This is a genomic window from Rhodococcus sp. 14-2496-1d (genome assembly GCF_002259365.1).
Taxonomy (GTDB): Bacteria; Actinomycetota; Actinomycetes; order Mycobacteriales; family Mycobacteriaceae; genus Rhodococcoides.
This window is the reverse complement of the sequence record NZ_NPFV01000027.1, coordinates 115,121-228,920: the sequence shown is the minus strand read 5'-3', so window position 1 is coordinate 228,920 and position 113,800 is coordinate 115,121. Positions and strand designations below refer to the sequence as shown.

At 65.2% G+C, this 113,800-nt stretch carries 119 protein-coding genes, 1 tRNA gene and 1 pseudogene (1 of these 121 only partly in view); 42 read left to right on the top strand and 79 right to left on the bottom strand.

Going from position 1 to position 113,800, the window contains the following annotated elements; genetic code table 11:
• Positions 1-113 precede the first annotated feature (113 nt).
• From CH296_RS20100 to CH296_RS20080, 6 genes are all read right to left on the bottom strand, one after another.
• Positions 114-356 (bottom strand): hypothetical protein, encoded by a 243-nt coding sequence (locus CH296_RS20100; RefSeq protein WP_094685599.1) that lies wholly within the window; start codon positions 354-356, stop codon positions 114-116.
• Position 357: 1 nt separating this feature from the next.
• Positions 358-594 (bottom strand): hypothetical protein, encoded by a 237-nt coding sequence (locus tag CH296_RS20095; RefSeq protein WP_094685598.1) that lies wholly within the window; start codon positions 592-594, stop codon positions 358-360.
• Complete coding sequence (locus CH296_RS20090) at positions 587-934, bottom strand: hypothetical protein (RefSeq protein ID WP_094685597.1); 348 nt, start codon at positions 932-934, stop codon at positions 587-589. Before CH296_RS20090 ends, CH296_RS20095 begins: the two co-directional genes overlap by 8 nt.
• Positions 935-1,048: 114 nt before the next feature.
• Positions 1,049-1,726, bottom strand: a complete 678-nt coding sequence (locus tag CH296_RS20085) for a hypothetical protein (RefSeq protein WP_143546400.1) — start codon at positions 1,724-1,726, stop codon at positions 1,049-1,051.
• A complete protein-coding gene (locus CH296_RS29605) occupies positions 1,723-1,854 on the bottom strand; it encodes a hypothetical protein (RefSeq protein WP_256980515.1) in 132 nt (43 codons plus the stop codon). Before CH296_RS29605 ends, CH296_RS20085 begins: the two co-directional genes overlap by 4 nt.
• A 5-nt stretch (positions 1,855-1,859) precedes the next feature.
• Positions 1,860-2,060 (bottom strand): helix-turn-helix domain-containing protein, encoded by a 201-nt coding sequence (locus CH296_RS20080; RefSeq protein WP_094685595.1) that lies wholly within the window; start codon positions 2,058-2,060, stop codon positions 1,860-1,862.
• Between the two features lie 139 nt (positions 2,061-2,199).
• On the opposite strand from CH296_RS20080, the gene CH296_RS20075 reads away from it, so the two are divergent.
• On the top strand, positions 2,200-2,511 hold the full coding sequence (locus tag CH296_RS20075; protein WP_094650281.1) for a helix-turn-helix transcriptional regulator: 312 nt from the start codon (positions 2,200-2,202) through the stop codon (positions 2,509-2,511).
• Here the strand turns inward: CH296_RS20075 and CH296_RS20070 are convergent.
• Positions 2,473-2,545, bottom strand: a tRNA-Asn gene (locus tag CH296_RS20070). The genes CH296_RS20075 and CH296_RS20070 overlap by 39 nt on opposite strands.
• Before the next feature lie 160 nt (positions 2,546-2,705).
• On the opposite strand from CH296_RS20070, the gene CH296_RS20065 reads away from it, so the two are divergent.
• The gene (locus CH296_RS20065) at positions 2,706-2,951 is read left to right on the top strand and encodes a hypothetical protein (RefSeq protein ID WP_032394749.1); all 246 of its coding nucleotides are present in this window, start codon (positions 2,706-2,708) and stop codon (positions 2,949-2,951) included.
• Here the strand turns inward: CH296_RS20065 and dnaG are convergent.
• From dnaG to CH296_RS20030, 7 genes are read right to left on the bottom strand one after another with little or no spacing between them, the layout of a single operon-like run.
• Positions 2,948-4,864, bottom strand: a complete 1,917-nt coding sequence (gene dnaG / locus CH296_RS20060; protein WP_094681898.1) for a DNA primase — start codon at positions 4,862-4,864, stop codon at positions 2,948-2,950. The two genes, CH296_RS20065 and dnaG, sit on opposite strands and share 4 nt — an antisense overlap.
• 52 nt (positions 4,865-4,916) lie before the next feature.
• Entirely contained in the window at positions 4,917-6,191 is a 1,275-nt protein-coding gene (locus CH296_RS20055; RefSeq protein WP_094685594.1) for a deoxyguanosinetriphosphate triphosphohydrolase, read from the bottom strand.
• On the bottom strand, positions 6,192-6,908 hold the full coding sequence (locus tag CH296_RS20050) for a YdcF family protein (RefSeq protein ID WP_094628771.1): 717 nt from the start codon (positions 6,906-6,908) through the stop codon (positions 6,192-6,194).
• A gap of 55 nt (positions 6,909-6,963) precedes the next feature.
• On the bottom strand, positions 6,964-7,572 hold the full coding sequence (locus CH296_RS20045) for a response regulator transcription factor (RefSeq protein WP_094685593.1): 609 nt from the start codon (positions 7,570-7,572) through the stop codon (positions 6,964-6,966).
• Positions 7,573-7,584: 12 nt separating this feature from the next.
• Positions 7,585-8,694, bottom strand: a complete 1,110-nt coding sequence (locus CH296_RS20040; RefSeq protein ID WP_094685615.1) for a sensor histidine kinase — start codon at positions 8,692-8,694, stop codon at positions 7,585-7,587.
• Between the two features lie 46 nt (positions 8,695-8,740).
• Positions 8,741-9,544, bottom strand: coding sequence for an ABC transporter permease (locus CH296_RS20035; protein ID WP_094657784.1), 804 nt, complete (start codon positions 9,542-9,544; stop codon positions 8,741-8,743).
• A complete protein-coding gene (locus CH296_RS20030; RefSeq protein WP_094628765.1) occupies positions 9,541-10,455 on the bottom strand; it encodes an ABC transporter ATP-binding protein in 915 nt (304 codons plus the stop codon). Before CH296_RS20030 ends, CH296_RS20035 begins: the two co-directional genes overlap by 4 nt.
• Before the next feature lie 128 nt (positions 10,456-10,583).
• Between CH296_RS20030 and CH296_RS20025 the strand changes: the two genes are divergently transcribed.
• On the top strand, positions 10,584-12,635 hold the full coding sequence (locus CH296_RS20025; protein ID WP_373557292.1) for a YgcG family protein: 2,052 nt from the start codon (positions 10,584-10,586) through the stop codon (positions 12,633-12,635).
• Between the two features lie 69 nt (positions 12,636-12,704).
• Here CH296_RS20025 and CH296_RS20020 read toward each other — a convergent pair whose 3' ends face one another.
• Positions 12,705-14,090, bottom strand: a complete 1,386-nt coding sequence (locus tag CH296_RS20020; RefSeq protein ID WP_094685592.1) for a glycine--tRNA ligase — start codon at positions 14,088-14,090, stop codon at positions 12,705-12,707.
• Between the two features lie 183 nt (positions 14,091-14,273).
• Here CH296_RS20020 and CH296_RS20015 point away from each other — a divergent pair, with 183 nt between their 5' ends.
• Positions 14,274-14,735 carry a metalloregulator ArsR/SmtB family transcription factor gene (locus CH296_RS20015; protein WP_306436624.1) on the top strand — a complete coding sequence of 154 codons (462 nt, stop codon included), beginning with the start codon at positions 14,274-14,276 and terminating at the stop codon, positions 14,733-14,735.
• Complete coding sequence (locus CH296_RS20010; RefSeq protein ID WP_094631107.1) at positions 14,732-15,172, top strand: Fur family transcriptional regulator; 441 nt, start codon at positions 14,732-14,734, stop codon at positions 15,170-15,172. The genes CH296_RS20015 and CH296_RS20010 overlap by 4 nt, the downstream gene beginning before the upstream one ends.
• Before the next feature lie 6 nt (positions 15,173-15,178).
• Here CH296_RS20010 and CH296_RS20005 read toward each other — a convergent pair whose 3' ends face one another.
• Genes CH296_RS20005 through recO form a run of 4 tightly spaced genes read right to left on the bottom strand, consistent with a single transcriptional unit; the run spans position 15,179 to position 18,242 of the window.
• A complete protein-coding gene (locus CH296_RS20005) occupies positions 15,179-16,171 on the bottom strand; it encodes an iron-siderophore ABC transporter substrate-binding protein (protein ID WP_082073669.1) in 993 nt (330 codons plus the stop codon).
• A gap of 50 nt (positions 16,172-16,221) precedes the next feature.
• On the bottom strand, positions 16,222-16,641 hold the full coding sequence (locus CH296_RS20000; RefSeq protein ID WP_045194679.1) for a hypothetical protein: 420 nt from the start codon (positions 16,639-16,641) through the stop codon (positions 16,222-16,224).
• Positions 16,634-17,452, bottom strand: a complete 819-nt coding sequence (locus CH296_RS19995; RefSeq protein ID WP_045194677.1) for an isoprenyl transferase — start codon at positions 17,450-17,452, stop codon at positions 16,634-16,636. Before CH296_RS19995 ends, CH296_RS20000 begins: the two co-directional genes overlap by 8 nt.
• Positions 17,409-18,242 (bottom strand): DNA repair protein RecO, encoded by an 834-nt coding sequence (gene recO / locus CH296_RS19990; protein ID WP_008715506.1) that lies wholly within the window; start codon positions 18,240-18,242, stop codon positions 17,409-17,411. Before recO ends, CH296_RS19995 begins: the two co-directional genes overlap by 44 nt.
• A 72-nt stretch (positions 18,243-18,314) precedes the next feature.
• On the opposite strand from recO, the gene CH296_RS19985 reads away from it, so the two are divergent.
• Complete coding sequence (locus CH296_RS19985; RefSeq protein ID WP_094685613.1) at positions 18,315-19,721, top strand: amidase; 1,407 nt, start codon at positions 18,315-18,317, stop codon at positions 19,719-19,721.
• Positions 19,722-19,777: 56 nt separating this feature from the next.
• Here the strand turns inward: CH296_RS19985 and era are convergent, their stop codons facing one another.
• The 8 genes from era to hrcA form a co-directional block, all read right to left on the bottom strand.
• A complete protein-coding gene (era, locus tag CH296_RS19980; RefSeq protein ID WP_094685591.1) occupies positions 19,778-20,692 on the bottom strand; it encodes a GTPase Era in 915 nt (304 codons plus the stop codon).
• A 17-nt stretch (positions 20,693-20,709) separates the two neighbouring features.
• Positions 20,710-22,032: a hemolysin family protein gene (locus CH296_RS19975; protein ID WP_032394542.1), complete on the bottom strand. Its 1,323-nt coding sequence runs from the start codon at positions 22,030-22,032 to the stop codon at positions 20,710-20,712.
• Between the two features lie 40 nt (positions 22,033-22,072).
• Complete coding sequence (gene ybeY / locus CH296_RS19970; RefSeq protein WP_094685590.1) at positions 22,073-22,615, bottom strand: rRNA maturation RNase YbeY; 543 nt, start codon at positions 22,613-22,615, stop codon at positions 22,073-22,075.
• 53 nt (positions 22,616-22,668) lie between these two features.
• Entirely contained in the window at positions 22,669-23,712 is a 1,044-nt protein-coding gene (locus CH296_RS19965; protein WP_032394544.1) for a PhoH family protein, read from the bottom strand.
• A 93-nt stretch (positions 23,713-23,805) separates the two neighbouring features.
• Complete coding sequence (locus CH296_RS19960; RefSeq protein WP_094647577.1) at positions 23,806-24,561, bottom strand: S9 family peptidase; 756 nt, start codon at positions 24,559-24,561, stop codon at positions 23,806-23,808.
• Complete coding sequence (locus CH296_RS19955) at positions 24,558-25,331, bottom strand: 16S rRNA (uracil(1498)-N(3))-methyltransferase (protein WP_094682546.1); 774 nt, start codon at positions 25,329-25,331, stop codon at positions 24,558-24,560. Before CH296_RS19955 ends, CH296_RS19960 begins: the two co-directional genes overlap by 4 nt.
• 3 nt (positions 25,332-25,334) lie before the next feature.
• Complete coding sequence (gene dnaJ / locus CH296_RS19950) at positions 25,335-26,492, bottom strand: molecular chaperone DnaJ (protein WP_032394547.1); 1,158 nt, start codon at positions 26,490-26,492, stop codon at positions 25,335-25,337.
• Positions 26,493-26,590: 98 nt separating this feature from the next.
• A complete protein-coding gene (gene hrcA, locus CH296_RS19945; protein ID WP_027497502.1) occupies positions 26,591-27,634 on the bottom strand; it encodes a heat-inducible transcriptional repressor HrcA in 1,044 nt (347 codons plus the stop codon).
• 133 nt (positions 27,635-27,767) lie between these two features.
• Here hrcA and CH296_RS19940 point away from each other — a divergent pair, with 133 nt between their 5' ends.
• Entirely contained in the window at positions 27,768-28,073 is a 306-nt protein-coding gene (locus CH296_RS19940) for a type II toxin-antitoxin system VapB family antitoxin (RefSeq protein WP_008715485.1), read from the top strand.
• A gap of 10 nt (positions 28,074-28,083) precedes the next feature.
• Here CH296_RS19940 and hemW read toward each other — a convergent pair whose 3' ends face one another.
• A complete protein-coding gene (hemW, locus tag CH296_RS19935) occupies positions 28,084-29,295 on the bottom strand; it encodes a radical SAM family heme chaperone HemW (RefSeq protein ID WP_094685589.1) in 1,212 nt (403 codons plus the stop codon).
• Positions 29,296-29,631: 336 nt separating this feature from the next.
• Here hemW and CH296_RS19930 point away from each other — a divergent pair, with 336 nt between their 5' ends.
• Genes CH296_RS19930 through CH296_RS19910 form a run of 5 tightly spaced genes read left to right on the top strand, consistent with a single transcriptional unit; the run spans position 29,632 to position 35,069 of the window.
• Positions 29,632-31,350 (top strand): nitrite/sulfite reductase, encoded by a 1,719-nt coding sequence (locus CH296_RS19930; protein ID WP_094685612.1) that lies wholly within the window; start codon positions 29,632-29,634, stop codon positions 31,348-31,350.
• On the top strand, positions 31,347-32,057 hold the full coding sequence (locus CH296_RS19925; RefSeq protein ID WP_094685611.1) for a phosphoadenylyl-sulfate reductase: 711 nt from the start codon (positions 31,347-31,349) through the stop codon (positions 32,055-32,057). The genes CH296_RS19930 and CH296_RS19925 overlap by 4 nt, the downstream gene beginning before the upstream one ends.
• The gene (gene cysD, locus CH296_RS19920) at positions 32,054-32,998 is read left to right on the top strand and encodes a sulfate adenylyltransferase subunit CysD (RefSeq protein WP_032394549.1); all 945 of its coding nucleotides are present in this window, start codon (positions 32,054-32,056) and stop codon (positions 32,996-32,998) included. Before CH296_RS19925 ends, cysD begins: the two co-directional genes overlap by 4 nt.
• The gene (locus tag CH296_RS19915; RefSeq protein ID WP_045194662.1) at positions 32,998-34,302 is read left to right on the top strand and encodes a sulfate adenylyltransferase subunit 1; all 1,305 of its coding nucleotides are present in this window, start codon (positions 32,998-33,000) and stop codon (positions 34,300-34,302) included. Before cysD ends, CH296_RS19915 begins: the two co-directional genes overlap by 1 nt.
• On the top strand, positions 34,299-35,069 hold the full coding sequence (locus tag CH296_RS19910) for a sirohydrochlorin chelatase (RefSeq protein ID WP_094682549.1): 771 nt from the start codon (positions 34,299-34,301) through the stop codon (positions 35,067-35,069). Before CH296_RS19915 ends, CH296_RS19910 begins: the two co-directional genes overlap by 4 nt.
• Here CH296_RS19910 and CH296_RS19905 read toward each other — a convergent pair.
• The 6 genes from CH296_RS19905 to CH296_RS19880 all read right to left on the bottom strand — a co-directional run bounded on the left by CH296_RS19905 (position 35,000) and on the right by CH296_RS19880 (position 39,408).
• Positions 35,000-36,046, bottom strand: coding sequence for a sulfate/molybdate ABC transporter ATP-binding protein (locus tag CH296_RS19905; protein ID WP_094647570.1), 1,047 nt, complete (start codon positions 36,044-36,046; stop codon positions 35,000-35,002). The two genes, CH296_RS19910 and CH296_RS19905, sit on opposite strands and share 70 nt — an antisense overlap.
• Positions 36,043-36,846 (bottom strand): sulfate ABC transporter permease subunit CysW, encoded by an 804-nt coding sequence (gene cysW, locus CH296_RS19900; RefSeq protein ID WP_032394553.1) that lies wholly within the window; start codon positions 36,844-36,846, stop codon positions 36,043-36,045. Before cysW ends, CH296_RS19905 begins: the two co-directional genes overlap by 4 nt.
• Positions 36,843-37,736: a sulfate ABC transporter permease subunit CysT gene (gene cysT, locus CH296_RS19895; RefSeq protein WP_256980513.1), complete on the bottom strand. Its 894-nt coding sequence runs from the start codon at positions 37,734-37,736 to the stop codon at positions 36,843-36,845. The genes cysW and cysT overlap by 4 nt, the downstream gene beginning before the upstream one ends.
• Before the next feature lie 6 nt (positions 37,737-37,742).
• Complete coding sequence (locus CH296_RS19890) at positions 37,743-38,765, bottom strand: sulfate ABC transporter substrate-binding protein (protein ID WP_032394555.1); 1,023 nt, start codon at positions 38,763-38,765, stop codon at positions 37,743-37,745.
• A gap of 201 nt (positions 38,766-38,966) precedes the next feature.
• A complete protein-coding gene (locus tag CH296_RS29895; RefSeq protein WP_327205197.1) occupies positions 38,967-39,056 on the bottom strand; it encodes an Ms4533A family Cys-rich leader peptide in 90 nt (29 codons plus the stop codon).
• Positions 39,057-39,174: 118 nt separating this feature from the next.
• The gene (locus CH296_RS19880; protein WP_045194654.1) at positions 39,175-39,408 is read right to left on the bottom strand and encodes a hypothetical protein; all 234 of its coding nucleotides are present in this window, start codon (positions 39,406-39,408) and stop codon (positions 39,175-39,177) included.
• 147 nt (positions 39,409-39,555) lie between these two features.
• Between CH296_RS19880 and CH296_RS19875 the strand changes: the two genes are divergently transcribed.
• Positions 39,556-41,547 (top strand): glycoside hydrolase family 15 protein, encoded by a 1,992-nt coding sequence (locus tag CH296_RS19875; RefSeq protein ID WP_373453500.1) that lies wholly within the window; start codon positions 39,556-39,558, stop codon positions 41,545-41,547.
• Positions 41,548-41,557: 10 nt separating this feature from the next.
• On the opposite strand, the gene CH296_RS19870 is transcribed toward CH296_RS19875, so the two are convergent.
• Both CH296_RS19870 and lepA read right to left on the bottom strand, forming a co-directional pair.
• On the bottom strand, positions 41,558-42,565 hold the full coding sequence (locus CH296_RS19870) for a nitronate monooxygenase (protein ID WP_094685588.1): 1,008 nt from the start codon (positions 42,563-42,565) through the stop codon (positions 41,558-41,560).
• A gap of 151 nt (positions 42,566-42,716) precedes the next feature.
• On the bottom strand, positions 42,717-44,585 hold the full coding sequence (lepA, locus tag CH296_RS19865; protein ID WP_094685587.1) for a translation elongation factor 4: 1,869 nt from the start codon (positions 44,583-44,585) through the stop codon (positions 42,717-42,719).
• On the opposite strand from lepA, the gene CH296_RS19860 reads away from it, so the two are divergent.
• The 7 genes from CH296_RS19860 (at position 44,575) to CH296_RS19835 (ending at position 51,673) form a co-directional block, all read left to right on the top strand.
• The gene (locus CH296_RS19860; protein WP_094685586.1) at positions 44,575-46,005 is read left to right on the top strand and encodes a recombinase family protein; all 1,431 of its coding nucleotides are present in this window, start codon (positions 44,575-44,577) and stop codon (positions 46,003-46,005) included. The genes lepA and CH296_RS19860 overlap by 11 nt on opposite strands.
• Before the next feature lie 154 nt (positions 46,006-46,159).
• Positions 46,160-46,471: a helix-turn-helix domain-containing protein gene (locus CH296_RS19855; protein ID WP_094685585.1), complete on the top strand. Its 312-nt coding sequence runs from the start codon at positions 46,160-46,162 to the stop codon at positions 46,469-46,471.
• Between the two features lie 317 nt (positions 46,472-46,788).
• The gene (locus CH296_RS29035; protein ID WP_179277783.1) at positions 46,789-47,187 is read left to right on the top strand and encodes a hypothetical protein; all 399 of its coding nucleotides are present in this window, start codon (positions 46,789-46,791) and stop codon (positions 47,185-47,187) included.
• The gene (locus CH296_RS19850; protein WP_179277782.1) at positions 47,184-48,083 is read left to right on the top strand and encodes a bifunctional DNA primase/polymerase; all 900 of its coding nucleotides are present in this window, start codon (positions 47,184-47,186) and stop codon (positions 48,081-48,083) included. The genes CH296_RS29035 and CH296_RS19850 overlap by 4 nt, the downstream gene beginning before the upstream one ends.
• Positions 48,080-49,846 (top strand): DNA primase family protein, encoded by a 1,767-nt coding sequence (locus tag CH296_RS19845; RefSeq protein ID WP_094685583.1) that lies wholly within the window; start codon positions 48,080-48,082, stop codon positions 49,844-49,846. The genes CH296_RS19850 and CH296_RS19845 overlap by 4 nt, the downstream gene beginning before the upstream one ends.
• A gap of 535 nt (positions 49,847-50,381) precedes the next feature.
• Complete coding sequence (locus CH296_RS19840) at positions 50,382-51,326, top strand: hypothetical protein (protein ID WP_094685582.1); 945 nt, start codon at positions 50,382-50,384, stop codon at positions 51,324-51,326.
• Positions 51,323-51,673: a hypothetical protein gene (locus tag CH296_RS19835; protein WP_094685581.1), complete on the top strand. Its 351-nt coding sequence runs from the start codon at positions 51,323-51,325 to the stop codon at positions 51,671-51,673. Before CH296_RS19840 ends, CH296_RS19835 begins: the two co-directional genes overlap by 4 nt.
• A gap of 49 nt (positions 51,674-51,722) precedes the next feature.
• Here CH296_RS19835 and CH296_RS29330 read toward each other — a convergent pair whose 3' ends face one another.
• A complete protein-coding gene (locus tag CH296_RS29330; RefSeq protein WP_218830267.1) occupies positions 51,723-52,241 on the bottom strand; it encodes a hypothetical protein in 519 nt (172 codons plus the stop codon).
• Positions 52,242-52,770: 529 nt separating this feature from the next.
• On the opposite strand from CH296_RS29330, the gene CH296_RS19820 reads away from it, so the two are divergent.
• From CH296_RS19820 to CH296_RS19790, 8 genes are all read left to right on the top strand, one after another.
• Positions 52,771-53,133, top strand: a complete 363-nt coding sequence (locus CH296_RS19820; protein WP_094685579.1) for a hypothetical protein — start codon at positions 52,771-52,773, stop codon at positions 53,131-53,133.
• A 4-nt stretch (positions 53,134-53,137) separates the two neighbouring features.
• Positions 53,138-53,581, top strand: a complete 444-nt coding sequence (locus CH296_RS19815) for a hypothetical protein (RefSeq protein WP_094685578.1) — start codon at positions 53,138-53,140, stop codon at positions 53,579-53,581.
• Positions 53,581-53,958, top strand: a complete 378-nt coding sequence (locus tag CH296_RS19810; protein WP_143546398.1) for a hypothetical protein — start codon at positions 53,581-53,583, stop codon at positions 53,956-53,958. The genes CH296_RS19815 and CH296_RS19810 overlap by 1 nt, the downstream gene beginning before the upstream one ends.
• A 314-nt stretch (positions 53,959-54,272) precedes the next feature.
• Complete coding sequence (locus CH296_RS29030; RefSeq protein WP_179277781.1) at positions 54,273-54,440, top strand: hypothetical protein; 168 nt, start codon at positions 54,273-54,275, stop codon at positions 54,438-54,440.
• The gene (locus tag CH296_RS19800; RefSeq protein WP_094685575.1) at positions 54,437-54,685 is read left to right on the top strand and encodes a hypothetical protein; all 249 of its coding nucleotides are present in this window, start codon (positions 54,437-54,439) and stop codon (positions 54,683-54,685) included. The genes CH296_RS29030 and CH296_RS19800 overlap by 4 nt, the downstream gene beginning before the upstream one ends.
• Before the next feature lie 633 nt (positions 54,686-55,318).
• Positions 55,319-55,699 carry a hypothetical protein gene (locus CH296_RS19795; RefSeq protein WP_143546397.1) on the top strand — a complete coding sequence of 127 codons (381 nt, stop codon included), beginning with the start codon at positions 55,319-55,321 and terminating at the stop codon, positions 55,697-55,699.
• Positions 55,681-55,824 (top strand): hypothetical protein, encoded by a 144-nt coding sequence (locus tag CH296_RS29025; protein WP_179277780.1) that lies wholly within the window; start codon positions 55,681-55,683, stop codon positions 55,822-55,824. The genes CH296_RS19795 and CH296_RS29025 overlap by 19 nt, the downstream gene beginning before the upstream one ends.
• A gap of 71 nt (positions 55,825-55,895) precedes the next feature.
• Positions 55,896-56,270 (top strand): hypothetical protein, encoded by a 375-nt coding sequence (locus tag CH296_RS19790; RefSeq protein ID WP_143546396.1) that lies wholly within the window; start codon positions 55,896-55,898, stop codon positions 56,268-56,270.
• Positions 56,271-56,284: 14 nt separating this feature from the next.
• On the opposite strand, the gene CH296_RS19785 is transcribed toward CH296_RS19790, so the two are convergent.
• The 3 genes from CH296_RS19785 to CH296_RS19775 all read right to left on the bottom strand — a co-directional run bounded on the left by CH296_RS19785 (position 56,285) and on the right by CH296_RS19775 (position 57,571).
• Positions 56,285-56,683 carry a hypothetical protein gene (locus CH296_RS19785; protein ID WP_094685572.1) on the bottom strand — a complete coding sequence of 133 codons (399 nt, stop codon included), beginning with the start codon at positions 56,681-56,683 and terminating at the stop codon, positions 56,285-56,287.
• Positions 56,676-57,167: a helix-turn-helix transcriptional regulator gene (locus CH296_RS29890; RefSeq protein ID WP_094685571.1), complete on the bottom strand. Its 492-nt coding sequence runs from the start codon at positions 57,165-57,167 to the stop codon at positions 56,676-56,678. The genes CH296_RS19785 and CH296_RS29890 overlap by 8 nt, the downstream gene beginning before the upstream one ends.
• A 62-nt stretch (positions 57,168-57,229) precedes the next feature.
• The gene (locus CH296_RS19775; protein WP_143546395.1) at positions 57,230-57,571 is read right to left on the bottom strand and encodes a hypothetical protein; all 342 of its coding nucleotides are present in this window, start codon (positions 57,569-57,571) and stop codon (positions 57,230-57,232) included.
• A 263-nt stretch (positions 57,572-57,834) separates the two neighbouring features.
• On the opposite strand from CH296_RS19775, the gene CH296_RS29020 reads away from it, so the two are divergent.
• Positions 57,835-57,972, top strand: a complete 138-nt coding sequence (locus CH296_RS29020) for a hypothetical protein (protein ID WP_179277779.1) — start codon at positions 57,835-57,837, stop codon at positions 57,970-57,972.
• Positions 57,973-57,976: 4 nt separating this feature from the next.
• On the opposite strand, the gene CH296_RS19765 is transcribed toward CH296_RS29020, so the two are convergent.
• Positions 57,977-58,402 carry a hypothetical protein gene (locus CH296_RS19765; protein ID WP_143546394.1) on the bottom strand — a complete coding sequence of 142 codons (426 nt, stop codon included), beginning with the start codon at positions 58,400-58,402 and terminating at the stop codon, positions 57,977-57,979.
• 178 nt (positions 58,403-58,580) lie between these two features.
• Here CH296_RS19765 and CH296_RS19760 point away from each other — a divergent pair, with 178 nt between their 5' ends.
• Positions 58,581-59,519, top strand: a complete 939-nt coding sequence (locus CH296_RS19760; RefSeq protein WP_094685567.1) for a hypothetical protein — start codon at positions 58,581-58,583, stop codon at positions 59,517-59,519.
• On the top strand, positions 59,461-59,928 hold the full coding sequence (locus CH296_RS19755) for a hypothetical protein (RefSeq protein ID WP_143546393.1): 468 nt from the start codon (positions 59,461-59,463) through the stop codon (positions 59,926-59,928). Before CH296_RS19760 ends, CH296_RS19755 begins: the two co-directional genes overlap by 59 nt.
• 136 nt (positions 59,929-60,064) lie before the next feature.
• Here CH296_RS19755 and CH296_RS19750 read toward each other — a convergent pair whose 3' ends face one another.
• Positions 60,065-60,367, bottom strand: a complete 303-nt coding sequence (locus tag CH296_RS19750) for a hypothetical protein (protein ID WP_094685565.1) — start codon at positions 60,365-60,367, stop codon at positions 60,065-60,067.
• A 237-nt stretch (positions 60,368-60,604) separates the two neighbouring features.
• Between CH296_RS19750 and CH296_RS19745 the strand changes: the two genes are divergently transcribed.
• Positions 60,605-61,174, top strand: a complete 570-nt coding sequence (locus CH296_RS19745) for a type II toxin-antitoxin system PemK/MazF family toxin (protein WP_032394560.1) — start codon at positions 60,605-60,607, stop codon at positions 61,172-61,174.
• A gap of 48 nt (positions 61,175-61,222) precedes the next feature.
• Here the strand turns inward: CH296_RS19745 and CH296_RS19740 are convergent, their stop codons facing one another.
• Genes CH296_RS19740 through CH296_RS19730 form a run of 3 tightly spaced genes read right to left on the bottom strand, consistent with a single transcriptional unit; the run spans position 61,223 to position 64,596 of the window.
• Positions 61,223-62,053 (bottom strand): transglutaminase family protein, encoded by an 831-nt coding sequence (locus CH296_RS19740; protein WP_032394561.1) that lies wholly within the window; start codon positions 62,051-62,053, stop codon positions 61,223-61,225.
• Between the two features lie 8 nt (positions 62,054-62,061).
• On the bottom strand, positions 62,062-63,036 hold the full coding sequence (locus CH296_RS19735) for an alpha-E domain-containing protein (RefSeq protein ID WP_032394562.1): 975 nt from the start codon (positions 63,034-63,036) through the stop codon (positions 62,062-62,064).
• Positions 63,037-64,596 carry a circularly permuted type 2 ATP-grasp protein gene (locus CH296_RS19730; protein WP_254924288.1) on the bottom strand — a complete coding sequence of 520 codons (1,560 nt, stop codon included), beginning with the start codon at positions 64,594-64,596 and terminating at the stop codon, positions 63,037-63,039.
• A gap of 355 nt (positions 64,597-64,951) precedes the next feature.
• On the opposite strand from CH296_RS19730, the gene rpsT reads away from it, so the two are divergent.
• The gene (rpsT, locus tag CH296_RS19725; RefSeq protein WP_027497522.1) at positions 64,952-65,212 is read left to right on the top strand and encodes a 30S ribosomal protein S20; all 261 of its coding nucleotides are present in this window, start codon (positions 64,952-64,954) and stop codon (positions 65,210-65,212) included.
• Between the two features lie 129 nt (positions 65,213-65,341).
• Here the strand turns inward: rpsT and holA are convergent, their stop codons facing one another.
• The 11 genes from holA to CH296_RS19670 form a co-directional block, all read right to left on the bottom strand.
• On the bottom strand, positions 65,342-66,316 hold the full coding sequence (holA, locus tag CH296_RS19720; protein WP_032394759.1) for a DNA polymerase III subunit delta: 975 nt from the start codon (positions 66,314-66,316) through the stop codon (positions 65,342-65,344).
• Between the two features lie 52 nt (positions 66,317-66,368).
• Positions 66,369-67,961 carry a ComEC/Rec2 family competence protein gene (locus tag CH296_RS19715; RefSeq protein ID WP_094685564.1) on the bottom strand — a complete coding sequence of 531 codons (1,593 nt, stop codon included), beginning with the start codon at positions 67,959-67,961 and terminating at the stop codon, positions 66,369-66,371.
• Positions 67,958-68,839 (bottom strand): ComEA family DNA-binding protein, encoded by an 882-nt coding sequence (locus CH296_RS19710; RefSeq protein ID WP_094631098.1) that lies wholly within the window; start codon positions 68,837-68,839, stop codon positions 67,958-67,960. Before CH296_RS19710 ends, CH296_RS19715 begins: the two co-directional genes overlap by 4 nt.
• 109 nt (positions 68,840-68,948) lie before the next feature.
• Positions 68,949-69,797, bottom strand: coding sequence for a DegV family protein (locus tag CH296_RS19705; RefSeq protein ID WP_094647560.1), 849 nt, complete (start codon positions 69,795-69,797; stop codon positions 68,949-68,951).
• Positions 69,794-70,543, bottom strand: coding sequence for a diglucosylglycerate octanoyltransferase (gene octT / locus CH296_RS19700; RefSeq protein ID WP_094685563.1), 750 nt, complete (start codon positions 70,541-70,543; stop codon positions 69,794-69,796). Before octT ends, CH296_RS19705 begins: the two co-directional genes overlap by 4 nt.
• Complete coding sequence (locus CH296_RS19695; protein ID WP_094647556.1) at positions 70,530-71,183, bottom strand: histidine phosphatase family protein; 654 nt, start codon at positions 71,181-71,183, stop codon at positions 70,530-70,532. The genes octT and CH296_RS19695 overlap by 14 nt, the downstream gene beginning before the upstream one ends.
• Positions 71,180-71,569 carry a ribosome silencing factor gene (rsfS, locus tag CH296_RS19690; protein ID WP_032394567.1) on the bottom strand — a complete coding sequence of 130 codons (390 nt, stop codon included), beginning with the start codon at positions 71,567-71,569 and terminating at the stop codon, positions 71,180-71,182. Before rsfS ends, CH296_RS19695 begins: the two co-directional genes overlap by 4 nt.
• A complete protein-coding gene (gene nadD, locus CH296_RS19685; protein WP_045194641.1) occupies positions 71,566-72,279 on the bottom strand; it encodes a nicotinate-nucleotide adenylyltransferase in 714 nt (237 codons plus the stop codon). The genes rsfS and nadD overlap by 4 nt, the downstream gene beginning before the upstream one ends.
• A 107-nt stretch (positions 72,280-72,386) precedes the next feature.
• A complete protein-coding gene (locus CH296_RS19680) occupies positions 72,387-73,802 on the bottom strand; it encodes a VWA domain-containing protein (RefSeq protein ID WP_094631094.1) in 1,416 nt (471 codons plus the stop codon).
• 1 nt (position 73,803) lies between these two features.
• The gene (locus tag CH296_RS19675) at positions 73,804-74,685 is read right to left on the bottom strand and encodes a MoxR family ATPase (RefSeq protein ID WP_094685562.1); all 882 of its coding nucleotides are present in this window, start codon (positions 74,683-74,685) and stop codon (positions 73,804-73,806) included.
• A 45-nt stretch (positions 74,686-74,730) separates the two neighbouring features.
• Complete coding sequence (locus CH296_RS19670) at positions 74,731-76,008, bottom strand: glutamate-5-semialdehyde dehydrogenase (RefSeq protein WP_094685561.1); 1,278 nt, start codon at positions 76,006-76,008, stop codon at positions 74,731-74,733.
• Between the two features lie 113 nt (positions 76,009-76,121).
• Between CH296_RS19670 and CH296_RS19665 the strand changes: the two genes are divergently transcribed.
• The gene (locus tag CH296_RS19665; RefSeq protein ID WP_176459071.1) at positions 76,122-77,273 is read left to right on the top strand and encodes an NADH:flavin oxidoreductase/NADH oxidase; all 1,152 of its coding nucleotides are present in this window, start codon (positions 76,122-76,124) and stop codon (positions 77,271-77,273) included.
• 4 nt (positions 77,274-77,277) lie between these two features.
• Here the strand turns inward: CH296_RS19665 and CH296_RS19660 are convergent, their stop codons facing one another.
• The 9 genes from CH296_RS19660 to CH296_RS19620 form a co-directional block, all read right to left on the bottom strand.
• A complete protein-coding gene (locus CH296_RS19660; RefSeq protein WP_094685560.1) occupies positions 77,278-78,234 on the bottom strand; it encodes a D-2-hydroxyacid dehydrogenase in 957 nt (318 codons plus the stop codon).
• A complete protein-coding gene (locus tag CH296_RS19655; RefSeq protein WP_230596658.1) occupies positions 78,234-79,664 on the bottom strand; it encodes an MFS transporter in 1,431 nt (476 codons plus the stop codon). Before CH296_RS19655 ends, CH296_RS19660 begins: the two co-directional genes overlap by 1 nt.
• A 114-nt stretch (positions 79,665-79,778) precedes the next feature.
• Positions 79,779-80,975, bottom strand: coding sequence for a M20 family metallopeptidase (locus CH296_RS19650; protein WP_094631092.1), 1,197 nt, complete (start codon positions 80,973-80,975; stop codon positions 79,779-79,781).
• Entirely contained in the window at positions 80,972-82,297 is a 1,326-nt protein-coding gene (locus CH296_RS19645; protein ID WP_254924277.1) for a PLP-dependent aminotransferase family protein, read from the bottom strand. Before CH296_RS19645 ends, CH296_RS19650 begins: the two co-directional genes overlap by 4 nt.
• Before the next feature lie 2 nt (positions 82,298-82,299).
• Positions 82,300-83,478: a Xaa-Pro peptidase family protein gene (locus tag CH296_RS19640; RefSeq protein WP_176459079.1), complete on the bottom strand. Its 1,179-nt coding sequence runs from the start codon at positions 83,476-83,478 to the stop codon at positions 82,300-82,302.
• A 222-nt stretch (positions 83,479-83,700) separates the two neighbouring features.
• Positions 83,701-84,414, bottom strand: coding sequence for a GntR family transcriptional regulator (locus tag CH296_RS19635; protein WP_230596661.1), 714 nt, complete (start codon positions 84,412-84,414; stop codon positions 83,701-83,703).
• A 15-nt stretch (positions 84,415-84,429) separates the two neighbouring features.
• Complete coding sequence (locus CH296_RS19630) at positions 84,430-85,905, bottom strand: NAD-dependent succinate-semialdehyde dehydrogenase (RefSeq protein WP_094685559.1); 1,476 nt, start codon at positions 85,903-85,905, stop codon at positions 84,430-84,432.
• A complete protein-coding gene (locus CH296_RS19625) occupies positions 85,902-88,814 on the bottom strand; it encodes an FAD-binding and (Fe-S)-binding domain-containing protein (RefSeq protein WP_094685558.1) in 2,913 nt (970 codons plus the stop codon). Before CH296_RS19625 ends, CH296_RS19630 begins: the two co-directional genes overlap by 4 nt.
• On the bottom strand, positions 88,811-90,076 hold the full coding sequence (locus CH296_RS19620) for an aspartate aminotransferase family protein (protein WP_032394574.1): 1,266 nt from the start codon (positions 90,074-90,076) through the stop codon (positions 88,811-88,813). The genes CH296_RS19625 and CH296_RS19620 overlap by 4 nt, the downstream gene beginning before the upstream one ends.
• Before the next feature lie 94 nt (positions 90,077-90,170).
• Between CH296_RS19620 and CH296_RS19615 the strand changes: the two genes are divergently transcribed.
• Genes CH296_RS19615 through CH296_RS19605 form a run of 3 tightly spaced genes read left to right on the top strand, consistent with a single transcriptional unit; the run spans position 90,171 to position 91,909 of the window.
• Positions 90,171-91,043, top strand: coding sequence for a ribokinase (locus tag CH296_RS19615; RefSeq protein ID WP_032394768.1), 873 nt, complete (start codon positions 90,171-90,173; stop codon positions 91,041-91,043).
• Entirely contained in the window at positions 91,040-91,495 is a 456-nt protein-coding gene (locus CH296_RS19610) for a helix-turn-helix transcriptional regulator (protein WP_032394575.1), read from the top strand. The genes CH296_RS19615 and CH296_RS19610 overlap by 4 nt, the downstream gene beginning before the upstream one ends.
• 9 nt (positions 91,496-91,504) lie before the next feature.
• Positions 91,505-91,909: a VOC family protein gene (locus tag CH296_RS19605; protein WP_094685557.1), complete on the top strand. Its 405-nt coding sequence runs from the start codon at positions 91,505-91,507 to the stop codon at positions 91,907-91,909.
• A gap of 37 nt (positions 91,910-91,946) precedes the next feature.
• Here the strand turns inward: CH296_RS19605 and crcB (CH296_RS19600) are convergent, their stop codons facing one another.
• Together crcB (CH296_RS19600) and crcB (CH296_RS19595) are read right to left on the bottom strand one after the other, a co-directional pair.
• Positions 91,947-92,318: a fluoride efflux transporter CrcB gene (gene crcB, locus CH296_RS19600; RefSeq protein WP_094647539.1), complete on the bottom strand. Its 372-nt coding sequence runs from the start codon at positions 92,316-92,318 to the stop codon at positions 91,947-91,949.
• Entirely contained in the window at positions 92,315-92,734 is a 420-nt protein-coding gene (crcB, locus tag CH296_RS19595) for a fluoride efflux transporter CrcB (protein WP_094631125.1), read from the bottom strand. Before crcB (CH296_RS19595) ends, crcB (CH296_RS19600) begins: the two co-directional genes overlap by 4 nt.
• A gap of 107 nt (positions 92,735-92,841) precedes the next feature.
• Here crcB (CH296_RS19595) and CH296_RS19590 point away from each other — a divergent pair, with 107 nt between their 5' ends.
• The 5 genes and pseudogenes from CH296_RS19590 to CH296_RS19575 all read left to right on the top strand — a co-directional run bounded on the left by CH296_RS19590 (position 92,842) and on the right by CH296_RS19575 (position 98,372).
• The gene (locus CH296_RS19590) at positions 92,842-94,959 is read left to right on the top strand and encodes an ATP-dependent DNA helicase RecQ (protein WP_094631124.1); all 2,118 of its coding nucleotides are present in this window, start codon (positions 92,842-92,844) and stop codon (positions 94,957-94,959) included.
• A gap of 62 nt (positions 94,960-95,021) precedes the next feature.
• Positions 95,022-95,636 (top strand): annotated as a pseudogene (ectA, locus tag CH296_RS29600) (diaminobutyrate acetyltransferase); the annotation flags it as partial.
• A 48-nt stretch (positions 95,637-95,684) separates the two neighbouring features.
• Positions 95,685-96,962 (top strand): diaminobutyrate--2-oxoglutarate transaminase, encoded by a 1,278-nt coding sequence (gene ectB / locus CH296_RS19585; protein ID WP_256980518.1) that lies wholly within the window; start codon positions 95,685-95,687, stop codon positions 96,960-96,962.
• Positions 96,963-97,002: 40 nt separating this feature from the next.
• Positions 97,003-97,401 (top strand): ectoine synthase, encoded by a 399-nt coding sequence (locus tag CH296_RS19580; RefSeq protein WP_032394579.1) that lies wholly within the window; start codon positions 97,003-97,005, stop codon positions 97,399-97,401.
• Between the two features lie 104 nt (positions 97,402-97,505).
• On the top strand, positions 97,506-98,372 hold the full coding sequence (locus CH296_RS19575; RefSeq protein WP_373453926.1) for a Sir2 family NAD-dependent protein deacetylase: 867 nt from the start codon (positions 97,506-97,508) through the stop codon (positions 98,370-98,372).
• Here CH296_RS19575 and proB read toward each other — a convergent pair.
• From proB to CH296_RS19515, 12 genes are all read right to left on the bottom strand, one after another.
• Positions 98,345-99,484 carry a glutamate 5-kinase gene (gene proB / locus CH296_RS19570; protein WP_176459073.1) on the bottom strand — a complete coding sequence of 380 codons (1,140 nt, stop codon included), beginning with the start codon at positions 99,482-99,484 and terminating at the stop codon, positions 98,345-98,347. The two genes, CH296_RS19575 and proB, sit on opposite strands and share 28 nt — an antisense overlap.
• 2 nt (positions 99,485-99,486) lie before the next feature.
• Entirely contained in the window at positions 99,487-100,938 is a 1,452-nt protein-coding gene (obgE, locus tag CH296_RS19565; RefSeq protein ID WP_032394580.1) for a GTPase ObgE, read from the bottom strand.
• Positions 100,939-101,113: 175 nt separating this feature from the next.
• The gene (gene rpmA / locus CH296_RS19560; RefSeq protein ID WP_032379202.1) at positions 101,114-101,377 is read right to left on the bottom strand and encodes a 50S ribosomal protein L27; all 264 of its coding nucleotides are present in this window, start codon (positions 101,375-101,377) and stop codon (positions 101,114-101,116) included.
• A gap of 59 nt (positions 101,378-101,436) precedes the next feature.
• Positions 101,437-101,748, bottom strand: coding sequence for a 50S ribosomal protein L21 (gene rplU / locus CH296_RS19555; protein WP_032394581.1), 312 nt, complete (start codon positions 101,746-101,748; stop codon positions 101,437-101,439).
• 235 nt (positions 101,749-101,983) lie between these two features.
• Positions 101,984-105,349, bottom strand: a complete 3,366-nt coding sequence (locus tag CH296_RS19550) for a translation initiation factor IF-2 N-terminal domain-containing protein (protein WP_256980512.1) — start codon at positions 105,347-105,349, stop codon at positions 101,984-101,986.
• Positions 105,350-105,921: 572 nt separating this feature from the next.
• Entirely contained in the window at positions 105,922-106,335 is a 414-nt protein-coding gene (gene ndk, locus CH296_RS19545; RefSeq protein ID WP_032394582.1) for a nucleoside-diphosphate kinase, read from the bottom strand.
• Positions 106,336-106,405: 70 nt separating this feature from the next.
• Entirely contained in the window at positions 106,406-106,795 is a 390-nt protein-coding gene (locus CH296_RS19540) for a DUF4233 domain-containing protein (protein ID WP_032394583.1), read from the bottom strand.
• The gene (locus CH296_RS19535) at positions 106,792-108,222 is read right to left on the bottom strand and encodes a folylpolyglutamate synthase/dihydrofolate synthase family protein (RefSeq protein ID WP_094685555.1); all 1,431 of its coding nucleotides are present in this window, start codon (positions 108,220-108,222) and stop codon (positions 106,792-106,794) included. Before CH296_RS19535 ends, CH296_RS19540 begins: the two co-directional genes overlap by 4 nt.
• On the bottom strand, positions 108,223-110,898 hold the full coding sequence (locus CH296_RS19530) for a valine--tRNA ligase (RefSeq protein ID WP_045194611.1): 2,676 nt from the start codon (positions 110,896-110,898) through the stop codon (positions 108,223-108,225).
• Between the two features lie 9 nt (positions 110,899-110,907).
• Entirely contained in the window at positions 110,908-112,899 is a 1,992-nt protein-coding gene (locus CH296_RS19525; RefSeq protein ID WP_094685554.1) for an alpha/beta fold hydrolase, read from the bottom strand.
• 28 nt (positions 112,900-112,927) lie between these two features.
• Complete coding sequence (locus tag CH296_RS19520; RefSeq protein WP_032394586.1) at positions 112,928-113,713, bottom strand: SigB/SigF/SigG family RNA polymerase sigma factor; 786 nt, start codon at positions 113,711-113,713, stop codon at positions 112,928-112,930.
• Positions 113,713-113,800: the 3' end of an anti-sigma factor gene (locus CH296_RS19515; RefSeq protein WP_032394587.1), read on the bottom strand. It continues 344 nt past the right edge of the window; the window shows 88 of its 432 coding nt (coding positions 345-432); its start codon lies beyond the right edge, outside the window; the stop codon is at positions 113,713-113,715. Before CH296_RS19515 ends, CH296_RS19520 begins: the two co-directional genes overlap by 1 nt.

The following is a 113,800-nucleotide window of genomic DNA, read 5'->3' as shown; positions in this document are numbered from 1 at the left end:
GGTTCATGAGACGTACCACCCAGCTGCGATCACGAGGGTGCAGATCAGACGCATCGCGAAGTAGCCGCAGACAGCGGCGGCCGCGATCAGGACGTAGGCAATCCGTTCGTCGGTCATGACGCCATCACCTCGACCGATGCCAGCCACAGGTACAGGGCGTCTCGGACGTGCTTCGGGAGCGCGTCGGCGGTGACCTCGCTGATCGGTGTATCGCCTCCGCCCTGCGGGGATTGCTCGACGACCGCCTTACCGAGTGCCGACTGCTTGTCGACAGCATCGATCTGGATGAAGTACCGCTCGTTGACCAGGCCACGCTTCGCGTTCACCTCGGACACGATCACTTTCATGTCGGACATGTCATGCCTCCGCTACGTTTTCGAGGACACCCTCGAGCAGGCTCAGTTGGTACGCGATGTGGGTGATGATCTTGTGCTGATCGCGGTCGACGTCGGTCTCGGCGAGCTGGTCCACGGCGGACTTCGCTGCCCGCCGGATCAGTTCGGCGTTGTCGATCAGCTGCGCTCGCTTCGCTTCTCGGACCATTCGGACTGCGCGGCGACCGTTGATGACGCCGACGCATGCGGTGTCAGCCATGCGCCACCGCCGGCACTGCGATCGGTGGCCCGGTGATCTCGGAGTGCGGGGGCAGGTACGCGACGCGCAGTTTGTCTCCGGGTTTCATCCAGCGGTCGTTGACGGCCTGCCACAAGTGCAGGCCGTCGACCTCACCGCGGTACACGACCCGGCACGGGTACACCGTGTAGATCGTCTTGCCTGCCTCGTTGATGTGCGGGACGAGGAGCTCGACACCGGAGGGCCGGTCGGTCGGTGTCGCAGCGGCCGGGATGTACCGGTCGTAGGCGAGCTGCGCATCCGCCTGCACTTCGGAGGCCAGTTGTTGCAGCCAGTCGGGGGTATTGTTGCTGGTGCTCATCAGGATTCACTCGATTCTTCTGGTGAGTAGACGGGCCTCGCGGGCAATGCGGGGCCCGTTACTTGTCTGTCGAGGTAGGTGGATACCGGTGGTGGCGGCGACCCGGGGGGCCGGTCAGCCGCCACCACCGGGGCCTGAACCGTCAGGGGCCGCAGTAGAATTCAGCGCGCCACCGTGACGGTCAGACAGCCCGGCAGGTTTCCCCGACGGGCGGTACTTGAGATGCTGGCCAGGCTTCGGAACCTCGGACTCCATGCGCAGCGCGGCATTGCCAGAGAGACCCTCGGCCATCCGCGCGTAAGTGCTGACGGTTTCCTCGAAGGCATGCTGGCTTCCGGACATATCTCCGAAGACGGCCGCGGATGCCAGTGCCGCGACGACCAGCGGATCGACAGTCCCTTGCTTCGAGCACTCGCGCCCCCGCAGGGTGCCGAGGTGAGGCGGTCGGCTCGGTGCCGAATCGAGCACACTGCGGAGTGCCGACTGCAGACGGTCCAGTCTCTGATTCAGTTCCGCCGCAACGGCATCGAGACGATCGATACCCTCGGAGAGAAAGCCGACACGGTCGACGTAGTCCAGGTCCTCGATCGCACGGATCGCATCCCGCATCCACAACGTCGCCAGCCGGGCCGCGTCCCGAACGTCCTGTGCACGCTGACGTTCGTCGTCGCGACGTGCCATCTCGTCTTGCATCCCAGCCTGCACCTGGCTGGCTTCAGGCCTGAACAACCGGCGGCTTCTCTTGTCCGGCGACAGCAGGAAGCGCATGTCGTTCCGCTCCGGCGCGCTCACAGCCAGACCTTCAACGCAGAACCCACCTGCATGAACGCCCACAGAATCAGCACCCATGAGGCCGCGCCCGCTGCGCAGATCGCGAGCAGCCACAGCGCGAGACTGCGCGGAGATCGCTTGCGCTGCATGGCAATCACGAGACTGCCGTTTCGTGACGTCGCGCCTGGTCGTATCGATCGACCTCGGCCGGCTCGATCAGGTAGGCCCCGGTTTTGGTCGGGAGCTTCTGGGCGGCCAGCGCATTTCTCGCGATGGCCTGCTGGACTGCGCGGCGTGTGATGCCGAGCCGAGCCGCCACCTGAGCGACGGTTAGCAGGTGTTCGATACTTGGCATAGGTCAAGTTCTACCGTGCAACTTGGCACACGTCAACTATTACGTCATAGGCGGTTTGATCGACGTAGGTGTTGTTATCCGTCACACACACGGTTCGTACCTGTTGCCAAGTTACGAACGTGGTTCTAAGCTACGAACTATGACAACCGTGTATGACCAGGGACGGGTTCCTGAGATTCAGCCGCGACACCGGCTGCGCATTGCGCGCGAAGAGGCAGGCCTCGAGCAGACCGAACTCGCGGAGCGCATCGGAATTTCTCGACAGAGCGTGTCCAACGCCGAGAGCGGCAAGACCTCGCCTCGGAAGGTGGTCTTCAACGCGTGGGCACTCGCGACCGGTGTTCCGGTGAGCTGGCTGCAGACGGGGACAGTCGAAAGCCCCCGCCCGGATGGACCGGACGGGGGCTCTGAGCTCCCCCACCTGGACTCGAACCAGGAACCCTTCGATTAACAGTCGAATGCTCTGCCAATTGAGCTATGGGGGATTACCTCGCGGCGTCACACTCTCGTGCGAGCCGTTGGAAACAATAGCGCACACCCCCTTGCTACTACCAAATCGGGTTCTGCCGAGTACCAAATCGCCCTGCTCGAGGTTCGTCGGGCAAGATGGAAGAACAGCCGCACGCCCTATGGGAGGACCTACTGATGATTCGTTTGGTACTGGCGGCCGGAGCTGCTTACGTACTCGGTGCCAAGGCGGGACGTGGCCGGTACGAGCAGATTCGCAAGACGGCGAGCGCCGTCGCGTCGAGCCCGGCCACCAAGAAGGCGATCGAGGTCGGCCGTCAGAAGCTGTCCGATTCCCTGAACACCCAGCCACGACTGGAACCGATGAAGCCGATCGACGACGAGACCCAGGTCTTCGTTCCCCGCGATCAGCTGCGGCGCTAACCGACCTCGGCCACACTCCCGACGGCGAGCTCGAGCAGACTGCGGCGGTACTGCTCTAGGGCGATGAGGTCGCCGAACAGCGCGTTGTAGTCGTCGGGCTTCTCCACCGGCGACATGCGCTGCAGTTTCGATTTGAGTTCCGCCACCTGTTGGCCGACCCATACCTCCTGGAGTCGTGCGAGCACGCCCGAGATGTAGCGGGTGAGGGCGTCGTCGGCCACGCGCATCGGGTCGACGGCGAGCTCGGTGACCAACGACACGACAACGGCGTCCTTGGCCTGTTTGGCCACGGCGTCGACCCACTCCCCTCCGCCCAGCCCGGCAGCGGTGCCGCCGGCAGCGGCCACTGCGTCGCGCACAGCCGCGTACGCCGGGTGATGGAAGCTTTCCGGCGGGAGCGAATCGAACACCGTTCCTGCCATCGCGGGCATCTGCAATACCGCCTTGAGCGCTTCCCGTTGCGGCCACAGGGACGGATCGGTGGGATTGGGGCGCGGCGGCCCGGCGGGGGCTTCGGCGGGCGCTGCCTGACGCTTCTCGAACGGCACGCGTTTTCCACTCGAGTCGCCTCGGGCACCCTTCTTCGCCTCGTCGCGCACGCGGGCGAGCACCATCGCGGTGTCGTCCCACCCGGTCCAGCCGGCGAGCTGCCGCGCGTACTCGTCCCGCAGCGACGCATCCTTGATGCGGGCGACCACGGGGACGGTTCGCTTCAATGCTTCGACGCGCCCCTCAGGCGTATCGAGATCATGTTCTCGCAGCAGCGATTTGACGACGAAAGCGAACATCGGGGTGCGCCTGGCCACGAGATCGCGAACGGCGTTGTCGCCGGATTTCAGGCGCAGATCGCACGGGTCCATTCCGTCCGGCGCGACGGCGACGAACGTCTGACCGGCGATCTTCTGATCACCCTCGAATGCCTTCATCGCGGCGGCCTGGCCGGCCTCGTCGCCGTCGAAGGTGTAGATCACTTCGCCGCGAAAGTAGCTGTCGTCCATCATCAATCGACGCAGCATCGCCAGGTGATCCTCGCCGAATGCGGTTCCGCAGGACGCCACCGCAGTCTTGACGCCTGCCAGGTGCATCGCCATCACGTCGGTGTAGCCCTCGACGATGACGGCCTGATGCGATTTCGCGATCTCCTTGCGCGCCAGATCGAGGCCGAACAACACCTGAGACTTCTTGTACAGCATCGTTTCCGGGGTGTTGATGTACTTACCCGGCATAGTGTCGTCGTCGAACAGCTTGCGCGCGCCGAAGCCGATGACGTCGCCGCTCTGACTGCGAATGGGCCACACCAGCCGACGCCGGAAGCGATCGATCGGCGTCCCCCGCTTACCGGGTGTCGCCAGCCCCGCGTCGACTATTTCCTTGGCCTCGAAGCCCTTGCCCAGCAGGTGTTTGGTGAGGGTGTCCCAGCCGTCGGGCGCGTATCCGCAGCCGTAGGCCAGGGCGGCGTGGCCGTCGAAGTTGCGTTCGGTGAGGTAGTCCCGCGCGGTCTGGGCGTCGGGACCTCCGAGCCTGCCCGCGTAGAACTCCTGCGCGGCAGCGTTCGCGGCGATCAGGCGTGCTCGGGTGCCGCGGTCACGTTGAACCGACGGCCCGCCGCCCTCGTAGGAGATCGAGTAGTTCAACCGATCGGCCAATTGCTCGACGGCCTCGACGAAGGAGATGTGCTCGATCTTCTGAAGGAAGGAGTAGGCGTCACCGCCCTCGCCACAGCCGAAGCAGTGATAGTGACCGTGGTTGGGTCGGACATGGAACGACGGAGATTTCTCGTCGTGGAAGGGGCACAACCCCTTCATGGAGTCGCCGCCCGCGCGCTTGAGAGAGACGTAATCGCCGACTATGTCTTCGATCCGTGTGCGTTCGCGAATGGCGGCGATGTCGCGTTCAGGAATTCGGCCGGCCACGAAGGGCAGTCTAGTCCCGATCCGGACCTACCCACATTCGGTCGCGGAGCGGTCAGCCCCAGCTGGCCTGAGCTCCGAGCGAACGCTTGTCGATCAGTTCGAGTCGGCTCTCGGTGTACGACGCGATCTGGTCGACGACCACTCGGGTCCGTTCGGCATCGCTGTCGGCCCGCTGCCAGGCGGGCACCAGGATGGGGTCCAGCTCGCCCGGAGCCGAGCGCATCAGCCACTCGGCGACGCGGTGGATGCGATCGCGCTGACGCTCCTGGCGGATCTTGTGTCCGGCGTCGGACATCACGTACCGCAGGGCCATGGTCTTGAGCAGCGCAACCTCCGAGCCGACGATCGACGGCACCACGAGATCGGCGTCGTAGCGACTCAACGGCGCGGTGCCGTACTTCTCGTGCGTGCCCTCGATGGCGGCGGTGGCGAAGCGGCCGACGAGTTCACTGGTCATGTGCTTGAGCGCCACCGATGCGGCGAGAGTTCCGTCGTAGCGTCCGACCGCGACCACGACGGGCATCCTCGACAGGCGATCCGCGGCCTCGATCAGTTCGTCGACATCGAGTCCGCGAAATTCGGAGACGCCGAGTTCTGCGAGGGCGCGTCGCTCGATCGGATCGGACAGCGCCCGCAGGTCGATTCGAGCGTCGATCACACCGTCCTCGACGTCGTGCACCGAGTACGCCACGTCGTCGGACCAGTCCATGCTCTGCGCTTCGAGGCACTTGTGTTCGTCCGGAGCGCCGTCACGCACCCAACCCAGAATGGCGGAGTCGTCTTCGTAGGCACCGAATTTCGCGCCCGGGGCTGGTCGGATCCAGGGGTACTTGGTGGCGGCATCGAGCGAGGCTCGGGTCAGGTTGAGCCCGACGCTGCGACCGTCGGCATCGAGGATCTTCGGCTCGAGTCCGGTGAGAATGCGCAGGTTCTGCGCGTTGCCCTCGAACCCACCGCAATCCTGGGCCACTTCGTCGAGGGCGCGTTCGCCGTTGTGCCCGTACGGCGGGTGGCCGATGTCGTGCGCCAGCCCGGCCAGGTCCACCAGATCGGGATCGCTGCCGAGTCCTTCGGCGATGCTGCGGCCGATCTGGGCAACTTCGAGCGAGTGCGTCAACCGCGTGCGTGGGGTGTCTCCGTCTCGCGGTCCGGTGACCTGGGTCTTGTCGGCGAGCCTGCGCAGTGCGGCGCAGTGCAACACGCGCGCTCGATCGCGCGCGAAGGCGCTTCGGTGCGAGGCGTTGTCTGCCCCGGCCCGCAGTCCCGCGGTCTTGGGCGGTTCGGGGACGAATCGTTCGACGTCGTGGGCCGAGTACGTGCCGGTCATCTACTGGCCTGCCGTGTAGGAGAAGTCCGCGGTGAAGTGGGTCAGCTGATACCACAGCAGAGCGCCTGTCTCCCTGGCGATTCCGTGCGCCTGGGATTCTCTGGTGTAGACCGCGGGACCGGTGCGCGTCGGCGAGGTCCAGGCGTCGAGGCCTGCGTCGCGCGCCATGGTTCGGGTGCGAAGTGAATGCCACGGATCGCTGACCAACACCACCGACGACTTGCCCTGCTCGCGCAGGGTGTTGCTCACGGCCTCGATGCTCTCGAGTGTGTCCGAGCCGGTCTCGACGGCAACGATGGCGTCGGCGGGAACGCCCTGATCGATCAGATAGTTGCGGCCCGACGCGGCCTCGGTGAACAGGTCCCCCTCCTGCTTGCCGCCGACGGTGACGATCTCGGGGGCTATTCCCTGCTCGTACAGCGACGCGGCCTGGGACAGTCGTGCCTCGAACACCGTCGACGGCGTGCCGCTGTACTGCGCGGCACCGAGCACCACGATGGCGTCCGCCTTGGAATAGTCGTCGATGCGCGCCACCTGCCACACCCGCACTGCTGTTCCCGCGACCAGCACCAGCGACATCAGTACCACTCCCGCGACGAGCCGACCGGTCCAGCGTCCTAGCGTTCCGAAGAAGCCCAGGCGCTCGGGACCGGGGTCCGGGGCATACCGATCGTCGTACGGGTCTCCGTACGAATCTCGGTCGAGAGTTGAATTCACCCCTCGAGTTTGCCAGGCCTGCTCGTCGGCGTGAATACGGCGCGCCCCGAACGACCTACAGCCACCCTCTGTCCTCGGCCACCCGTACCGCCTCGGCCCGGGTACTGGTGCCGGTCTTACCGATGGCCGACGACAGATGATTGCGTACCGTGCCCTCCGAGAGGTGGACCTGAGCAGCGATGGATCCCGCCGTCCCGCCCTTGGCGGCCGCCCGGAGAACCTCCTGCTCTCGGGCCGTCAGTGGAGAGACGCCGTCGGTGAGGGTTTCGGTCGCCAGCGTCGGATCGACCACGCGAAGCCCCATGTGCACGCGCCGAACGGCGTCGGCCAACTGCTTGGCTGGGGTGTCCTTGACCACGAAACCCGACGCACCCGCATCGATCGCGCGCCGCAGGTAGCCGGGTCGTCCGAATGTGGTGACGATCAGCACTCTCGACTCCGGAGCGATCTGGGCCAGTTCGGCGGTGACCTCGATACCGTTCCTGCCGGGCATCTCCACGTCGAGCAGGACGACGTCGGGTCGATGTTCGAGAACGGCAGCGGCGACCTCGTCCCCGCGTCCCACCTCGGCGACGACGTCGAGATCCTGTTCGAGCCCCAGCAGAGCTGCCAGCGCTCCCCGCACCAGGGCTTGGTCGTCCGCCAGCAGGAGTGTGATGGTCATTGCGCCTGCGTCCTATTCACCGTGTACCTCCACCCTGAAACCACCGGTCGGCACCCGGGCGATCGTCAGTGCACCACCCGCGGCGGCCACTCGTTCTCCCAGACCCCGCAGACCGTTGCCGCCGGAATCCTTGTCTGCCGGTCCCACTCCGTCGTCGACGATGGAGATGGTCGACGACGTCAGCGTCACTCGGCAATGTCGTGCGCTCGAGTGGCGGACCACATTGGTCACCGCCTCCCGGATCACCCAACCGAACAGTTCTCGATGTCGCAGTGGCACCACGTCGGCGTCACCGGGAAGATCGGCATCGATTCCCGCAGCGGTCAATGCGGTTCGCGCACTGGCCAACTCGGATCCGATGTCGACCTGTCGCATGCCCCCGACGGTGCTGCGCACATCGGCAAGTGCCTGCCGGGCAAGGGTTTCCAGTTCGGCGATCTCGACGGCCGCTCGGGCGGGGTCGATCTCGATGAGCCTGCCGGCCAGTTCGCTCTTGACGGTGATGACGGTCAGGGAATGACCGAGGATGTCGTGCACATCCCGGCTCATGCGCTCGCGTTCGGCCACGATGGCCAGGTCTGCCAATTGTTGCCTGGCCACGGCCAATTCGTGATTGCGCTGGAAGACCTGAGTGATTCCCCATGCCGCGGCCGCGCTGATCAGCAGCTGGAAGGCGAAGAAGTTGTCGGGCTCCCAGGAATCGACGAAGCGTGGAGCCGCTTCGACGATCACCACCATCGCCGCCACCAACGCCCAGGCCTGCCGGACCGGCAGGGTCATCATCGCCAGCACCGCTATGTAGACGGTCGCGCCGAAACCGGTGGTACCGACCAAGGCACTCATCGCGAAAGTCAGGGCCACCATCACCCCGAGCGCGATCCATGCCTGCGACGTCGGCAGTGGATGTCCTCGGCGGTGTCCGTTGCGGAAACGCCAGAAGGTGGATGTGAACACGACACCGAAGCCGAGAATCACGACGATCCCGAAGACCCGGGCCGGCACGGATTCCAGAGACAGAATCTCGTTCAACGGATAGATCAGATAGATGAGCCAGATGGCTCCGAACATCCAGCCGTACCGCCAGACCCGGCCCTCGGGGAGATCGGCGGTGAACGTGGTCATGTCGCCCACGGTATCCCTGTGGGCGGCACGATCAGCGGTTTCGGTCTCAGGCACGCTTGGTGTCTCTCCGGAACAGCATCGCCGCGCCTGTGACGAAGATCGTCGCCCAGACCACCAGATTGATCACGGCGACCAGCAACGTTCCGGTTTCGGTCCCGGCGAACGCGGCCCGGGACACGGTGGCCAAGCCGTAGAGCGGGGTGAACTGGGCCAACATCGGGAACCAGCCGCTGTCACCGAGGGGAACGAAGAGTCCGCCTGCCAGCGCCAGGAACGCGAGCACGGGTCCGAGGATCTGCATCACGTTCTCCGAGGGCAGCAGGTAGCCCATGAACAGTCCGAACGCGGCGAACACCGCCGAGCCGATCCAGCCGATCAGGCCGCTGACGATCCACACCCAGATCGGCATGTCCGCCCCGAGGAACTTCGCGACGACGAACACCACCACGATCGAGGCCGCGCCCATCGTCATGGCCACGAGCACCTTGGTGACGATGTAGGCGACGGGCCTGAGCGGCGTCAGGCGAAGCTGTCGGCTCCACCCCTGTGCCCGCTCGACCGATACCATCGCTCCCCCGCTGGTCGTTGCCAGCATCGCTCCGTAGACGGCCATGCTGATGGCGATGTAACCGGTGACGTTGCCGTGCGCAAAGGGATAGTCGGTGCGGTAGTCCGACTGCGTGCCGAAGATGACGAAGAACACCGGCGGCATGACCAACGTGAAGATCAGCGTGCGCTTGTTTCGGAACAGTCTGCGGATTTCGAGTCCGAGAAACGTGGTCGAGAATCCGCCCCAGGCAACGGCTCTGCCGGATGTGCGGGTGGTTGTGGACTGCGTGGTCGTGGTCATCGGATGCTCCCGGCGAGGTTGTTTTCGGAGTCGGTGGTCAGGGCGAGGAATGCGTCCTCGAGGTTGCGCGAGACGATTTCGAGATCGGTCGCGTGTGCGTCGTTGAGCAGGTACCGGGCCACCGCGTCGGAGTCGCGTCCGTGGACGATCACCCGGTCGCCACGTGTGTCGACGCGGTCCACTCCCGGCAGAGCCAGCAACACCGACTGGTCGACGCCGGGCAGTGTGGCGGTGACGGTGCGCCCTGCCGCCAGGTTCTTCACCTCGGCGGCGCTGCCGTCGGCGACGATCTTGCCGTGCCGCACCAGAACGATGCGGTCCGCGTACGCGTCGGCCTCGTCGAGGTAGTGCGTTGCGAACAGCACCGTTCGGCCGGTGCTGGCGTCCTGGCGAATGGCGTTCCAGAAGTCGCGACGTCCTTCGACGTCCATTCCGGTGGTCGGCTCGTCGAGCACCAGCAGGTCCGGATCGGGTAGCAGTGCCAGCGCGAATCGCAGTCGCTGCTGCTGTCCCCCGGAGCATTTGGCCACTCGCCGATCTCCGATGTCGGCGATGCCGGCCCGGGTGAGGACTTCCTTCACCGACCGTGTGCGGGCGAACAGTGCCGACGTCAGCTCGACGGTTTCTCGGACGGTCAGGTCGCGAAGCAGACCGCCGGTCTGCATGACGGCCGAGATGCGGCCCTGGGCGATCGCGTCGGCGGGTGTTCCCCCGAACACCGACACCGACCCGGTGGTGGGTGTCGCCAGGCCGAGCATCATATCGATGGTGGTCGTCTTTCCCGCTCCGTTCGGTCCGAGAAATGCGACGACCTCGCCCGGTTCGATGGACAGGCTGAGCCCGTCGACCGCCCGGACCGAGCCGTAGGTCTTGGTGACGTTTCGCAGTTCGACTGCCTTCGTTGTGGTCATGGGAATCACTCTGCTGCGATCGAGCAGCGTCGACCTCGTTCGAGCGTCACGATTACGAGGTGACAACTGTCATGCATCCACATCGACCTGCTCGATCTCCTCGCCGCCCAGCCGGTAGATTTCAGCGCATGGCAGTCCAGCACCGGCGGCACAGCAGCGCCACAGTCGTTCGAAAGTCAGACCCCCGAAGCTCGGTCCATCGATTTCGTCGTCTCGCCGCCGTGGGTGCCCTGACCCTGTTCGCGGCGGTCCTGCTCGCGCCGGGGGTCGCCTCCGCAGAGGCTCCGTCGCGCCTGCCCACGCAGATCACCGACAACGTCCAGGCACTCGACCCCGACTCGATGGCCGAGGTACAGACCTCCGTCGACGACCTCTACGGCAGCAGCCAGCTTCGGTTGTGGGTCACGTACGTCGCGGACTTCGACAACATGTCGGCGGCGAGCTGGGCCGAGCAGACTGCATCGAGGAGCGATCTCGGGCAGCGCGACGTTCTGCTCGCGGTGGCGACCGTGGACCGTTCGTACTACCTCGGTGTGAACACCGGACTGTCGCAGATCACCTCGTCCGAGCAGGAAGATATTCGGGTCAATGACGTCGAACCCGCACTGCGCGAAGAAGATTGGTCCGGTGCGGCCATCGCAGCAGCGGGTGCGCTCGGCGACGCGTACGCCTCGAGCGGCAGCGGCGGCTCGTCCGCACCCCTGCTGATCGGCGTCGGCGTACTGGCCGTGGCCGGCGGCGGAGCCGTCGTCTACTCGTCGCGGCGCAAGAAGGCCCGCGTCGCCGCCGAGGTCGAGGCCGTGACGAAGATCGACCCGAGCGATCCGGCCGCACTGGCCGCCTTCCCCATCGACGTACTCGACACCCGTGCCAAGGAAATCCTGGTCGAGACCGACAATGCAGTACGCGCCAGCGAAGAGGAATTGAACCTCGCTCGTGGAGAGTTCGGAGATTCTGCGGCCGCACCCTTCATCGCCGCCCACGACAACGCCAAACGGGCCCTCGCGTCCGCCTTCGAGATCCGCCAACGCCTCGACGACGCCATTCCGGAAACTCCCGATCAGCGTCGAGCGATGCTCGTCGAGATCATCTCCTCCTGTGGCCAGGCCAATCGCGAACTCGATTCGCGGGTGGAGGAATTCGACGGATTCCGCGATCTCGTGATGAACGCAGACGCCCACCTCGACGAGCTGACCCAGGCGGTCGTCGGCTTGACGGTGAGAATTCCGCAATCCGAGTCGGTTCTCGCGCAGCTGCATTCGGAATTCGCCGCCTCCGCCCTGGCCTCGATCGCAGACAACGTCACGATGGCCAAGGACCGAATGGCACTGGCCGAGGACAACATCGAAGCCGGCCGCAAGGCGGCAGCACTCCCGCCCGGTAAGCAGGGACCTGCTGTGACCGCCATTCGAACGGCCGAACGAGCCGTCGACCAGGCCAAGACCCTGCTCGACGGCGTCGACCATGCGCGAGACGACATCCGGCATGCCATCGCCACCCTGCCCGACGCCATCGCGGACGTTCGCCGCGACATCGAGCAGGCTCGTGGTTTGGCCGAACACGGTGGGGCCGAACTGCAATCGGCCATGACGGCGGCGCAGGCGGCTCTGAAGAACGCAGAGACGGCGCAGTCTTCGGACCCTCTCGGCAGTTACACCGCGCTCGCGGCGGCCGACGCCGAACTCGAGAAGATCGTCGACGAGGCCTCGGCGGACAAGGCTGCCGAGGATCAACTGCGGGCCCGTCTGGATCGCGATATCGCCGCCGCTCAGGCGCAGATCACCGCAGCCGCGGACTACATCTCGACCCGCCGTGGCGGTGTGGGGGCCGACGCCAGAACGCGCCTGTCCGAGGCCGAACGCCACCTCGGCGCGGCTCGGCAGCTGAGCCAGGACAACCCCGACGAAGCCCTCAAGCATGCTCACGCTGCCAGCCAATTGGCCTCGCGCGCATCGCAGATCGCCCAGTCCGATGTCCAGAACTGGGAGAATCGTCACGGTCCTCGCGGCGGCGGCAGCGGCGGCAACATCGCCGGCGCAGTGCTCGGCGGCATTCTGATCGACAGTGTGCTTCGCGGCGGCGGGGGTGGCGGAGGCTTCGGTGGCGGATTCGGTGGTGGCGGGGGCTTCGGCGGAGGTGGCGGCGGCGGCGGATTCGGTGGTGGTGGCGGCCGCTTCTGACCCACCCCTCGACAGCCGACAGGGCCCGATCTCATCGCGAGATCGGGCCCTGTCGGGTGAGTGAGGTTCTTACGCGCCGATCAAACGGGAGGCGATGTAGCCCTCGACCTGATCGAGTGCCACGCGTTCCTGCGCCATCGTGTCGCGCTCGCGGATGGTGACTGCGTGGTCGTCGGGGGTGTCGAAGTCGACGGTGATGCAGAACGGGGTGCCGATCTCGTCCTGTCGACGGTAACGGCGACCGATGGCTCCGGCGTCGTCGAATTCGACGTTCCAGTACTGACGCAGTTGCTGCGCAAGGTCTTTCGCCTTGGGCGTCAGGTCTGCGTTACGCGAGAGCGGAAGCACCGCAACCTTCACCGGGGCCAGGCGACGGTCGAGCTTGAGCACGACGCGCTTGTCGACGCCGCCCTTGGCGTTGGGGGCCTCGTCCTCGGTGTACGCGTCGACGAGGAACGCCATCAGCGAACGCGTCAGACCGGCCGCAGGCTCGATGACGTACGGGGTGTAGCGGGTGTCGGTGGCCTGCTCGTAGTAACTCAGGTCCTGGCCCGACGCCTTGGAGTGCACCGAGAGGTCGTAGTCGGTGCGGTTCGCCACGCCCTCCAACTCGCCCCACGCACTGCCCTGGAAGCCGAACTTGTACTCGATGTCGACGGTGCGCTTGGAGTAGTGCGACAACTTTTCCTTGGCGTGCTCGTAGAGCCGCAGGTTCTCCGGATCGATACCGAGATCGGTGTACCACTTCATGCGGTAGTCGATCCAGTACTGATGCCACTCGTCGTCCTCGCCGGGCTTGACGAAGAATTCCATCTCCATCTGCTCGAACTCACGGGTGCGGAAGATGAAGTTTCCCGGAGTGATCTCGTTGCGGAAGCTCTTACCGATCTGGCCGATGCCGAACGGTGGCTTCTTGCGCGAGGTGGTCAGCACGTTGGCGAAGTTGACGAAGATGCCCTGTGCGGTCTCGGGACGCAGGTAATGCAGGCCCTCTTCGTTGTCGACCGGGCCGAGGAAGGTCTTGAGCAGACCTGAGAATGCACGCGGTTCGGTCCAGGAGCCGGGTTCACCGGTTTCCGGGTCGCGGATGTCGGCGAGGCCGTTCTCCGGCGGGTGGCCGTGCTTCTCCTCGTAGGCCTCGATGAGGTGATCGGCGCGGTACCGCTTGTGCGTGTGCAGCGACTCCACCAGCGGGTCGGAGAACGTCTCGACGTGGCCCGACGCCTCCCACACCTGCCGGGGCAGGATCACCGAGGAGTCCAGCCCGACGGTGTCGTCGCGGCTGGTGATCATGTTGCGCCACCACTGCTTCTTGATGTTCTCCTTGAGCTCGACGCCCAGCGGGCCGTAGTCCCAGGCCGACTTGGTACCGCCGTAGATCTCGCCGCACGGGTAGACGAGGCCTCTGCGCTTGGCGAGGTTGGCGACGGTTTCGACTTTGGACTTGGGTGCCACTGGCGGAGCTCTCCATCTTCGGTTACATCGTGTAAGAGGTGACGGGCGGTTTTCGCCCTGATCAGACTATCTGGCTCGGCGGGCTAAACCGAACAGCGGTCGGGTGCGGAAGTTGACATGCGCACCTGTGCATATCACAATGAATACGATTTGCAATAACAACTACTGCACTAACCTGGTGTCATGACGTCGCTCGTGCAGGGAGAGTCCGCCGACAACGAACCGGCGACCGAAGGAGCCGCAACCGTGTCCACGGATTCGACAGTGGAAGCAAGTTCGACCCACCGGCAGGACCCGGAGCACCCGTTGCACTCCGGCGATCCGTTCGCCGCCGCTCCCCCGGCTCACATCCCGCCGAAGGAGACTCTGACCGCGGCGGGCGACATCCTCCGGGCACTCGCGGCCCCGGTGCGCATCGCCATCGTGCTGCAGCTGCGTGAGTCCGAGCGGTGCGTGCACGAACTCGTCGTCGCCCTCGGCGTCACGCAACCGTTGATCAGCCAGCACCTTCGAGTGCTCAAGGCAGCGGGTGTGGTGCGCGGAGAACGCAACGGACGCGAGGTCCTGTACCGATTGGTCGACGATCACCTCTCCCATATCGTCGTCGACGCCGTGGCCCACGCCGAGGAAGGCCGGAACCTGTGACCGACAAGTCCACCGACACCGCGACATCGCGACGACCCGTCGTCGTCGGAGTGCGGGCCACCAAGCAGCGCAGTGCCATCTCCGATCTGCTCGACACCATCGAGGAGTTCAAGTCCGCACAGGATCTGCACGACGAATTGCGCAAGCGCGGTGAGGGTATCGGGCTCACCACGGTGTATCGGACACTGCAGACCTTGGCCGACGCCGGGACGGTCGACGTTCTGCGCACCGACAACGGCGAGTCGGTCTACCGGCGCTGCTCCTCCGGACATCACCATCACCTGGTGTGTCGCTCGTGCGGTTTCACCGTAGAGGTGGAAGGCCCCACCGTCGAGAAGTGGTCGCAGAGCGTCGCCGAATCCAACGGCTTCAGCGACGTGAGCCACACGATCGAGATCTTCGGCACCTGCAGTCAGTGCACCGCAGCCCCCCAGTGATTCCGCTCAGGCGACGACCTCTGCGATGCGAGGTACCAACGCGTCGATGGCGAACGGAATCGACAGCACCGAGTTGTACGTGATCGCTCCACGCTGATCGGTGGACAACGGCACGATCGCATCGCGCCGAGCAGCATCGAGAGTTCCGAAGATCGGGTTCTCCGCCACCACGTCGATGTCGGCACCGGTACCGAGATAGAGCACCAGGTCCGCATCGAGCATCGAAATGTTCTCGGACGAGACCGGAACGAAGAAGTTGGTGCCGTCGTCCTGGGCGCGGATCGATTCCGGGACCTCGAAGCCCAGTGAGGTGACGAATGTGCCGCGGGCATCACCGGGCAGATATGCGCCGAACTGGCCGTCGTACGGAAGCACCACTGCTGCAGTCTTGCCCGCGAACTCCGGATGTTCGTTTCGAACCTGCTCGAGCGCGGCGTCGGTCTGCGCGTTCAACTGCTCACCGCGGTCGCGTTCACCCATCGCGCGAGCGATGGTGTCGGTGGCAACCTCACGATCGACGGCATAGGCAGCAGATCCTGCAGGTCGGGCGACCGTCGGCGCGATGCCGCTGAGCCTGTCGTACGTCGCCTCGTCGAAACCCGCGTTGAGTCCGGTGATGAGATCCGGCGCCAGCGAGGCGATCAGCTCGAAGTTAGGCTCGGACTCCGAGCCCAGCAGCGTCAACGGCGCGTCACCGACCAACTCGTCGGTCCAGGGACCGAGTCCGGTCTCGTAGAACGTGTACCCGGTGTTCCCGACGGGAACGGTGCCGAGCGCGATGACGGCATCGGCGTCGGACACCCCGAGGGTGACGATGCGCGTGGGCTTCTCGGCGATGGTCGTGCTGCCGTAGATGTGGTCGATGACAACCGGGAACGCACCGTCCGCCGACTGCGTCGCCGTGTCGACGTCGTCGGTGGTCGAACAGGCCGTCACGGCCGCACCGAGGGTGATCACCGCCACCACTACCGTGAGCATTCGGGTCCACCGCACAGTCATCGCATCCACCTCTACTAGAAACTAAGTACAGGCAAACCTTAGCTGACGAGTCAGGGAAGTAGGCCCTCACGCGCCTTCTCGACTCCGGCGAGCACCAGAATGAGCATCGTCAACATCGCCTCGTCGTCCAGACCGTTCGCGGGAAAGGTGTAGCGCAACAACACATCCGCGAGCTTGCCGTGGGTGTTGACCGAGATCGCGCCGAATTGCGAGTCCGCATTGCGGTCGGCAACTTTCTTGTGCAGAGCCGGCTTCAGCGGCCGGTCCCAAGCCAAGACCGCGGTGAGCGAGAGCACCTCGAGTTCGGGCGAGAGTCGAACGGCACGCAGCGAGCACAGAGCGCCCGCGTAGTCGAAACCGAGAGATCCCTCGTCGCCGAGTGTCACCGTCGCGAACTGCGAGAGCGCCAACTGGGCGCGGGCCTGCAACGAAAGCCCCTCGTCCGGCGTCCCGTTCGCGTCCTCACTCATACTTGACTCCACCGAATCGTCGGTCCCGCGAGGCGTATTCGATACACGCCTCCCACAGATCCCGACGGTCGAAATCCGGGAAGAGCTTCTTCTGGAACACGAACTCCGCGTACGCCGACTGCCACAGCAGGAAGTTCGACGTCCGCTGCTCCCCCGACGGACGCAGGAACAGATCCACGTCCGGCATGTCCGCCTCGTCGAGGTACTTGGCGACGGTGGCCTCGGTGATCTTCTCCGGGTTCAGCTTGCCCGCGGCCACCTGTCGAGCGATTTCCCTTGTGGCATCGGCAATCTCGGCTCGGCCGCCGTAGTTGACGCACATCGTCAAGGTCATCACGGTGTTACGTTTCGTCAACTCCTCGGCAACCTCGAGTTCCTTGATGACACTGCCCCACAACCTCGGGCGACGGCCGGCCCAGCGAACCCGGACGCCCATCTCGTTCATCTCGTCGCGTCGACGACGAATGACGTCCCGGTTGAAGCCCATCAGGAACTTGACCTCGTCGGGACTGCGCTTCCAGTTCTCCGTCGAGAATGCGTACGCGGACAACCACTGCACACCGATCTCGATGCAGCCACAGACGGCGTCCATCAGTACCGCTTCGCCCTGCTCGTGCCCTGCGGTTCGCGGCAATCCACGATCCTGTGCCCACCGACCGTTGCCGTCCATGACCAGAGCGACGTGACGAGGAATCAGTTCCGGCTGCAGGATCGGTGGCCGCGCACCCGAGGGGTGCGGGTCCGGCGGGCGCACCGCCGGCCGTTCGTCAGGCCGGGGTTGCGGCTCGCGTCGTCGAATCACGGTCCCCATCCTGCCCGACGGTGTCGGCGAACACGGAGTCAGGTTGGGCCAGCGGCACCTGGTGCGGGTGCGAGCGTTCGATGAGCGGAAGGGTGCGCAACTGTCGTTCGAGATGCCACTGCAGATGAGCCGCCACCAGGCCACTGGCCTGCTTGCGGACGGCATCGGAGGTGGTGACGGTGTAGTCCCACTCGCCTCGCTCGAGCGCAACCATCAGGTCGAGTACCCCGGTCGACGGCGTCGCCGAGCCCGGCGGTCGGCAATGCACGCACACCGCACCACCGGCAGCGACGTGGAACGCACGGTGCGGCCCCACCGCGGCGCACCGCGCGCAATCGGTCAGTGCGGGTGCCCATCCGGCGAAACCCATCGCGCGCAGCAGGTATGCGTCGAGCACCAACTCGGGCGGCCGCACGTGCTGCGCGAGGGCGCGCAGGGCACCGACAGTCAGCTGATGCAGCCGCTGCGCGGGCGCGTGTTCCTCACCGGCCAGCCGTTCGGCCGTTTCGAGAACCGCACAGCCGGTGGTGTAGCGGCCGTAGTCGGCGACGATGTCTCCACCGAACGCGTCGACGGTGTGCACCTGGGTGACGATGTCGAGGTTGCGTCCCGGATAGAGCAGGACGTCGATGTGCGCAAACGGTTCCAGCCGTGCACCGAACTTGGATTTGGTGCGGCGAACCCCTTTTGCGACGGCCCGCACGATGCCGTTCTCCCTGGTCAACAACGTGACGATACGGTCGGCCTCGCCCAGCTTGTGCTGGCGCAGGACGACTGCGTTGTCACGGTATGGCCTCACGTCGTCCAGTGTCCCACGCGCGCAGCGGCGGCGACCGTTCCCGCGCTGACGAGAAGTCGATACTGTGCAGGCGTGGATTTCCATCGGTCGACTCTCGTTGCCCAGGCCGCCGCTCTCGCGTCGGGTCGCATCACCTCGGTACAGGCGGTCACCGAATCGCTCGATCGGATCGACAAGAGCCAACCCACGCTCAACGCGTTCCGCCTCGTGCGCCGCGACGCCGCCCTCGCCGAGGCCGCCGAAGCGGACCGGCTGCGCGCCGCCGGCACCACCGCTCCCCTGCTCGGCGTTCCCGTTGCCGTCAAGGACGACGTCGACGTCACCGGGGAGCCGACCGCCTTCGGCTGCGCGGGCAACTTTCCACCGGCCACCACGGATTCGGAGGTGGTGCGCAGACTGCGTGCGGCCGGGGCCATCATCGTCGGAAAGACCAACAGCCCCGAACTCGGCCAATGGCCCTTCACCGGCGGCACCTTCGGGCACACCCGCAATCCATGGGACCGCGAGCGCACCCCCGGCGGCTCCTCGGGTGGGAGCTCTGCCGCAGTGGCTGCCGAATTGGTCTCTGCCGCTCTCGGTTCCGACGGTGCCGGCTCGGTGCGAATTCCGGCCTCCTGGACCAATCTCGTGGGGATCAAGCCGCAACGCGGACGCATCTCGTCGTGGCCGGAGCCCGAGGCGTTCAACGGCATCACCGTCATCGGCCCGCTCGCACGTACCGTGGCCGACGCGGCACTGCTCCTCGACGTGGTCTCGGGTAGTCACGACGGAGATCTCCATCGTCCGAAACCATTGACCGTCTCCGATGCCGTCGGACGCAACCCCGGCTCGCTGCGCATCGCGCTCAGCCTGCGTAAGCCCTTCATCCCGACGCCCGCACCCCTGGACCCCGAGATCGCGGCTGCCGCGTACGAGATGGCCGCGGTGCTGCGACTGCTCGGACATCGAGTGGTCGTCGACGACCCCGCCTACGGAATGCTGTTGGGGCTCAACTTCTTACCCCGCTCGCTGGCCGGTGTGGCGGCCTGGGTGAACCGTCTGCCGGATCCGTCTCTCGCCGACCCGAGGACCCGAGCCAATGCCAGGAGCGGCCGGGCTCTCGCCGGAGCGCCGCTCCGTGCAGCCCGCGCCGCCGAGCCGCGCATCGGGCGTCGTATCGGCCGATTCTTCGACGAGTACGACATCGTGCTCGCCCCGACGACGGCCACCCCACCGCCGCGGATCGAGGCCATCGACGGCATCTCCAATGCCGACACCGATCGGGTGATCACCGAGCACTGTCCCTACACCTGGCCGTGGAACGTGCTTGGCTGGCCGAGCGTCAACGTGCCGGCAGGGTTCACCACCGCCGGCCTTCCGATCGGCCTGCAACTGATGGGCCACGAATCCTCGGAGCCGCTACTGGTGTCGGTGGCCGCTCAGCTCGAGAACGTGTTGCAGTGGCACCGCAAGCGCCCCGATCCCTGGTGGACCAGGTGAGCGAAACTTCGTAGTCTGCTACGAATTGTCGTGCACGTGCGGCGAAGCCGCTCCGGTCAGAAGCCGAGCTTGCCCATCTGCTTCGGGTCGGTCTGCCAGTCCTTCGCGATTTTGACGTGCAGGTCCAGGTAGATCCTGGCGCCGAGTAGCTTCTCGATCTGCAGTCGCGACGCCGTGCCGACCTCTTTGAGTCGCGAACCACCCTTGCCGATGATGATCGCCTTCTGGCTCGATCGCTCCACGTACATGATGGCGTGCACGTCGAGCATGTTGTCGTGACCCTCGCGGGGGGTGACCTCGTCGATGACGACGGCCAGCGAGTGTGGCAGCTCGTCGCGGACGCCTTCGAGCGCGGCCTCACGGATGAGTTCGGCCATGAGGATTTCCTCGGGCTCGTCGGTGAGTTCTCCGTCGGGGTAGAACGCCGGGCCCTGCGGCAGTTCGGAGGCCAGCAGATCGACGAGCTTCTCGATCTGCTCGCCCGATTCGGCCGACACCGGGATTACGTGCGAATTCTCACCGAGCAGCTTCGACAGCGACATCAGCTGCTGTACGACGCGTTCCTTCTTGACCTTGTCGATCTTGGTCACGATGCCGATGAGCGTCGTCTTGGGCGCGATGTGCCGCACCTGTTCGAGAATCCACCGGTCGCCGGGCCCGATCTTCTCGTCCGCGGGGATGCAGAGTCCGATGACGTCGACCTCGGAGTAGGTGTCCTGCACCAGGTCGTTGAGGCGTTGACCAAGTAGCGTTCTCGGTCGGTGCAGGCCCGGCGTGTCGACCAGGATCAGCTGGGCGTGCTCTCGGTGCACGATGCCGCGGATGGTGTGCCGCGTCGTTTGGGGACGTGAGGACGTGATGGCGATCTTCGATCCCACCAACGCATTGGTCAGCGTGGATTTGCCGGTGTTGGGTCGACCTACGAAACAGACGAATCCGGATCGGAACTCACCGTTGTTCTGCTCTGACACAAGAGCACCTCCAGATTTCAGTGTTGGCGAGTGACGTCCGACGAGTCGTCGTCCTCGGTGGTTTCTTCGTCCGGTTCGAGCTTCTCGACCAGGACCGTGGCAATACGGACGCGCCCCTTCGGGTCGGCTCCACCTTCTCCGCGCAGCAGGAGTCCGTGGGTGATCACCTGCGAACCGGGCAACGGCACTCGGCCGAGTTCGTAGCCGAGGAGTCCACCGACGGTGTCGACTTCCTCGGATTCGATGTCGATACCGAAGATCTCGCCGAGGTCCTCGAGCGGCAACCGCGAGGACAGCCGATAACGTCCGTCGTCCAGTTCCTCGATGGGCGCAACCTCGTCGGAGTCGTATTCGTCGGCTATCTCGCCGACGATTTCCTCGATCACGTCCTCGATGGTCACCAGTCCGGCGATGCCTCCGTACTCGTCGACGAGCAGGGCCATGTGGTTGCGATCGCGCTGCATCTCGGCGAGCAGACTGTCGAGCGCCTTGGAGTCGGGAACGAAGACGGCCGGACGCATCACCTCGGACACCTGCACTCCGCGGCCACCGTCTGTGGAGTGATACGTCTGCTGCACAAGGTCTTTGAGGTAGACGACCCCCACCACGTCGTCCACGTTCTCGCCGATCACCGGGATGCGGGAGTGGCCGCTGCGCACGGCCAACGAAGTGGCCTGCCCTGCTGATTTGTCGGACTCGATCCACACCATCTCCGGGCGCGGAACCATGACCTCACGGGCCGAGGTGTCTCCGAGCTCGAACACCGACTGGATCATCCGCCGTTCGTCGTCGGCCACGACACCGCGCTCGCGGGCCATGTCCACCAGTTCACGCAGTTCGATCTCGGAAGCGAAGGGGCCGTTGCGAAATCCCTTACCGGGGGTGATCGCGTTACCGATGAGAATGAGCAGGCGGCTGATCGGCCCGAGGAGCCACCCGAGTGCACGCAGCGGCAGTGCGGCCGCCAACGCGATCGAGTATGCGTTCTGCCGACCGAGGGTTCGCGGACCGACACCGATCACGACGTAACTGACCAACACCATCGCCACCGCGCTGATCACCAGTGCCGTGGTGGAGTCGATCAACTGCGTCAGGCCACCCGCGAGCAACACCGTGCCGCCGATTTCGCACAGAATGCGCAGCAGCACCATCAGATTGACGTACCGCGGGCGGTCGCCGACCACCACGACGAGGCCGGCGGCACCGGGGCGCTCGTCCTTGACCATGTCGTCGATTCGCGCCCGCGACACCGTGTTCAGCGCGGAATCGACGGCAGCGAACAGGCCTCCGAGAGGCACCAGAAGGACAGCGAACACGATGAGCGCAGCAGCACTGCTCACGCGCTACGACCCCACACTTCCACCTGTTCGACGACGCAGCTCATCGATCGAGTCCATCGACGAAACCGGCCTTGCCGAGGAGCCGGGCATCGCGGACGGCCTGTTCGGCAGCCTCTTCCGCTCGCCTTGCGTCCTCGTACCATTCGGCCAGCAGACGGTTCTGCAGCTCGAACATTTCCTTCTCTTCGTCCGGCTCGGCGTGGTCGTAACCGAGCAGGTGCAACACACCGTGCACGGTCAGCAGCGCCAACTCGTGCTCGAGCGAATGTCCCGCAGCTGCAGCCTGATCCGCGGCGAACGACGGGCACAGCACGATGTCGCCGAGCATCGCCGGTCCTGGCTCGGGCGCATCGGGACGACCGCCCGGCTCGAGCTCGTCCATCGGAAACGACATCACGTCGGTGGGGCCGGGCAGATCCATCCACCGCATGTGCAGATCGGCCATCGTGGCCGAATCCACCAGCACCATCGACAGTTCCGCGGCGGGATGCACGTCCATGCCGGCGATCGCGAACCGTGCGACCGAGACCAGCTCGGGTTCGGAGATGTCCATCCCCGACTCGTTGGACACTTCGATACTCATCTAGCCACTACCCACGCTCTCGTTGCCTGCATCTGTCGTTCCGTACGCCTGAATCATCTTCTCGCCGAACGCGGTCCACCGGTCCGCCGTTGCGCCCGATTGGGAATGACGCCTTCCGACGTCGACTCGAACCGCTCGTACGCGTCGACGATCTCCGAAACCAATCGGTGCCGCACCACGTCGCTGCTGGTCAGCTGCGCGAAGTGGATGTCGTCGACGTCGGTGAGGATCTCGGACGCCGCGCGCAGCCCGGATCGCGCGCCACCGGGAAGGTCCACCTGGGTCACGTCGCCGGTGACGACGATCTTCGACCCGAATCCGAGTCGCGTCAGGAACATCTTCATCTGCTCGGCGGTGGTGTTCTGTGCCTCGTCGAGAATGATGAATGCGTCGTTGAGCGTGCGGCCGCGCATGTAGGCGAGCGGGGCGACTTCGATGACCCCCGCCTGCATCAGCTTGGGGATCGCTTCGTCGTCCATCATGTCGTGCAACGCATCGTGCAGCGGGCGCAGGTACGGGTCGATCTTCTCGTGCAGCGTTCCGGGCAGGAAGCCGAGGCGCTCCCCCGCCTCCACTGCAGGACGCGTCAGGATGATGCGGCTGACCTGCTTGGTCTGCAATGCCTGCACGGCCTTCGCCATCGCCAGGTACGTCTTGCCGGTACCGGCCGGGCCGATGCCGAACACGATGGTGTTGGCGTCGATCGCATCGACGTACCGCTTCTGGTTCAGCGTCTTGGGCCGGATCGTCTTGCCGCGGCGCGAGAGGATGTCGAGGCTGAGCACCTCGGCCGGTGAATCCGACACGCCCTCGGTGAGCATGGCGATCGATCGGCGCACCGCATCGGGAGTCAGTGGCTGAGCACGCTTGGCCAGCGCGGCCAACTCGGAGATCACCCGTTCGGCCAGCGCCACATCCGCCACTTTTCCGGTGAGCGTCACGGCGTTTCCTCGTACGTGGATGTCTGCCGTCAGCATCTGCTCGAGCGCCCGCAGATTCTCGTCGGACTGTCCCAGCAGTGGCATCACCGCTTCGGGGGCGAGTTCCAAGGTGGACCGAACGTCACGCTCGGCGGGAAATTCGCTGTGTTCACTCACGTGGTGGCTATGGCCTGCTCTCTGGTGTCGGCTGCTCGGATGTGCACTTGCTATGGATGGAGTTTAACGCCGCAGCAACGATGCGCATTCCCATTAACCGGCGGTGGCACCGAGCACGGCGTCGAGCGAGAGCGCCCAACACCGCGAATCGGGGTTCAGGAAAGCGAAGTGGTCTTCCCCAGGCACGATCGTCAGTCGGGCGTCGTCTCCGGCGGCTCGCGCCAGCGCGACGTACCGCTCGCTCTGCGCGGCGGGCACCTGGACGTCCTCGGCCCCGTGCAGGCAGATCGTCGGGATACCGATGGGTGCACGGGCAGCAGGCGAGGCGGATCGGTACGGCGCGGGGTCGTCCTGGTACCGGGCCTGCAACAGCGCCTCGACCGCCGGGTTGGTGCGTCCCGACGCACCTCGCGGTTCGAGATCGAGAACGCCGGCCTGCGAGACGATGCGTGATGGGCGGACCTTCGTGCCGGTCTCTCCGCCGAGCCACACGGCCAGGTGCCCGCCTGCGGAGTGCCCGATCACGCGCACGTCGTCGATCCCGACCGGGGCGTGGTGCTGCAGTTCCCCCGCGACCACGTCGAGTGCTGCGGTCACGTCGGACTGCATCTCCGGCCAGTGTCCGCCTGCGCCGACGCGTCGGTACTCGATGTTCCACGCCACCGCTCCGGCTCCGGCCACGGCGCGGGCGAACTGGGTACCCAGATTGGATCCGTACTGTCCGCTCCAGAACCCGCCGTGCACCACCACGACCACCGGGGTCGTGTCGTCGACGGGTTCGGCCGGCAGATAGAGATGGCCGAACTGCTCCGGGTGGTCGCCGTAGGCGATCTTGATCCGTGCGCTCATGCGTTCTGGAAGTCGGGCGGCAACTGTGCCCACCGCGAGGTCAGAACCCCGAGCGCGCCGAGGGCCACCGCTCCTGCCGTCGAGGTCCGCAGCACCGTAGGGCCGAGCACGACCGGGGTTGCACCCGCCTCGGTCAGGGCGGCCACCTCTCGGTCGTCGAGGCCACCCTCGGGTCCCACGACGATCGCGACCTCGGGCACCGAGTCGAACGGCAGGTCTCGGAACGCCGAGGTGGCCGCCTCGTGCAGCACCGCCACGATTCCACCGCGCTCCACGACGCCGCGCACGAAAGCGTCGACCTCACGCGAATCGTGCAGCTCGGAGACCTCGGGGATGAATGCCCGACGCGACTGCTTGGCGGCTTCCGCCGCGGTACTCCGCCACTTCGCGACGCCCTTGGATGCCTTCGGGCCCTCCCACCGGGCGACGCATCGCGCGGACTGCCAGGGAACCACGGCGTCGACGCCTGCCTCGGTGGCCAGCTCGACGGCCAGTTCCGATCGGTCCGCCTTCGGCAATGCCTGCACCAGCGTCACCACCGGAGTGGGACGCGGCATCTCGCTACGTGCTTGGACTGTCAGCTCCAGTCGGTTCTTCTCCGCTGCGGCCACGACCGTGTCGGCCAGACCGCCCGCTCCGTCACCGAGCAGCACCCGCTCGCCGACGCGGATGCGTCGCACCGTCGCGGCGTGATGACCTTCTTTGCCGTCGAGCACCGCGACCTCGCCGACGTTCGGCAGCGGGGAGAGGTAGAAGACCGTGGGGGCCATCGATCAGCGACCGCTGAAAGCTTCCCGCAACCGCGAGAACAGGCCACCGCTGTGCGCCGAGCCGGTCGTGACCACCTCCGCCGAGTCGCGGTCGCGCATCGACCTGAGCTGTTCGAGCAGATGGGTCTGCTTGCTGTCGAGCTTGGTCGGCACGATCACCTCGAGGTGCGCGTGCAGATCGCCGCGAATGCCCGACCGCAGCTTGGGCATACCGTGACCGCGTAGCACCGTGGTCGAATTCGGTTGTGTGCCTTGCTCGATCGAGATCTCGGTGGGTCCGTCGATGATCGCGTCGACGGTGACCGAGGTGCCGAGTGCCGCGTCGACCATCGGGACGCGGACGGTGCAGTGCAGGTCGTCACCGTCGCGCACGAACACCTCGTGCTGCTGTTCGACGATCTCCACGTACAGGTCACCAGCGGGTCCGCCGCCCGGACCGACCTCGCCCTGCGAGGCCAGTCGGATCCGCATGCCGTTGCTCACGCCGACCGGCACCTTGACCGAGATGTCGCGACGCGACCGGACGCGACCGTCGCCGCCGCACTTGCGGCAGGGGTCGGGGATCGTCTCGCCCGCGCCGCGGCAGGTGGGGCACGGACGGCTGGTCATCACCTGGCCGAGGAACGAGCGCTGTACCGACTGCACTTCACCGGCACCTCCGCAGGTTTCGCAGCGGACCGGCTTGGAGTCGCCGTTGGTGCCCGAGCCCGTGCACAGGTCGCACAGAATCGCCGTGTCGACGGTGATGTGCTTGGTCACGCCGGTGGCGCACTCGTCGAGAGTGAGCTTGGTACGCAGCAGCGAGTCCGCGCCCGGCTGCACACGGCCCTTGGGCCCGCGCTGGGAGCCGCCCGCGCCGCCACCGAAGAACGCTTCGAACACGTCCCCGAGGCCGCCGCCGAATCCGGCTCCACCGAATCCACCGCCACCGCCTCCGCCGCCCTGCTGGAGCGGGTCGCCGCCGAGGTCGACGATGCGACGCTTCTCCGGATCCGAGAGCACCTCGTATGCGGTGGAGATGTCCTTGAACCGTGCCTGAGCGGCCTCGTCCGGGTTGACGTCCGGGTGCAGTTCTCGCGCCAGTTTGCGGTAGGCGCGCTTGATCTCCTGGTCCGTCGCCTGCTGGCCGACGCCCAAAGTCCCGTAATAATCCCGTGCCACGTCGTCTCTTTCGTCCTAGAAGATGAATCTCGTTCGATAGTGCTGTGTGCGGCCGCCCGCGCCCCCGCGGCCGTCGTTCGATCGGTTCTCGCTCGTCGTCAGCGTTCGGCGAGGACCTCGCCGATGTACCTGGCAACCGCGGCGACCGACGCGATTGTTCCTGGGTAGTCCATTCGGGTCGGCCCGAGAACACCCATTCCTCCGAGGACCATGCCAGCCGACCCGTACCCGGTGGAAATCACCGACGTTCCGCGCATCTCCTCGACCTGCGTTTCCTCGCCGATCCGCACCGTGACCGTTCGGGTGTCCTGTGTCACGGCGAGCAGCTTGAGCACCACCACTTGCTCTTCCAGCGCCTCGAGTACCGCTCTGAGCGACCCGGGAAACCCCGCGTCGCCCGCGAAGTCCGCGGCGTTGCGCGTCAGGTTCGCCGTGCCGCCGAGTACCAGGCGTTCCTCGGGGTGCTCGACGAGTGATTCCACCAGCACCGTTGCCGATCGAATCATCGCGTCGCGCAGCGCGGGCGGGGCGTTCTCGGCGAGTTCGGCCACCGCAGCCGACGCCGCCGCCAGCCGCTTGCCTTCCAGCGCACCACCGAGGAGACGCCGCAGCTGAGCCAAGTTCTCGTCGTCGATCACGTCACCGAGTTCGACGATGCGCTGATCGACTCGACCGGAGTCGGTGATGAGCACCAGCAGCAGCCGGGCCGGGGTGAGCGCCACCACTTCCAGGTGGCGCACCGAGGACGCCGACAGCGTGGGGTACTGCACCACGGCCACCTGGCGGGTCAACTGGGCCAGTAATCGAACGCCGCGTCGCAACACGTCGTCCAGGTCGACGCCGTTCTCGAGAAACTCCAGGATGGCGCGACGTTCGGCAGCAGACAGTGGCTTGACGTCGGCTATCCGGTCGACGAACTGCCGATAGCCCTTGTCGGTCGGCACCCGACCGGAGCTGGTGTGCGGCTGGGCGATGTAGCCCTCGGCCTCGAGCACAGCCATGTCGTTGCGCACCGTTGCACTGGACACTCCCAGGTTGTGGCGCTCGACCAGCGCACGCGAACCGACGGGTTCCTGGGTGGACACGTAGTCCGCCACGATCGCTCGTAGAACCTCGAACCGCCTGTCGTCGGTGCTCGACATCGGTGCCCACCTCCGTTCTCGTTTCCAATCGTCGCTCGAGTCTAGTAGCCGGCGAACACATGCTCGTGCAAGGCCTTACTGTGGTCCGAGTGGAAACGTTCTTTCGATTCGGTCCAGCGGCTCGAGGCTCGCGATGATCTTCAAGGGTGTTCGTGACGGAAAGCCGTACCCCGAGCACGGCCTGTCCATCCGAGACTGGTCGAGAATCCCGCCGCGCCAGCTCCGCCTGGACGAGATCGTCACCACCACCAAGGTGCTCGAGCTGGACAGATTGCTGTCCGAGGACTCCACCTTCTACGGCGATCTGTTTCCCCACGCGGTGCAGTTCCGCGGCGTCATCTATCTCGAGGACGGCTTGCACCGCGCTGTGCGTGCGGCACTGAGAAATCGAACTGTGTTGCACGCCAGGGTGTTCGACTACGACGCCCTCGGAGCCTGAGCCAGGTTTTTCAGGCGGCTGCGATGGTGCGCACCACCGCGTCGGCCAGCAATCTGCCCCGGTCGGTCAGCACGAGATGGTCACCCCGGGCCACCATCAACCCGTCCGCGACGGTCTGCTCGGCAGCGACGCGCTCTGCCGGCCCCAGCAGGGTTCTCGGCACTCCCGAGCGGAGCCGCACGGTCAACATCAGCTCCTCGAGGTGTCGATCCTCGGCGCTGAGCAGTTCGCTGCCCAGCACCGGTAGGTGACCTGCGGCGAGGCGATCGGAGTATGCGGCCGGGTGCTTGACGTTCCAGAACCGGGTGCCGCCGATGTGACTGTGTGCACCGGGTCCCGCGCCCCACCAGTCGCCGCCGTCCCAGTAGCCGATGTTGTGGCGGCACTGCGCTGCGGCGTCGGTGGCCCAGTTCGACACCTCGTACCAGGACAGGCCTGCGGCGCTCAACTCCGTGTCGATGCGCTCGTATCGGCTCGCCAGTACGTCGTCGTCGGGGGCAGGCAGCTCACCTCGACGAACCTTGCGGGCCATGGCGGTGCCGTCCTCGACGATCAGCGCGTAGGCCGAGACGTGGTCGACACCGGCGTCGAGAACCGCGGCGAGAGACTGGTCCAGGTCACTGTCACGCTCGCCCGGGGTGCCGTAGATGAGGTCGAGATTGACGTGCTCGAATCCCGCCGCACGTGCTTCCTTGGCTGCGGCGACCGCGCGACCGGGCGTGTGCGTGCGATCGAGCACGGCGAGCACGTGTGGCGCAGCGGACTGCATTCCGAGCGAGATACGAGTGAAGCCCGCATCACGGAGCCGGTCGAAGAATCGAGGCGACGTCGATTCGGGGTTGGATTCCGTGGTCACCTCGCCGCCGTCGGTCAGGCCGAAGCTGGACCGCACCGCCCCCAGGACGTCGGCCAACCCGTCGCCCCCGAGCAATGACGGCGTGCCACCGCCGACGAAGACGGTGTCTGCCGTCGGAACGCGGCCCGTACCGGCCTGGATCAGCCCCGCAGCGATGTCCAACTCACGTCGCAGGCCCTCCAACCAGGACTGCGGTGACGCCGACGTTCCCAGTTCACCGGCCGTGTAGGTGTTGAAGTCGCAGTACCCACATCGGGTGGCGCAGAACGGGACGTGCACGTAGATCCCGAATGCGCGGTCCCCCACCCCGTCGAATGCCTCGGTCGGCAGCTCGAAGGTGGACGGGACGGGTAGGACGGTATTCACGCCCTCCAGTGTCCCAGAGTCCAGGCCCACCCGATCCCACTCGCCCTGCCAGCCTATTTACCCCGAAATCGGGGTAAATAGCTGCCGCCGTCGTCCGTCGCCGCGATGACGTGGCACAATGGCTCCCGTGACCGACTCAGGAATTCGACTCGTGGCGCGCCGCCACGTCGATCTCGGCCGTGTCTGCAGCGCGTCGTGTCGACACACGACGGGCTGCTGACCAGCCCTCCTTCGAGCACGTCCATTCGATCCACCGGTTTCCCGCTGTCGTCGAAAGCGCAGATGTCCGCGGTTTCGTCCCGGTTACCGGCCAGCACAAAGATGCAGGAGCAATGCATGTCGTCGACCAGCGACGCGACCACCGACGCTGTCCCCGCCACACCACGGGAGCGCACGCCGCGGCCGACCAAGCGTCGGGCCGAGGGCCAGTGGGCACTGGGTTACCGGGAGCCGCTGAACGCCAACGAGCAGTCCAAGAAGGACGACAACCCGCTCAACGTGCGTGCCCGCATCGAGAACATCTACTCCAAGCAGGGTTTCGACAGCATCGACAAGGGCGATCTTCGCGGCCGTTTCCGGTGGTGGGGCCTCTACACCCAGCGCGAACAGGGCTACGACGGCACGTTCACCGGTGACGACAACATCGATCTGCTCGAGGCCAAGTACTTCATGATGCGCATTCGCTGCGACGCGGGCGCGTTGAATCTCGAGCAGCTTCGCACACTGGCGCAGATCTCCCAGGACTTCGGCCGCGACACCGCCGACCTCTCCGATCGGGAGAACGTGCAGTTCCACTGGATCGAGGTGGAGAACGTCCCCGAGATCTGGCGTCGAATCGAAGCGGTCGGCCTGAAGACCACCGAAGCGTGCGGCGACTGCCCCCGTGTCGTTCTCGGCTCACCGCTCGCAGGCGAGGCCGTCGACGAGGTCCTCGACCCCACCTCCGCCATCGACGAGATCGTCGAGCGCTACATCGGCAATCCCGAGTACTCCAATCTGCCGCGTAAGTTCAAGACGGCGATCTCCGGCCTGCAGGACGTGGTGCACGAGATCAACGACTGCGCCTTCGTCGGCGTGGTGCATCCCGAGCACGGACCGGGTCTGGACCTGTGGGTCGGCGGCGGACTGTCCACCAACCCCATGCTCGCGCAGCGCGTCGGCGTCTGGGTCCCGATCGAGGACGTTCCCGATGTGTGGGAGGGCGTCGTCTCGATCTTCCGCGACTACGGATACCGCCGGCTTCGCACCAAGGCGCGCCTGAAGTTCCTCATCAAGGACTGGGGCATCGAGAAGTTCCGCCAGGTCCTCGAAGACGAGTACCTGCACCGCAAGCTCATCGACGGCCCGGCTCCCGAGAAGCCCGCTCGGCCCCGCGACCACGTCGGCATCCAGAAGCTCAAGAACGGCCTCAACGCCGTCGGCGTGGCACCCATCGCGGGCCGTGTCTCGGGCACTGTCCTCGCCGCCGTCGCCGACGCCGCCGAGAAGGCCGGATCGGATCGCGTGCGATTCACGCCGTACCAGAAGCTGATCGTGCTCGACGTTCCCGACGAGACGCTCGAACAGCTGATCTCCGATCTCGATGCGCTGGGCCTTCCCGCCCGGCCGTCGCACTGGCGCAAGAACCTGATGGCCTGCAGCGGCATCGAGTTCTGCAAGCTCTCGTTCGCCGAAACCCGCAAGCGTTCACAGGTTCTGGTGCCGGAGCTCGAAGAGCGCCTGTCCGATATCAACAGTCGACTCGACGTTCCGATCACGATCAACATCAACGGCTGCCCCAACTCGTGCGCGCGGTCGCAGATCGCGGACATCGGCTTCAAGGGGCAGTTGGTCGACGACGGAGCCGGGAATCAGATCGAGGGTTTCCAGGTTCATCTCGGAGGCAGCCTCGGTCTGGACAGTGCGTTCGGCCGAAAGTTGCGCCAGCACAAGGTGAACAGCTCCGAGCTGGGAGATTACATCGACAGAGTGGTGCGCAATTTCGACAAGCACCGCGAGGACGGCGAACGGTTCGCTCAGTGGGCCGTGCGAGCAGACGAGGCGGATTTGCGATGAGTACCAGGCTGAATTTGACGGTGGGGGAACTGAAGGACATCGCCGAGCGCGGTGCCCGCGAACTCGACGGGGCGAGCCCACTGGAGCTGCTGCAGTGGACCGAGGACACCTTCGGTAGCGACTTCATCGTTGCCTCCAACATGCAGGACGGGGTTCTCGTTCACCTCGCTGCACAGGTTCACCCGGGTGTGGACGTGCTGTTCCTCGACACCGGCTACCACTTCGCCGAGACCATCGGAACGCGCGACGCCGTCGAGGCCGTCTACGGCGTCAACGTCGTCAATGCCCGCGCCGAGAAGACTGTCGCCGAACAGGATTCGATCGAGGGCAAGGACCTGTTCGCCCGCGAGCCCAACCGGTGCTGCGCGATGCGCAAGGTCGCACCCTTGAAGAAGGAACTGGCGAACTACAGCGCCTGGGTCACCGGTATCCGGCGAGTGGAGGCCCCCACCCGTGCCAACGCTCCGCTGATCTCGTTCGACGACGCCTTCGGCCTGGTCAAGATCAACCCGATCGCACCATGGTCGGACGAGCAGATGCAGGCCTACATCGACGAGCATTCGATTCTGGTCAATCCCCTCGTCGACGAGGGCTATCCGTCCATCGGGTGCGCACCGTGCACCGTCAAACCTGCCCCCGGAGCCGACCCGCGCAGCGGTCGTTGGGCCGGCAAGGCCAAGACCGAATGTGGGTTGCACGCCTCATGACACTCGACCTCACCTCGGCAACCGTCGGTCGAACCCATCTCGATGCAGATCGGTTCGACACCCTCGACGCACTCGAATCCGAGGCCATCCACATCTTCCGCGAGGTGGCGGGCGAGTTCGAGCGCCCCGTCATCCTGTTCTCCGGCGGCAAGGACTCGACCGTTCTGCTGCACCTGGCGATCAAGGCGTTCTGGCCCGCTCCCCTGCCGTTCGCGCTGCTCCACGTCGACACCGGCCACAACCTGCAGGAGGTGCTGGACTTCCGCGATCACGTGGTCGCCAAGTACAACCTGCGCCTGCACGTGGCCAGCGTCGAGGAGTACCTCGCCGACGGACGCCTCACCGAGCGTCCCGACGGCATCCGCAACCCGCTGCAGACCGTGCCTCTTCTCGACGCGATCTCCGAGAACCGGTTCGATGCCGTGTTCGGTGGTGCTCGACGCGACGAGGAACGCGCCCGCGCCAAGGAACGAATCTTCTCGCTGCGCAACGCATTCGGCCAATGGGAGCCCAAGAAGCAGCGCCCCGAACTGTGGAACCTGTACAACGGCAAGCACTCTCCCGGCGAGCAGGTGCGTGTGTTCCCGCTCAGCAACTTCACCGAACTCGATATCTGGCGCTACATCGCCCGTGACGATGTGGAGTTGGCCAGCATCTACTACGCCCACCAGCGCCCGGTGTATCAGCGCGACGGCATGTGGATGACGCCCGGCGTCTGGGGCGGACCGGCCGAGGGCGAAGAGCTGCAGACCCTGTCGGTGCGCTACCGCACCGTCGGCGACGGATCCACCACCGGTGCCGTGCTGTCCGAGGCCGCCGACAACCAGGCAATCCTCGCCGAAGTAGCGGCGTCACGACTGACCGAACGCGGAGCCACCCGCGGAGACGACCGCGTCTCCGAGGCTGCCATGGAAGATCGCAAACGAGAAGGATACTTCTGATGAGCAGCACGGGAACGCAACTTCTTCGCCTCGCCACCGCAGGTAGCGTCGACGACGGTAAGTCGACCCTCGTCGGACGGCTGTTGTACGACACCAAATCCGTTCTGGCAGACCAGATCGATGCCGTCACACGGGCCTCGGTGGACAAGGGACTGGCGACACCGGACCTGTCGCTGCTCGTCGACGGCCTACGCGCCGAGCGCGAACAGGGCATCACCATCGACGTCGCCTACCGCTACTTCGCGACGCCGCACCGCTCCTTCGTGCTCGCCGATACCCCCGGCCACGTGCAGTACACCCGCAACACCGTCTCCGGCGCGTCGACGGCTCAGCTGGTCATCCTTCTGGTCGATGCCCGAAAGGGTGTCATCACCCAGACTCGTAGGCACGCAGCGGTTCTCGCCCTGCTCGGCGTTCCGCGCCTGGTGCTCGCGGTCAACAAGATCGATCTGGTCGAGGACCCGGCAACCGTGTTCGCCGAGATCTCGGCCGAGTTCAACTCGCTGACCTCCTCGCTCGGGTGGTCCAGCGAGGACGTCATCGAGATCCCGGTGTCCGCACTGCACGGCGACAACGTCGCGGTGAAGTCCGACAAGACCCCGTACTACGACGGTCCGACCCTCATCGAGCACCTCGAGTCGGTTCCGGTCGATGCCGAACCGCACCGGGTCGGTCTACGTTTCCCCGTGCAATACGTGATCCGGCCCCGCACCGCGGAATTCCCGGATTATCGCGGATACGCAGGGCAGGTCGCAGCGGGCTCCGTCGACGTCGGCGACGAGGTCGTCATCCTGCCCTCCGGCACCCGAACCACAGTCGAGCGCATCGACACCGCCGACGGCGAGTTGCGTACCGCTCATGCCGGACGCAGCGTCACCCTCGTCCTGGCCGACGACGTCGACGTCTCCCGCGGCGACACCATCGCCTCACCGCAGGATGCGCCCGAGCCGATCGGCGACTTCGAGGCCACTGTGTGCTGGCTCGCCGAGAAGCCGCTTCGCCCGGGTGCTCGTCTGTTGCTCAAGCACGGCACTCGCACCACCCAGGCCATCGTCGGAACACTGGTCGAACGGTTCGACGAGCAGGAGCTCATCGCTCACGAAGGACCGGAGTCGTTGGAGCTCAACGAGATCGGCCGCATCTCCGTGCGCGTCGCCGAGCCGATCGTGGCGGACGACTACGCCGTCAACAGGCACACGGGCAGCTTCCTGCTGATCGATCCGGCCGGTGGCAACACGTTGGCTGCCGGACTCGTGGGTAACGCTCTGGCTGCCGTCGAGCTGGGGTCGGCAGTTCCGGCGTGAGCGCACTGATCGCGGTTGCCCACGGCAGCCGTGACCCGCGCTCGAGCGCAGCGGTCCACCGCGCCGTCGACGTCCTGCGTCGGCGGCGACCGGACCTGGACGTGCGTGTCGCGTTTCTCGATCTTTCCGAGCCCCGCGTCGATCAAGTGGTCGACGACCTGGCCGCTGCCGGTCACAGCCGTATCGTCGCCGTTCCGATGTTGCTGGGCAAGGCTTTCCACGCGAAAGTCGATCTGCCCGAGCTGTTGGACTCAGCGAGGACGCGACACCCTCTCGTGTCGATCAGGCAGGCCGACGTTCTGGGAGACGACCGACTCCTCATCGAGGCGGTCCGTGATCGGATCGCCGATACCGGCGTCGAAGTCTCCGATTCGACGGTCGGCATCGCTCTGGCCGCCGTCGGCTCCTCGGTGGCACCGGCGAATCAACGCACCCGTGTGATCGCACAGAAGCTGCTCGCCGGAACGCACTGGGCCGGAGCCGTGACCTGCTTCGCCACGTCGGTCTCCCCGTCCCCCACCGACGCGATCGCACAGCTGCGCGCACTGGGAGCCGACCGCATCGTCGTGGCACCCTGGTTCCTGGCCCCGGGACTGCTCACCGACCGGATCGAAGCGTCGGTGGCAGGCCTACCGAACGTGGTGCACGCCGAGGTCATCGGCGCGCACCCGGCCGTGGCCGAACTGGCGTCGCGCCGCTACGACTCCACCGTCGCACGCGAGTCGGTGGCGTCGGCGATCGTGGGCACGCGGGTGGCTCGTACGTAGACGGTCTCGCCCTCGCGAAGGCCGAGAGCCTCGCTGTCTCCGCGAGTGATCTGGGCCGCGAACAGTTCACCGGTTGCCGCGTTCTTCAATTCGACCTTCACCTCGAAGCCGAGGTGCACCACCCGCTCGACGACGGCACGCGTCACACCGGCCGATTCGGCCGTCCCGCTCGCCTGAGCCTGCGCCAACGACGGGTCGCGTCCGACGCGAATGTCGTGCGGCCGCACCAGAAGTCCGTTCAGTCTGGCCACCTGACCGAGGAACGACATCACGAAGTTGTTGGCCGGGCGATCGTAGAGATCCTCCGGAGTGCCGACCTGTTCGATTCTGCCCTTGTTGAGCACCGCGATCCGATCGGCGACGTCGAGCGCCTCCTCCTGATCGTGGGTCACCAGCACGGTGGTGACGTGGACCTCGTCGTGCAGCCGACGCAGCCACGTCCGCAGATCGGCACGCACCTTCGCGTCGAGCGCGCCGAAGGGCTCGTCGAGCAGCAGCACCTGCGGGTCGACGGCGAGAGCGCGAGCCAGTGCCATGCGCTGGCGTTGTCCACCGGACAGCTGCGCCGGGTAGCGGGTCTGGAAACCGGCCAGCCCGACGATCTCGAGCAACTCGTCGACCTTTTTGGCGATCTCGGCCTTGGGCCGCTTGCGAATCTGAAGGCCGAACGCGACGTTGTCACGCACCGTCAGGTGTTTGAACGCCGCGTAGTGCTGGAAGACGAATCCGATCTCGCGGCGCTGCGGACTCACCCACGTCACATCCTGGCCTGCGAGCACCACTCGACCGGAGTCGAGCTGCTCGAGTCCGGCGATGGAGCGAAGCAGAGTGGACTTGCCCGAACCACTGGGGCCGAGCAGCGCCGTCAGCGACCCCTTGGGAATGTCGATGCTGACGTTGTCGAGCGCGGCGAAATCGCCGTAGTGCTTGTTGCCGCCAACGACGGAGATCTCGATCTCGGGGGATGCCTCGGTCATTGTTTCGTCCTCTTCTTGTCGAGGGCAGTCATCAACAGCAGCACGATGACGGCGATCGCCATGAGCAGTGTGGACGCGGCGTACGCGCCCTGTTGGTTGAAGTCCTCGTATCGTGAATTGACCAGCAGCGTCAGTGTTTGAGAGATGCCGGGCAGGTTGGTCGAGACCATGATGACGGCACCGAACTCGCCGAGCGAACGCGCGACGGTGAGTACGACACCGTAGGTCAGGCCCCACCGGATCGCCGGAAGAGTGATGCGCCAGAACGTCTGCCACGACGACGCACCCAGCGTCGAGGCGGCCTCTTCCTGCTCCTCACCGATTTCGTAGAGCACGGGTTCGACCTCGCGCACGACGAACGGAAGCGTGACGAAGATCGTCGCGATGACCATGCCTGGAAGTGCGAAGATGACCTTGAAGCCGAGGCTCTCGACGCCACCGAACCATCCGTTGGCTCCCCACAACAGGATCAGCGCAACGCCCGTGATGATCGGCGACACCGCGAACGGCAGATCGACGACGGCTTCGAGTACGCCCTTGCCGCGGAACCGTCCTCGCACGAGCGCCAATGCAGTGATGACGCCGAACACGATGTTGATCGGAACCACTATCGCGACGATGAGCAGAGACAACTGCAGGGCGGATTGAGCTGCGGGCGTGGTGATCTGCTCGAAGAACGTCACCACGCCGTTCTCGAAGGTGCGATAGAGAATTGCCCCGAGGGGGAACAGCACCAGAACGGCGAGGTAGAGCAGAGCCACGGTGCGCAGCGTCAATTTGATCGGCAGGCCGATTTTCACGAGATCTGCTCCTCACGTCGGGCCAGGCGATTGCCCACCACGCGAAGTACGAACAACACTGCGAACGCGATCGCCAACAGCACCACCGAGATCGCGGCGGCATCGGTGGGCCGGTCGTATTCGATGAGTTCGCGGATGTACTGCGACGCCACCTGCGTGTCGTTCGGGATGTTGCCTCCGATGAGCACCACCGATCCGAATTCGCCGATCGCGCGGGCGAACGCGAGACCTCCTCCCGACAGCACGGCGGGCAACAGCACCGGCAGCACGATGCGTCGGAAGATGGTCCAGTTGTTCGCACCCAGTGAGGCGGCCGCCTCCTCGACGTCCTTGTCCAGCTCGATCAGGACCGGTTGCACCGCACGCACCACGAACGGCAACGTGACGAACAGCAGCGCGACGATCACCGCGGGCTTGGTTGCGTTGAACACCAATCCGATCGGACTCGCCGGTCCGTAGAGAGACAGCAACACCAGGCTGGCCACGATGGTCGGCAGCGCGAACGGCAGATCGATCAGGGCGTTGACGAATCGCTTACCCGGGAATTCGTCCCGCACCAGGACCCACGCGATGAGGGTTCCCAGGAACAGATTGATCACCGCCGCCGCCACGGACACCAGGAGGGTGACCTTGAACGTGGCCAGTGCACGCGGCACGGTGACCGCATCCCAGAAGCCGGCCAGACCGCCGTCGAACGACTGAACCGTCAATGCTGCCAACGGAAGCAGCACGATCACGCTGAGCCACAACACGGCGACTCCGAGGCCGAACGGCCCCACCGATCCCGGACCCCTGAACTTTCGGCCTTCCCGCCCGGCACGAAACCGTGGTCTCGTGCCGGGCGAGACGGTCGAAGCCGCAGCTGCGGCTTCGGTGGTCGAAGATGACATCGATCGCTACCGAGTACTTTCCTGATAGATCGTCGTGATCGCACCGCTGTCACCGAACAGATCGGCATCCACCTGGGTCCAACCACCGAGATCATCGATGGTGTAGAGCTGTTCGGGGGTGAAGAACTTGTCGGAGTACTCCGACGCGATGTCGGGGTTCGTCGGTCGGAAGCCCGACTCCGCCCAGATCTTCTGCCCCTCGTCGGTGTAGATGAAATCGTTCAGCGCATTGGCGCGGTCGAGGTTGGCACTGCTGTTGATCACGGCCACTGGATTGTCGATACGGAACGTGACGGGAACGTCCACGTGCTCGACGTTCTGTCCCTGCTCCTCGATGAGCAGCGCCTCGTTTTCGTAGCTGAGCAACGCATCACCCTGGCCCTGCAGGAAGGCTTCGGTTGCGGCGCGGCCGGATTCGGGCTGAACGGGGAAGTGATCGGCGACGAGGGTGCGAACGAAATCGAGACCGGCCTGCCTGTCCTGGCCGCCGTTGCTCTTCGCCGCGTACGGGGCGAGCAGGTTCCACTTGGCCGAGCCCGAGCTGAGTGGGCTGGGGCTGATCACCTGAACGTCGGGCTTGATCAGATCGTCCCAGGTACGAATGTTCTTGGGGTTGCCCTCGCGCACGACGATGGTCACCACGGAGCCGAACGGCACTCCGCCGTAGGCATTCTGGTTCCAGTCCTCGTCGACCTTGCCCGCCTGCACCAGACGGGTGATGTCGGGTTCGACCGAGAAATTGACGATATCGGCGGGTGCGCCGTCGGCGACCTTGCGAGACTGATTACCCGATGCGCCGTAGTCGGCGTTGATCGCCGTGCCCTCGCCGTCCTCGGTGGCTGCGAACGCCGGACCGATTGCGTCCCAACCGTTCTTGGGTACGGCGTACCCTACGAGAGTCAATGCGGGACCGCTGGCGGTGTCCGGCTCACCGCCGACGACGTCACTCGATCCACCCCCGCATGCAGTGAGGAGAAGGGTTCCCACGGCCGCGAAGGTGGTCAGTAGGTAGCGAGAGTTGTGCCTCATCGAGAGAGGACCTTTCGTGATGATGTGCAGTGAATGCGAGCTGGGCAGAAGTCGACATGGCCGAAGTCGAACCGGAGCACCACCGTGTCCGCGTGCCATCGCGAGATCACCGTGAACCACAGAGGGTTCGCCACGAACCCGACCGCGAGATGCAGGCGCGCGGGCAACGGATCGACGGAACCGATTCGACGAAGGAAGAAATCAACAACAGTCGATATCGGCGACTGCCAGGATGCCGACAGCAATCAACGCCAACTGATGGCGGACGCGGTACTCGGCGGCAGAAGACACGGTCAGGAATCTAGCAGAGGATCCGGACCGACTCTAATCGGCTAGCGAGTCAGCAACCAGGCGATGACAACCAGCACCAGGAGCGCGATGAGCGCCAACGTGACCCGAGACCGAGGCATTACTGTCCATCCTTCGTCGTAGTGGTGGTCGCACCCGTCAGCTCCGCGTCGCGAGCAGCCCGTGCATCACGCCCGAGCAGGTGCAGAACCACCGCGAGCACGCGATCGAAGACACGTGCCAGCAGGAACGCGGTAGGCACGATGACCAGCAGCACGACTATCGACTGTGGCACGAACGGCAAACCCGTCACCCACAGTTCGACGCCGTCCCACCAGCGTGCGATCGATTCCACCCTCGCAGCTTAAACCAGCTCGTTCCGCTCTCACGCCACGCCGACCGACGACCAGCAGTGGACGCATGCCGTGGATCGGTCGATGATTACGCCATGACGGCATACGAAGATGTTTCGCCAGTGCCCCCGGTGGCCGACGAGCCCGCCATGGGGTCGGGGCATCCAGGTCTGGGCGGGGTCGAAGTTCAGGGAGCGTTGGGCAGCACCGACGCACCGGTGTCCACCCTGACGTCCTATCGCAGTGCCTTTCCGCCGATCGACGACTACGCGTTTCTCTCGGACTGCGAGACGACCTGTCTGATCGCTCGCAACGGATCGGTCGAGTGGATGTGCGTGCCTCGCCCTGACTCCCCCAGTATCTTCGGCGCGGTCCTCGATCGCAGCGCGGGACACTTCCGGGTCGGGCCGTACGGTCAATCGGTGCCCGCAGCGCGGCGATACCTGCCCGGTGGCCTGATCGTCGAGACGACGTGGCAGACCGAAACCGGCTGGCTCGTGGTGCGCGATGCACTCGTCATGGGACCGTGGCACAACACCGACCAGCGCTCTCGTACTCACAAGCGCGCACCGAGCGACTGGGACGCCGAACACATCCTGCTGCGCACCATCAAGTGCGTCAGCGGAACGGTCGAACTCGAGATGAGCTGCGAGCCGGCCTTCGACTACCACCGCGCGCCCGCGAAGTGGGAGTACACCGGCAAGGTGTACGAGGAAACCACCGCCACCTGCGAGGCCAGCGCGGGCGGTGATCAGCCCACGTTGAAGCTGACCACCAACCTCCGCATCGGCATCGAAGGACGCGAAGCCCGCGCCCGCACCCGAATGACCGAGGGCGACAACGTCTTCGTTGCTCTCTCGTGGTCGGATCTGCCTGCGCCGCAGACGTTCGACGAAGCCGCGGACAAGATGTGGCGCACCTCCGAATGCTGGCGGCAGTGGATCACGATCGGCCGATTCCCCGATCACCCGTGGCGAGGCTACCTGCAGCGCAGCGCCCTGACACTCAAGGGTCTGACCTACGCCCCCACCGGTGCCCTGCTGGCTGCGTCGACCACGTCGCTTCCGGAAACCCCTGGTGGAGAACGTAACTGGGACTATCGCTACACCTGGGTGCGTGATTCGACGTTCGCGCTGTGGGGCCTGTACACACTCGGACTCGACCGCGAGGCCAACGACTTCTTCGCGTTCATGTCCGACGTGGCGACAACGGCGAACGGCGAGGTCAATCCCCTCCAGGTCATGTACGGCATCGGTGGCGAGAAAACGCTCGACGAGAGCGAGCTGCCGCACCTGTCCGGATACGACGGCGCACGTCCGGTACGTATCGGCAACGGAGCCTACGACCAGGAGCAGCACGACATCTGGGGCACGATGCTCGATTCGGTGTACCTGCATGTCAAGTCGCGCGAGCACGTCCCCGAATTCCTGTGGCCCCTGCTCAGGCGGCAGGTGGAGGAGGCGATCGCCAACTGGCGCAAGCCCGATCGCGGCATCTGGGAGGTGCGCGGTGAACCCCAGCACTTCACCTCGTCGAAGCTCATGTGCTGGGTTGCGCTCGACCGAGGTGCCAAGCTCGCCGACATCCACGGCGAGACGGAGTATTCGGCCAAGTGGAACGAGATCGCCGACGAGATCAAGGCGGACATTCTCGAGAACGGCACCGACTCTCGGGGTGTTCTCACTCAGCGCTACGGTGACCCGTCGCTGGATGCGTCACTGCTGCTGGCACCGCTGCTTCGGTTCCTGCCTGCCGAGGACGAACGCATTCGTGCGACGGTGCTGGCCATCGCCGACGAGTTGACCGAGGACGGCCTGGTCCTGCGCTACCGAACCGACACCACCGACGACGGTCTGGCGGGCGAGGAAGGGACGTTCACGATCTGCTCCTTCTGGCTCGTGTCGGCGCTGGTCGAGATCGGCGAACTTCCTCGCGCCAAGCACCTCTGCGAGCGTCTGCTCGGGTATGCGAGCCCACTCAAGCTCTACGCCGAGGAGATCGACCATCGCACCGGCCGTCATCTCGGCAACTTCCCGCAGGCGTTCACCCATCTCGCGTTGATCAACGCGGTGGTGCACGTCATCCGCGCCGAGGAAGCTCAGGTGGCAGGGCACTTCCAGCCCGCCCACTCCAACCCCTGAGTGGGAGGGCTCAGCGGCCGAGTTGCCTCGCCCATTCGGCGATCAGCTCGGCCGCGGGCTTCGCCTGTGCCCGGCGAAAACCGGTGCCGGCCCACATCGAGAGTCCGGACGGATCACCCGCAGCCGCGGCCTTCGCCCGCATCGGCGCGGTCAGGTAGTGCAGATCGGGATACGCCAGTGGTGCGGCCTCGGAGTTCTCGCGCATGAACTCGTTCACCAACCCCCGCGCAGGTCGGCCGGAGAACGCTCTGGTCACTGCAGTGTCGGAAGCGACCGTCAGTTGCTGTCGATGCACCGGCTTGGTGCCGGCCTCGGGTGTGTTCAGAAACGCGGTTCCGAGCTGCGCGGCATGTGCGGCACCCGAATCGAGCAGTGGCGCAATGTCGTTGCCGTCCATCAGTCCGCCGGCGGCGATTCGCGGTAGATCGGATATCTCACGCACCGCGGTCAGCAGTTCGGTCAGCGGCTCGTCGGGGGCCGAGCCGTCGAAGGTGCCGCGATGCCCGCCCGCTTCGGGTCCCTGCACCACGAGAGCGTCCACACCGTTGGCGGTGGCCACCGATGCGTCCGACGGGGTGGCGACGGTGGCCCACACCTCCGTTCCTACGGCGTGCAGTTGCGCGACTTCGTCCGCGTCGAACGTCGCGAACGTGCTCGACACCAGCGGTACCGGGTGCGCGAGCAACCAGGCGAACTTCTCGGCGTAGAAGTCGTCGCGTCGGACCAGCTCTCCCGGCTCCGCGTCGAAACGCTCGAACCAGGACGCGAGGTGCTCGGCGTAGGACTTCACGTCCGCACCCGATGGCTCCTCGGGCAGGAAGAGATTGACTCCGAACAGCAGATCGCGGACCGAATCGATCTGCGCCGCAAAGGCGTCGGGCGTCAGCAACGCACCGGCGATCATGCCGAGCCCACCCGCCTCCGAGACTGCACGGGCGAGTTCGGGAGTACTCGGGCCGCCTGCCATCGGCGCACCGACGACGGGAACACGTAGCTGCTTCAGAATCGGGGTCGTCACAGTTTCGAAATGTACTCGCGCGCCGTTCGTGACCGGATTGGGTGGGGACCGCGCGTCCCTGCTGACAACTGCGCGCCCCTGCTCCGAGGTGAGCGGGGGCGCGCAGTCGACAGAAAGGGTGTGAGGTCGCTGCCGGCAACCGGGAGCTGCTCTACTTCTTCGGCTTGTCCGACGAGGATTCCGAGGACAGAGCGGCGACGAAGGCTTCCTGCGGCACCTCGACGCGACCGATCGTCTTCATCCGCTTCTTGCCTTCCTTCTGCTTCTCGAGCAGCTTGCGCTTACGGCTGATGTCGCCGCCGTAGCACTTGGCCAGCACGTCCTTGCGGATCGCGCGGATGTTCTCGCGGGCGATGATGCGAGAGCCGATGGCGGCCTGGATCGGAACCTCGAACTGCTGACGCGGAATGAGTTCCTTGAGCTTGGTGGTCATCTTGTTGCCGTAGGCGGCAGCAGCGTCCTTGTGCACGATTGCCGAGAACGCATCGACAGCTTCACCCTGCAGCAGGATGTCGACTTTCACCAGCGCGCCGCTCTGCTCGCCGATCTCCTCGTAGTCGAGGCTGGCGTATCCACGCGTCCGGGACTTCAGGATGTCGAAGAAGTCGAAGATGATCTCCGCCATGGGGATCGTGTAGCGCAGCTCGACTCGGGTCTCGGACAGGTAGTCCATACCGCCGAGTTCTCCGCGTCGTCCCTGGCAGAGTTCCATGATGGAGCCGATGAACTCGCTCGGCGAGATGATGGTGCACTTGACCATCGGCTCGAACACTTCCCGCGCCTTGCCCTCGGGCCAGTACGACGGGTTGGTGACGATGTGTTCGGCACCGTCTTCCATTTCGACGCGGTAGACCACGTTCGGCGAGGTCGAGATCAGGTCCAGGTTGAACTCCCGCTCGAGCCGCTCGCGGGTGATCTCCATGTGCAGCAGACCGAGGAAGCCGCAGCGGAAGCCGAATCCCAGCGCGACGGAGGTCTCCGGCTCGTAGGTCAGGGCCGCGTCGTTGAGTTGCAGCTTCTCGAGTGCGTCGCGCAGGTCGGGGTAATCCGAGCCGTCGAGCGGGTAGAGGCCCGAGTACACCATCGGACGGGGTTCGCGGTAGCCGGTCAGCGGCTCGGTCGCGCCCTTGCGGAAGGTGGTGACGGTATCGCCGACCTTGGACTGGCGGACGTCCTTCACACCGGTGATGAGGTAGCCCACTTCGCCGACGCCGAGGCCCTTGGTGGCCTTCGGATCGGGAGAGACGATCCCGACCTCGAGCAGCTCGTGCGTCGAGCCGGTCGACATCATCGTGACCTTCTCGCGCGGGTTCAGCGCACCGTCGACGACGCGGACGTAGGTGACGACGCCGCGGTAGGTGTCGTAGACCGAGTCGAAGATCATCGCGCGGGCCGGGCCGTCGGGATTGCCGACCGGGGCCGGAACCAGCTTGACGACCTCGTTCAGCAGTTCCTCCACGCCCACACCGGTCTTGCCGGACACGCGCAGCACATCGTCGGCCTCGCAGCCGATGATGTGGGCGATCTCGGCGGCGTAGCGATCCGGGTCGGCAGCGGGCAGGTCGATCTTGTTGAGCACCGGAATGATGGTGAGCTCTTTGTCCAGGGCCAGGTACAGGTTCGCGAGCGTCTGCGCCTCGATGCCCTGCGCGGCGTCGACGAGCAACACCGCACCCTCGCAGGCCTCGAGTGCGCGCGACACCTCGTAGGTGAAGTCGACGTGGCCTGGCGTGTCGATGAGGTGCAGCACGAACTCCTCACCGTCGACGACCCATGGGAGCCGGACGTTCTGCGCCTTGATGGTGATGCCGCGCTCGCGCTCGATATCCATCCGGTCGAGGTACTGAGCGCGCATCGACCGGTCGTCGACGACGCCCGTGAGCTGCAACATCCGGTCGGCCAGCGTCGACTTGCCGTGGTCGATGTGGGCGATGATGCAGAAGTTCCTGATCCTGGACGGATCGGTGAACGTCGTGTCGGCGAAGCTTGTAATGGGACACTCCTGAGCTATGAGCGATATGGGTGGAGCAAGTGCACGTCAGGCCCTAGTCTACTGTCGCATTTCTCAGGATCGGGACGGCACGGCTTTAGGCGTCGAACGACAGCGCCAGGACTGCATGAACCTCGCCGAACAGCTCGGATGGAAAGTAGTGCGAGTCGAGACGGACAACGACATCTCGGCCGCATCGGGTAAGCGACGTCCCGGCTACGAATCGCTACTTCGGTCCCTCGAGGACGGTTCGGCTGACGCCGTGCTGTGTTGGCACACCGACCGTCTACACCGTCGGTTGGCTGACCTTCTCCCCTTCGTCGAGCTTTGCCAACGTAAGTCCGTCGAAGTGCGCAGCGTTCGCTCGGGCCACATCGACCTGTCTTCGGCCACCGGCCGAACCAATGCTTTGCTCGCCGGGGTGATCGCGAACAATGAGATCGAGCAGACGCGCGAACGGATCCAGCGGCAGAAGCTCGACGCAGCCGCCACAGGGAAGTACCGCGGCGGTCCTCGGCCGTTCGGGTACGAGCCGGGTGGAATGGTGATCCGCGAATCCGAAGCCGAACTGATTCGCGATGCGACCCGGCGCGTGCTCGCGGGAGCGTCACTGCGCTCGATCGTCCGCGAGTGGGCCGCGGCCTCGATCAACACCTCGCTCGGCAAACCCTTCACCGTGACAGGCCTACGCGGTCTTCTCATCCGGTGGCGCAACGCGGCGCGGATCGAACGGCACGGAGTACTGCTCGACGGCAAGGCTCAATGGCCCCCGTTGGTTTCGGAGGAAGAGCTGCGCGCAGTCCGATCGGTTCTGAACGATTCCTCCCGCCGGACGACGCTCAAGCGTGAACGGCAATGGCTCGGTAGCGGCGTCTACCGGTGCATCTGCGGTTCGACGATGCGATCCTCAGGTACTGGACGAACGGCAAAAGGTCAGCGGCGCACCGTTTATCGGTGCCGATGGGCAACCGCCAACCCAGGGCAAGGCGAGCACTCGAGCCGCAGAGCCGAGGCGACAGACCTGTTCGTCGAAACCGCCATTGTCGAGCGGCTACAGCAACCAGAGGCCGTCAAACTGTTCGTGCCCGACGGCGTCGACGTCGACGAACTTCGGCTCAAGCGTGACGTACTCGGCGGTCGCCTGACCGAGGTCGCCGACATGTTTGCGACTGGCTCGATCACGTCCGACCAATTGCGCACCATCACAGCTCGGCTCACCACGGAGCGAGACTCGATCGACAGCGAGCTCTCACGAGTTCGCGCGAGCGGCGACCTCGCCGACATCGTCCTGTCCGAGAACATCGCCGAACGTTGGGCAAACGAGCTCAACCTGGACGTCCGCGCGCGCATCGTCGACGCCATGGCGACTGTGACTCTGTTGCCTGGCAATAGCCGCGCACCGGAGGGCGGCTATTTCAACGAGGATCTGGTGCGGATCGAGTGGCACTGACCGCCCGACCGTTGTAAGCCTTGCGTCTCGATGCGTTCTCGCACAACGCTTTTCGTGATCCGACTAGTTGCGGACCCGTGTTCCTCGAAGTACCTTGGGCGAATCAAGTGCAGCGAAACAACAGAAACGCTGTCCCGCACCGAGACGAGTTGACATGCCCGAGAAGCCGACAATCGCTGAAACCATTTCCGAGATGCTGTCGACGGAGTACTTCCGTCGATTCAACAAGGGAGACAACGTTCCCGAAGAGCAGCACATCAAGGTGTTTTACGAGATTGCAAGCGCCTCCAGCGCGAACGTTGCCGCTGAATACCTGCGGCTCACACGCGGCGTATCAGTCAGTGCCGGGGCCCTAGCTGCCGCCGTGCGCCGAGGCGAGTTGACGGCTTACAAGATCGGAAACAGCCTTCACTTTGCCCCCGTCGACCTCGACACCTGGCTCGAATCACGCAAGGTCGGAGCATGACCAACGATGAGAGGCAGCGAATCGCGAGGCAGCGCGCAGGGTCGCCGCTACCGCTCCCCCCGATTCCCGACGACGCGGCTCGAATTATCCGCAAAGCGTTTCGCATCCGGCCGACAAAGGTCACGCGATGACCGACACGGAACGGCGAATCGAGGCCCACGCGCAGGAGATCGCCGACGCAGCGCCACCGCTCACCGAAAACCAAAAGACCGCCGTTTGTCGGGCAGTCAGGGCCAGTCGCGCCAGCGAATGGCAGCAGTAACCCACCACCACGCGACAACCATCAAAACTGAATGTTCGAAACGAACGGAATGCAAATGAACACTGTTGCCGCGCAAGCAAAAACGGCCCACCCGGGAGGAATGGACCGTTTCGCAGAAGCAAAGCACCACCACAATTCTTATCAAACCGCTGCTCCAGACAATAACACCATCACGTCGTCGATGGAGGCATTCTTCGCAGGTTTGTCCTGGAAAGTTGTTCTCGGAGAATGGGTTGGGACCGAGTACGAGATCGAGTTCACCAGCGACCATTACATTGTGTTGCCCGACTACGGCAACGTCGCGCACGGCAAGGTTCTCCGTGGTCAGGGGTGGCGCTGCACCGACAACAGTTGCGGGCTCGAAGATCTCACCGGACAGCGCGTTCACCGCGAGCGTGTCGAGTTGGTCGATCTCGAGGCGACTATCGCACGACTGACAGCGGGTGTCGCGTGAGAGCGCCGTCGCACGGTAAGGAAGCGGTCGATCTGGCCGAGTCGGGCCTGGCAGTTCTTCCTCTCGCTCACGGTCAGAAACGGCCGTCGACGCTAGTGCGCAACGGATTCAAGGATGCGACCACCGACACCGACCAGATACGTCGGTGGTTCGGATTCTCGCCGAACGCGAACATCGGCGTCGTCGTTCCGGCGGCGCATGTCGTGCTCGACGTGGATCCGCGGAGTGGCGGCGCGGAGACGATGCAATCGCTGTCCGACCGGCTCGGTGAGCTGCCGCCGACGTTGAGCGCTCACACAGGTGGCGGCGGGTGGCATCACTGGTTCGCTATTCCGTCTGACATCGACCCCGCCCGCGGTTCGCTCGGTGCCGGCCTCGACGTCAAAGCCGCGGTGCGCGGGTATGTCGTCGCACCCCCGAGCCTGCACCCATCCGGACAGCGGTACCGGTGGATCGATCCGGACGTCCAGCCAGCGTTGCTGCCCGACGCGTGGGTCGCCGAGCTCGGACACAAGACAACTGCGAGCCGACGGGCGAAACCGACGACTGTCGACGAAGCCGGTGAGTGGCTGGAACGGTGCAATGACCCGCGGGGTGGCAGGTCGCCGAGGACCAAGATCGCTTCCGTCCTGTCCGACGTCCTGGTCGAGATGTCGACCGAGAGTGCACACGAGGTCATGACTCGCCGGGTCTATCGGCTGGTTGCCAACGCTGCCGAGGGAGACACCGGGGTCATCACCGCGCTCGAGGTCATCGAGTACGCGTGGCGGCAGACGATGCATGAGCGCCGCAACGGCACACAGGCAGGCAGCCCGAGGTCGGGCACCGAAGCGCACGCGGAGTTCGTCGCGGCCGTGCGTAGCGCCGTCGCCAAAATCCGAGAGGTAGACCAGTGAGCATCTTGGATTTCGAGTTCGAGGCCGACCGCGAGCGTGTGCTGTCGCGCGAGCCGGTCATAGTCGAGCCGGCCGGACGATCACTGGACGAGCCGCTGGCGAACGCGTTCGTCGAACACTGCCTCACGGATAAGGCGCTGTACCGCGAAGACGTCGCGACATGGGTCGTCCACGACGACGAGACAGGACTCTGGTCGCCGCTGCCGAAGCAGAGCGTTCAGATCGGTCAGATGTTCACCGAGTGGCGTCCAAATGCACTGGCGCGGGTCGTGGACAAGGACGGCGACGAGCGGCTCACCGAGATCGACGGCTCGCTTCGCCTTCGTCGCGACGTGGTCGAGCTCGCCAAGGGGCACCCTCTCGTGCGGTGCCGATCGGACGACTTCGACGCGCTCGACGGTTGCCTGCCGGTAGCGAACGGCGTGCTCGATCTGCGCACCCGCGAACTGACAGCGATCGGCCCCGAGACACGAATCACGCGACGTACAGACGTCGGATACGACCCCGACGCGACAGCGCCGAAAACGTGGGCATTCCTCGTTGGTGCTGTGTCGCCCAAACTGCCTGACGGCTCGCGGGACCGGGTAGCAGGTGAACAAATCGCGCGTTTCTGGTTGCGCTACCTCGCCATGTCGTTGGTGCCGAGCTGGTCCGAGCAATCGAACCATTTCGCCGTCGCGATCGGACCGGGTGGCGGCGGCAAAGGTACTGTCGCTCTGCGTATTCCGCAACTCATCTTCTCCACGCGGGATGCTCGAGGACGGGCCGACGATCGGCGCTCGCTCATCGTGCCCCTGCCATCGGCGATATTCCTGTCTCGGAACGCCGGTGGCAAGCACCGCGGCAACCTCATCGAGTCGCGCGCCGGGGCGAAGCTGGCGGTCGTCGACGAGGGGTTCTCGACCGGCGCCGGTCTTGACCGGGAATACCTGCTCGCATGGACCGGGAACACTCCGATAGCCGCCGAGGGCAAGGGCCGTGACGGCTACGACGTGACGCCGCCGAAACTGATGTTTCTGACCAACAGCGAAGATCTCGACTTCGGTGGGCAGTCGTCGGGCTTGAGACGTCGAATGCTCGTCGTCAGGTTCCCGTGGGGACACGGCGCGGGACAGGCCGAGGATATGGACGAGGGTCTGTTCGCCCGCGACATCGCGCCGGAGGCGTCAGGCATCCTCAACCTCCTGCTCGACGCTGCCGCCGACTACGCAGCGAACGGACTCCGTGTGCCTATCGAGGTTGCGCAGGCATCGGCCGAGACGTGGGCAGGATCGTCGTTCGTCGGCAGCTTCTCGCAGTATCTGCGGCCGATCAACGAGGACGACACCGACGAGGTGCGCGACTGCCCGCTCACTTTGAGCGAGTTATACACAGCCGCAGTCGATCTCGCTAACGCGACGACGGTCGAGGGAGCGCGAGCGGCAGGAATCACCAGCGAGAAGGCACTCAAGAGTCAACTCTCGACGACGTTCGTAACGGCGAGCTGGCCCGAAGGCAGAGGGCGGGTTCCCGGCCTGCGGACGAAGTTCACCCTGGTCTACGGCTTGACGGCCAACGAGGAGTCCGGCGCGTACATCGCCCCTGTGTGCGGAGCTCGACCCCCGAGACTGGTGATCCCCGAGGTCGACACATGGCGGCACGGCAACCCGAACAGACGCGTTGGACAACCCGAATCCGAGCTTCGTCTGTCGTTGTCCGGCGGCGAAATCGACGACCTCGATTCGGCTGCCGAGGCGTACCGAGCGACAGGTGACGAGGCGTGAGTGGGTCACCAGTGGCCCACGTTGCATTTCGACGTAACCCGACTCTGCACATACCCAGAGCAGGGACAAAACAGGCAACGGGTCATATGGGTCACGTAGGTCATGTCTTTCGTCGTTTAGGTCTTTGTGTCGTTCTAGGGAGCCATTCATACCCCTATTGCGCAGTACAGCAGCAGAATGCACTCCGTCGTGACCCAGCCGACCCAACTCGACGAAACCCCAGCTCAAGCCCCCATAAGAAGCGGGTCACCACCTGACCCGACCCGCGAATAACGAGAACGATTACCAACGAGGAGGCGTGATGTCCCAATCTCGACCCCGCGCGCAAGCGCGACGGCGCAGCGGAGAGCGAAACGACCACCGGCACCCGGCGTCCGATTCGAGTTCGACATCTAGGTCGCGAGCGACGATCTGATCCTCGACGTCGAGTGCCCGACTGTGGGGTGCCGGCCGGTGCGCCGTGCGGCGACGACCGACCAACGAACAACCCTGCATCGACCGGTGCAGGCAGCACAACGAACGAAGGAGACACCAAATGAGCACGCAGGAAACCGGCATCGACAGCTCGAACTGGGACACCAACCCCGGCGGGTTCGGACCCAGCGAGGCATCGGAGATCATCGGCAACACTGATGCCCACGCGCACCGGGAGCGACAAACGCGCGCGAGGGAAGAGTCAGATCGTCGAGCAGCTGAACACGATCGCGAGCGAGCCAGCGGCATCGGGGTATCGCCGACGCTCGATCACGAGCTCGGAAAGCGACTGACCGAAGGGCCGCTCAAGGCCATCAAGCGCAATGCGGCCGCGGCGAAGAAGGTGCAGCACCGGCTCGACGAGGAACGTGAGGAACTGCTGAACCTCGCGGCCGGACAGCGCGACGGCGAATTGCTGGCCGTGGCATGGGAAGCGGCAGATGCGAAAGCGAAGGTGCCGTCGATCATGGTGGCCGCGCAGGAGTTCGACAGGACGGCCATTCCGACGTCGCACCCAATCGCGCGGCATGGACAGTTCGAGGAGCGGATGCGTGGACATTGGGCGGATGCGAACCGCGAGGCTGTACTGACGGTGTGGGACGAACTCGAGCAGGTTCTCGGTGAGGAGTCGACGCCGATCCTCGATGAATCGGTACACACATACCGAACGCTGGTCGATGCGACCGGTGAAGTCGACAACGCGGACGCCGTGATCGAGAACGGCCATCCCCACGTACTCGAGGCCTTCAAGACGTGGCCGAAGCTTGTCGAACGGTGGCGGCAGGTCCAGTGCGTTCGGCAGTGGCTCGAGCTGGTCGAAAACAACGGGTTCGACGACAAGTACCCCGAGCGACTTATTCGGACTGACGCACAGGCGCTTGAACAGGACGTGTGGCGCAGTCAGTTCGTCGGACAATACGGCGTCGAGATCGCGCACGTCGACACGCCCGACGCGGCGCTGCAGTGGTATGCGGACAACAAGATCGAGACAGGAGCACACGCATGAAAGCGAACACGACGACCACCGGTATGGCTCGCTACCTCACGGACCCGCCCAAGACCGCGACGCAGGAACACCAACAGGCGCGGCGCACGGCCAACGAGAAGCGCCAGCCGGGACCGGTGACCGAGATCGCGTCGAAGCACGGAATGGAACTGCGCAAGCTCGCTCGCGATCTCGACGCACGCAGGGCCAGGTTCGACGACGAGAGGAACGAATGCGACCGACGAGTTTCAGCTCGCGAGGCCGCGAGAGTACAGCGGGCCAAGGAAGCACTCGAGCATCGGACCGAGATCGCGGACCCGACAAGCAGGGGTATGTCTCGTTACCGGCTCGACAGAGAAAGCCGGTAGGCGCAGCGGCCCCGTCTACCTATCGTGGACGGGGCCGCTCATGCTCTCTTTACTGGGAATTCCGATATAACACGAATGCGGAGAACAAACCAGGCAGCCACAGCGTGGGTTGAAATGCCGCAGGCTTCCAGCCTGTGGCTTCCTGAATGAATCCACCACGATCCCGCTGCTGCTTGTTCCATGCCATATCGCGGACCGGCAGCTGAAGGAAATTAAGCTTGACTCCGTCGACCGCAGACTTCGGCCATTGGAAGAATGTCAGGAAGTCTTCATGTTCAGGCATGTCAGACCATCGGTCAGGCTGGAAGGGTGCCAACTCTCCCCCAAGATTGCTCCCGTGAATAGACCAAGTGATGTGCCGGTGGCCTTCCGGTAAGCCATTCGCGTCTTGGAGCTTCCCAGAATCAACCTGACGGACGTATTCCTCAAGCATGAGGTCAGCGGGGTATTCGGCAAGATCGTACTCGTCTCCAACGATCGAGCCTGCGACTTCGTACTCCAGCCAGAGCGTTGTCTCGCGTGAGAAAGTCTTGTCGCGGTTCACTACGTTCCACATGGTTTGTTCCATTGCTGGACTTTAACTGCAGCTGTGTGCGGTAGGGGGGGGAGGCCCCTGCCCGGTCTGGCAGATAGGCAGCTGGGTACTGCACATTTCGTCGGCTGCGGTGCGAAAAGAACTGCATTTTGACGGACCTCAAGCGCCCTGAACAGGCCTTTTCGGGCTGAACGCGCGTTCGAATGACGGATCCAGCTCGACGTCCAGCGTGGTTTGGGTCGACAATCTGTTCGATTTAAGCCGAATCCTGTTTGCGCTAAAGCGTTTACAGGCGGCGGTCCTAGAACATTGGACAGATACCGGTACGGGGTATGAGTATTGACCTTGCCGATCAAGAACAGAAAGAAGCGACTCGATGGCCGGAATTACGCCACAGCACCCGATCACTACGGCTACCAAGGAGCCGCACTTGGACATGGCCAAAAGCGTCCTCGCGAAGGTCTACGAGCAAGCGCCCTTCACCGCGCAGGTCGACAGCGCGTTTTGGCTCGAGCTCGCGGGTCTGCACTCGTTCCTGTCCGGCCCAGCGGACTGATCGCCCGTGTTCACCGACGCAGAGCTCGCGGCGTGGTTGGTCGCTGAGCGGGATCACCGGATCGCCGAGCTCGAGCACAGCGGCCTCGAATCGTCCGAGGTGCTCGACGAACTGAGAGCGCAGATCGTCGACGCGGCGATCGCTCGCCAACTCGGCACGGTCGGTCTCAGACCACAGAACGTTGCCGATCTGCTCGCCGCGCTCGATCACACGAAGTTCGTCCGGCCGGACGGCACGGTCGACGTCGAGCGGGTCGAGAAGGCCATAGGCGCGCTCGCCCGCGGTGCCGCGACAGAGAACCGACCACCCCCGCGTTCGTCCGACCGCGCACCGAACCTCGGCGTCGGCCGCTACCTCGAAAGGACGTGACTACATGAGCACCGATGACCTAACGGCGGGCACCGAGTCGGTCGTCGACTTCTACCGCGCCAAAGCGAAGAGCGTCGGCATCGTCCTCGAGGCCGACGACCTCGCGACCGCCGCGGACCTACAGGCCACGACCGATGACATCGCGGCGCTCGATGCAGCTCTCGCCGCCGACGGCCGCAAGATCACGACGAAGAGCGGAACGGTCAAGATGCACCCCGCGGTGGCCGCGGTTCGGCAGCTTCGTATGACCCGAGCTCGCTTGGCATCGGTCATGGACGCGCGGATCCTCGCCGCCCGCTCGACGTCCGGAGCTGCGAGCGGTGGGCAGACCGGCATTCGCGGGGTCTACACCGGAGATGGATCTCAGAACCAGGGACGGGACAACGAACGCGGAGCTCGTCGCGGCAAGGGACGTGTGGCGCGCCCCCGAGCGGGACGGGGTGCGTGATGGCTCGACCCATGCTCGCCTCCGAGCGGGTGGACGCCGAACGACCCGCTGGCTTGACGTTCACCGACGTGCCGAAACGGCTTCGTCCCTCGAGTTGGCGACATTGGCTCGACGCAATACCGCTCGTGCCGGACCCGTTGCACGCTGACGAAGTCGTAGCCGCGTATTCGGTGTCGACAGAGCAGTTCGCAGCGCTGTCCGTTGCACCTGCGATCGACGCCCACTGGCGAACGATGGTAGCGACAGAACGCCATCACGACGCGTATGTCGGCTGGCTGTCGGAGCATGATCTCGCCAAAGGTGAAGGGCTCTCGCTCGGCGTCGCGGTCCACGGTTGGCGCTGGTCTGATTTCGAGCGATGGGAGGAATCGATGTGACCGGCACGCTGCGAGTGCCGGCCCGGTGCCACCGCGGCCACCACCTCGAACCGCGGACAGTCTGCGTTCGCCACACCGGTGCCACCGACTCACGGTCGGGCCTCACCCCTGTCGGCTGGGAGTGCATTGTCTGCGTTCGGATCGCTTGCTGGCGGGCCCAATTCCCGAACCAAGCGGTGCCGGTCGAGCTCGTCGAGCCGGAGAACTACAAGCGGCAGAAAGGAACGCTACCTAGGTCGAGGATGCCGAAATATACAGCTGCCGTTGACTTTCAGTCCGGTTGGCAGTTCGCAGACCGCGACTCGACACCCGAGATGCGAGCTGAGAGAGAACACACAGCCGCCGAGCCCAAGCGACGCGAGCTCGCTCGGAGAGAGCGAGAGCAGCGGGACGCCGAAACTCGCCGGGCTCGGGAGGTCCGGCGCGAGCAGGCCGACGACGCTCTGCGGTCGATCCGCGCTCTGATGGGTGCCGCATCGTGATCGTCCTGCGTCTGTTCGGCCTCGAAGTCCTCGCCGTCGGCAACCCAGAGCTCGACGAAACCGAGCCGGACGCGCTCGACAACACCGCTGGCAGTTTCGAGCTCGCGGACCCCGAACTCACCGAACGTGACCACGACGTCTACCTCGCAAGCAAGCGGCATCGACCGCCCATCGTGGCAATCGGATCGAAACACCAACGCTCGACGACGCCCGTTCGCGCCTTCGGGTTTCGGCCGAAAATGTAAGCATCGAGTCTCGATGCGTTTGCGCTGCAATATGATTCATCGCGCCAGATTCGACACACGACAAGTGGTCGTCCTACCCTGACGCAAGGTCGCTTCTCTGGCCAAGGGCGATCAGGTATCACTCTGGCTCGAAGATGGCTTCCCCGACGTGGCGGCACCGGGAAGCAACAAGACCGTCGCCGAGATCAAGACCCTGCTGGACACGCACTTGCCAAACCTGGCTGCCGCGTTCCCGACGCAGCCCCCTCGGCCACCGCGTGGCACATCAACACCACCACGCTCAAGTACCTCCGCGACACGTGGGGACAGACCGCCGCGTTCGCGCAGGTGTGGTCGCAGACCCGGTTCACCAAGCAGAAGCGCTACGCCATCGCCCGAGGTAGCTGGACCGCCGCAGGATCGGCGTCCTCGCCCATCAAGCTCGTCGACGTCTGCCCGGTACAGCGACGGCTTCGGCGAGCCTGCCGCGCCCGCCTCGGACTGGTCGTTCACCAACCAGCTGTCGATGAAGAACGCGGCGACCAACCTGTCCAACCCCTACATCCATCTTACCCACGATGAAGTGGCCGAACTGATGCGACGAGCATCGATGATGCGAGGGCTGATCTGATGTCGAGCGAAAAGAGTGCACCCATGCCCACCCTCCTTTCCGCCGACGTTCTCGACGGCCTGACCAGTCGAGCAGACGCAGCCACTGCCCTCGTCGAGGCCACGGACTTCCTTGCGGCAGCCGCGAACGCCGCTGCCGAGGTCCGCAGTCCCGGAGCCGAACCGTCGAATAACCCGGTGGCACAATTGACCACGGCGGGTGCACCCGATGCTCTGCTACGAGCTGTCGAGGGAATCTGGTCGTTTCGAGCCCAGGTGCTCGATCCCGACGTACCCATGGAGATCTCGCACAACGGCGCAGTAGCGATCTACGCACAGGTGTCCGAGACAGCAGCGGCGATCCGCGTGGGCCGGAGGGTCGGACTAGCCTGCTCTAGGATCGCCCGATGGCATGGGTGCAGATGATCCTCGACTTCCTGGTATCGCTGGTGTGGCCTGCCGTGGTGGTGACGGTCCTGATGATGTTTCGCCCGCAGGCGCAATCGTTCCTCGGCGATCTGCACGAAGTGGTCTTCCTGGCGGTCGACTGACTCGGCGCGCCGACCGGGTGGCCGAAGAGATCAGTGTCTCGGCTCGAACGATCGACCTCAGCAGAGTATCGATGTCCAGGCAGGATGAGCCCGTGCCTGCCTTCCCGTCTGTCACCGCACTCGACGGCCTCTTGAGTGGAGATCCAGTCGACGCGCTGGTGAAGGCAACCGATCTGGTGGCCGACACTGCGAAGATTGCCGCGCGATTGCGTGACGCCGAGGTGGCGAACTACGCCGACCCGGCCGCGCAACTCGCCGCGGCCGACGCCCCGCCTGATCTCGTCGATGTGACTCGCAGTATGTGGGATTTCCGCCGTATGGTTCTCGATCCAGAGTTCCCTATGGAGGTCACCGGCAGGGGTGCCGCATCGGCAATCGACGCTGCAAGGGATGTCATCCAGAGCATCCAGACGTGGTCTCACCTCGACTCTGGATCGGGCGCATAACGCGAGTTTCGGCCCTACTGTGCCAGAACCTGCAAGTTGATGGCGATGGACTCCTTGCCGTTTACTGTCGTCTCGACACGGTAGGTTCCAGGCTTTGGGATCACAAGGGATGTCAGATCGACGACAAACGGATTGCTCATGACGCGTGGATCCACGTCTTCCTCTGGTCCAAAGATCTGGGTAGCATCCGCTGCGATTTCAGTGAGCACAACATCGTCAGAGTCGATGTCAACGATTCGAAACACCAGCGGGATGTCCGATTCCGCCGACGAGACGTCCAGGATCGCGACCAGGTAGAGGCCTAAATGACTCGGAAAGACAGGGCGAAAGGCGCGCGTCACCCCGCCGCCGAGAACGTTGATCAGTCCCTCTGTAATTGTGACGTGGGGCGTGAAAAACAGTGTGCTAAACATGTTCTGCCTTCTCGGTCAGAGCCAAAGCGCGAGGCGCGCTGGAGAGGCTCTCCGGCGTAACCCATGAAGTTCTGTTGCGTCCCGGCGCGCCATTTCCAAGGAAGCCAGCGACCGTGAACGGGAAGGGCTCTGGCGAATCGAGAATGTGAATCTCAAAATTTGAGACATGCGCGCCAGTCAGTCTCCCTCGCTGGCTTCCGCTGATCAGGACCACATCAGGTGAATTTAAGTGTGCGTCCATCTCGATAGATGCGTCAATGGCCAAAGCGTATGCGCGAATGGTCGAGAGTCGGGGGTTTGCGTCGATCCGTTCAAACCTGGAGACCGCACTCTTGTCCACCCCCATCCTCCGGGCCACTTCCGTCTGGGACAGGTCCCGAGACTCCCTGAGCTTCACTAGCCGTTGCTTGAATGCCAACTCGGCAGCGGACAGCTGGCGCGCGAGCTGCGCGCTGCGTGTTTGTCGTCGAGGTGTACGTGCCATGCCTTAAGCCTCCTGCGAAGTTGCAGAAATCGCAACACTGACGCCAAATTGGCTGGTGGATCCTACTTGGACCGCGTTCGGTAGCCACACTTGTTCGCGCACCACTTGGCGATCGAGTCCATTGCAGCTCTGATGTGTTTGGTCTGAGTGGACTTCATCGTGCTCTTCTTCCAGCCTGTGTGTTTGTACTCGATGAGCGCTGCTAGTAGAGCGTGTCGGTCGAACGGAGCCTCGCCGAAGTAGAGGCGATATTCGCGGTGGCCGCCGTCTTGCTCTTCCGGTCCGGGAGACTTGATTTCTGCCAGCCACGGAGGGTTGCGTCTAGAAATTTTGTCCAACCATCCGATCGGTGCGTCGTACTGATCGTTCGGCAATCCGCCCGGTTCTTCCGCGAGATCCATCATGTTGAGAAGATGCTCGATTTCCAGCTCTGACTCGTCTGAGTACTTCTCAAGCGTGCGGGCGTACAAGTCGGTCTCGAACCACTCACAACTGCCGGCAGACGCCTTGGACGTGCGCTCACCTTGAGGAGCCAAAGTCGGTATTCCCTTGGTCGTTTGAGTACGGCGAAAGTTTCGGCACTCGGGCTGTGATGCTACATCGACTATCGAACCGACGAATGCGTTCCTTGAACGTGCTGAAGTTTCACTCTGCAATACTCGACGCTATGGCTGACGAACCGACCCTCACCCCGTTCGTTGACGAGGGACAGGCCAGATCTTTGCTTATTCCCGGCGGTCGTCGCGCCTACCGCTACGACGGTTCGGACGACCTGATCATCGACAAGTGGGCCGCAGACGTGTAGGTGTTCAGCCAGGCATCTTCTTGCCCAGCACCTTTCCGTGACCCGTTCTGACCGCTGGTTGCAGATCGGAGCGGGTTAGACCGGCAGATGCCAGCTGCTGGTCGATATCGTTTGGGTTGAAGTAGTACGACACCTGATCGCCTGGGCTGAGGCGCGCTGGCAATACTGTCGTCTTGATGTAGGAACCTGTTGGCTGCAGTGTTCTTCCTTCGGGCAGCTGGAAATAGAAGCTCTGCACCATCGTTTCCAGTCGACCACTATTGGTCGCCTCGATGGCGATGAAGTTCTGACCGCCCGGCCCCGTGACGAACCCAAGATGAGCCGAGACCTCCACCTTCGGACCGTTGCGTCGCCACGAGTAGATCTGCCATCCGATCGACCCGAGCGCGGTCAGTAGCGCGAGGCAGCTGATAATCAAGGTGAAAATCACAGGTCCGGTCCACATCAGCGGAAATCTACTCGCGTGCGCGCCCGCCGAAGCTGGAATCGGCGCACTCGGCGGTCATCGGCGACGCTACGAACCGTGCGATGCGTCGCACGAAATTGGGCAGGAATCGGACGCGATGACGCCACGCGGAACTGTCGGTGCCCGGGGATAGTCTGCGCAGATGACCACCACCACCACCGGCTCCGCCGACTTCAAGCACCCAAAGTGCTACGCCAATACCGCGGGAGGATGCTCGACCAAGATCTCGGGCGAGCACTACGTCTCGCATGGCCTGATCAAGCTCTACAGCTTCGATGATCCCGACGCAACGATCCGGCATGACAACGGCCTCGGGGTCCGGCGGTTCGTCCAACCTAAAAAGTTCGTCGCGAATGTCCTATGCGAGAAGCACAACAACGGTTTGTCGGATGCCGACAAGGCAGCCATCAAATTTGCGACGTTCCTCCGCACAATTGCTTTGCGCTACCAGGGTGGCGCGGGCGATTGGGGAGAAGACGAGTCGGTCGAGATCTCCGGTGGTGACTTTCAGCGGTGGGTTCTGAAGCTGCTCCTCACGCACGCTGCGGGAAATGCCTTCGGGTCCGACGGCGTCGCGGTCAAAAGCCCAATTATCGATGACTCGATCCATCTCCTGCTCAACCGCGCGGCATGGCCTAGGACCTGGGGACTTTACGTCGCCGCTGACACCGGTCACCAGCATCTCAAGTTCGACCCCTTCTCGCGGGTCGAGACCGTGACCACCGATTGGTGTAACGCGTACCCAATGTTCGGCAACGAAGGCAACGCGATGCGGGGAGGACTCGTCGAGCTGGCGGGTGTTGGTTTCGGCTTGAGTTTGTTCAATCAGGGACGCCGAAACCGACTGCATCGTGCTGTGGGGCTGAGACGCCGCTTCGACGATCCGCGAAATCCCGCGAGAGGAACGGTCCAGAGGCCCAAGTACATCGCGTGGGTGCGCGACGGGGTCGAAAAGCGCATCAACTTCGCTTGGGGCGACCAGCACGAGCACAAGAGCGTCACTTACACGATGAGGACGACGCGTGATCGACCCCGTATGGGCTGGCGTCGTGGGTACCGCGGTAGGCGCAGTAGCGGGTAGTGCAGCATCGTTGCTTGCACCGCTCATCAACTGGAAAACAGAGAAACAACGGCTGGTTGTCGAAAAACAGAACGCCAAGGAACTTGCAGCCCAGCAACACGGCCACGAAATCGATCGACTAAGACAGGTCGCGGAGGCTGCCGAACTGACTGCGAGGCGGCAGTTGACTACGGAATGGCGCAACGGGTTGGCCGAGTCGATGAAGGCGTTTCACACTCCTATGGTCGCGGTACGTCCCCTTTCGGGCAAGCACTGGTTCGAGACGCTCAGACCCTACTTGAACGCGGATGACACGAACATCAAGGTCGACCTGGTCAACCCGGTGATCGCTGAGGTAGACGAGTGGAAGGGGCGAACTCTTTCTGACGAGATCACTCGAATAGCCCGACAATGGGGCGTTCTTGAGTAGGCCCAACAGACGCAAAACGGCCCCGCCTCAACCGGGAAGTCAAGGGCGGGGCCGTTCCTCAAACAACGCGTCGCTGCAGCGCACGGTGTTGGTTACATCGTGCCCGATACCGCGGGCACTCGCGAAAACTCTGTATTCAGCCGAACACCAACGATGAGAGACCGCTCATCGCGAACGGGTCCGTGGGTTCGGGGTCAGCAGGGGGAATGGCACTCCCGAACTTCGCGTCGATCTGTCGGTCCAGCTCGGCGATCCGTTCGAGATATTCGGAATACCCGACGCGGATCGCGAAGGTCAACAGATCGAACTCTTCGCGGGACAAGTTGACCGTGAGCGTCGGCGAGAACCTGATCGACACGTCGAAGTCGTCGAAATAGTTGAACGTAACGACCGGCTCGAAGTCAAGGGCGTTTTCCGTGTTGGTGGTGTGTGCGAACATGCCTGACCCTCTCCTAAGTGGAGAACTGCCTCAGAATCAGGAGTGTCTTATCGCCAACCTTGTGTCGGCGAAGCTGGGCACTCGTATCCTTCGGCTGGCGTGTTCGAAATGAGCGAACGGGTTTCCCTATCGTCCCACGCCGAGAACGGTGCGCCGTCCCCGGCTGTCCGAGTCGGGTGTTCACGTTGCCGCGGTTCGGGCGATGAGCAGCAGCGTCTGCATCGCTACACTCGCCGCATGGCTGGCAACTGGAGCAGATTCGGCAAGGAACTGGGCAAGATCGCGATGCGCGAGGGACCTCGGCTGCTGCGTCAATTGCAGAAGTCCGGAGCCCTGCAGAAGGGCAAGGACGCGATCAGCGGAACGGCCGCGCGCACGTCCGCTCCGGCACCTCGTCCGGGGCGTCCGGTGGCATCGCAGACCAGACCTACAGCGCAGCGCGCCCGCACCATCGAGTACTCCCCCGACCTGGACGGCAAGGCCGACCCCGGTGAGATCGTCTGGACCTGGGTCACCTACGAGGAAGATGCCAGCCAGGGCAAGGACCGCCCGGTGCTGGTCATCGGACGCGAGGGCAACGACCTGCTCGGCCTGATGTTGTCGAGCCAGAGCAGCCGCGACGGAGACCGTGACTGGCAGTCGATCGGGTCCGGGTCCTGGGACGCCGAGGGCCGACCGAGCTGGATTCGACTGGATCGAGTGCTCGACGTGCCCGAGGACGGCATCCGCCGCGAGGGTGCGATTCTGAGCAAGCCCCAATTCGATTCCGTCGCAAACAGATTGCGTCGCGACTTCGGCTGGAACTGATGCGCGCGCGTTGTGCGTCCCGCGAAGGACGCACAACGCGCATCGGGCTCACGCCAACCGGGTGATTTCCACGACCACGTCGAGAGCCGTCGAACCGCCGCCGGAGAAGATGCCCTTCAGCGGTGGCACGTCGGCATAGTCACGGCCGAGTCCGACCGACACGTGCTGCTCGTTGACGGCGATCGCGTTGGTCGGGTCGTAACCCCACCAGGCACCGGTCCACGCCTCGATCCAGGCGTGGCTCTGGCCCTCCACGGTCGCACCGATCGCGGCCTGCTTCTTCGGGTGCAGGTAGCCCGAGACGTACCGGCTGGGGATGCCGATGCTGCGCAACATCAACAACGTCAGGTGGGCGTAGTCCTGGCAGACGCCCTTCTTCTCCGACCACGCCTCGACGGCCGAGGTGTGCACGCCGGTGGTCCCCGGCACGTAGGACATCTCCTGGTTGACCCAGTTGGCGATCTCCACCACCGATTCCTGCGGCGGTAGGCCCTTGGACAGCTTCTTCGCCACCGACGCCAGTTGCCTGTTCTTCGGCACGTACTCGGTGTTGTCGAGGACCTCGTTGAAGCGATCGATCACCTGCTCGCTCGCGAGCTCCTCCCAGGAGGCGTTCTCGTCCGGGTAGACGAAGGGGTCGGTCTCGACCACCGACGATCCGGTGACCTCGAGCTCGGTGTGCGGTGCGTGCAGGTCGAACGCCGTCACCGCTGTGCCCCAGTAGTCGGTGTAGCGGTAGGAACGCGTCACCGGGTCGGTCTCGACTCGGTTCAGAATCACGTTCTGCCGGTTGTCACTTCGCGGCGTCAACCGAGCCTCGTTGTACGACGACGTCACCGGTGCGTCGTACTGATAGCCCGTGGTGTGCACGACACGCATACGCCAGCTCACAGTTCACCTTCCAGTTGATCTTCGAATGTTCCCGAGCCGGCGTCCGTCCACGCAACCCACGGAGCTGCATGGAAATACTGCTTGGAGATCGCGTCACCGAGTTCACGGCAGGTTTCCTGCAGGGAGAGCAGGCGCTCCTGCAGATCGTCGAGAATTTCACCGGGACGAAGGAATTCGAGTTCGCTACGAGCGCGGCCGAGTAGGCGCTGCGCTTCGGCGCGTGCACCGACTCGACTGTTGGGCTGATGGTCGAGCTGATCGAGCGAACGTTCCGCCTCGTTGAGTGCGTAGAACACCGAGCGCGGAAAGAGCCTGTCCAGCAACATGAATTCGAGAACTCGCTGGGCGTCGAGCGCGCCGCGGTAGGTGCGCAAGTAGGTGTCGTGAGCACCGGCGGAGCGCAGCACCGTGACCCAAGCCGGCGACGACGGCCGGTCACCGGCTCGCGAGAGCAACAACCGAACGATCATGTCGATGCGCTCGACCGAGCGACCGAGCAGGAGGAAGCGATAGCCGTCGTCGTGACTGAGGGTGGAGTCCGCGAGACCGGCGAACATCGCGGCGCGCTCCTCGATGTAGCTGAAGAACTCGGCCGGGCCGGTGCGCTTGGACGCCCTGATGCGCTCGTTCAAACCGTTGTACGTGGTGTTCAAGCACTCCCACATCTCACTGGACGTGACTTCTCGTGCACCACGGGCGTTCTCACGTGCGCTGGACAGTGAGTCCACGATCGAACCCAACCCGTCCCGGCTGAAGGCGACGACCTCGGTGAGCGACCACACGTCGAGCGAGACGTCCGGCTCGTGCTTGAAGCCGAGCACTCGCAACAACACTCGCGACGTGTGGTCCGGATCGACCGTGGCGTCCTCGAGAAGCTGGTGGACGGTGACGTCGAGAATGCGGGCGGTGTCGTCCGCTCTCTCGACGTACCGTCCGATCCAGTAGAGCGACTCTGCGTTGCGCGCGAGCATTTACTGTCCACCGCCGTTCGAGTCCGAGTTCGTTGCCTGCTGTTGCTGCTGCTGTTGTTGCTGTTGCTGATTCATCTGCTGGTCCATCGTCAGCTCCGGGCCCTGTTCGGCCATCGGCGACTCCGGTGGAACGCTGACGATCTCCTCGCCGGCAAGCTCCTGCTCCTCCAGAGAGGTTCGGGTGGCGAGTACCCAGGTGTCCTTGCTGCCGCCGCCCTGGCTCGAGTTGACCACCAGGGATCCCTCCGGCAACGCAACCCGGGTCAAGCCGCCGGGCAACACCCAGACGTCGTCGCCGTCGTTGACGGCGAACGGCCGCAGGTCGACGTGGCGCGGTACCAATCGATCGCCGATCTTGGTCGGCACCGTCGAGAGCTGCACGACGGGCTGGGCGATCCAACCGCGCGGATCCGCGCGGACCTTCTTGCTGATCGTGGCGAGTTCCTTCGGCGAGGCGTCGGGCCCGAAGACGATGCCGTAGCCGCCCGAGCCTTCCACCGGCTTGATGACCAGTTCGTCGATGCGGTCGAGAACTTCCTCGCACTCGTCGTCGAGCCAGCACCGGAACGTGTCGACGTTGGCCAACAGCGGCTTCTCGCCCATGTAGTAATCGATGATGGTCGGCACGTAGGTGTAGACGAGCTTGTCGTCGCCGACGCCGTTCCCGACAGCGCTCGAGATGACGACGTTGCCTGCCCGAGCGGCATTGACCAGACCTGCAACTCCCAGCACCGAGTCGGGACGGAACTGCATGGGGTCGAGGTAGTCGTCGTCGATGCGTCGGTAGATGACGTCGACCTGACGCTCGCCCTCGGTGGTGCGCATGTAGACGATGTTGTCTCGGCAGAACAGGTCGCGTCCTTCGACGAGCTCGACGCCCATCAGTCGCGCGAGCAGCGAGTGCTCGAAGTACGCCGAGTTGGCGACGCCAGGAGTGAGAACCACCACGGTCGGGTCGGCCTCGTTGAGGGCGGCCGACGCGCGCAGTGCCCGCAGCAGATGCGAGGCGTAGTCACCGACGGCGCGGACGCGGTGGCTGGCGAACAGATCGGGGAACACCCGGGCCATGGTGCGACGGTTCTCCATGACGTAGGACACGCCCGACGGTGACCGGAGGTTGTCCTCGAGGACACGGAACGTGCCCTGCGCGTCGCGAATGAGGTCGATGCCCGCGACGTGGATACGCACACCGTTGGGCGGTGTGATGCCGACCGCCTCTCGGTGGAAGTGCTCGCAGGAGGTCACCAGCCGCTTGGGTACCACTCCGTCGCGCAGGATCTCCTGGTCGCCGTAGATGTCGGCGAGGAACATCTCGAGAGCTTTGACGCGCTGCTTGATGCCGCGCTCGAGACGTGACCACTCGCCCGCCGCGATGACACGGGGTACCTGGTCGAGCGGGAAGGGGCGTTCCTGGCCGGACAGAGAGAAGGTGATGCCCTGGTCGATGAAGGCTCGTCCCAGCGCGTCGGATCTCGCATCCAGGTCCACCGCGTTCGCCGGGGCGAGTGCGGTGTGGATGCCCTTGTACGGAGTTCGGGTGCGCCCGTCGGCGTCGAACATCTCGTCGAAGGCGAGACTGTACTTTCCGACGTCGGAATACCCGCCGAACACTCCGTCGGCTTCGGGTTCGTCACGATCCGCTGACTTGGTTTTGGTCGCTTTGGCCTTGGTGGTGGCATGCGTTGCCGATCGCGGACTCATTCTGGCCATGTTGCTACAGAGACAGGAGTTAGGCGCGGTAGAAGCGTTAATTTCTTGAAACGCATCGTCACCCCGGTCCGGATTGGGTTCTGGCCGATCGTGCTGGTATTCTCGATCTTCGGCGCAGGGCTCCAACGCTCAGCAGCAGACTTCGGGCATTCCAGCATGGATCGCCCTGACCGGAATACCGACGAAGACGACAAGGATTTTACGCGTGGCCAATATCAAGTCCCAGAAGAAGCGGATTCTCACCAACGAGCGTGCACGCCTGCGCAACCAGTCGGTGAAGTCCTCCCTTCGCACCGTCATCCGCTCGTTCCGCGAGGCACAGGCTGCGGGCGACAAGGACAAGGCTTCCGAGATTCTTCTCGATGCAGGCCGCAAGCTCGACAAGGCCGCCAGCAAGGGCGTCATCCACAAGAACCAGGCAGCCAACAAGAAGTCGGCACTGGCTCTCGCAGTCAACAAGCTCTGATAACTCTCTGAGCTCGAGAAAGCCCGCCGCATCCGAGAAGGACGCGGCGGGCTTTCTCGTGCGCCGAACTTCCAGTGCGCAGGGCTTGTACTGCGCTGTGCCTGTCCTGCGCTCTGCGGTCGGTCGACGCTACCTGCCCAGTGATGCGACCTCGGCCACCGCTTTCTCCACTGCATAGTCCGCGTCCGCTGCCTGACCCTTGACGTCGGCGTTCAACTGCGCCACCACACGCAGCGCCTGGGCGATGGATCGACCGTTCCACCCGCGCGCCTGACCCTGCGCCTTCTTGATCTTCCACGGCGGCATGCCCAACTCCCCTGCCATGCGGAACGGGTCGCCGCGGCCCGCCGAACCCACCAGCGCGATCGTGCGGACGGCGTCGGCCAACGCGTCGGCGAGCAACACGTGCGCCACGCCCCGGTGCATGGCCCACCGCAGAGCCTCCAGCGCGCCGGCTCGGTCTCCGATCACCGCCTTGTCTGCGACGTCGAACCCGGACACCTCGGCCTTGCCGGAGTAGTACCGACGCACCGCGGCGAGATCGACCTTGCCCCCGGTATCGGAGACCAACTGCGAACAGGCCGAAGCCAATTCGCGAAGTTCGTTGCCCACCGACTCGACGACCGCCTCGATCACGTCGCCGCTCACCCGGACGTCGGCGGTACGGAACTCTCCGCGCACGAAGTCGATACGTTCGGCGGGCTTGGTGAGCTTGGCGCATTCGTGCACCTGAGCACCGCATTTCTGCAGCGCACCGACCATCGCCTTGGCCCGGCCGCCGCCGGAGTGCATGACCACCACCACTGCACCCTCGGGCGGATCGGTAGCGGCGTCGAGTACCAGAGCAGCAGCGTCCTTGCCTGCCTCGGCCGCGGCCTCGAGCACCACGACGCGATCCTCGGCGAACAGCGAGGGACTGAGCAGTTCGGCGAGTTCCGGGGCACTGGCATCACCGGTGCGCAACCGCGTGACCGGCAGGTCCTCCCCCGGAATCGCAGCATTCGCACGCACCTGAGCCACGATCGCGGCTACCGCGCGATCCATCAGAAGTTCCTCGTCGCCGAGGACCAGATGCAGAGGAGCCACACTCGAAGTCACGACCATGATCGTGCCATGTGCGACCGACACTGCGAGCATCCGCTCGAAGACCGAGCGGTCACCAGAGAACGTGCGCCGTCCACATCGCGAGTGTCGCCATCGCCACGGCTGCGGCCGTCCATCGAAACACCCTGAAACGCAACGCCGTCAGCAGCGCGGTCGTCGAGAACGCTGCCAGTGCTGCGCCCCCGACGCCATCGGGGACCACGACGCCCGCGCCCGGCACCGACGCGGCACTCTCTGCCACCGTGATCAGCCACCACAGCGGTGCCGACACCAACTGCGCGATCAGCTCCGCGAGCGAGGTGCTGGCGGTGGCGGTCACGGCCGTCAGAAAGCCCACCACGGTGATCGGAGCGACGACCGGTGCCACCAGCACGTTCGCGGCCACTCCCACTACGCTGAACGTTCCTGACACGGCCGCGACCATCGGCGCCGTCACCGCGTGCGCTGCCGCGGCGACCGCCACCACTTCCGCTGCAGCTCTCGGCCAGCCACGGGCCCGAAGCCAGTCGACCCAGATCGGAGCGACGAGTACGAGCCCGGCGGTGGCGAACACCGACAGCACGAACCCGACGTCCACCGCGAGCCTCGGCCACCACGCGAGCAGCCCCAACACCGCACCGCACAGTGCCGGTACCGCTTGCCTGCGCCTGCCGGTGACCAACGCCACCAAGCCGATCGACCCCATCACTGCCGCCCGCAGCACACTCGGCGACGGCCGGGCCACGATCACGAACGCCATGAGTACGACGAACGCCACCGCGACCGTGGTGCGGGGTCCGACCCCGACACCTCGCAACACCAACAGAATCGCACCGATCAGGATCGAGAAGTTCGCTCCGGACACCGCCGTCAAATGTGTGAGGCCTGCCGCCCGAAAATTGTCCGATACCGTCTCGTCCAGCCGCGACACGTCGCCGACCACGAGACCGGGCAGCAGACCCGCACGATCGGGTGGCATCGAATTCTGCGCCACCACAGCCAAATTCGATCGGAAAGTGCCGGCCGCAGCAGAGATCGTTCCAGGCTCGTCCACGGTGACCGGCGGACCCGAAGTGCGGATCACGGCCACGGTCATGTCCGACCGAATCGGCTCGCCGAGCCTGCCCCGCACGGTGACCACCTGGCCCGGCAGCAATGCCGACCAACTGGACTCCGGTGCGATGATCGACACCATTCCACCGACGTTCCACGCCTCGCCGCCCACGTCGACGCGCGTCATCGCGGCCTTCACCATCACGGTCGCGGGCCCGGGAGCCGTCAGACGGCGCGGGTCCTCCGCCGGCCGCATCGTCGCGGTGATCCAGGCTCGGTTCTCTGCCGCCGCCGCCACGGGATGCTCTGCCAGCGAGCGCATCTGAAGCCAGATCGCTCCCCCGAAGCACAGCGCCAGCACGATCACCGCCGCCGCACCGGACCGACTCGGACCCGGCCAGGCACGCCGAGCAGACAACCCGTGCAGTGCCACCGCGAGGAGCAGGACCACCGCAACCGCCGAGGCGGTAGCAGCCAGGGCAGCAGCGGGTCCTCCGAGAATTCCGACCGCGGTGATCGACCAGCACACCGCAGCGGCCGGAACCAGTCGCACGTCGAACGGCAGAAGATCCTCGGTCTGTGGCGCAGGGGCGGACGCGGCACCGGTGGTCATCCGACGTGCACCAGGTCGCGGATCTTCGCCAGTCTGCCGGGCCCGATGCCGTCCACCTCGGACAACTGATCCACGGATGTGAAGCGGCCGTTGATCTCTCGCCACTTCACGATCGAAGTCGCGGTGACCGGCCCTACCCCGGGCAACGCGTCCAGTTCTGCCACGGTCGCGGCGTTGAGGTCCACCGTCCCGCCGGGCGCGGAACCTCCGACCCCGGCCGGTACGCCGCTACCGTCTGTCGATGCCTCGATCTCGGATGTCGTACTGCTGACCGGTGGAGCTGCCTCGGGCGGCACGACGCCGACGACGACCTGATCACCGTCGGCGACTCGCGCGGCCATGTTGAGCGCCAGCAGGTCGGCACCCTCGACAGCGCCGCCTGCCGCGGCCAGCGCGTCGGCAACTCGCGAACCCGGTTGCAGCCGAACCAATCCGGGACGCGTCACGAGCCCGACGACGCTCACCACGAGTTCGGCCTCGGCGGTCGGCACAGAATCCACCGTGCCATCGGTATCCACCGTGCCATCGGTGTCCGAGCTGTCGGTCGCGACCACAGCGAGGGGTGGTGCCGGTGCGGGACTCGGTGCGTCCCTGGCCACCGCGAATCCCGCGACCAGCACGACGAAGACTCCGGCCGCCGCCATCGCCAGCGCCCCCTGTTTCCCCGGGTTCACGCGGGCGGATCGCCACCGCGCCGGCAGCAGGGCCGACCACGGGGCACCTTCTCGTTGTGCTTCCGGCAGCAGCCAATCCGGATCCGTGGACTCGGCGTCGGGTCGCACGCCCTCGGGCACGGCACGATCGCGGGAGGAATCGTGTTGTCTGCGCACGGAGTTCAATCGCGCCACCGTGTGCGCCCGATCGTCGTTGCCGCCCATGCTCGAGGACGCTAGTGCGCACGATCCGTTCGTTCACCGAGGACTGCAGGTCGCAGACTGCCCTGTGCACGAACCCGGAGGCTGTGGATGAACGCGGGACGCGACGCGCCTATCGACGTCCGGACGCCACGACGACACCGACCGCGCCCGGGCCTACGTGAGCACCCAGAACGGCACCGAAAGGATAGACGTCGATGCTGGTCGAATGCGGTATCCGGGAGGTCAGCATCGCGGCTACGTCCTCGGCCCGCTCGGGGCACTGCATGTGGTGCACCGCGAGCGCAACCCCCGATTCGTCACCGACCTCCTCCGCGGCAGCGACGGCTGCATCGACCAGCTTGGTCAGCGCCTTGGACGAGGTCCGCGTCTTCTCCCGCAACACGAGTTTGCCGTCGGTGATGTGCAGGACCGGCTTCATCGCCAGCGCCGTGCCGAGCAATGCGGCAGCGGCACCGATTCGACCGCCGCGTCGCAGGTGGTCGAGTCGATCGACGACGATGAAGCATCGCGACGTCGTCGACGCGGCGACGGCGTCGCGGTACACCGCGTCCAGTTCTGCTCCCCCGGCGGCGGTGGCTGCCGCAGCCAGCACTGCGAAGCCCAGTCCCATTCCGGCCGAGGCGGAATCGACGACTCGGACGGCCGAGCCCACGTGATCTGCGGCCTGGCGCGCAGCTTCCCAGGTGCTCGACAGTCCCCGAGAGATGTGCAGTGCCACCACACCGGCACCTCGACTGCGTTCGAGAGCCGCGGCGTAGACCTCGGTGAGCTCACCCGGAGAGGCCCCCGCAGTGGTCACCTGCTTGCCCGAAGAGGACTGATCGGGAATCTCGTCGATACCCTCACGGTGGTCGATTCCGTCGACCAGCACGTGCAGTGGCACCAGCGTGATGCCTCGCTCTGCGGCGAGTGAGGCCGGCAGGCAGGAGGAGGAGTCGGTGACGACGGCGACGGTCACGGCGTTTCGGTCGTCGATCGGGCGGCGGCGACGGGTCGCAGCACCTCGAGCATCGCATCGGCGACTGCGATGTGGGCGTCCCATCCCCAGTGGATGCCGTCGGGGTTCGCGTCCTCGGACTCGATGTTCGGTCGTACGGCGTCGGCGAGGTCGACCATGGGGACGTTCCTGTCCGAGCTCCACGCACGCAGTGCGCGGACGGCGGGTTCGCGACCGGAGTGCACCTTGCCGTACGCATCGCAGCGGTGCACCGATGGATAGGTTCCGATGACGGGAAGTTCGGGACGCACGTACGCCAGTGCCGCACGGGTCTGTTCCAGATACTCGACGCTGAGCCGCGGCGGCAGCGCGACGGGCCAACCGAGATGCGACAGAACGGGTTGCACCGCTTGGTATCCCGCGCGAACCACGCGCCGCAGGGCAGGCGGTCGGACGTATCTGATCTGCTCCCGGAGCGCAGTCGGCAGCGGTGACGGGAGCGAATCCATGCCGCCGATTCCGAGCACGACGGCACCGGCACGGGGAATGGCTGCCCACACTCGCGGATCCTGGGTCAGGGCCCACCACGCGTCACGACTCGTCCAGCCGATGCGCGCAACCAACTCGACCGTCCAATCCAGTTCCGCTGCAACGAGATTGGGCCACAGTCTCGGGTCGTCGACGGGCAGTCCGCCCTCGGGTCCGTAGTAGCTCAACGAGTCCGCGAGGACGAGCAGCGCGGGCCGCGCCGTCTCAGAGGACGTCACTGGCCACCCGCGCGGAGGCGTTCCACACGTCCAGTCGCCAGGACGGGTTCTCGCCGGGGCCGTGCGCGCCGAGCTGAACCCAGCTGGTGTTCGCGAGGCCTCCGAGTACCGGCCAGCGATCGGTCGGTAGATCGAGCAGCGCGGCGGTGAGCGCCGCGATCAGACCTCCGTGCGCGACGAGGACGAGCGGTCGCTCGCTGCCGCCTGCACCCCACTCGGGGACGCCTGCCGTGAGTTCACGAACCAGCGGCACGCTGCGTCGGGCAACGTCGATGCGGCTCTCCCCACCGGGTGGGGCAATGGTGGCGTCCGCGCGCCAGGCCGGTCGTGCCCCGGGAGCGATGTCGTCGACCTCGGTGTGGGTCAGCCCCTGCCACTGACCGAGATGGGTCTCGCGCAGACGCTCGTCCGTCGACACCGCCACACCGGCTGCGTCTCCGAGCGCGGTCGCAGTGTCCAGAGCTCGCCGCAGATCCGAGGAGACGATCCTGATCGGATCACGCGTCGCCAGCTCGGCGGCGGCCGTCTTCGCCTGGCTGCGGCCGAGCTCGGACAGATCGGTGTCGAGCTGACCCTGCATGCGGTCGGTGGCGTTGTACTCCGTCTGACCGTGCCGAAGCAGGATGAGCCGTCTGATCATTGCTCCGATTCCGGAGCCGGATGCTGTCCGAGACCGGGAACCTCGATGGTCGGGCAGTCCTTCCACAACCGCTCGAGCGCATAGAAGTTCCGCTCCTCGTTGTGCTGGACGTGCACGACGATGTCGGAGTAGTCCAGCAGCGCCCAACGGCCTTCTCTGGTGCCCTCGCGGCGGACCGGCTTGTGTCCGGCCTCACGCAGCTGGTCCTCGATGTTCTCCACGATCGCGTTGACCTGACGCTCGTTGGGCGCGGAGGCGATGACGAAGCAATCGGTGATGTAGAGCTGATCGGAGACGTCCAGAATCACCACGTCGCCGGCCAGTTTGTCGTCGGCTGCGAGCGCGGCGATCCGCGCCATCTCGGCGGCTTCGGCTGTTGCAGTCACTTCGGTGTACTCCCACTCGTATGGCTCGGGTTCTCGGTCATTGCGCTGGTGACCGACCCTGCCGGTTGCTTCTTCTGGGGCGCTGGTTCCGACATGGTGACGGATCCGTCGAGACGCTGAGCGCCTCGTGGTCTGTAGAGATTCCTCTTCGAGATGTATTGCACGACGCCGTCCGGTACGAGGTACCAGACCGGCCGATTCTCACCGGCTCGAAGTCGACAGTCCGTCGACGATATCGCGAGTGCAGGGATTTCCATCAATGTGAGAGTGTCTGCGGGTAGCGATCGAAGGTGGTTGGCCAGATGTTCGACGCCGAGCTCGAACCCGGGACGCGAGACGCCGACGAACTTGGCGAGCTCGAACAACTCCTCCCAGTTCTGCCACGTGAGGATCGACTCGAGCGCGTCCGCGCCGGTGATGAAGAACAGCTCGGCATTGGGATGCTGCGATCGCAGATCGCGCAGGGTGTCGACGGTGTAGGTGGACTTCTCCCGGTCGACGTCCACCCGGCTGACCGAGAATCTCGGATTGGACGCCGTCGCGATGACGGTCATCAGGTAGCGATCCTCTGCCGGGCTGACCGACTTGCCTTCCTTCTGCCACGGGTTTCCGGTGGGGACGAAGATCACCTCGTCCAGAGCGAACTTGTTCGCCACTTCGCTGGCGGCGACGAGGTGCCCGTGATGAATCGGGTCGAAGGTGCCGCCCATCACGCCCAAACGGCGGACGGACTGCCTACCGGTATCGTCGCCGGGTTCGGATTCGCGCTGCACAACCGCCGATTCTACGTCCGGGTTGCCGCTGGGCGTCACACGCCTCACACCGGAAGCAGACGCGAGACCACGGTGGCGAGCTGCTGAGCCGATCGGCACTCGTGCATCGCGATCACGCCGGAGTACACCTTGGCCGCCGAATCGCCGGAACCCCACTGCGATTTCGGTTCCGGATTGAGCCAGTACGCATGCTTGGCCACCGACACGATGTGCGCCAACGCCGGCAGCTTCGGCTCGCGGTAGTTGGTGCGGGCGTCACCGAGAATCAGCACCGAACTGCGACTGGTGACCGCATGGGCGTACTTCTCGTCGAACGTCGTCAGTGCATGGCCGTAGTCCGAGTGTCCGTCGTACGTCACGAGATCGGATTCGCCGATGATTCGGCTCATCGCGGCTCCGAGATCGGAACCGGAATCGAAGAATCGCGTCACCTCGTCGGTGGAGTCGATGAACGCGAAGATGCGCACGCGCGAGAACTGCTCGCGTAGTGCATGCACCAGCAGCAGAGTGAAATTGCTGAATCCTGCCACCGAGCCCGAGACATCGCACAGCACAACGAGTTCGGGGCGTGCTCTCCGAGGCTTGCGCTCGACCAGGTCGATCGGGACGCCGCCGGTTGACATCGACTTGCGCAGCGTGCGACGCAGATCGATCGAGCCGTGTCTGCTTCGGCTGCGCCGCACCGCAAGTCGCGACGCCAGCAGCCGGGCGAGAGGGGTGACGTTACGCCGCAGCGCCGCCATCTCGGTGTCCGAGGCCCGCAGGAAGTCGACTTCCTCGGCGAGCTTGGGCACCCCGTAGCTCGCTACCCGCTCACGGCCCAGCTTCTCTGCCGAACGACGCCTCGTCTCGCTCTCGACCATCTTGCGTAGGTCTGCGATACGTTGCGCGGCAGTGCGTTTGGCGACCTCGGACTCGTAGTCGTCGGTGGGGCGATCGGGCGCGTTTTCGCTGCGCCCGAGCAATCCGTCGAGAATCTTGCGCAGCAACGTTTCGGGCGCAACGTCGCGCAGGGCCTGATACGCCGAGAACGAAGGCCCGTTGGAGGACTTGTACTGTCCGAGTTCCTCGACCATCTGCGCAGCCAGCATCTGGGTCAACTCCGCGGCCTCGGCCGAGTCGTCCGAGAGCAGATCCACCAACAGCTCGCGGAGCGCATCGATGTCGACGTCGCCGGCGTCGGTGCGAGGCAACGCGGTATCGATCTGCCCCGAGTCCCTGGTGCCCGATGCCACCGGAAACCACAGGTCGAACAGGGCGTCGAAGACTCCGCGATGCGTCGGCCGGCGCAGCAGTGCACAGGCCAGACCCTCGCGCACGGCCTCCCGATCGAGCAGGTCGAGAACCGACAGGACGCGTCCGGCATCGACCGTCTCCGACGGCCCGACCGAAATTCCACGCCGACGCAGCGCATCGACGAAACCGACGAGGTGACCGGGAATTCCGTGCGGGGCCTGCATGTCAGTTGAGCCGGAGTTCGGCTGCCGCGCGGACCTGGTCCGACTGATTCTTGAGCACCACACCGAGTGTGGAGCGAACCGCATCGTCGTCGAGGGTGTCCATACCGAGCGCCAACAGAGTGCGTCCCCAGTCGATGGTCTCGGCCACCGAGGGCAACTTCTTGAGCTGCATCGCGCGCAGTACCCGCACGGTCTTGATCATCTGCTCGGCGACGGCCTCGGGCAGTTCGGGAACCCTGCTGGCGAGAATCCGACGCTCGAGGTCGGCGTCGGGAAAGTCCATATGCAGGAACAGGCAGCGACGCTTCAGGGCCTCGGACAGTTCACGGGTGGCATTGGAGGTGAGCACCACGAACGGCGTCCGCTCGGCCACGATCGTGCCGAGTTCGGGAATGGTGATCGCGAAGTCGCTGAGCACCTCGAGCAGCAGACCCTCGATCTCGACATCGGCCTTGTCGGTCTCGTCGATGAGCAGAACCGTGGGATCGGTACGACGAATCGCCTGCAGCAGCGGCCGCGCCAACAGGAATTCCTCGGAGAAGACATCGAGCTTGGTCGAGTCCCAATCGGCCGCGGTACCGGACTGGATGCGCAGGATCTGCTTGGCGTGGTTCCACTCGTACAGCGCGCGAGCCTCGTCCACACCCTCGTAGCACTGCAGCCGCACCAGTTCGGCCCCGGTCGTCTGCGCGACGGCACGGGCCAACTCGGTCTTGCCCACTCCCGCCGGACCTTCGATCAGCAGCGGCTTGCCGAGGCGATCGGCGAGAAACACCGAGGTGGCGGTGGCCTTGTCGGCCAGATAGCCCGTCTCGGCCAGGCGCCTCTGGACGTCGTCCACGCTGGCGAACAGCGGGGGTGTCGTCGGTAGGGCACGATCCATGTCACAGCTCCTGATGATCGGGTCTGGCCGGTACTTCGAGGGGTGTCAGTCTCGGACGTGTCCGTCGCCCCACACGGTCCACTTGGTCGAGGTCAATTCGGGCAATCCCATGGGTCCACGCGCGTGCAGCTTCTGAGTCGAGATACCGATCTCGGCACCGAAGCCGAATTGCTCTCCGTCGGTGAACGCCGTGGACGCGTTGACCATCACCGCGGACGCATCGACCCGCTGGGTGAACTCGCGCGCGGCACCGATGTCGGCGGCGACGATCGCCTCGGTGTGGCCGGTGCCGTATCGGTCGATGTGCTCGATCGCCTCGTCGATACCGCCGACGACCTTCAGCGCGATGTCGAGGGAGAGATACTCCTGCGACCAGTCCTCGTCGCGCGCAGGCACGAGCCCGGGCAGGTCCCCGTGCACAGTGACGCTGTGCATCTGGAACGCCTGGAGCAGCCGGGGCACCATGGTCCCGGCGATCGCGGAGTCCACCAACACGGTCTCGGCGGCGTTGCAGACGCTGACCCGTCGGGTCTTGGCGTTGAGCACGATCTTCTCGGCCGTCTCCGGATCGGCAGAAGCATGGATGTACACGTGGCAGTTTCCGACGCCGGTCTCGATGGTGGGGACCGTTGCGTCGCGCACGACCGCAGCGATCAGTCCTGCTCCACCGCGCGGGATCACCACGTCCACCAGTCCGCGCGCCTGGATGAGGTGGGTGACCGTGGCACGGTCGGCGCTTCCGAGAAGTTGCACCGCGGCCTCGGGCAGACCGTGACCGCGCAACGCTCCCTGCAGTGCCTCGACAAGTGCCGCGTTGGACCGTGCCGCCGACGACGAACCACGAAGCAGCACCGCGTTGCCGGACTTGAACGCGAGACCGAACGCGTCGACGGTGACGTTGGGCCGAGCCTCGTAGACCATGCCCACCACGCCGAGCGGAACTCTCAGTTGCCGAATCTCCAGCCCGTTGGGCAGCGTCGAACCACGGATGATCTCGCCGATCGGATCGGGCAGCCCGGCCACCTGTCGCAGACCGGCGGCGATGCCGTCGATGCGCGACGCGGTCAGCCGCAGGCGGTCCAGCAGCCCCTCGTCGGTACCGGCCGCTCGCGCGTTCTCGATATCGACTGCGTTCGCGGCGAGTACCGACTCCGCTGCAGCGACGACCGCGTCGGCCGCGGAATGCAGCGCAGCGTCCTTCTCTGCAGTCGTCAGCAGCGCGAGCGCGCGTGATGCGGTGCGCGCTCGGCGGGCTGCGGCGTGCACGTTCTCTCGCTCGTCGGCAGTCGTGGTCACCGGTTCGGCCGAGACGGAAGCTGTCATGAACTACACACTAATAGGGGCCGGGAATGAAGCTGCATCGCCGCGTCGTTGCAGCACAGCGTGAAGATCGTCGACCGACCGTCGACGCCGCCCGAAGACCGGAGGAACCACTTGTGAGTGCGCTGTTCGAGCCTCTGACCCTGCGTGAGGTCACCTTCCCGAACCGGGTGTGGATGGCACCGATGTGCCAGTACTCGGCCGACGAGGCGGGTGACAGTGTCGGTGTCGCCGGCAACTGGCATCGCACCCACCTGGTGAGCCGGGCGATCGGCGGTGCCGGGTTGATCATCACCGAAGCGACCGCGGTGAGCCCCGAGGGTCGCATCAGCCCGTCGGACCTGGGTATCTGGAACGACACTCAGGCCGACGCATTGGCGGCGATCGTCACCGAGATCGAATCCTTCGGAACCGTGCCGGGTATCCAGCTGGCACACGCGGGCCGCAAGGCGTCGACCGCGGCTCCCTGGTCGGGTGGCAAGTCCTTGCCCGCCGAGGATCCCCGAAGCTGGGAGACCGTCGGCCCGAGCGCGGTTGCGTTCGGTGACTACGCGACCCCGAGGGAGGCCACAGCCGAGGACATCGCGAAGATCGTCGACGACTTCCGGACTGCCGCCCAGCGCGCGCTGAAAGCAGGATTCCGGGTTGTCGAGATACACGGCGCACACGGCTACCTGCTGCACCAGTTCCTGTCCCCCGCCAGCAACACGCGGACCGACTCGTACGGCGGCGACTTCTCGGGTCGCACGCGGCTGCTGATCGAGGTCGTCGACGCGGTGCGTGAGGTGTGGCCGGCCGAGCTTCCGGTCTTCGTTCGCCTCTCGGCGACGGATTGGCTCGACGAGCCCGAGAATGCTGCAGGAGTGGAGTCTGCGGAACGACCCGGTGGGGAGGGCACGCCCGCATTGGAGGCTCCTAGCTGGACGTCGGATCAGACGGTGGCCTTGGCGCAGATCCTCACCGAGCACGGGGTGGATCTGGTCGACACCTCGACCGGCGGAAACGTGCACGCCAAGATTCCGGTCGGTCCCGGCTACCAGGTTCCGTTCGCGCGGCGCATCCAGAACGAGACGACCATGCCCGCTGCCGCGGTCGGCATGATCACCGAACCCAAGCAGGCGGAGGACATCGTCTCGCTGGGCGAGGCGACGGCCGTGCTGCTGGCGCGCGAGCTACTGCGGGATCCGTACTGGCCGCGGCGCGCCGCCCGAGAACTCGGCGTCGAGATGCTCCCGGCCGTGGCACCGCAGTACGAGCGGGCCTACTGAGACCTCAGACCACGAAGCCGAGCTTCTTGTCGACGACATTGAGCAACGGTTCGCCGCGGAAGTACCGGTGGGCGTTGTCGGCGAACAATTCTGCCAGTCGCAGCTTCCATCCCGACGCGTCACCGCTCATGTGCGGTGTGACGATCACGTTCTCGGCCGTCCACAACGGATGGTCGGCCGAGAGCGGTTCGGTCTCGAACACGTCGAGTGCGGCACCTGCGATGTGCCCGGTGGCCAGGTGCGCCAGCAGTGCCTCGGTGTCGAGCAACTCCCCGCGGCCCACGTTGATCACCCGCGCGCCGGGCTTCATCGCGGCCAGCACCGAATCGTCGACCATCCCCCTCGTCAGATCGGTCAGCGGGGCGACCAGCACCAGGTAGTCGGCACGCTCTACTCGAGCCGCGAGATCGGCACTGCCACAGACGGTGCCGAAATCTGGGTCGCCCTCTCGTGCCGTTCGACCCACACCCGAGATCGACATTCCCACCGCGCTCAGCAGGCTCGCGATCGCGCGGCCGATCGCGCCGGTGCCCACGATCATCGCGTGGGCACCGTCGATGCGCTCGGTCTCTCGGTGCTGCCAGACCTTCGAAAGCTGCAGAGCACGTGAGCGTTCGGAGTCCTTGGCGAACGCCAGAATCTGGGCCAGTACGAACTCCGCGATCGGTCGGTCGAAGACTCCCCGCGAATTGGTGACGACCACATCGGATTCGACCAGATCGTCGAACATCAACGAGTCGACGCCTGCGGCGGCGATGTGGATCCACTTCAGCGAACTGCAGCGCGGCCATGCCGATTCGACTGCGGAGGAGAAGAAGTCCCACAGCAACAACGCGTCGGCACCGTCGACCGCATCACCGAGGGTGTCGGCAGTGGCGTACCGGACGTCGGCGACCTCCGCGACGGCGTCGAGCCCGTCGGGGAGGTCGCCGGCGTGCAGAACGACGAGTACCGGTGCCACTACTTCTTCTTGTAGCCGACGAGTTCGACGCCGGACGCGGCCACCTCGTCGTCGTTGTCGCCGGGGCACTGGGTTCCGCGCAGCGAACGGCCTGCGGTTTCCGGCATCAGCAGAATCGGCACGAAGGCGATGGCCGCCGCGATCATCATGTACCAGCCCGGGACCAGGTTCGAGCCGGTCCGTTCGATGAGGAACGTCAGGATCAGCGGAGCGGTACCGCCGAAGAGCGCCGTCGAGACGTTGTATCCGATGGCGAACGCTCCGTAGCGCACCTGAGTGGGGAACAGCGCGGGCAGGGTCGACGACACACACGAGCACATGATGACCAGCAACACTCCGAGACCGAGCAGGCCGATGCTCTGGCCGATCAGTCCGGTGTTGATGATCAGGAGGAACAGCGGAACGCTGAGCACGAAGTACCCGACGCAGGCCGCCAGCAGCAACGGCTTTCGGCCCACTCGGTCGGACAGAGCGCCGATGGGGTTGATGATCGCCATCATGACGATCATGATGGCCACGAGAGTGAAGTTGGACTGAGTCGTGCTGTGGCCCAACGTGTCGCTCAGATACGAGGGCAAGAACGTCAGCACCGTGTAGTAGGCGATGTTCAGCAGCAACACGAATCCCATCAGGATCAGGATCCGCTGCCAGTACGTCATGGTGGCCTTGAGCGAGGTGATCGCTCCGCCCGCACCCTCGTCGACCGTGCCGCCGTCCTCCTTGGCCTCGGCGAACACCGGAGAATCTTCGAGGCGGGTCCGCAACCACAGTGCAACGATGCCCAGCGGCAGAGTGACCAGGAACGGGATGCGCCAGCCCCAGGCCTCCATCGTCTCGTCGCCGAGCGCGACGTTGAGCAGGGTGCACAGGGTGGCACCGCCCACGGTGCCGGCGAGGGTGCCGAATTCGAGGAACGATCCGAAGAATCCGCGCCTCTTGTCCGGCGCGTACTCGGCCATGAACACTGCTGCACCACCGTACTCACCACCGGTGGAGAAGCCCTGCACCAATCGGCAGACGAGCAGCAACAACGGTGCGGCGATGCCGATGGTGTCGAATGTCGGCAGCACACCGATCGTCGCCGTGGCCAACGTCATCATCGAGACGGTCAGCACGAGGACTTTCTGACGACCGATGCGGTCGCCGAGTGGGCCGAGCACGATGCCGCCGATGGGGCGGATGATGAACGACGCGGCCAACACGGCGAAAGTGGAGAGCAGGCTTGCGCCCCCGTCCTCGGACGGGAAGAAGTTCGCGGCGATGTACACGGCCAGATAGCCGTACACCGCGTAGTCGAACCACTCGACTGCGTTTCCGAGCGCCGATCCGCCGATCGCTCGGTGCAGGATCTTCGTCTCGTTCGGGCTCAGCGTGTCAGTGCTCGGTGGATATCCGGTCGGCGTGGATGCCGACCCTGAATTTTCGGTCACGGTCGAAATACCTCTCGCTTTTGTGAACAACATGGAGCGTCGGTGTGGTACTTCGCAGCATTCGACTGTACGGCCAACCGGAACGCGCTTTTCGGCCAACCCCCTTCTCGGAAGCTAAAGACCAGGTGGCGCAGCGATTCTGGTGGCTATCAACGCGTACGCCCTTGCGCTGTCGGTCAATTGCCGCACGGCCACGGATTCGTCCGGCCGATGTGCCTGGTTTTCGATCTCCCCCGGACCGAGCACGACGGTGCCGATACCCATCTGCTGTGCCACGAAACCACCATCGCACGAAGCAGTCCAGATGTCAGTCGAACTCGCAGATCCGGTGTCGAGGACCGATTGCACTGCGGTGCTGACCAATCCGCTGTCTGCGCTGGTCAGAAAGCCGGGCATCTCCATCGCGACGTCGATTGTCACCTCGATACCGGATCCGGTCACATCCGCTGCTTCGATACGTGAGCGCAATTCGTCGACGACATCGATGGCGCGCTCGCCGGGAAGCAGTCGCCGATCGATGGTGAGCGTGCAGCGATCGGCGACCATCGAGGTTCCCGTCCCACCGGAGATGGTTCCCACGTTCCAGGTGGCGGGGCCCAACTCGGGGTCGGGTTTGCCGTCCAGCTCGATCTGCCAGTCTTCGATGATCGCGATGATGCGCGCTGCAGCCGCTATGGCATTGGCTCCGTTACGAGGTTGTCCCGCATGTGCGGAGCGGCCGCGAATCTCGATCTCCAGATTGGCGGCGCCTCGGCAACCGACAATGGTTACCAGATCCGTCGGCTCGGCCACCACGCAGTGGCTGTGGTTCCGCAGTGGTGGGTCGGCCACGAACGCTCGGATGCCGAGACCGGTGTCCTCCTCGTCGACCAGGCACGCCAACGTCATCGGATGCTCGTCGGCAAGACCGGCGCGCTGCACCGCGGTCATCGCGGCCACGACGGCGGCGAGGCCGCCCTTCATGTCGCAGGCCCCGCGGCCGACGATGCGGCCGTCTCGAACCACGGCGGAGAAGGGGTCGGTGGTCCAGCCCGTTCCCGCGGGGACCACGTCCGAGTGCCCGACGAAGAGGACTCCCGGGCGATCGTCGGATCCGATCGAGACGATGACGTTGGGCCGACCCGGAACCACCTCGACGGTTCGAACGTCGAATCCCAGTGCGCGACAGTGCTCGGCAAGGACCTTTGCGGTCTTCTCCTCCGTGTCGCCGGGGTTTTCGCCGCCCGCGTCGATCAATGCCGCTGTCAGAGTGACGATCTCGTGCTCGTCGATCGAATCCAGCAGAGCGCGTTCGGAATCCGAGACGGTCATCGGGTGGGATCGGAGGCGAGCAGATGCTTGGACTTCTCCACCGCTGCCGCCAGCCGCCTGATCCCCTCGTCGATACGTTCGGGCGTCGACGAGGCGAAGCACAGCCGTAACGAGTCGTGGAACTTCCCACCCACCGACAATGCCGGCCCCGGTATGTAGGCCACGCCCTCGGCCAGCGCCGTCTCGAACAGGTCCTGCGTCGAGAAGTCGACATCGTTGCCGCGCAACGTCGCCCAGAGAAAGAAGCCTCCCTCGGGATCCGTCGTCGACATCGACTCGCCGAAGTACCTCTCGATGCTGTTCTGCATCGCGACCTTGCGGGGCAGGTACACCGAGGCCAACGATCGAAGATGCTCGTCGAGCAGGCCGCGCCGGATGTACTCGGCCACCATCCGCTGACCGGGCAGGTTGGTGCATGTGTCCATGGCCTGTTTGGCGTTGACGATCAGTTGCCGAGCCTCGGGGGCGGCGTCCACCCACCCCACTCGCAGTCCTGGAGCGATCATCTTGGAGAAGGTCCGAACCGAGAAGATCAACGGGTCGTTCGGACTGAGCGTGCCGAAACTGGGAATCGGATCCCCCGAGAAGCGCAGCAGGCCGTACGGATCGTCGTCGAGAATGACCGATCCCCACCGGTGTGCCAGCTCGATGAGCAGCTGACGCCGCTCGAGCGACAGGGTGACCCCGGACGGGTTCTGGAAGTTGGGAATCACGTAGATCATCTTCGGCACTCGACCTGCGCGCTCGACGAGCTCGGGCAACGCCTCGACGATGAGGCCGTCACTGTCCATCGGAGCTTCGAGAATGTCACCTCCGTAGCTGAGTACGGTGGCAGTTCCGTTGGTGTACGTGGGACTTTCGACGATCACCAGGTCGCCCGGGTCGATGAACAGCTTGCACGCGATGTCGAGGCCCTGCATTCCGCCTGAGGTGATCACCACCCGCTCCTCGATCGTGGGTTCGCCCACCGAGTCGAGGTATGCGAGCAACGCGTCGATCAAACCCGGATCACCCTCGGTGGCACCGTAATCGAATGCGTCCGCGGTGAGTACGCTGCCGGCGATCTCGGTGAACGCAGCGGCCGGGACGGTCTCGGCTGCAGGAGATCCCATGGCGAATCGAACGATGTCGTGTTTCTGCGCGGCGAGGAGCGATGTCGACGAATCGATCACCGATCCCACCAGCTTGTCGGTTCGTAGTGCCCAGGGGATGGCAGGAGTGGAGCCTGCGGAACGACCATGGATGGCAGGAGTGGAGCCTGCGGAACGACCATGGGTGGCAGGAGTGGAGCCTGCGGGGCGACCTTGTGCGGTGGCGGTCATGCTCACTCCTTCGTCAGTAGTTCTCGGGGGTATGCGGTGAAGGTTTCGAGGCCGTTCTCGGTGACACGAACGGCCTCGGATACCTCGTATCCGTAGTCGTCCATCCACATTCCGCCGATGATGTGGAACGTCATGTTCTCGGCGAGTACGGTCTCGTCGTCGGTGCGCAGGCTGACGGTGCGCTCACCCCAGTCGGGTGCGTAGGCGATGCCGATCGAGTAGCCGATGCGCGACGGTTTGTGCAGTCCGTGCTTGGCCAGGCTGGTGTTCCACACCTGCGCCAGCTCGGTGGCGGTGACGCCTGCCCGTACGGTTGCGAGCACGTCGTTCAGGGCTTCCCCGGTGGACTTGGCGAGGTAATCCAAACGTGGACTTGGCTTTCCGAGAACGATGGTGCGCGCCATCGGGACGTGGTAGCGCCGGAACACTCCGGCCAGTTCGACGACGGTGGTCTCGCCCCGCACGAAGCGCTGATGCGACCAGGTCAGGTGAGGGGTGTCGGCTCCGGCACCGGTGGGCAGCATCGGGACGATGGCGGGGTGGTCGCCGCCGAACTCCTCGGTGCCGCGTACCTGTGCGTTCATGATGGCAGCAGCTGCGTCGCACTGCCGTTCACCGACCGAGATCGACCGGTATGCGGCCGACATCGCCGACTCGCACACCTGGGCGGCACCGCGCATCAGGGCGATCTCCGCCGGCGACTTGACCACTCGCACCCAGTTGATCAGTTCGTAGGAGTCGGTGAAGCGGTATTCGGGTAGCGACTTCACCAGTGCCTCGAATGCCTTCGGGCTGAAGTAGTACGAGTCCATCTCCAACCCGACCTGGCCGTGCTCGAAGTTGTTCACCAGTCCCAGTTCCCGCAGCTTTGCGGCGACCCAGACGAACGGGTGGGTGTCCTTGCGCTGTACGAATGTTTCGGGGTAGCCGAACGTTCGATCCTGCGGCAGCCATGACGTCCGAAACGCGCCGTTGGCGTCCATCTCGCGGGCGAAGAAGTACATCTCTCCGTCGAGGGGCACGTACAGCATCTGCGGGGTGTAGAAGGAGAGGGCGTTGTAGCCGAGCAGGTAGTACAGGTTCGCGGGATCGGTGACGATGAGCGCGGTGAGGTTCTGCGCTGCCATCCGCTCTCGGACGGCAGCGAGCCGGGCGGCGTACTCCTCGTCGGTGAAGGTGATCGGCGTGCTGTTCGGAACATCGGGGTACCGAGCCAGGCCTGGAGCGGCCCGTCCTGTGGTCTCGTCGGGTCCGAGTGCGGTGACGTAGGCGGCGTCGGGTGAGTCGTTCACGGGCACCCCCTTCAAGGAAGTCGTTTTAGTAGATTGTTGACAATCAGGCTAAGCGCTGGCGCGAGAGGTTCGCAAGACTTCGGATGTAAATGCTGTGTTGCGGGCAGGCGACTATCCCGGAGTGGCCAGCGCCGAGTGTTCTGCCTGCTCCTCGACCATGGCGCGAGTCAGATCGTGGATAGCGGTGTCCATGTGCTCGTGCACGCCCTTTTCCAGTGCGTCCCAGTCCGATCCGAGCAGGAGGTCGACGATCAGCTGGTGTTCCTCCACCAGCGCCTCGGGCCGGTAGTACGCGGTTTCGAGGTTGGCCATGCAGATTCGCGCCTCTGCAGCGAGCGTGGCGTACATTCGCGACATTCGGCTGTTGCGCGTTGCCGCGACCAGGGCGGTGTGAAACGCCAGATCCCGTTCGGCAAGACCTCGCCAGTCCGCCCGATCGATGAACGGCTGCATCTGCATCACGATGGCCGAGAGCTCATCGGCAGCCGAAACCAAACGAGCGCGATCGCCGTGCACCAGAGTCCACGCGGCACCGACCTCGATCGCCGCGCGGGATTCGTAGATCTCGGTGACATCCTCGCTGCTCAGCTCGACGACGAACACGCCTCGATTCCGGTAGCTGACGAGGAGCCCCTCCTGATTGAGACGCTGCAACGCCTCCCGGACCGGTCCCCGCGAGATCTCGAGTTCCGCGGCGACGTTGGCCTCGTTGATCTGTTCCCCTGGGGCGTAGGACCCGTCGATGATGCGGTCGCGAATCTGGTCGGCAATGACCATCGACGTGTTGCGTGCGTCGATGGGCGTCAGTCGTCTCGAACTGGGCATGATCGAAAACCTCTCTCAGCCTCGGGGAATGGCGAAATATTTGTACTCCAGAAATTCGTCTATGCCGACTTTTCCGCCCTCGCGGCCGAGTCCGGACTGTTTGACGCCACCGAACGGCGCAGCCGGATTGGACACCAGCCCCGTGTTGAGGCCGACCATGCCCACCTCGAGGCGCTCACCCATCCGAAGAGCACGGTCGATGTCCTGGGTGAAGACGTATCCGACGAGTCCCCATTCGGTGTCGTTCGCGAGGGCGATCACCTCGTCCTCGGTGTCGAACGGAACGATTGCTGCCACCGGCCCGAAGATTTCCTGTGACATCAGATCCGACGTCGCGTCGACGTCCGTGAGGACCGTCGGTGGGTAGAAGTAGCCGGGTCCGTCCGGGGCCACTCCCCCGACGATCGCACGTGCGCCGCGCCCGAGGGCGTCGTCGACGAGTGTCTGCACCTTGGTGCGGCCCGCGTCGTCGATCAGTGGACCCACCTCGGTTCCGGGTGCACTTCCGGCCCCGACCGACAGTGCACCCATCCGCTCGGCGAGCGCCTCCGCGAACTGCGCTGTGACGCTGCGGTGTACGAAGAATCGGTTGGCGGCGGTGCACGCCTCACCCATGTTGCGCATCTTGGCGACCATCGCACCGTCGACGGCGCGCGTGAGATCGGCGTCGTCCATGACGATGAAGGGTGCGTTGCCACCGAGCTCCATCGAGGTGCGCATCACCGTCGATGCGGCTTGTTCGAGCAGGATCTTGCCCACCGCCGTCGACCCGGTGAAGCTGATCTTGCGGGCCGAACCGCTGCTCATCCACGAGCCCACGACACCCGACGCGTCGGTGGTGGTCACGACATTGACCACTCCCGCCGGAACACCGGCGTCGCGCAGGATTTCGGCCAGGGCCAGTGCCGTCAACGGAGTTTGCTCGGCCGGCTTGAACACCACGGTGCATCCTGCCGCCAATGCAGGGCCGATCTTGCGAGTTCCCATGGCCAATGGGAAGTTCCACGGAGTGACGAGAATGCACGGTCCGACGGGTGCTCGGGTGACCACGATGCGGTTCTTGCCGTCTCCGGTGAGGGTGTGATCGCCCGAGATGCGCACCGCCTCCTCGGAGAACCAGCGGAAGAACTCGGCACCGTACGCCACCTCACCCCGCGCATCGGCCAGTGGCTTTCCCATTTCCGCGGTGATGATCGCAGCGAGCTCCTCCGACCGCGCCATGATCAGTTCGTATGCCGCGCGGAGGATTTCGCTACGTGCACGCGGCGGCGTCGCGGCCCAGTCGGCGGCGGCGTCGACCGCTGCGGCCATGGCGTTCTCGGCATCTTTGATGCCGCCGTCGGCGACGTTGGCGATGACCTCGCCGCTGGCGGGATCGATGACATCGAACCGGGCGTCGGACGCTGCGGCGGTCCACGTGCCCGCGATGAACAGGTCGGTCGGAACCGTGATGGTAGGACGCGTGAGGCTGGTGGTCGAACTGGCGGTCATGGCCGCGGTCCTTTCGTCGAACGTGGATCGAGTATCTGCGCCAGGTGTACGGACGCGTCACCGGTCAGGTCACCGGTGAGTTGACGCACCTGCATGTGGCAGGAGAATCCGTCGGTCAGAATCGGAGTGTCCGGCTCGGCGTCACGGAGCGCCGGCGCGAGGGCCTGTTCGGCGACCGCCATGCTCAGCTCGAAGTGCCGAGACTCGAAGCCGAAATTGCCTGCCACGCCGCAGCATCCGGTGGCCTCCCGCACCGCGTCGATACCGACGGAGGCCAATGCCGTGCGCTGGGTGGCGTTGCCGAACACCGCATATTCGTGGCAGTGGGTCTGTACGGTCACCGAGTCGGGAATCTCCGCCGTGGGCACCCACCCGGCCGCGGCCTGATCGATCACCGCGCCCGCGAAACTCTGTACTCGCGCCGCGACTCGTCTCGCGGCCGGGGTGGGAACCAACTCCGGCATGTCCTTGCGGAACGCCGCCGCGCAGCTCGGTTCGGTGACGACGATGGGCCGGTCGGTGCCGTCGTCCAGTGCTGCAACGGCTTTCGTGAGGTGCGCGCGGGCGGCCTTCAGCTGGCCCGTCGAGATCCAGGTCAGACCACAGCACACGTCGGTCCGGCATTCGGTGCTGCGGCCCGAGTCCTCGAGCACGCGCTGAGCCGCGCCCGCGACCTCGGGACGAAAACCCTGAGTGAAGGTGTCGACGACCAACACGACGTCCGCGTCGCGGCCGCCGCCGAGCCGGACTTCTCGCGCCAGTTCCTTCGCCGATGCGAATCGTGGCAACGGCCGCTCGGTGGTCAGCCCACCGAGCCGAGCCGCCAGTGCTGCGATGCGCGGGGTGAGCAGACGGTTGAGCAACGGTGCCGTTCTCTTCGTCACCTTCAGCCAGCGGGGCAACCAGCCAAGCGAATAATGCGAGAGCGGCCGCAGTCGCCCCGCGTAGTGATGATCGAGGAACTCGGACTTGTACGTCGCCATGTCCACTCCGACAGGACAATCCGACGAACAGGCCTTGCAGGACAGACACAGATCGAGCGATTCGGCCACGTCCTTCGAGGCCCATCCGTCGGCAACTGTCGGCGAACTGCGCACCATCTCCTGCAGCACTCGTGCTCGACCCCGCGTCGAATCCTTCTCGTCGCCCGTGGCGCGGAAACTGGGGCACATGACGCCTCCGGACGCTGTGCGGCATTTACCGACACCGACACACGACTGAGTTGCGTGTACGAAGGGATCCAGGTCTGCCCGCGTCCCGATCTGGTGCAGATCGAAGGTCGTCTTCCATTCCCGCTGTGGGATGCCCTGCAGCATCAGGTTGTCCATCATCGGTTCCGGATCGGTGATCGACCCCGGGTTGAGGATGCCGCCGGGATCCCAGATGCGCTTGAATCGTGCGAACGCGTCGAGCATGCGGGACGAGTACATCACCGGCAGCAGTTCCGAGCGTGCCCTGCCGTCGCCGTGCTCACCGGACAGGCTGCCGCCGTGCTCGACCACCACCCGCGCGGCGGCGCGCAGGAAGTCGTTCATCACTCGTCGTCCGGCGTCGGTGCGCTGATCGAACGTGATGCGCACGTGCATGCAGCCGGCACCGAAGTGTCCGTACATCACCCCCGTCAGATCGTGTTCGGCCAGAAGCACGTTGAGGTCGGCGAGATAGGCGGACAGGTTCTCGGGTGCGACGGCGGCGTCCTCCCAGCCGCCCCAGGACTCGGCTCCGCCGGCCAGGCGGGTCGCGAGCCCCGCGCCGTCCTCACGTACTCGCCACAGCGCTGTTCGATCGGCAGGGTCGGTGACGATGCGGCCCTCCTTGACGCGGCCGAGAAGACCGAGCGCCTCGAGCAGACGGGCGGCCTTGTTCTCCACTTCGGCGGTATCGGCACCGTCGAGGTCGACGTAGAGCCAGGCGTTTCCCGCGGGCAGACCGCGGACGGAGTCCGGTCCGCGGCGGTACTCCATCGTCCGGGCGATGTTGTCGTCGATACCCTCCACCGCGGCAGGCGAGAACTCGAGAATGGCCGTCACGTCGGCCGCGGCGGCCACCACGTCGTCGTAGCCCAGGCAGAGCAACAGCGCGGCCCGCGGTACGGGCACGACGGCGACGGTGACCGAGACGATCACCGCGCAGGTGCCCTCGCTTCCGACGAGTGCACGAGCGACGTCGAACCCGTTCTCGGGCAGCAGATGCGACAGGTGAAATCCGGAGACCTGTCGCGGTATGCGGCCCAGCTCGACTCTGAACAGGGCGAGGTTGTCCGCCGCCAGCGACTGCAGCTCACGCGAGATACGTTCGGCCGCATCGGTTGCCGCGGAATCCTGCGAATGCACTGCCGCCACACCGCTACGAGTCACTCGAAGCAGGTGCCCGTCGGCGGTGACCACGTCCATCGCCACCGTGTGGTCCGCTGTTCGTCCGTAGCGCACCGAATGATTACCGCATGCGTCGTTGCCGACCGCCCCGCCGACCGTCGCGCGTGTCTTGCTGGACGGGTCGGGGGCGAACGTGAATTCCCCGGCTGTGCGCGCCACCAACTCTCGCTGCAACTCCGAGATGACGATTCCCGGTTCCACCACCGCCGTTCGCGAGTCGGTGTCCACCGAGATCACGCGATTCATGTGGCGAGAGAAATCGAGCACGATGCCGCGACCGATCGCGTTGCCCGCCATGGACGTTCCGCCGCCTCGGCCGATGACCGCGATTCCGGCAGCGGCGCACCGCGAAACCACGGTGGACACGTCATCGGCATTGCGCGGAAACACGACGGCGGCAGGCGGAATTCGGTAGTTCGAGGCGTCGTAGGAGTACTCGGCGAGCCGCCGATCCGAGTCGTCGATCTCGATGCCCAGTTCGAGTACTTCCTGCACGAGTGCAGGAACCGGGGATCGAACGGAAGCAGCCGTCACAGCACGTTCTTCAGTGTGCGCGACAACGCGTCGAGGCCCTGCCGCATCTCGTCGTCGCTCACGATCAGCGCCGGGATGATCCGGACCACGTTGCCGAGCGCGCCACAGGTGAGCAGCAACAACCCCTCGTCGATCGCGCCCTGTTGTACGCGCAGAGCGGCCGCAGCATCGGGATTGCCTGCGCTGTCGACGAATTCGAGTGCCTGCATCAAGCCGAGTCCACGTGCATCACCGATTGCAGAGTGCTCGGACTTCAGTGCGAGCAGGCCGTCGAGCAGAACTCGGCCCTGCGCGGCAGCGTTGGCGACCAGACCTTCCTCACGCACGACGTCGAGCGTCGCGACACCCGCCGCAGCGGCGACGGCATTGCCGCCGTACGTGCCGCCCTGCGATCCGGGCCAGGCCTTGCTCATCAACTCGGTCGATGCCGCGATCGCCGAGATCGGAAATCCGCTGGCCAGACCTTTCGCGGTGATGACGATGTCGGGAGTGATCGACGAGTGCTGATGACCCCAGAATTTCCCGGTACGGCCGACCCCCGCTTGCACCTCGTCGACGATGAGGACGATCCCGTGGGTGTCCGCGCGTTCGCGCAGGCCCTCGAGAAACTCCGGAGGCGTGGGCAGATAACCGCCGTCACCGAGTACCGGCTCGATGATGAACGCAGCGGTGTCGGCGGGGCTCGACATCGTCATCAGCAGGTAGTCGAGTTCCTTCAACGCGAAGGCGACGGCGGTGTCCATGTCCCAGCCGTATCGGAACGCGTACGGGAACGGCGCGATATGCACACCGCCCATGATCGGTGAGAATCCGGACCGAAACTTGGTGCCCGCGGTGGTCAACGACGCGGCCGCCACCGTGCGTCCGTGGAACCCTCCGTGGAACGCGATGATGTTGGGCCGTCCGGTCGCCATGCGCGCCAACCGAATCGATGCCTCGACGGCCTCGGAGCCGGAGTTGGCGTAGAAGACGCTGTCGAGACCGGGCGGTAGTACCTCGCCGAGCTTGTCGGTCAGCGCCAGCAGCGGCTGATGCATGACTGTCGTGTACTGAGCGTGGATGATCTTGCCCACCTGCTCGCGGGCGGCCTCGACCACGCGGGGATGGCAGTGCCCGGTGCTGGTGACGCCGATACCGGTGGTGAAGTCGAGGTACTTGCGCCCGTCCGTGCCGATGATCCAGCTGCCCTTTCCGTGATCGACGACGATCGGGGTCGCCTGCTTGAGTGCCGGGCTGAGGTGGGTGCGAGTCGACGCTGTCATGGCTGCCATCGTCACCCACGGAATTAGGATTGTCAACAATCTGCAATTGGCAGTTCAGGGACGGGTGCATCCGCCCGAGCGATACAGTTCGTCGGTGCCCGCTTCGAACCCTCGCATCGCCGTGCTCGGCAGCATCAACATGGATCTGATCACCCGGGCACCGTCCCTGCCCGAACCCGGCGAAACCGTGCTGGGCACATCGTTCACCACCTCGCCGGGCGGCAAGGGCTCCAATCAGGCCATCGCCGCCGCCAAAGCCGGCGTTCCTGTGTCGTTCATCGGAGCGGTCGGAGACGACGAGTTCGGGGAGACACTGCGCCGGACCCTGTCGAGCGCGGGAGTCGACGACCGCGCGCTGCGCACCACAGCAGGTTCGAGCGGCATCGCCGCCATCACCGTCGACGATCACGCCGAGAACAACATCGTCGTGGTCCCCGGGGCCAACGAACGCGTTCGCGACCTCACCGACGACGACCTGACCGTCATCTCCGACGCCGACATTCTCCTGTGTCAGTTGGAGATTCCCCTCGCCACCGTGGTGACCGCATTCGAGTACGCACGCTCTCGCGGTGTGGTGACGATGCTGAACCCGTCACCGGTTCAGGATCTGCCCGACGCCCTGGTGGCGGCAACCGACGTGCTCGTGGTCAACGAAGCCGAGGAAAGCCGACTCGGAAACCGGCTGAACGAGGTGACGCACGTGATCACCACACTCGGTGCCCGAGGCGCTCGGTACCGCGGCTCGGAATCGTTCGAGGTCCCTGCTCCGCGCGTCGACGCCGTCGACACCACCGGGGCCGGCGACGCATTCGCCGGAGCACTGGCTGCGTCCTGGTTCGACGGCCCGCGCAAGGCAGTCGAATGGGCCTGCGTTGCAGGATCGTTCGCCGCGACGAGGCCGGGTGCGAGCACGTCCTCGGGTACTCGCGAGGACATCGACGCACTGCGAGATGCGGCCACTGGATGAACACCCCCGACCTCGACGAACTCCGACGTCTGCGCCGCGCGCGCGACCGAATGGATCGCGAATTCGCCGAGCCACTCGACGTTCCCGCTCTGGCCCGCACGGCATCGATGTCCACCGCGCACTTCAGTCGCCGTTTCCGCGAGGCCTACGGTGAGACGCCGTACGCACATCTGATGACCCGCCGAATCGAGCGCGCCAAGGCCCTGCTGCGCCGCGGAGATGTCAGCGTCACCGAGGCCTGCTTCGCTGTGGGCTGTACCAGTCTCGGATCCTTCAGCTCCCGCTTCACCGAGATCGTCGGTGAGACACCCAGCGCGTACCGCGCCCGTGATCACAGCGACAGCCAGGGGATGCCGAGTTGCGTATCCCTGGCGATGGGCCGACCGATACGGACCGCGATCTCCGCGCAATCGAGCAGAATCGAAGAAGCGATGTCGACCGACGCGTCCTAGCCTTGCGACATGACACTTTCCCTGAGCCACGGCCACATCTACACCGACGACCCCGATGCCTCTCTGGCCTTCTATCGCGACACCCTCGGACTCGAGGTGAAGAACGAGGTGGTGAACGACGGCTTCCGGTGGATAACCCTGTCCACCGCCGATCAACCCGAAATCGCGATCGTACTGTCCCAGCCGCATGCGGGACGGTCCCAGGAGCTCGGCGATCAGATCGCTGCGCTGCTCGCCAAGGGTGAACTGCCCGGTTTGTGGTTTCGCGCAGACGACCTCGACGGCGCGTTCGAGAAGATACGCGCGGCAGGCACCGCCGACATTCTGCAGGAACCGACCAGTCAGCCGTGGGGAGCGCGCGACGCGGCATTCCGCGATCCCGCCGGGAACATGGTTCGCGTCAGTCAGGCGTGAGTGGAGCCCGCGGAACGAACCATCATGGTTTCCGACCTCACATCGACGCGAGAGCCAGACCACCGCCGCATGCGAGGACGGACGCCAGCAGCGAGACGATCGCGTTGACTGCGGCATCGCGTCGACGCCCGTGCTGTAGCAACCGGACGGTCTCGACACTCGCCGTGCTGAACGTGGTGTACCCGCCGCAGAACCCGGTGCCGATGACGGCTTGGACGTCGGTCGAGCCGGCTCGGAACATCACCCATCCGGCCAGCACCCCCAGCAGGAACGACCCGGACACGTTGATGCCGAGTGTCGCCCACGGAAAGCTCGTCCGTGCCGCGAGACGTGACTTCACTTCCGCATCGACGACGAAGCGAACGACTGCCCCCAGCCCGCCGGCCACTGCGATCCACAGCGCGATCATCGAACCACTCTGCCTGCCAGTGCGATTCCGGCCCAGGCGGCGAGTATGCCGACAAACACGCTGACCACTGCGTAGGCCACGGCCACCCCGGTGAACCCACTCCGGAACCCTTCGACCGTCTCGAGGGCGAAGGTGCTGTACGTGGTGAACGCACCGCAGAACCCGGTACCTGCCAGCAACCTCAGCCTGCGCCGATTTCCCGCATCGGGCCCACCGCGAACCAGTGACTCGAGCAGAAGGCCGAGCACGAATGCACCGGCGATGTTGATGCCGAAGGTCGCCGTCGGCCACTGCGATGCCGAATGCGGGAGCTGCTCCTCAATCACGTAGCGGACTGCCGTACCCGCCGCTCCGCCGACGAACACCACTGCCAGTGCCCACAGGTGACGGTGCACGGGTCCCTGGTCGGCCGGCATCGAATCGGAATCGGGATCGACCACCGATGATCCTTTCGGGCTGCTCGGTCCGACCGTTTCCGACCGGCCCGTGTTTGATGTCGGATGCCTACTGCACGATGGAGCCTATGACAACGACCACGGAGCCCACGACCGGGAACTTGCGCGAGAGCGCCGAGGAACTGTTGCGCGAACTCGCCGGCCCCGATGCAGTGCTGCGCGAAGACCAGTGGACGGCCATCGAGGCTCTCGTGGTGCATCGGCGGCGGGCGCTGGTGGTGCAGCGGACCGGTTGGGGCAAGTCGGCGGTCTACTTCATCGCGGCTAAGCTGCTGCGCGCGCAGGGCCTGGGTCCGACGGTCATCGTCTCTCCGCTGTTGGCGCTGATGCGCAACCAGGTTGCCTCCGCCGAGCGGGCGGGCGTGCGCGCCGCCACCATCAACTCCGGCAACATGACCGAATGGGACGACATTCATCAGCAGGTCAACTCCGGTGAACTCGACGTGCTGCTGGTCAGTCCGGAGCGATTGAACAATCCCGATTTCCGCGATCAGGTACTGCCGTCCCTGGCCGGGGACGCGGGCCTCGTCGTGGTCGACGAAGCTCACTGCGTCTCCGATTGGGGCCACGACTTTCGACCCGACTACCGACGAATCAGAACTCTGATCGCCGAGTTGCGCGACGGTATCCCCGTACTCGCGACCACGGCGACGGCGAACGACCGCGTGGTGGACGACGTCGCGGCGCAGTTGGGTGTCGGCGGCGGAGACACACTCGTCCTGCGCGGCGGGCTCGCACGCGACTCTCTGCGCATGGCCGTGGTGAAGATCGACAACGCCACCGAACGGGCGGCGTGGCTGGGCGATCATCTGAAGACGCTGCCCGGTTCGGGAATCATCTACACCCTGACGGTGTCGGCGGCCAAGGACCTGGCGGCGCTGCTGACCGATCAGGGGCACGTCGTGGCCTCGTACACCGGTCAGACGGACCCGACCGAACGCGAGTCGCTCGAAGGTGACCTGCTGGCCAACCGAGTCAAGGCCCTGGTCGCCACGTCCGCATTGGGCATGGGCTTCGACAAGCCCGACCTCGGTTTCGTGGTGCACATGGGGGCACCGTCGTCTCCGATTTCGTACTACCAGCAGGTCGGGCGTGCCGGTCGCGCCACGGAACGAGCCGATGTGGTGCTGCTTCCCGGCCACGAGGATCGGCAGATCTGGAGCTACTTCGCCTCGGTCGCCTTCCCCCGCGAACATCTGGTAAGGCAGGTCATCGATGCATTGAACACCGAGAAGGCTCAGTCGACGCAGGCACTGGAGCCGCTGGTCGAGCTGAACCGCAGCAGGCTCGAGATGGTGCTGAAGGTCCTCGACGTCGACGGCGCGGTCAGACGCGTTCGTGGCGGCTGGATGGCGACCGGGGAGCAATGGACGTACGACGCGTCCCGCTACGAGCGTCTCGAGCAGGCCAGGGACCGCGAACAGCAGGCCATGATCGACTACCAGAGCACCGACGGCTGCCGGATGGAGTTCTTGCGGAGACAGCTCGACGACCCGGACCTGGGCGCACCCGGTAGTGAGTCCGACCGATGCGGGCGGTGCGACAACTGCACCGGTGAGCACCTGTCCGCCTCGGTGGATGCGGCCTCGGTCGACTCGGCGAGGGCACGATTGGATCGGCCGGGCATCGACCTGCAGCCCAGAAAGCAGTGGCCCAGCGGTATGAAGAAGCTCGGTGTCTCGCTCTCGGGCAAGATCTCCGACCCCCACGAACCCGGGCGTGTACTGGGCCGGCTCACCGACCTGGGCTGGGGCAGCCGACTGCGTGCCCTGCTCGATGCGCCCGACGCTCCGGCCACCGATGCACTGGAGAAGGCGTGCATCACCGTGCTCGCCAACTGGGATTGGAAGCAGCGTCCCACTGCCGTTCTGGCTCTCGACTCCCCTACCCACCCGCTCCTGGTGCGGTCGATCGCCGCGCGATTGGCATCGGTCGGCAAATTGGAGGATCTCGGGGTGATGCAGGTCAGGGCAGGTCATCCACCCGTGTCGGCCGCCAATTCGGCCTTTCGGGTCGCCGGGCTGGTGGACTCGTGGGACGTTCCGGACGTATCGTCCGTGACGGGACCGATCCTGTTGATCGATCTGGTCACCGACACGGGGTGGACGTTCACCTGTGCGGCGTCGGCTCTGACGTCAGCGGGCGCCTCGGCGGTGTTGCCGTTCGCTCTCGCAACACCGAAATGACGACCGGTCGAAATTGCATGGTTTGATTTCTGCAGCGCTGGGTACAGCCAGCTGGGTCAGGAATGTGTGACCACCATCACAATCGGTGGTTAACCAGGGGAAGCATGTCCGTTTCGGGGGTCGATCTGCGGACTCACTCGATATGCCTCGGCGACCTTGTTACGTTTGTTTTTCCTATGAAGCCCGCATTGCTGAGAGGTACCCCGCTCACTGCGCCGGACGCAGTGAAGTTTCGTAAGCCACAGATCTCCGACGGAGTCCGGCTCTGGGAGATCGCAAGAGATTCGCGAGTTCTGGATCTCAATTCCAGCTACTCGTACGTGTTGTGGTGCCGTGATTTCGCGGCCACCACCGTCGTATCCGACATCGACGGCCGCGCAGTCGGTTTCGTCACCGGATACATCCGCCAGGACGCCCCCCGCACACTGTTCGTGTGGCAGGTCGCCGTGGATGCGGACCAGCGTGGCAAGGGACTTGCCGGTCGCATGCTGATGGAGCTGCTCGACCGCCTCGAGCCACAGGGCATCACGCATCTGGAAACGACGATCAGCCCGGACAACGAAGCGTCCATCGCAACCTTCACGAGCCTCGCACGTAAGCGAGGCACCGACATCGTCAAGTCGGATTTGTTCGCGCCCAACGATTTCCCTGATAGCCACGAAGCGGAGGAGCTCTACACCGTAGGCCCCGACGCATCGCGGAATTACGAAAGGAACAAGCAGAACATGACCGAAAAGAACACCGTCACAACAGAGAAGCCCGATGTGTTCGAGACCGTCGAGTCCGGAGTGCGGAGCTACAGCCGCCAGTGGCCCGCCGTGTTCTCCACCGCGAAGAACTCGGTGATCACCGATGAGGACGGCAACGACTACCTCGACTTCTTCGGTGGCGCAGGCGCACTGAACTACGGCCACAACAACGACATGATCAAGGGTGCGTTGGTGGACTACATCACCAGCGACGGCATCACCCACGGACTGGACATGTCCACGGTCGCCAAGCGCGAATTCCTCGAGTCGTTCAAGAAGAACATCCTCGACCCCCGCGGCCTGGACTACAAGGTTCAGTTCCCCGGACCGACAGGCACCAACACCGTCGAGGCGGCCCTGAAGTTGGCACGCAAGGTCACCGGGCGTGAGGCGATCATCAACTTCACCAACGCATTCCACGGCATGACACTCGGCGCGCTGTCGGTCACCGGCAACTCGATGAAGCGTGCCGGCGCCGGAATTCCGTTGGTGCACACCACTCCGATGCCGTACGACAACTACTTCGGAGGAGTCACCGAGGACTTCCAGTGGTTCGAGCGCGTACTCGACGACTCGGGCAGCGGGTTCAACCGCCCGGCCGCAGTGATCGTGGAAACCATCCAGGGTGAGGGCGGCATCAACGTGGCGCGCCCCGAATGGCTGCGCGCGTTGGCCGAGCTGTGCTCGCGTCGCGAGATCCTGCTGATCGTCGACGACGTCCAGATGGGCTGCGGTCGCACCGGACAGTTCTTCTCGTTCGAGGAAGCCGGCATCACCCCGGACATCGTCACGCTGTCCAAGTCCATCGGCGGTTACGGTATGCCGCTGGCACTGACCCTGTTCAAGCCCGAGCTGGACGTGTGGTCACCGGGCGAGCACAACGGCACCTTCCGCGGCTTCAACCCCTCGTTCGTCACGGCGAAGGCCGCCATCGACCACTACTGGTCCGATGACAGCTTCGAGAAGGAAATCCTCGCCAAGGGCGAGCACATCCAGGATCGTTTCATCAAGCTCTGCGCAAAGTTCGACGGCATCTCCACTCGCGGCCGCGGCATGGTCCAGGCACTGGTGTTCGACGACGCCGAGTTGGCCGGCAAGGTCTCACAGCTCTGCTACGACGAGCATCTGCTCGTGGAGACGGCAGGACCGAAGGACGAAGTCGTCAAGCTGCTCCCACCGTTGACCACGACGATGGACGAGCTGGACCGCGGTCTGGACGTCATCGAGAGCGCCGTCGCCAAGGTGCTTTCCTGACCGTCCGTCCGCAGCAACCGACATCGAAGGAGGACATCGCATGATCGTTCGCACCACCCAGGAGATCACCGGTACCGATCGCGACATCGAGAGCGAAGACGGCAACTGGCGCAGCAAGAGAATCATTCTCGGCGGCGACAAGGTCGGATTCTCGTTCCACGAGACCACGATTCAGGCCGGCACGGTGAACAACTTCCACTACGCCAACCACGTCGAGGCCGTCTGGCTGATCGAGGGCGAGGGAACGCTCACCGACCGCGAGACCGGAGAAACCTACGAGCTCGGTGCGGGATCGATGTACCTGCTCAACGGACACGAGCGCCACACCGTCGAGCCGCGTACCACGATGCGCATGCTGTGCGTGTTCAATCCCCCGGTCGTCGGCAACGAGACGCACGACGAGAACGGCGTGTACCCCCTCGTCGAGGTACCCGCGTAGCACCAGTACGTCCCTGACGGCCCGCACCGACGCTTCCGCGTCGGGTGCGGGCCGTAGGCGTCGATACGGTGCTCATCGGGCGATGGATCGCTATCCTGGACGAAGTGAATGCATCTGCTGTGTCCGCAGTCCTGTACGAGCAGCTGACTTCTCTGCTCGAGGGCAGGACGGTCACCGTCGTGAGCGGCGCAGGCATGTCCACCGACTCCGGCATTCCCGATTACCGCGGTCCGCAGTCACCCCCGCGTAACCCGATGACATTCCAGCAGTTCATCGGTGACGCCGAATTTCGTCGGCACTACTGGGCACGCAACCACGTCGGGTGGCGACACATGGATGCCGCGGTACCCAACGACGGGCACCGAGCACTCGCCCGACTCGAACGGGCCGGCGTCGTCACCGGCATCATCACCCAGAACGTCGACATGCTGCACACCAAGGCGGGCAGCCGAAACGTCATCGACCTGCACGGCGTCTACGCCCGCGTTCGCTGCCTGAACTGCGAGCGATTGATCTCGCGTTTCGAACTGGCCCGGCGACTCGATCGTGCCAATCCGGGTTTCCTCGAGTCGGTTGCACCCGCAAACGGCGTCGAGATCGCGCCCGATGCCGACGCGATCATCTCCTCGACCGCGCACTTCAGAATGGTCGACTGCGAATCATGTTCGGGCATACTGAAACCCGACATCGTCTACTTCGGTGAGAGTGTTCCCAAGCCGCGTGTCGCCGAGGCATACGATCTGGTCGACCGAAGTGATGCGTTGTTGGTGCTCGGATCCTCGCTGACCGTGATGTCCGGCCTGCGGTTCGTCAGGCACGCGTCCAAGAAGTCGAAGCCGATCGTCATAGTCAACCGCGGTACCACCCGCGGCGACGAATTCGCTTCTCTCACAGTCCATGCCGGTTGCTCTGAGGTGGCGACCGCGCTGGCCGACGACCTCGATCAGGCAGGAACCAGATCGTCGGCATGAACCACAGGTCGTTGTAGTTCCGCGGCCAAATCCCCTGTGGACCGCCCGAGCATTCCGGCCAGCTCCGCCGAGTCGTACGCGACGACCCCGCGAGCCACCAGGACGCCGCCGTGGTCGACCAACGAGACCACATCGCCGCCGTGGAAGGATCCCGTCACCGACGTGATACCAGCGGACAGCAACGACCGTCGCCGATCCACCACTGCACGCACCGCCCCCGCGTCGAGGTGGAGTTCTCCCGCGGCATCCGCGGCATGACGGACCCAGAACTTGCGGGCCGACAACCGAGTCGGCCGAGCAGCGAAGGCGGTACCCACCGCGGACGTCGTCAGTGCGTGTGCAGCATCGGATGCCGCAGCCAGCAGCACCGGAACACCGGCATCGGCTGCGAGACGCGCAGCGGACAGCTTGGACGCCATTCCGCCGGTGCCCAGCGCTCCCCCGGAGCCGGCGACGACGCCGTCGAGATCCTCGGGACTGGTCACCTCCGGGATCAGCGTCGCCTCGCCCTTGCGAGGATCACCGTCGTACAACCCGTCCACGTCCGAGAGCAGGAACAGCGCGTCCGCTCCGACGAGGTGGGCGACCAGGGCAGCCAGGCGATCGTTGTCGCCGAACCTGATCTCCGCGGTGGCGACCGTGTCGTTCTCGTTGACGATGGCCACGGCACCGAGCGAGCGCAGCCGATCCAGGGTGCGCTGAGCATTGCGATGGTTGGTTCGCCGCGCGATGTCCTCGGCCGTCAGCAGAACCTGTCCGACCGTGCGTCCGTACCGGTGGAACGACGAGCTCCACGCATGAACCAGAGCGAGCTGTCCGACGCTCGCCGCAGCCTGCTTGGTCGCCAGGTCTCGTGGACGCTTGGTCAGGCCCAGCGGTGCCATCCCTGCGCCGATCGCGCCGGAGGACACGACCACCACGTCCGTGCCGCTGCGCATCCGAGATTCGATGGCGTCGGCGAGCAGATCGAGTCGGCCCAGATCCAGACCGGTGTCGAGGCTGGTGAGAGCCGAGGAACCGATCTTGACCACGATCCGCTTGGCATCGGCGATCGTGCGACGGGTATCGGTGAGAGCCTCTGCGAGCGAATCGGATTCACGCACCGCCACCACGGCTACTCCTGTTCGGTATCGAGCCCGCGACGAACCTGGCGGGCATGCTTGCGTTCGGATGCGCCGATGCGCTCGACCTGATCCAGGCGGGCATCGGTGCCACGGCCGGTCATCGTGATCTCGACACCGGCCGGGGTCTGCGGCTCCCAATCGAACGAGACGTCGCCGATGGTGACCGAAGCACCGGGCTGAGCGCCGGCCTTGATGAGTGCGTCCTCGACGCCGAGCCGCGCGAGACGGTCGGCGAGATAGCCGACGGCCTCGTCGTTGGTGAACTGCGTCTGGCGTACCCACCGCTCCGGTCGGGTACCGCGAACGATGAAGCCGTCCGGGATGTCCGGATCCTTCACCACCTTGAAGCTGTCGTCGTTCTTGGCGACCGGACGCAGCACCTGACGTCGCGGCTCGGGAGCCGGATGCGCAGTGCGGTACTCCTCGACCAGCTTCGCCAACGCGAACGTCAGCGGCTTGAGACCGGCACGCGTCACCGCGGAGATGGTGAACACGGGCCACCCACGCGACTCGAACTCGGCGGTGACCATCTCGGCGAGTTCGGCACCCTCGGGAATGTCTGCCTTGTTCAGTACGACGATGCGGGGCCGATCGGCGAGATCACCGAGGCTGGCATCACCGGACAGAGCCGGCTTGTAGGCCGCCAACTCGGCTTCGAGGGCGTCGACGTCGGAGATCGGATCGCGACCCGGATCCAGTGTCGCGCAATCGACTACGTGTGCGAGCACAGCGCATCGCTCGAGGTGCCGCAAGAAGTCCAGTCCGAGACCGCGGCCCTGACTCGCGCCAGGGATCAACCCGGGGACGTCGGCGACGGTGAACGTGGTGTCTCCACTGGATACGACACCGAGGTTGGGCACCAGTGTGGTGAACGGGTAGTCGGCGATCTTCGGCTTCGCGGCGGAGAGCACCGAAACCAGCGAGGACTTACCGGCCGACGGAAAACCGACGAGGCCCACATCGGCGACGGACTTGAGTTCGAGGACGAGTTCGCGCTCGACGCCCTCTTCGCCGAGCAGTGCGAATCCGGGGGCACGTCGAGCCTTCGATGCGAGAGCTGCGTTGCCGAGTCCACCGCGGCCGCCCGGAGCGGCGTCGAAACGTGTTCCCTCGCCGATCATGTCGGCGAGGACGTTGCCCTTCTTGTCGAGCACGACGGTGCCGTCGGGAACCTTGAGGATCAGGTCCTCGCCGTTGGCACCCTCGCGGTTGCCGCCCATGCCCTGAGTTCCGTTGCCTGCCTTGGCATGGCTGGAGAAGTGGAAGTCGAGCAGAGTGTGGACGTTGCTGTCGACGACGAACACGACTCCGCCGCCCTGTCCTCCGTTGCCACCGTCGGGGCCACCGAGAGGCTTGAACTTCTCGCGGTGAACCGAAGAGCAGCCGTTGCCACCTTTGCCGGCGCTGACGTGCAGCACCACGCGGTCGATGAATCGTGACATAGCTGTCTTCGATCCTTTCGTGAAAGAAAAAGCGGGAGAAAAAAGCGATAGGGGCGGACCGGTCTCATGACCCTGGTCCGCCCCTATCGGGAGCTGTGAACGTACGCCGTGGATGGTCGACTCGAGCAGTTGCCCGGTCGCGTCGGCCATCGTGGGCGCGAGCGCTGCAGAAGGACTAGGCCTCTACAGCGACCGGAACGATGTTCACGGTCTTGCGACCGCGCTTGGCACCGAATTCGACTGCGCCCGGGGCGAGTGCGAACAGGGTGTCGTCGCCGCCACGGCCGACGTTGACGCCGGGGTGGAAGTGCGTGCCGCGCTGACGAACCAGGATCTCGCCTGCGCCTACGGTCTGGCCGCCGAAACGCTTGACGCCGAGGCGCTGAGCGTTCGAGTCGCGACCGTTACGGGAGCTCGATGCGCCCTTCTTGTGTGCCATGTTGCATACCCTCCTCGGGGTGAATCAGCTTGGGAGAACGCGGGTCCGAAGGGACCTGGTCACTTGATGCCGGTGACCTTGAGGACAGTGAGCTTCTGCCTGTGTCCCTGACGCTTGTGGTATCCGGTCTTGTTCTTGAACTTGTGGATGCGGATCTTCGGGCCCTTGGTGTGCTCGACGATCTCACCGGCGACCGAGATCTTCGCCAGCTTGTCTGCATCGGTGGTCAGGTCGGATCCGTCTACGACGAGGACCGGAGCAAGCGAGACAGCAGTGCCGGGCGCTCCCTCGATCTTCTCGACCTTGACGAGGTCACCAACAGCGACCTTGTACTGCTTTCCGCCGGTCTTGACGATCGCGTACGTTGCCATCGGAGGGCTACCCCTTGCTTCTTCGAACTTGCTCGCATTGCGCATGGCAACACGACTGGTCTGGTAAAACGTGTTTGCTTGCTCCCTATCGGCCGGTCGGGATGATGATCATTCCGACCCGCTCGAGAACCGTTGTTCCCTACAGCACCACTACGGCACGGCAGAACGGTGTCACCGGGAGCGACTTATCAAGGTTACGGCAGGGAGACGGCCAGGGTCAAACTGCCCTGCTCTGCTAGGCATCGATGTCCACCGGAGGACCTGCAGGCCGCGCTGCTGCGCGCCGTCTGCGAGGACGTGCGGCAGGCACCTCGACCGGCTCCGTTGGCTGCTCGGCCGCCGCAGTGAGCGGTGCCGACGGCTCGTCGGGTGCTGTCCCGGCCTGGTCGGAAGACGTGGCGTCCTCCGCGTCGTCCGTGGCGGGTACGACGATGACCATGCCCGCGTCGGGCGCTGTGCCGGTCGGCGCTGCTGCCTTGCGGGCCACCCGCCGTCCGCGTCGAGCCTTCGGTGCCGCCGGAGCGGACGGCTCGTCGGCCGGAGTCTCGGCGGGCGAGTCCGCTGTCGTGACGTCGGTCTCCGCGTCGGCGACCGCAGCGGCCGCAACGTCCACGTCGTCGGCGGAGACCACGGTCACCACTGCGTCGCCGCCGGCAGCTTCGGCCGGTGCCGGTGTCTCGACATCGGCCGGGCTGACGTCGGCGACCACGTCGTCGTGATGCGCGGCCATGGCCAGCGCCACCGGGTGCGCTCGTTTGATCGACGGGTCGACCACCGGGTGCTCGTGACTGTCTCCCGTGCCTGCCCGATCGTTCGAGGACGCCCGGTCGCCACCGTCCGACCGATCGTTGCCGTCGGCCTTGTTGTCCTTGCCGCGTCGACGCCTGCTGCTCGTTCCCGAGTTGCTGCTGTCGGACCGCGACGAATTCGACCGTCCGCCGTCGTTGTCCGGCTTGGCATCGACGGGGAACGGGTGCACGACGATGCCGCGACCCTGGCAGTGCTCGCATGTGGTGGAGAACGCCTCGACGAGCCCCGTACCGAGCTTCTTGCGGGTCATCTGCACCAGTCCGAGCGAGGTCACCTCGGACACCTGATGGCGAGTCCGGTCGCGTCCGAGGGACTCGGTGAGCCGCCGCAGTACGAGATCGCGGTTGGACTCGAGCACCATGTCGATGAAGTCGACGACGATCATGCCGCCGATGTCTCGCAGACGCATCTGGCGAACGACTTCCTCGGCCGCCTCGATGTTGTTGCGGGTGACGGTCTCTTCGAGGTTGCCGCCGGAGCCGGTGAACTTGCCGGTGTTGACGTCGACGACGGTCATCGCCTCGGTGCGATCGATCACCAGGGTGCCGCCCGAGGGCAGCCAGACCTTGCGATCGAGAGCCTTGGCCAGCTGCTCGTCGATGCGGTGCGCAGCGAAGACGTCGACCGAACTGCCGTCCGCCTCGTATCGGTGCAGCCGCTCCATCATGTCCGGGGCCACGGTCTCGACGTAGTTGGACGTCGTCGTCCATGCCTTGTCGCCCTCGATGACGAGCTTGGAGAAGTCCTCGTTGAACAGGTCTCGGATGACCTTGACCAACATGTCGGGCTCTTCGTACAACGTCTGCGGTTGCACGCCCTTGCCGGTTTCGGCGTTGGCGGAGCGTTCTTCGATGCTGGCCCACTGCGCCTGCAGGCGAGTCACGTCACGTGCGAGCTCTTCTTCGCTGACGCCCTCCGCTGCGGTGCGGATGATGACGCCTGCCTCGGGAGGCACAATGTCGCGGAGGATCTCCTTGAGCCGCTTGCGCTCGGTATCGGGCAGCTTGCGGCTGATACCGGTGGAGCTTCCACCCGGCACGTAGACGAGGAAGCGACCGGCGAGCGAGAGCTGCGTCGTCAGGCGAGCACCCTTGTGCCCCACCGGGTCCTTGCTGACCTGCACGAGAACCTGATCGCCCGGCTTGAGGGCCTGCTCGATCTTGCGCGCGCTCCCGCCGAGACCGGCAGCGTCCCAGTTGACCTCGCCTGCGTACAGCACACCGTTACGGCCTCGGCCGATGTCGATGAACGCTGCTTCCATACTGGGCAGCACGTTCTGGACGCGGCCCAGGTACACGTTGCCGACCATCGACGCGGTGGCACTGCTGGTGACGAAATGCTCGACGAGCACGCCGTCTTCGAGCACGGCAACCTGTGTGGTCAGCGGATGATCCGGTGTCGCCTTCTCGCGCACGACCATGACGCGGTCGACGGATTCGCGGCGCGCCAGGAACTCGGACTCGGTGAGGATCGGCGGACGACGACGGCCGGCATCGCGCCCGTCGCGGCGGCGCTGACGCTTGGCCTCGAGGCGCGTCGAACCCGTGATTCCCTGAACCTCGTCCCGGGGTGCGCGACTCTTGTTGCGTGGCTCATGCTCGTGCACGACGGTGTTGGGCGGATCGTCCTCGGACGTCGCGCCTTCGGCAGCGGCCTCGGCTCCGGTCTTGCGCCTGCGACGGCGACGGCGACGGCGGCTGGAGCCGTCTCCGTCCGAACCACCGTTGTCGGAGTCGTCGTAGTTGTCCTGGGCTCCGGAATCGGACTCGTCGTCGCCGTCCTCGGCCGAGGAGTCCGCGGTGCGCGCGTCGTCGGAGGAGTCGGTCGAATCGGAGTTCTGACGGTCGGAGGAACGGCTGCGAGTACGTGACCGACGCGAGCGTCGTCCCGAGTTCGACTGCTGCCCGTCACCTGCCGAGGACTCGTCCGAGTCCGCGTCGTCGCTCGACTCCGCGTCGGTCGAATCGGTGGTGTCGGTGCTGTCGGTGTCCCCGTCGGAATCGTCGTCCGAGTTCTCGTCGGTCGACTCGTCCGAGGATTGCTCGCCGCGACCGCGTCCGCGACCACGACGGCCGCGCCGGCGACGTCGAGGCTGAGACTGATCGTCGTCGCCGTCACCGTCGGTCGAGCTCTCGGCTTCGGCCGACTCGCCGGCCTCGGAGGAGGACCGGTCGGTCTCGACGGCGGAGACCTCGGATGCACCGGTCTCCGGCGTCACTGCGGACTCGCTGCTGTCGGTAGTGGCACTGCTCTCGGCGTTCGCAGCCTCGTCCTTGGGCGCGGCCTTGCGGCTGCGGCGACGGCGAGCCGGAGGCTCGGCCGGTGACTCCGTCGATTCCGTCGCCGGAGCATCGACAGCGGCGGGCTGCAGGAACAGAGGGGTGGCGAAGGTCGTCGCTGTGGGCTGGTCGGTCGTTGCCGCGGGCTTGGCCGCCTCCGGCTCCGGTGCGGGCGCACTGGTGAACAGCTGCGGCTCGGTCCACGGAACCTCGCCCGCGGGCTCATCGGCAGCAGGCACATCGACATCGGGCACCGGAGTCGGCTCGGCAGTCGAGGAATCGAGAGTTGCTGCTGTGGGGCCGTTGACCGAATCACGAACGGACTCGGCGACGTCACGGCTCAGGCTCGACTGAGCACTGCGCGCTTCGATGCCGAGCTCACCGAGGGTGACGAGCAGCTGCTTGCTGGTGACGCCCAGGATCTTCGCCAATGCGTGCACGCGCAACCTGGTCGGCAGCTCGATGGTGTCGGGTTGCACCGACGACACCGCGTCGGTTTCCACAGGCGACACCGGGCCGGGGGCCTCCGTACGTCCTGCGTTTTCGTTCTGTACATCTTCGGACGGGCTTTGATCGGCCACGTAGTCTCCTCGGGCCCCCGGGCGCGTCCATCCGACTTCCGGGTGTGACGCGGCCACGCGAGGGCAATCCTTGTGTACTCACGTCGGGTTGGACGTCAGCTGTTCGGTCTCGCTCCGCACCCGAGCCGATGACCACTTCGTAGTTCTCGGTGGTCGACGACAGCGTGTGCAGTGCCTGGCTGGATGGTGGTGTACCGGCGATCCGAGCGCCTGATCATCAAGCAAGAACGCGAACGAGCCTGTCTCTCGTTCGAGCATCTGCGATGACGGGCAGCGGATAGACGACAGTCATCCGATCGAATCCATCACACCGGTCTAGCGAACTTCCGTGAAGCCTGGGCTTCGGGTGGAGCGTGAAACCTGTACGTACTGGTGCAGTGGAGTCGATCTGTTGTCGAGTATCCCACACGCTGTGATGCGTACTCGCCACGCCGCACCGATCGGGTTTCCGACGGGTGCGGCGTGGCTGACGAACGTTGCTGTTTCTGTCGACGGCGGAACGGTCAGGCGAGGCCGGGGAACCAGAGTGCGATCTCGCGCTCGGCCGATTCCACGGAATCCGATCCGTGTACCAGGTTCTGCTGACCATCCAGGGCGAGGTCACCGCGGATGGTCCCGGGAACCGCCTTGGCCACGGGGTCGGTGCCGCCTGCGATCTGACGGAAGGCCGCGATGGCGCGGGGGCCTTCGAGAACTGCGGCCACGACAGGTCCGGACGTGATGAACTCGAGGAGTTCGGGGAAGAACGGTTTGCTCTCGTGCTCCGCGTAGTGAGCCGAGGCCAATTCGCGGGAGACGGTCTTGAGCTCGAGTGCGACGATGCTCAGACCCTTCTTCTCCACGCGGCCGAGGATCTCTCCTACGTAACGCCGGGCAACTCCGTCGGGCTTGATCAGTACAAGGGTGCGGTCGGTCACGAAAGACGACAGTAATGGAACCCGGCGACGCAGCGCGCGCCGCATCGCCGAAACCGACGGGTTTCCCCGGTCAGTCGCGCTGCCCCGGCAACATTCCTCGTCGGATCCGCTCGGTGATGTCACGGCGCAGGTACAGCAGATACAGCCAGACCGCGATGAAGATCAGGCCGACGGCACCGATGGAGAGGTGGAACACCGCCCCGGCCACGACGAACAGCTGGAGAATCAGGTTGAGCTTCATCGCCCACGGCTCCCCCTGCTTGCCCGCCGCCAGGACCATCACGACGGCCAACGCCACGATGTAGGTCGTCGAGAACCAGGTCGCGCCGCCGCCGAGGGTCGCCACCACCGGCAGCGCGAGCAGTGTCACGATGGCTTCGAGCACGAGGGTGCCCGCCGCGACACCGCGGAACCCCTTCCACGGGTCGTTCGTGGGTGGTCTGAACTCTGTTTCGCTCACGCGGGGTCCTTTCCGAACAGAGTGCGAGCTGCACCGACGGTCACCACGGATCCGGTCACGACGACTCCGGCACCGGACACGGCCTCCCCCGGCTCGGCGACCTCCTCGGCCAGCCCGATCGCCGTTTCCAGGGCATCGGGCAGTGTCGACGTCACCACGACGCGTTCGTCACCGAACTTGGCCACCGCGATGTCGGCCAACGCGTCCACGTCCATCGCCCGCGCCGACCCGTTGTGGGTGACGACGATGTCGTCGAACACCGGTTCCAGTGCGTCGAGAATCGCTCCGACGTCCTTGTCCGCCATGACGCTGACGACGCCGACGAGTTTGCGGAAGTCGAATTCGTCGGTGAGGGCGGCGGCGAGCGCTGCCGCCCCGTGCGGGTTGTGCGCGGCGTCGAGGAACACGGTCGGGGCATTGCGAACCCGCTCGAGCCGACCCGGATTGACGATCGTCGCGAACGCGCCGCGCACGGTGTCCTGATCGAGTTGGCGATCCGGACCGGCACCGAAGAACGCCTCGACCGCCGCGAGTGCGAGCGAGGCATTGTGCGCCTGATGCTCGCCGTGCAACGGCAGGAAAACGTCGGTGTACACCCCGCCGAGCCCCTGCAGTTCCAGTTGCTGGCCCCCCACGGCGATCTGCCTCCCGAGCACGGTGAATTCCGATCCGGCCCGCGCCACCGCAGCATCCGCCTGCACCGCCGCCCGCAGCAGCACCTCGGAGACCTCTGGTTGCTGCTTCGCCAGAATCGCGACGGTGTCGCGCGGCACGAGCGATTCCGGGGCCTTCTTGATGATCCCCGCCTTCTCGCCTGCGATCCCGGCGAGATCGTCGCCGAGGAACTCGACGTGATCGAGGCCGATCGGGGTGATGACGGCGACCTCGCCGTCGACGACGTTGGTGGCGTCCCAACGCCCACCGAGTCCGACCTCGATGACGGCGACCTCGACCGGGGCCTCGGCGAACGCAGCGAACGCCATGGCCGTGACCACCTCGAACTTGCTCATTCGGGGTCCGCCCGCAGCCTCGGACTGCGCGTCGATCATCTCGACGAACGGTGCGATCTCGTTGTAGGTGTCGACGTAGAGCCGCGGAGAGATGGGCCTCCCGTCGATGCTGATCCGCTCGGTCGCCATCTGCAGGTGCGGACTGGTGGTTCGGCCCGTGCGTCGGTGGAAGGCAGTGAGCAGTGCATCGATCATGCGAGTCACCGAGGTCTTGCCGTTGGTGCCGGCGACGTGAATCGACGGGTACGCCTTCTGCGGCGAGCCGAGCAGATCCATCAGCGCCGAGATCCGAGCCGTCGACGGCTCTATCTTGGTTTCGGGCCAACGCTTGTCGAGCTCGGCCTCCACGAGGGCGAGCTCGGCCAGATCGACCGGGCTCGGCGGAGGTAGCGGCAGGGCGGCGTCGGGTTCGGTCACTTAGGTTCCCATCGATTCGAGCCGCGCCGAGATGCGTGCGATCTCTTCGCCCGCGATCGTCTGGCGTGTTCTGATCTTGTCCACCACCGCATCCGGTGCCTTCGCGAGGAACGCTTCGTTGCCGAGCTTGCCGGTGGTCTGCGCCAGTTCCTTCTCCGCAGCGGCCAGATCCTTCACCAGGCGGGCCCGTTCGGCGACGAGGTCGACGGTGCCCGAGGTGTCGAGTTCGACGACCACGGTGGCCTTGCTCAGGCGCACCTCCACCGAGGCCGTGGCGGCGAAGTCCTCGGCGGGCTCGGTCAGTCGAGCCAGTGCGGTGACCGCCGAAATCTGCCCGTCCAGATCGGAGTCGGGGACTCCGACGATGCGGGCCGCCACCTTCTGGGACGGCTTGAGTCCCTGATCGCTGCGGAATCGGCGAATTTCGGTGATGAGCCGCTGCATGTCCTCGATGCGTTGTGCCGCAACAGGATCCAACGACTCGGTGGCGGCAGTGGGCCACGCCGCGATCACCAGCGACTCGCCGCCCGTGAGCACCTTCCACAGCGTTTCGGTGACGAACGGAATCACCGGATGCAGCAACCGAAGCAGGGCGTCGAGGACGTTACCGAGAACTCCGCGCGTGGTGGCGGCGATGGCGTCGTCGGCGAACTGAACCTTGGCGATCTCGAGGTACCAGTCGCAGACCTCGTCCCAGGCGAAGTGATAGAGCGCCTCGCAGGCCTTGCTGAACTCGTACCGATCGAACGCCGAATCCACCTCTGCCCGAACCTGTTCGAGCCGGTCGAGTATCCATCGGTCGGCGTCGGTCAACTCGCCGCGCCGAGGCAGATCTGCCGGTGCCGCGCCGTTCATCAGAGCGAACTTGGTGGCGTTGAACAACTTGTTGGCGAAGTTGCGCGACGACTGGGCGTGGTCTTCGCCCACGGACATGTCGGCTCCGGGGTTCGCGCCGCGAGCGAGTGTGAAGCGCAGCGCGTCGGCACCGAAACGGTCGACCCAGTCGAGGGGGTCGATGCCGTTGCCCCGCGACTTCGACATCTTCTTGCCGAACTGGTCCCGAATCAGGCCGTGCAGAAACACATCTCGGAACGGAACCTGCGGCCCCGACTTGCCCGCGGTGATCGCGTCGTCCGCTCCGACGTAGGTGCCGAACATCATCATGCGGGCGACCCAGAAGAACAGGATGTCGTATCCGGTGACGAGAACACCGGTGGGATAGAACTTCTCGAGATCCGCCGTGGCGTCGGGCCACCCCATCGTCGAGAACGGCCACAGCCCGGACGAGAACCAGGTGTCGAGAACGTCGGGATCCTGCTCCCAGCCCTCGGGCGGCGTCTCCCCCGGTCCGAGGCAGACGGTCTCGCCGTCGGGTCCGTACCAGATCGGAATCCGATGACCCCACCACAGCTGACGCGAGATGCACCAGTCGTGCATGTTGTCGACCCAGGCGAACCAGCGCGGTTCCTGACTCTTCGGGTGAATGACGGTGTCGCCGTTGCGCACTGCGTCACCGGCCGCCTTCGCCAGGGTGTCGACCTTGACCCACCACTGCAGCGACAGGCGCGGCTCGATCGGCTCGCCACTGCGCTCGGAGTGGCCGACACTGTGCAGGTAGGGACGCTTCTCGGCGACGACGCGGCCCTGCTCGGCCAGTGCTTCACGAACCTTCACGCGCGCCTCGAAACGGTCCATGCCGTCGAACTGCGTTCCGGTGTCGGCGATCCGACCTGCCTTGTCCATGATCGAGGGCATCGGCAACGAGTGCCGCACACCCATCTCGAAGTCGTTGGGGTCGTGAGCCGGGGTGATCTTCACGGCACCGGTGCCGAACTCGGGATCGACGTAGTCGTCGGCGATGATGGGGATCTGCCGCCCGGTGAACGGGTGCTCGAGGGTGGTGCCGACGAGAGCCTTGTATCGCTCGTCGTCGGGGTGAACCGCAACTGCGGTGTCGCCGAGCATCGTTTCGACTCGGGTGGTCGCGACGACGACATGCGGCTCGGAATCGTCGAGCGAGCCGTATCGCAGCGAGACGAGTTCGCCCTCGACGTCCTCGAACTTGACCTCGATGTCGGAGATGGCGGTCTGCAGCACAGGAGACCAGTTGACCAGTCGCTCGGCGCGATAGATCAGACCGTCGTCGAACATACGCTTGAACATGGTCTGCACGGCCTCGGACAGGCCGTCGTCCATGGTGAATCGCTCTCGGCTCCAGTCCACACCGTCGCCGATGCGTCGCATCTGCCCACCGATGGTTCCGCCCGATTCACGCTTCCAGTCCCAGACCTTGTCGATGAACAGCTCGCGGCCGAACTCTTCCTTGGTCTTTCCGTCGGCGGCGAGCTGCTTTTCCACGACGGTCTGGGTGGCGATACCCGCGTGGTCCATGCCCGGCAACCACAGCACCTCGTACCCGAGCATCCGCTTGCGACGGCTCAGCGCGTCCATCAACGTGTGGTCGAGAGCGTGACCCATGTGCAGGCTGCCCGTGACGTTGGGTGGGGGCAGCACGATGGAGTAGGGCGGCTTGCCGCTGGTGGCGTCGGCTTCGAAGTACCCGGCGTCGACCCAGGACCGGTACAGCTCCGCCTCGACCGCACTGGGATCCCAGCTCTTGGGCAGGTCGATCGAATCGGCGGGGTTCTCTGAGTGCTCTGGCGCTGAACTGGTCACCGGTCGATTCTAGTGGCCGAGGATTCGAGGCATCGACACCCTCTCGCCCAGCACGTGCTGCGCCAGGAATGCCAGCACCACCTCGTACCAGACCTTGGCGTGTTGGGGACTCAGAATCCAGTGGTTCTCGGCCGGGAAGTAGAGAAAACGATGGTCGGTGTTGCCCTCGTCGTCGGCGGGCAGGCCGGATTCGCTGAGCAGTTCGTACCACAGCCGCAGGCCCTCGCCGATCGGCACTCGATAGTCCTTGTCGCCGTGGATGACCAGCATCGGCGTGGCGATGTCCGCGACGAACAGGTGTGGGGAGTTCTCCACCGCCATCTCCGGAGACATCTCACGAGCCCAGTAGTACGGGGCATCGGTGGTCGGCCCGAACTGATCGAGCGCCCACAGGCTCGCGTGGGTGACGATGGCGTCGAACCGGTCGGTGTGCCCGGCGATCCAGTTGGCCATGTAGCCGCCGAAGGATCCGCCCATCGCCGCGGTGCGGGTGTCGTCGATGTGCGGTAGCGCGGCTGCGACATCGGTCAACGCCATCAGATCGGTGAACGGAGCCTTTCCCCACGCACCCCAGCCGCGCTGCACGAACTCCTGGCCGTACCCGGTGGACAGAGCCGGATCGGGCAGCAGCACCGCGTACCCACGGGCGACCATCAGCCAGGGATTCCACCGCCACGACCAGGTGTTCCACGAGCTCAGCGGACCACCGTGCACCCACAGCAGCAGCGGTGCGGGTGCCGCGTCCGAGGCACCCTCGGGCAGTGCCAGCCAACCGCGCACCCGGGCTCCGTCGCCGACGACGGTGTCGATCTCGGTGAGAGTTCCGGGCAACGGACTGCGGTCGATGGAGGTGTCGAGGTCCACAACGGTGCCGTCGGACAGATCGATCGACACCGGATGCGGGGCGGCCAGATAGGACGCGGCGAGTGCGAGCACCCTGGTTCCGTCCGAGGACACGTGAACGTGGGTGTAGGCGTCGTTCGTATTCGTCAGCCGACGCGGCTCCGCACCCTCGCGGACGACGAAGATCGGCGACCGGCCGTCGTCGTCCGCGGTCACCAGCACCCCCGACCCGTCCGGCAACCACACCGGGTCGATCGGCCATCGATCCCAGCCGGGCGCGACATCGACGACGGAAGCAGTCCCGAAGTCGTAGCGCTGCAGCGTCATTCGAGGCGCATCCTCGGGAGTGGAGAGCGATTCACGCACGAACACCACGGACGCACCGTCGGGCGAGATCGCCGGCGCGCCCAGATCGGCATCGACGTCGTCGACGATCGTGCTGCGCTCCCCCGTCGCGGTGTCGATGCGCACCAGCACCGTCCGCACGGTCGCCAGAGCGCCGGGTACGGCCCAGGTGGACACGACGAACGCACCGTCGGCACTGATGTCGAACGCCGCCTCGTGCAGAGCTCCGGCCGCATCCGAGGTCAGATCACGAAACACCGTCGTGCCGTCGGTCGATCCGGCGAACAGATGCGGGGTGGCAGGACCGAGATCGTGATCCCAGAAACGCACCGGAACCCCGGTGTGCAGAATTGCATCCACCTTGTTGGCCTTGCGCTCGGTGCGCAGGGCATCGTCGTCCTCATCGGTGCTCGACGATCCGAACACCGGCGAGAACCCGACCAGCCCGTGTCCGGAACGGGCGCTTCGGATTTCGCTCAGACCGGCCGACCGAGTCTCGAGCACTCGCGCCTCACCACCCGAGGCAGGAAGAATCCACAACCGGGCCGGATCGTCCTTGCTCGATCGGCGGGAGAACAACAAGTCGCCGGCCGGGGTGAACACCGGAGCGCTCTCGCCCCACTCGCCGTGCGTGAGGCGTCGGGCCGGCGAACCACCGTCGACATCGATCTCCCACAACGACGTTCGATACTCGGTCCGCGAATCGTCCAGTGCGGCAACCACGATCACCGCCCGCGAGAAATCGTGCGATGCCGCCAGGCCTGTGACCCGACGGGCTCCGATGTACTCGTCGACGTCGTCGTACATGCTCATCCAGCGAGCCTAGCTCCACCGGCCGCTGTCAGTCTTCGCCGAGGTCCTCACGCAGCTGAGCGAGCGTGCGAGCCAGGATTCGCGAGACGTGCATCTGCGATATCCCCACCTTCTCCGCGATCTGTGTCTGGGTCATCGACCCGAAGAATCTGAGCACGACGATGCGACGCTCACGCTCGGGCAACTTCTCGAGCGCGGGGCGCACCGCGAGATAGCTCTCCATCTTCTCGAGTTCGGGATCGTCGGCACCGAGGGTGTCCATCAGCGGCAATCGATCTTCGCTGACCACCGAGTCGACCGAGACGGTCTGATACGCGCTGCGCGCAAGCAACGCCTGCGAGGCTTCCTTGACGTCGATCCCGAGCTCGACGGCGATCTCGCTGGCAGTCGGAGCTCGACCGAGCTTCTGCGACAACGATCCCACCGCCTGGGAGATCATCGAGTTCAGTTCCTTCATGCGCCGCGGCACCCGAACCGACCATCCTGCGTCCCGGAAGTACCGGCGAGCCTCGCCCATGATCGTGGGTACGGCGAACGACACGAAATCCGAACCACGTTCGATGTCGAATCTGTCGACCGCGTTCACCAGACCGAGGCGTGAGACCTGCAGGAGGTCCTCGTGTGCTTCGCCGCGACCGCCGAAGCGGCGTGCGATGTGTTCTGCGAGAGGAAGGCAGCGGGTGATGATGCGATCGCGCAGCACTCGGCGCTGCGGTGAATTCTCGTCGAGCGCTTGCATCTGCTGGATCAGGGCGACAACGTCGCTGTAATCGTCGGACTCTCGCCGTGTGCTTCGTTCGTGCGGCACAGGCACTAGACCTTGCTCCTCCGCTTGACCACGTCGATCGCGACCGTGCGACCTACCTCGTCGTCGACCGCGTCGTCGGCACGCAGTTCGATG

Excerpts from the sequence above, each read along its gene's own strand:
- CH296_RS20100 (WP_094685599.1), bottom strand. The coding sequence starts at position 356 with ATGTCCGACATGAAAGTGATCGTGTCCGAGGTGAACGCGAAGCGTGGC.
- CH296_RS20095 (WP_094685598.1), bottom strand. The coding sequence starts at position 594 with ATGGCTGACACCGCATGCGTCGGCGTCATCAACGGTCGCCGCGCAGTC.
- CH296_RS20090 (WP_094685597.1), bottom strand. The coding sequence starts at position 934 with ATGAGCACCAGCAACAATACCCCCGACTGGCTGCAACAACTGGCCTCC.
- CH296_RS29605 (WP_256980515.1), bottom strand. The coding sequence starts at position 1,854 with ATGCAGCGCAAGCGATCTCCGCGCAGTCTCGCGCTGTGGCTGCTCGCG.
- CH296_RS20080 (WP_094685595.1), bottom strand. The coding sequence starts at position 2,060 with ATGCCAAGTATCGAACACCTGCTAACCGTCGCTCAGGTGGCGGCTCGG.
- CH296_RS20075 (WP_094650281.1), top strand. The coding sequence starts at position 2,200 with ATGACAACCGTGTATGACCAGGGACGGGTTCCTGAGATTCAGCCGCGA.
- CH296_RS20065 (WP_032394749.1), top strand. The coding sequence starts at position 2,706 with ATGATTCGTTTGGTACTGGCGGCCGGAGCTGCTTACGTACTCGGTGCC.
- CH296_RS20055 (WP_094685594.1), bottom strand. The coding sequence starts at position 6,191 with ATGACCGGCACGTACTCGGCCCACGACGTCGAACGATTCGTCCCCGAA.
- CH296_RS20045 (WP_094685593.1), bottom strand. The coding sequence starts at position 7,572 with ATGACCATCACACTCCTGCTGGCGGACGACCAAGCCCTGGTGCGGGGA.
- CH296_RS20040 (WP_094685615.1), bottom strand. The coding sequence starts at position 8,694 with ATGACCACGTTCACCGCCGATCTCCCCGAGGGCCGGGTCTGGCGGTAC.
- CH296_RS20035 (WP_094657784.1), bottom strand. The coding sequence starts at position 9,544 with ATGACCACGACCACGCAGTCCACAACCACCCGCACATCCGGCAGAGCC.
- CH296_RS20030 (WP_094628765.1), bottom strand. The coding sequence starts at position 10,455 with ATGACCACAACGAAGGCAGTCGAACTGCGAAACGTCACCAAGACCTAC.
- CH296_RS20025 (WP_373557292.1), top strand. The coding sequence starts at position 10,584 with ATGGCAGTCCAGCACCGGCGGCACAGCAGCGCCACAGTCGTTCGAAAG.
- CH296_RS20015 (WP_306436624.1), top strand. The coding sequence starts at position 14,274 with ATGACGTCGCTCGTGCAGGGAGAGTCCGCCGACAACGAACCGGCGACC.
- CH296_RS20005 (WP_082073669.1), bottom strand. The coding sequence starts at position 16,171 with ATGACTGTGCGGTGGACCCGAATGCTCACGGTAGTGGTGGCGGTGATC.
- CH296_RS20000 (WP_045194679.1), bottom strand. The coding sequence starts at position 16,641 with ATGAGTGAGGACGCGAACGGGACGCCGGACGAGGGGCTTTCGTTGCAG.
- CH296_RS19995 (WP_045194677.1), bottom strand. The coding sequence starts at position 17,452 with ATGGGGACCGTGATTCGACGACGCGAGCCGCAACCCCGGCCTGACGAA.
- ybeY (WP_094685590.1), bottom strand. The coding sequence starts at position 22,615 with ATGAGTATCGAAGTGTCCAACGAGTCGGGGATGGACATCTCCGAACCC.
- CH296_RS19960 (WP_094647577.1), bottom strand. The coding sequence starts at position 24,561 with ATGAGCGCACGGATCAAGATCGCCTACGGCGACCACCCGGAGCAGTTC.
- CH296_RS19955 (WP_094682546.1), bottom strand. The coding sequence starts at position 25,331 with ATGGCCCCCACGGTCTTCTACCTCTCCCCGCTGCCGAACGTCGGCGAG.
- hrcA (WP_027497502.1), bottom strand. The coding sequence starts at position 27,634 with ATGTCGAGCACCGACGACAGGCGGTTCGAGGTTCTACGAGCGATCGTG.
- CH296_RS19940 (WP_008715485.1), top strand. The coding sequence starts at position 27,768 with ATGATCTTCAAGGGTGTTCGTGACGGAAAGCCGTACCCCGAGCACGGC.
- CH296_RS19930 (WP_094685612.1), top strand. The coding sequence starts at position 29,632 with ATGTCGTCGACCAGCGACGCGACCACCGACGCTGTCCCCGCCACACCA.
- CH296_RS19925 (WP_094685611.1), top strand. The coding sequence starts at position 31,347 with ATGAGTACCAGGCTGAATTTGACGGTGGGGGAACTGAAGGACATCGCC.
- cysD (WP_032394549.1), top strand. The coding sequence starts at position 32,054 with ATGACACTCGACCTCACCTCGGCAACCGTCGGTCGAACCCATCTCGAT.
- CH296_RS19915 (WP_045194662.1), top strand. The coding sequence starts at position 32,998 with ATGAGCAGCACGGGAACGCAACTTCTTCGCCTCGCCACCGCAGGTAGC.
- CH296_RS19905 (WP_094647570.1), bottom strand. The coding sequence starts at position 36,046 with ATGACCGAGGCATCCCCCGAGATCGAGATCTCCGTCGTTGGCGGCAAC.
- cysT (WP_256980513.1), bottom strand. The coding sequence starts at position 37,736 with ATGTCATCTTCGACCACCGAAGCCGCAGCTGCGGCTTCGACCGTCTCG.
- CH296_RS19890 (WP_032394555.1), bottom strand. The coding sequence starts at position 38,765 with ATGAGGCACAACTCTCGCTACCTACTGACCACCTTCGCGGCCGTGGGA.
- CH296_RS19875 (WP_373453500.1), top strand. The coding sequence starts at position 39,556 with ATGGGGTCGGGGCATCCAGGTCTGGGCGGGGTCGAAGTTCAGGGAGCG.
- CH296_RS19860 (WP_094685586.1), top strand. The coding sequence starts at position 44,575 with ATGAGCGATATGGGTGGAGCAAGTGCACGTCAGGCCCTAGTCTACTGT.
- CH296_RS19855 (WP_094685585.1), top strand. The coding sequence starts at position 46,160 with ATGCCCGAGAAGCCGACAATCGCTGAAACCATTTCCGAGATGCTGTCG.
- CH296_RS29035 (WP_179277783.1), top strand. The coding sequence starts at position 46,789 with ATGAACACTGTTGCCGCGCAAGCAAAAACGGCCCACCCGGGAGGAATG.
- CH296_RS19840 (WP_094685582.1), top strand. The coding sequence starts at position 50,382 with ATGAGCACGCAGGAAACCGGCATCGACAGCTCGAACTGGGACACCAAC.
- CH296_RS19835 (WP_094685581.1), top strand. The coding sequence starts at position 51,323 with ATGAAAGCGAACACGACGACCACCGGTATGGCTCGCTACCTCACGGAC.
- CH296_RS29330 (WP_218830267.1), bottom strand. The coding sequence starts at position 52,241 with ATGGAACAAACCATGTGGAACGTAGTGAACCGCGACAAGACTTTCTCA.
- CH296_RS19815 (WP_094685578.1), top strand. The coding sequence starts at position 53,138 with ATGAGCACCGATGACCTAACGGCGGGCACCGAGTCGGTCGTCGACTTC.
- CH296_RS19810 (WP_143546398.1), top strand. The coding sequence starts at position 53,581 with ATGGCTCGACCCATGCTCGCCTCCGAGCGGGTGGACGCCGAACGACCC.
- CH296_RS29030 (WP_179277781.1), top strand. The coding sequence starts at position 54,273 with ATGCGAGCTGAGAGAGAACACACAGCCGCCGAGCCCAAGCGACGCGAG.
- CH296_RS19795 (WP_143546397.1), top strand. The coding sequence starts at position 55,319 with ATGCCCACCCTCCTTTCCGCCGACGTTCTCGACGGCCTGACCAGTCGA.
- CH296_RS29025 (WP_179277780.1), top strand. The coding sequence starts at position 55,681 with ATGGCATGGGTGCAGATGATCCTCGACTTCCTGGTATCGCTGGTGTGG.
- CH296_RS19790 (WP_143546396.1), top strand. The coding sequence starts at position 55,896 with ATGTCCAGGCAGGATGAGCCCGTGCCTGCCTTCCCGTCTGTCACCGCA.
- CH296_RS19785 (WP_094685572.1), bottom strand. The coding sequence starts at position 56,683 with ATGTTTAGCACACTGTTTTTCACGCCCCACGTCACAATTACAGAGGGA.
- CH296_RS29890 (WP_094685571.1), bottom strand. The coding sequence starts at position 57,167 with ATGGCACGTACACCTCGACGACAAACACGCAGCGCGCAGCTCGCGCGC.
- CH296_RS19775 (WP_143546395.1), bottom strand. The coding sequence starts at position 57,571 with ATGATGGATCTCGCGGAAGAACCGGGCGGATTGCCGAACGATCAGTAC.
- CH296_RS29020 (WP_179277779.1), top strand. The coding sequence starts at position 57,835 with ATGGCTGACGAACCGACCCTCACCCCGTTCGTTGACGAGGGACAGGCC.
- CH296_RS19760 (WP_094685567.1), top strand. The coding sequence starts at position 58,581 with ATGACCACCACCACCACCGGCTCCGCCGACTTCAAGCACCCAAAGTGC.
- CH296_RS19750 (WP_094685565.1), bottom strand. The coding sequence starts at position 60,367 with ATGTTCGCACACACCACCAACACGGAAAACGCCCTTGACTTCGAGCCG.
- CH296_RS19745 (WP_032394560.1), top strand. The coding sequence starts at position 60,605 with ATGGCTGGCAACTGGAGCAGATTCGGCAAGGAACTGGGCAAGATCGCG.
- CH296_RS19740 (WP_032394561.1), bottom strand. The coding sequence starts at position 62,053 with ATGCGTGTCGTGCACACCACGGGCTATCAGTACGACGCACCGGTGACG.
- CH296_RS19735 (WP_032394562.1), bottom strand. The coding sequence starts at position 63,036 with ATGCTCGCGCGCAACGCAGAGTCGCTCTACTGGATCGGACGGTACGTC.
- CH296_RS19730 (WP_254924288.1), bottom strand. The coding sequence starts at position 64,596 with ATGTTCGACGCCGACGGGCGCACCCGAACTCCGTACAAGGGCATCCAC.
- holA (WP_032394759.1), bottom strand. The coding sequence starts at position 66,316 with ATGGTCGTGACTTCGAGTGTGGCTCCTCTGCATCTGGTCCTCGGCGAC.
- CH296_RS19715 (WP_094685564.1), bottom strand. The coding sequence starts at position 67,961 with ATGACCACCGGTGCCGCGTCCGCCCCTGCGCCACAGACCGAGGATCTT.
- CH296_RS19710 (WP_094631098.1), bottom strand. The coding sequence starts at position 68,839 with ATGGGCGGCAACGACGATCGGGCGCACACGGTGGCGCGATTGAACTCC.
- CH296_RS19695 (WP_094647556.1), bottom strand. The coding sequence starts at position 71,183 with ATGATCAGACGGCTCATCCTGCTTCGGCACGGTCAGACGGAGTACAAC.
- nadD (WP_045194641.1), bottom strand. The coding sequence starts at position 72,279 with ATGGGCGGCACCTTCGACCCGATTCATCACGGGCACCTCGTCGCCGCC.
- CH296_RS19680 (WP_094631094.1), bottom strand. The coding sequence starts at position 73,802 with ATGCAGGCCCCGCACGGAATTCCCGGTCACCTCGTCGGTTTCGTCGAT.
- CH296_RS19675 (WP_094685562.1), bottom strand. The coding sequence starts at position 74,685 with ATGGATCGTGCCCTACCGACGACACCCCCGCTGTTCGCCAGCGTGGAC.
- CH296_RS19670 (WP_094685561.1), bottom strand. The coding sequence starts at position 76,008 with ATGACAGCTTCCGTCTCGGCCGAACCGGTGACCACGACTGCCGACGAG.
- CH296_RS19650 (WP_094631092.1), bottom strand. The coding sequence starts at position 80,975 with ATGACCGTCTCGGATTCCGAACGCGCTCTGCTGGATTCGATCGACGAG.
- CH296_RS19645 (WP_254924277.1), bottom strand. The coding sequence starts at position 82,297 with ATGACCGCCACCGCACAAGGTCGCCCCGCAGGCTCCACTCCTGCCACC.
- CH296_RS19635 (WP_230596661.1), bottom strand. The coding sequence starts at position 84,414 with ATGCCCAGTTCGAGACGACTGACGCCCATCGACGCACGCAACACGTCG.
- CH296_RS19630 (WP_094685559.1), bottom strand. The coding sequence starts at position 85,905 with ATGACCGCCAGTTCGACCACCAGCCTCACGCGTCCTACCATCACGGTT.
- CH296_RS19620 (WP_032394574.1), bottom strand. The coding sequence starts at position 90,076 with ATGACAGCGTCGACTCGCACCCACCTCAGCCCGGCACTCAAGCAGGCG.
- CH296_RS19610 (WP_032394575.1), top strand. The coding sequence starts at position 91,040 with ATGAACACCCCCGACCTCGACGAACTCCGACGTCTGCGCCGCGCGCGC.
- CH296_RS19605 (WP_094685557.1), top strand. The coding sequence starts at position 91,505 with ATGACACTTTCCCTGAGCCACGGCCACATCTACACCGACGACCCCGAT.
- crcB (WP_094647539.1), bottom strand. The coding sequence starts at position 92,318 with ATGATCGCGCTGTGGATCGCAGTGGCCGGCGGGCTGGGGGCAGTCGTT.
- crcB (WP_094631125.1), bottom strand. The coding sequence starts at position 92,734 with ATGCCGGCCGACCAGGGACCCGTGCACCGTCACCTGTGGGCACTGGCA.
- CH296_RS19590 (WP_094631124.1), top strand. The coding sequence starts at position 92,842 with ATGACAACGACCACGGAGCCCACGACCGGGAACTTGCGCGAGAGCGCC.
- ectB (WP_256980518.1), top strand. The coding sequence starts at position 95,685 with ATGACCGAAAAGAACACCGTCACAACAGAGAAGCCCGATGTGTTCGAG.
- CH296_RS19580 (WP_032394579.1), top strand. The coding sequence starts at position 97,003 with ATGATCGTTCGCACCACCCAGGAGATCACCGGTACCGATCGCGACATC.
- obgE (WP_032394580.1), bottom strand. The coding sequence starts at position 100,938 with ATGTCACGATTCATCGACCGCGTGGTGCTGCACGTCAGCGCCGGCAAA.
- rpmA (WP_032379202.1), bottom strand. The coding sequence starts at position 101,377 with ATGGCACACAAGAAGGGCGCATCGAGCTCCCGTAACGGTCGCGACTCG.
- rplU (WP_032394581.1), bottom strand. The coding sequence starts at position 101,748 with ATGGCAACGTACGCGATCGTCAAGACCGGCGGAAAGCAGTACAAGGTC.
- CH296_RS19525 (WP_094685554.1), bottom strand. The coding sequence starts at position 112,899 with ATGAGCATGTACGACGACGTCGACGAGTACATCGGAGCCCGTCGGGTC.